The organism is Streptomyces sp. CNQ329 (genome assembly GCF_000482585.1).
Map to the genome: position 1 here is coordinate 1 of NZ_AXVU01000013.1, position 113,930 is coordinate 113,930.

The window sequence follows — 113,930 nt, forward strand, 5'->3', positions numbered from 1 at the left end:
ACCGTCCACACCGACTGCGTCCTGGCGTCGCCATCCTGCCAGCCGGGCAGCCGGTGGGTGCCGAAGTAGTAGCGCACCCCGTCGGGGGCGGTGACCCGCCAGTACTCGTTGTTGTTGTCACCGTTGGCCCGCTTCGACGAGGACATCAACTCGACCCGGGTGCCGTCGTCGTCCTTGAAACGCCACTCACCGCTGCCGTCGTCCTTGACCAGCTCGTGGGTCTGGCCGTTGAGGGTAAGGGTCGCGTTGTCGGTCTTCCAGCACAGGTCCCCGACCTTCGAGGACGGGTTGTTGCCACCGGAGCGGTCGTCCTCACATGCCACGAACCGGCGCTCGACGGCACCGGCCGACATCGTCCAGCCGTCGCCGGCCCAGTTGGCCTGGTTGTTGGTCGCAGCAGTGCGGCCGTCGACGGACTGCGAGGAGTAGTCCAGCGCCAGGTCGGGCTGCAGGTCGCCCGCTATCTCGGGCACATCCAGCCCGTACGACCAGGAGAAACCGCCCGAGGAGCCGCCGGCGCTCCACTTGCCCGACGGCGACAGCGGCGTTGCGGAGAAATCACCGGAGGCTCCGGAGGCCGCCGCCGTCAGGGCAAGCAGCACCGTTCCTTCGCCGGCGGTGTAGCCGGTTGCCGAACGCTGGGCGGCTGCCGCGGGCGCGACCGGCGCGCCGGCCGCGCCCGGTACGGCGTCGAGTTCGCTGCGGGCCGTCAGGGTGCCGGCCACGGGGTCGTTGCTCGACGGGACCAGCTTCCCCCGGGAGGAGCAACCGGCCTTGCCGGGCGTCAGGAGCGCACAGACCGGTATCTGCCGGAGGGTGAGTCGGGAGGCCCACGCGCCGCCGAAGCGATGCGCGAAGCTGCCGTAGTCCACTTCCAGTCGCACCGGACCGGTGCCGTCACCGCCGGTGCCCCGGAGGGCGACCGCGACACCGTCGACACCGAGTGCCTGTGTCGCGGACCGGTCCAGTACCTGCGCCTTCACGCGCTGCGGGCCGCGGTCGCCGGCCAACGACTTCAGGCTCATCGGCACGGAGCCGGCCTTGAGGTCGACGGCACCGGCCCCCGCCGCGGGCAGGGTCGCCTCGTCTGTGCCGGCCTTCGGCCACGCGCTGTCCGGCAGCGTCTTGCGTGCGTGCTCGGCGGTCTCGTCGGTTCGTTTGAGCGCGTTGCGCTCTACCTCGTCCACCGGAACCGGCTTGGTGTCCTGCAAGCCGGGGAGCGAGAGCTCCGCCGCTGCGGCCACCGGTCCGCCCAGGAAGGAGGTCAGCAACAGCCCGGCGAGCATCGCGCACAGCGTGCCCACCCAGCCCAAGCGCCGTCTACAGCCGTCCCCGCCCGAAGACATACGTCTCCCCACCACCGAGATCCAAACACGCAAAGTGACGGTGAAGTTACCCCGGACTTAACTGACTTCGGTAGCTCTGACCTGCCCATCTTCATCGATTCGTTATGTACCTTTCGGTTCTCATAGAGGACTTTTGAGGATCTTCCGGATTGGCGTACAACCCTTCCACGGCCTGCGCTGTCTCGGCGCACCGAGCACTCATCTGTCGTCGATGAAGGGCGAGGTCCTCTACGTGAGACGAAAACTCAGAACGCTCACCACCACCGTGGCGCTGGCCGTCCTCGCGCCGCTGCTCGGCGGCGCTTCCGCTGCCGCAGAGACAGCCGAGTCTCCGTACGAGGAAGCCCAGAGTGAGGAAGCACGGGCCCTGGAGTCCGCCGCCGCGAGCGGCGACCAGGTGGAGATCGTGTCCTGGCGCACCGAGACCAGCCAGGTGTTCGCCAATCCGGACGGCTCCTTCACCGAAGACACCTATGTGCTGCCCCAGTTCGTGCGTCAGCGCAGCAGGCTCGTGCCTATCAGCACGGAACTCGCGGCCAACCCTGACGGCACCTTCTCCCCCCAAGCCGCAGAAGTCGGCGTGCGGTTCTCCGGCGGCGGCGACACCCCCGCGGTCACCGTGCTGCGCGACGGCCGCAGCATGTCGTGGACGTGGCCGGAAAGCCTGCCCGAGCCCACCGTGGCCGGCGACACCGCCACCTACCCGAACGTGCTCAACGACGTCGACCTCAAGCTCAAAGCCACCTCGGCCGGCTTCAGCCAACTCCTCGTGGTCAAGACCGCGGAAGCTGCGGCCAGTCCGGAGCTGAGGGAGATCACCTTCGCCCTCGACACCAACGGCGTCGACGTCAGCACCGATGATCACGGCAACCTGAAGGCCGTCAACCCGGCCGGACAAACGGTGTTCACCGCGCCCACCCCACTCATGTGGGACAGCAGTTCCCCCGCGACCACCTCACACACCACCGGGGATGAGGAACGGCCCCGGACCACCAGCGACTTCGAGGTGCCCGTCGGCGGCCGCGACGCCGCCATGGGCCTGCAGGTGACCGAGGACACGGTCACCCTCACCCCGGACCAGGACCTGCTCACCGGCGCGGACACCCAATATCCGGTCTACCTCGACCCCTCCGTCTCCGGATCACGAGTCGCCTGGACCATCGCCTACAAAAAGTACCCCAACACCTCCTTCTACAACGGCTCGGGATTCGACGGAGGCACCTCCACCGCCCGCGTCGGATACGAGAACGAAACCAACGGACTGGCCCGCTCCTACTTCCGCTTCCGCACCGCGAACCTCTGGTCCACCGACAAGATCGTCACCAAGTCCACCTTCAGGATCAAGAACACCTGGTCCTGGTCCTGCAATGCGCGCAAGGTCGAACTCTGGCGCACCGCGCCGATGAATGAGAACACCACCTGGAACAACCGCCCGGACAGGCGCGAGACCCTCGACATCGTCAACGACGCCAAGGGCTGGTCGTCCGACTGCCCTGCCGGCAACCTGGCCTTCGACACGACCGCCGCGGCCAAGGACGCCGCCAGCAGCAAGTGGAACAGCATCACCCTCGGCCTCAAGGCCACCGACGAATCCGACGTCTACGGCTGGAAGAAGTTCGCCGCCAAGTCCTCCGTGCTGTCCACCCAGTACAACACCCGCCCCAACGTGCCCAGTTCCCTGGACACCGCGCCGGTATCCACCCGTAACAGCAAGGGCTGCGGAGACCAGTCCCCTCACGGGCTGATCGGCAACACCGACTTCTACCTCACCGCCAAGGTCAAAGACCGCGACGGCGGCACCGTGAAGGCCCGCTTCCACCTGTGGCCCACCGGCCACCACCCCAACGACGACCCCAACGGCACACTGATCATCAACCAGACGGTGTCAGTCACCTCCGGCACCGTCGCGCGCGTCAAAGTGTCCAAGTCCGCCCTGACCCCGCACCTGGGCACCGCGAACGGCAACTTCTCCTGGAAAGCCCAGGCCGACGACGGCAAAGCCACCTCGGACTGGAACCCCACCCGCGGCGCACCCGGCTGCCGCTTCGTCTTCGACCCCAACCGCCCGTCCACTCCCCCGGCCGTCACCTCCGCCCAGTTCCCCGACGGTGCGGAAGGATGGCCCGCCGACACCGGCGAGGCACGTACCGAAGGCACCTTCACCTTCGCCGCCAACGGCGTCAACGACGTCACCGCCTACGAGTACTGGCTGGACACCAGCCCCGATCCCGTCACCGTCAACGCACCGTCACCAGGCGCCGGCGTGTCCATCAAGGTCACACCCACGCTCACCGGCCCGATCAACCTGTACGTCCGCAGCCTCGACAAAGCAGGAAACCGCTCCGACGTCGCCACCTACCTCTTCTACGTCAACGGACTGTCCAACCCCGACAAACCCGGCGACCTCAACGGCGACGGCAACGCCGACCTCTGGGCCGTCGACGGCGACGGAAAACTCCACCGCCACTACGGAAACGGTGACGGAACCGCCACCGACCAACAAAGCCTCGCCAGCAGCACCGACTGGACCAACACGCCGATCACCCACCACGGAGACTGGACCGGCGACGGCTACGAAGACCTCCTCGCTCTCCGGGACGACCCCGCCACCGGCCAGAAGCGAATGTGGATCAACCCGAACAACGGCTTCGGCTTCGCCTGCACCTCCTGCCGCACCACCGCCTACGAACGCCAGGAAATGACCGTCCTGGAAGAGACCAATAACCACTGGCAGACGGGGGTCAAACAGATCCTCGCCGTCGGCGACGTCGACGGCCCACTCGACACCGACGACGACGGCCAGATCGACACCCCCGGCCACCCCGACCTCCTCGTCAACGACGGCCAGCACCTGTGGCTCTACTACGGCGACCCCGGCGGAAGCACCTACCTCGACGCCTTCCGCGACCCCGTCCTCCTCGCCGCCGGCGACGACATGAGCACCGGCACCAACACCCTCGACAACATCACCATGACCGCACCCGGCGACTTCAACGCAGATGGCTACGCGGACCTCACCGTCCGATTCGACAACGACGGCAGCGGCCTGTTCCTCTACGACGCCATCAACCCCGACGCCTCCACCTGGCCCGGCCAGATAGACCCCACCCACCGGACCCTCATCGCCAACAACTTCGGACCGAACACCGTGCCGCTACTCACCGCCGCACCCGACGCCAACAACAACGGCACATTCGACCTCTGGACCACCACCCCCAACAGCGGCAGACTCCGATTCTTCGCCGACTTCACCCCAGACGGACCCGGAGCCGTCACCGTAGCCTCCGAACAGTTCGCCAACTACCAAACGCTCGGCTAAACCGAGAATCTCTCCGAACCGCCGGTGAGGGCTGCCAACAAGGCAGCCCTCGACCTGCGGAGTCGTGATGCCGGATCCGCCACACCACGACTGGGACGCCCTCTCCCGTGCGCGCACGCTCCACGATGGATATGACGGAACGTCAGCTCATCCAGCCACGATCCAGCCACCGTGACGGTGACCGCACCGTCACACACCGCTCCCGGCAGCCCTCCCACGCCCCCGACCTGCGAACACGTGAAACCCGCAGCTATCACCCAGCTACTCACACATTCCGCGGGACCGCGACGACACACCATCCGCACAACCCACAAAACACCCCCTGACCTGCGAATTCATCGCGCGGGGCCAGGGACGGAATCATTCATACATTGAAGCGGAATTCCACCACGTCGCCGTCGCGCATCACGTAGTCCTTGCCCTCCATGCGGGCCTTGCCCGCGGCGCGGGCTTCCGGGACCGAGCCCGTGGCGACCAGGTCGTCGAAGGAGATGACCTCCGCCTTGATGAAGCCCTTCTGGAAGTCCGTGTGGATCACGCCCGCCGCCTCCGGGGCCGTGGCGCCCTTTTTGATGGTCCAGGCGCGGGCCTCTTTGGGGCCTGCGGTCAGGTAGGTCTGGAGGCCCAGGGTGTCGAAGCCGACGCGGGCCAGGGTGACCAGGCCCGGTTCCTGCTGGCCGACGGACTGGAGGAGTTCCAGGGCGTCGGCCTCGTCGAGTTCGGCGAGTTCGGATTCGAGTTTGGCGTTGAGGAAGATGGCCTCGGCCGGGGCGACCAGGGCGCGCTGTTCGTCCTTGAAGGACTCGTCGGCCAGTTCGTCCTCGTCGACGTTGAGGACGTAGAGGAAGGGCTTGGCCGTCAGCAGGTGGAGGTCGTGGAGGAGTGCGGCGCGCTCGGTGCCCTGGGCGATGCCGGCGGCGAAGAGGGTCTGGCCGGCGTCGAGGATGGCCTTGGCCTCCTCGATGGCGGTGAGCTTGGGGGCCAGGTCCTTCTTGATGCGGGATTCCTTCTGGAGCCGCGGGAGGACCTTCTCGATGGTCTGGAGGTCGGCGAGGATCAGCTCGGTGTTGATGGTCTCGATGTCGTCCTTGGGTGAGACCTTGCCGTCCACGTGGACCACGTTCTCGTCCCGGAAGGCGCGGATGACCTGGCAGATCGCGTCGGACTCGCGGATGTTGGCCAGGAACTTGTTGCCCAGGCCCTCGCCTTCGCTCGCGCCGCGCACGATGCCGGCGATGTCGACGAAGTCGACCGTCGCCGGGAGGACGCGCTGGGAGCCGAAGATGCCCGCCAGGGTGTCGAGGCGGGGGTCGGGGACGCCGACGACGCCGACGTTGGGCTCGATGGTGGCGAACGGGTAGTTGGCCGCCAGCACCTCGTTCTTGGTCAGGGCGTTGAAGAGGGTGGACTTGCCGACATTCGGCAGGCCGACGATTCCGATCGTGAGCGACACGTGAACGACTTCCGGTACGAGGTACGGGGACGGGGTCGCGGCATGGCTGTGGACCCCGTCGACGATTCTACGGGTGCCCCTGCGCGCGCGGTGTGTGCGTCCCGTGGGACTTCGGCACTCCGAATGAGCGCATTCTGTGCCCCTCCCCGGGTTTCACCTGCCGTGGGGCCTAACGTAGAGCGATGCAGCATCACCGTACGAACACGGGCCCCGACGGAGAGCGACGCGGGGCTCACGTCCCGCGACCGGCCCGCGCGCCCGATCCCGCCGGGGCCGGTGGGCCGGAGGAGAGGGCCGTGGTGTACCGGGCCGCGGTGGGGCGGCCCGTGCCGCCGGTGTTGCGGGCGCTGCTGCGGCCCGCCGGGCCGCGGCTGACGGCGGCCGGCGGAGGGGTGCTGGCGGTGGTGGCGATGCTGGCCACGGGGACGTTCGTGCAGATGGTGATGGGGACCGCGCCGGTGTTCTACGGGGTGGTGTTCCTGGTGCTGTCGGTGTGCTGCGCGCTGTGGGTCCGGCCCGCGGACGTCATCGCCGCGCCGATCGCCATGCCGATCGCCTTCGCCGCCGGGACCCTGGCCCTCGGCGAGGGCTCGGGCGGGATCTCCTCCCGTCTGATGGCGGCCGGTACGACCCTGGCCCTGGAGGCACCGTGGCTCTACGGGGGCACGCTGCTGGCGGCCGTCTTCGCCCTGCTGCGGCACTTCGCCCTGCTCGCCGTGGAGCGCAGTCCCGCCGGGGAGCCTGCGGCCCGGCCGTCCTCCGGCGCGGGCGGGGCGGCACGGCCGCGGGCCGGCGGCCGGGCCGCTGCGGTCAGTCCGCCGCGCCGCGGCCCAGCGCCGCCGCCTCGGCGCGCAGGTCGCGGCGGAGCTCCTTCGGCAAGGAGAAGGTGAGCCGCTCGTCCACCGGCTGCACCAGATCCACGTCCGCGTAGCCCCGCTCCGCGAGCCACTCCAGCACGCCGTCGACGAGTACCTCCGGCACCGAGGCCCCCGACGTCACGCCCACCGTCGTCACGCCGTCCAGCCACGCCTCGTCGATCTCCTCGGCGCCGTCGATCAGATACGACGCCTTGGCGCCCGCGTCGAGGGCGACCTCGACCAGCCGCTGCGAGTTCGACGAGTTCTGCGAGCCGACGACGATCACGAGGTCGGACTCCGCGCCCACCTGCTTGACCGCGACCTGCCGGTTCTGCGTCGCGTAACAGATGTCGTCGCTCGGCGGGTCCAGCAGGTTCGGGAAGCGGCTCTTGAGCCGGTCGACGGTCTCCATCGTCTCGTCCACCGACAGCGTGGTCTGCGAGAGCCAGACGACCTTGTCGGGGTCGCGCACCTCGATCTGCTCGGCGCCCTCCGGCCCGTCGACGAGCTGGATGTGCTCCGGTGCCTCGCCCGACGTGCCGATGACCTCCTCGTGGCCCTCGTGGCCGATGAGCAGGATGTCGAAGTCGTCCTTGGCGAAGCGGACGGCCTCCTTGTGCACCTTCGTCACCAGCGGGCAGGTCGCGTCGATCGAGGCGAGCCGGCCCTGCTTCGCCTCCTCGTGGACGACGGGTGCGACGCCGTGCGCGGAGAAGATCACGATGTTGCCGGGCGGTACCTCGGCGGTCTCCTCGACGAAGATCGCGCCCTTGCGCTCCAGCGTCTTGACGACGTACTTGTTGTGCACGATCTCGTGCCGCACGTACACCGGCGCACCGTACTGCTCAAGCGCCTGCTCCACCGCGATCACCGCCCGGTCGACGCCGGCGCAGTAGCCCCGGGGAGCGGCGAGGAGGACGCGGCGGGCGGGCTGCGGTGCGCTCGAAGCAGTCATGCCGCCATGGTACGGAACGCCCCGTCCGCGATTCGAGGGCGCAGCGGCCCGCGACCCGTCCGCCGGAGCCGCCCGGGTGTCGTACCCCGCCGTTAGGCTCGGGCCCATGGCGGTGAACACGGCCGAGACGCCCATGCCCGTCGGGGTCGTCTCGCGGAAGATCGGCGGCTGGATCGACCGGCTCGGCGCGCTGTGGGTGGAGGGGCAGATCACCCAGTTGTCGCGGCGGCCGGGGGCCGGCGTGGTCTTCATGACGCTGCGCGACCCGGCGCAGGAGGTCTCCTTGACGGTGACGTGCTTCCGCGACGTGTTCGACAAGGTGGCGGATGTCATACAGGAGGGCGCCCGCGTCGTCGTCTTCGCCAAGCCGGTCTGGTACGCGCCGAGCGGCCAGCTCTCCCTGCGCGCCGCCGAGATCCGCCCGGTGGGCGTCGGTGAACTGCTCGTGCGGCTGGAGCGGTTGAAGAAGGCGCTGGCCGCCGAGGGGCTGTTCGCACCGGAGCGCAAGAAGCCGCTGCCGTTTCTGCCGCGCCGCATCGGGCTGGTGACGGGGCGGGCGTCGGCGGCGGAGCGGGACGTGCTGGAGACGGCGCGGCACCGGTGGCCCGCGGTGCGGTTCGAGGTGCGGCCGGTCGCGGTGCAGGGGGTGCACGCGGTGCCGCAGATCGTCAAGGCGGTGCAGGAGTTGGACAGCCTGCCGGAGGTGGACGTCATCATCGTCGCGCGGGGCGGCGGCAGCGTGGAGGACCTGCTGCCGTTCTCGGACGAGCAGCTCGTGCGGGCCGTCGCCGCCTGCGAGACGCCGGTCGTCTCCGCCATCGGCCACGAGCCGGACAACCCCCTGCTGGACTTTGTGGCGGATCTCCGTTCCCGTACGCCCACGCACGCCGCCAAGGACGCGGTGCCGGACGTCGGCGAGGAGCACGCGCGGATAGAGCAGCTCCGGCTGCGCGCGCTGCGCGTGCTGACGGGGGTGCTCGACCGCGAGGAGCGCGGGCTCGCGGCGTGGCTGAGCCGGCCGGCGATGGCCGAGCCGTACGCGATCGTGGACGAGCGCGCGGAGGTCGTGGACGCGGTTCTCGCGCGCGGGCGGCGCACGCTGGCGCATCTGCTGGACCGTGCGGACTCCGAGGTGGAGCACACCCGCGCCCGGGTCATCGCCCTCTCCCCCGCCTCCACGCTCAAGCGCGGTTATGCGGTGCTGCAGCGGCAGGACGGCGCGGCGGTGCGCGCTGCGGACGAGGTGAGCCCGGGCGAGGAGCTGCGCGCCCGGGTCGCCGACGGGGAGTTCGGTGTCACGGTCGGCCCGGTGTCGTAGGCGGGTCCTAAGGTGGGGGCCATGGCAGAGACGAAGGACCGGGGGACTCTCGGCTACGAGCAGGCGCGCGACGAGCTGATGGAGGTCGTGCGCCGGCTGGAGTCCGGCGGTTCGACCCTGGAGGAGTCCCTGGCGCTGTGGGAGCGCGGGGAGGAGCTGGCGCGGATCTGCCGGCAGTGGCTGGACGGCGCCCGCGAGCGGCTCGACGCGGCGCTGGCGGAGTCGGGGGACGAGGCCGGAGGCGCCGAGAGGGACGGGGAAGCGGAAGAGGCGGGGAGAGAGGGCTGAGCCGAGCCGGACCACGCCTCCGGCCCTGCGGGCCGTGAGGGCCGACGGCCGTCCGGCCGTGCGGGCTCAGGAGCCGGCGGCTTCGCGCGCGCAGGCCCGGGCGGCCTGTCCACGGCGCCTTCGCAGGGACCCGGTCCCTTCCCGTTCCGTACGGGCCCGGTCCGGGCTTCCCACGGGCGTCCGCCGGCTCACTTCTCCTTCAGCGCCGACGCCATCCGCTCCATCTGCTCCCGGCTCCCCGTGCCGGTGACCACGGTCGTCACGCTGTCGTCCTTGAACACCAGCGCGTCGTACTCCCTGCCCTCGTAGTGCGCCCATTCCTCGCCCGCCACCTGGCTGCTCTCGCCCGTCGCCCGGGCGTTCTGGGTGACCTTGCGGATGAACGAGTCGGGCTTCTTGCTCCCCTGTTCCACCGCGACGTACTCGTCGTCGGGCGTGACGAAGCCCAGGTGCCATGTCGCGCCGTGGTCGCCGGTCCCGCGGTACGTCACGGAGTTGGCCCGCCAGTCGTCCGGCAGCCCCACCGGCGCGACGACCGGGAACGGCGCGGAGCGGCGGGCCTGCCCCAGTTCCTGGCTGTAGGAGACGGCCTCCATCTCGTTGCCGTCGCCCTCGCGTGGGAGGACTCCCCAGTAGACGATCAGCGACACTCCGCAGGTGACCGTCAGTGAGCCCACCAGATTGCGCACAGTCCGCATACTGTTCCTGTCTGCCACCCCTCCATCGTCCCTCATCGCGGAGCGGTCTCTTCGCCGGGGGCGGATATCCGGCGGGGAAGGGAGGAATCGACCCGCTCATCCGAGAGGCGGTGTGCTCATAATGGCGATAAACGGATAGGCTCTGACCGCCCCCCGCCACCCCTCCGGCCGTCGACCGAGCCGTCGACCGAGCGGAAAGGTCCTCACGGATGCCGCAGTCCCACGAGACGCCCCACCACCTCCCCGAGCCACTGGAGGTGGCCCCCGAGGCCCCCGACCGCAACCTCGCCCTGGAGCTGGTCCGGGTCACCGAGGCCGGCGCGATGGCCTCCGGCCGCTGGGTCGGCCGCGGCGACAAGAACGGCGCCGACGGCGCCGCCGTCCGCGCCATGCGCACCCTGGTCAGCACCGTCTCGATGAACGGTGTCGTCGTCATCGGCGAGGGCGAGAAGGACCACGCCCCGATGCTCTTCAACGGCGAGCACGTCGGCGACGGCACCGGACCGGAGTGCGACGTGGCCGTCGACCCGGTCGACGGCACCACGCTCACCGCCAAGGGCATGGGCAACGCCGTCTCCGTGCTCGCCGTCGCCGAGCGGGGCGGCATGTTCGACCCGTCCGCGGTCTTCTACATGGACAAGCTGGCCACCGGCCCCGAGGCCGCCGAGTTCGTCGACATCAACGCCCCCGTCGCCGCCAACATCCGCCGCGTCGCCAAGGCCAAGGGCGGCAACGCGCAGGACGTCACCGTCTGCGTGCTGGACCGGCCGCGCCATGACGGGCTGGTGCAGGAGGTCCGCGAGGCGGGGGCGCGGATCAAGTTCATCTCGGACGGCGACGTCGCCGGCGCCATCATGACCGCCCGCGAGGGCACCGGCGTCGATCTGCTGCTGGGCGTCGGCGGCACCCCGGAGGCCGTCATCGCGGCCTGCGCGATGAAGTGCCTCGGCGGTACGTTCCAGGGCCGGCTGTGGCCGCGGGACGACGCGGAGCGGCGGCGGGCGCTCGACGCCGGGCACGACCTGGACCGTACGCTGCTGATCGACGACCTGGTCAGCGGCGAGAACGTGTTCTTCGTCGCCACCGGGATCACGGACGGGGAGCTGCTGCGCGGCGTGCGCTACCGCGCGGACCGGGCGTTCACGCAGTCACTGGTGATGCGGTCGAAGAGCGGCACGATCCGGCAGATCGAGTCGGAGCACCGGCTGTCGAAACTGCGCGCGTACAGCTCGATCGACTTCGATCGGGCCGGGTAGCGGCCCGCGGGCGGGCGGCGGGTGCGTACGGACGACGACCACCCGTACGCAGAACCGTTTGTCCACGCCCCCGTAGCGGGGTTCAGCCCGCCTGCGCTATCCCCCGCGGGGCGGTCAGCTTCTCCGCCGTCTCCCGCCGCCTGCGCCGCGCCTGCACGACCCGCCGCTCCGCCGCGGTGAGCCCGCCCCACACGCCGTACGGCTCGGGCAGCAGCAGCGCGTGCTCCCGGCACTCGACCATCACGGGGCAGCGCGCGCAGACCCGCTTCGCGGCGGCCTCGCGCGAGAGCCGGTCGGCGGTGGGCTCCTTCGAGGGAGCAAAGAACAGCGCGGCCTCGTCCCGCCGGCACACCGCCTCCGTGTGCCAGGGATCCCCCTCTTCCCGCCGGCCGGAGCGCTGGATCGGCACCCGGGCTTCCTGCAGGGACTGCTGGTGGGACTGCAGCACGGTCCACTCCTGACGACGGCGTTGGCGGATCAGGGACACACAAGCTGTCTCGTAAGGCGTACGGCCGTTCGCACCTGCAGCCGTACGGAGGAGACGATGCACGTGCTCTACCCGCTGTGCGCGCGCTTATGCGCCTCGTGGCCACCCGGGATGGAGGTGCTCCTTCCGGGTCTTCGGAGGCAGTTGAGGGCGGTGGAAACGGGGTCAGTGACCGAGGCCGTGCTTGCGCATCCGGTCGGTCAGGTTCTTCAGAAACTTGCCCTTTTTACCCTTTGCGTCCACGCCGCCGAAGAGCGCGAAGCCGGTGACGACCACCACCGGCGCACGCGGGTCCTCCGCCTCCTGCGCGTGCACGTCGAAGCCGCCGAAGACGGCCGTGCCGGAGCCGCGCAGCGAGACGTTGGCGGGCACCTTGATGTCGACGCCGCCGAAGATGGCGGTCGCGTTGATGACGATCTCCTGCTGGTGGAAGACCGCCTCGGTCAGGTCGATGTCCACGCCCCCGAAGAGCGCGAACGCCGACGTCCTGCGCCCCACGCTCCAGCGCCCCTTGCGCGTGGAGCCGCTGAAGATCGCCACGAGGGTCTGCGACTGCGGCTGCGGGTACGACGGCGGGGGCGGGGCCGCCGCGGGCCCGGCCGCGCGGCGGCCGACCGGCAGGTCGCGTACGAGCGGCTCCAGCTCGCCCACGGTCTTGGCGTTGTAGACGCCGTCGATCCGCTCGGCGTGCTCCTCCGGGTCCAACCGCCCCTCGGCGAGCGCCTCGCGGAGGATGTCGGCCACCCGGTCGCGGTCCGCGTCGGAGGCGCGCAGCTCTCCCTCCGCGACCGGCTTCTTCGACAGCGACGGCTGGGCGGCGGGCACGGGGGCGTTGTCGCGCGAGGTCTCGTCCACGGGCCCAGCGTAACCAAACGCGATACATCGTGACTAGGCCCCGGCCGGCGGCCGAGGGCACCTCACGGCACCGCCCCCGCGCGGCCGTCCTAACCTGGGAGACGCACAGCCGCCGCCGACCGACGACGAAGGAACGCGATGACCGCCACCGCCCGCCCCGCCAGCCCCGCGTTCCAGTACACGGACCTCCTCCCGCTCGGCGCGGACACCACGGCGTACCGCCTGCTGACACAAGAGGGCGTACGCACGGTCGAGGCCGGCGGCCGTACGTTCCTGGAGGTCGCACCCGAGGCGCTGCGGCTGCTCGCCGCCGAGGCGATGCACGACATCTCGCACTATCTGCGCCCCGCCCACCTCGCCCAGCTCCGGGCCATCTGCGACGACCCGGAGGCGTCGCCCAACGACAAGTTCGTGGCGCTCGACCTGCTGAAGAACGCCAACATCTCGGCGGCGGGCGTGCTCCCCATGTGCCAGGACACGGGCACGGCGATCGTCATGGGCAAGCGCGGGCAGCAGGTGCTGACCGAGGGGCGGGACGAGGAGGCGCTGTCGCTCGGGGTGTACGACGCGTACACCAAGCTCAACCTGCGCTACTCCCAGATGGCGCCGCTGACCATGTGGGACGAGAAGAACACCGGCACCAACCTGCCGGCGCAGGTGGAGCTCTACGCCGCCGACGGGGACGCGTACAAGTTCCTCTTCATGGCCAAGGGCGGCGGCAGCGCCAACAAGTCGTTCCTCTACCAGGAGACGAAGGCGGTCCTGAACGAGGCGTCGATGCTGCGCTTCCTGGAGGAGAAGATCCGCTCGCTGGGCACGGCCGCCTGCCCGCCGTACCACCTCGCGATCGTCGTCGGCGGCACCTCCGCCGAGTACGCGCTGAAGACCGCGAAGTACGCCTCCGCGCACTATCTCGACTCGCTGCCCACCGAGGGCTCCCCCGCCGGCCACGGCTTCCGCGACACCGAGCTGGAGGCCAGGGTCTTCGAGCTGACGCAGACCCTCGGTATCGGGGCCCAGTTCGGCGGCAAGTACTTCTGCCACGACGTGCGCGTCGTCCGGCTGCCGCGGCACGGCGCGTCCTGCCCGGTGGCCCTCGCGGTCTCCTGCTCCGCGGACCGGCAGGCGCTGGCGAAGATCACGGCGGAGGGCGTCTTCCTGGAGCAACTGGAGCACGACCCGGCGCGCTTCCTGCCGGACACCACCGCGGCGGAGCTGACCGCGGGTTCCACCGGCTCCGCGGACTCCCCGGGCTCCATGGACGACGCCGTACGGATCGACCTCGCCCGGCCGATGGCCGAGGTGCAGGCGGAGCTGACGAAGTACCCGGTCAAGACGCGGCTGTCGCTGACCGGCCCGCTCGTCGTGGCGCGCGACATCGCGCACGCGAAGATCAAGGAGCGGCTGGACGCGGGCGAGGAGATGCCGCAGTACCTCAAGGACCACCCCGTGTACTACGCCGGCCCCGCCAAGACCCCCGAGGGCTACGCCTCCGGCTCCTTCGGGCCGACGACGGCGGGGCGCATGGACGCGTACGTCGAGCAGTTCCAGGCGGCGGGCGGGTCGATGGTGATGCTGGCCAAGGGCAACCGGTCCCGGCAGGTCACCGACGCCTGCGCCGCGCACGGCGGCTTCTACCTGGGCTCGATCGGCGGGCCGGCGGCGCGGCTGGCGCAGGACTGCATCAAGAAGGTCGAGGTCCTGGAGTACGAGGAGCTGGGCATGGAGGCGGTCTGGAAGATCGAGGTCGAGGACTTCCCGGCGTTCATCGTGGTCGACGACAAGGGGAACGACTTCTTCACCGACCCGGGCCCCGCGAAGCCGTTCGTGACGAGCATCCCGGTGCGGGGCGCGGCGAAGCCGTAGGGGCGCCGGCGCCCTCAGCCGCGCCGCGTGGCGACCGCCCGGCGCCGCAGGGCGAACACCAGGCCACCGACGCCCAGCAGCAGCACGCCGGCGCCCAGCGCGTAGGACGTGGTGGTCCCGGAGCCGCCGGCGGCCTGCGGCCGGGCCTCGCGGTCGCCGCCGTGTCCGTCGTCGCGGTCGCCGGCGCCGGTGCGCGCCGGCGCGACGGTCAGCTCGTCGATGTCCGGCGCGCACACCACCGCGGTCTTCGCGCCCTTCTCGTACGCGCACGCCGTCGCGGCCAGCTCGCCCGCGGTCGGTGCCTCCTTCGCCAGCCGCGTCCGCGCGGTGAACTCCGCCGACTTGTGCCCCTTCAGATCCGCCGTCCAGTGCACCTCGCGGCCACCGCGCACCTTTCCCCCCGCGCCCGGCTCGACCAGGTTCATGCCCTCCGGCAGCGTCTGGCGGACCACGATGCCCTCGATCGGCCCGTCCTGCAGGCTGGAGACGCGGACCGTGTACGTGGCCTCCTGACCCGGACCGGAGGTCTTGCGCCCGTTGTCGATGGCGATCTTCATCGCGGGGCCGGTCACCCCCGGCAGGTCCCTTCCGTCGTCGTCCTGCGGCCGGACGGCCCCCGCGGGCTGCGCCGCGGCTGCGAGCAGGGCGCAGGCCAGCGCGGCGGCGCGCGCTCCGCTGCGGAAACGACGGGTGCGAAGGCTGGTCGTCACGTCACTCCTCGGGCCCCACCCGGCCGTGGTCCGGCCGGTCTCTTCTGTTCTCCGCCGGTCTCCGCCGGCGGCTCCTGGTCGCTTCCGCTCTCCCCAGGCCGCCGCCGGACTCTCCGGACGTCTCCGGTCCCTGTCGATTCCATCGCGCCGCCGCCCGCGCCCGCGGCAGCCGCGGCGGCAAGTCCCGGTCCTTCCCCGCCGAATCCACCGTTCGGCGCACGGGCGGTGTCGGTGGGCGGTCGTATCCTCGGCAGCATGAGCCAGCCCGCCGACCGGTCCCCCGCAGAACGCCCCGCATCCGACCGCTTCCGCATCGAGCACGACTCGATGGGCGAGGTCCGCGTGCCCGCCGGCGCCAAGTGGCGCGCCCAGACGCAGCGTGCCGTGGAGAATTTCCCGGTCTCCGGGCTGCGCCTGGAGTCCGCGCACATCGCCGCGCTGGCCCGGATCAAGGCCGCCGCGGCGAAGGTCAACGCCGAGCTGGGCGTGCTGGACGCGGGCATCGCCGCGGCCGTGCAGGAGGCGGCGGAGGAGGTCGCGGCGGGTCGCTGGGACGGCGAGTTCCCGGTCGACGTCTTCCAGACCGGCTCCGGCACGTCGTCGAACATGAACATGAACGAGGTGCTGGCCACCCTCGCGCAGGAGAAGCTGGGCGCCGACGGACCGGTGGTCCACCCCAATGACCACGTCAACGCCAGTCAGTCGTCGAACGACACGTTCCCCTCCTCCATCCACATCGCCGCCACCGGCGCGGTCGTGCAGGACCTGATCCCGGCGCTGACGCATCTTCAGGCCGCGCTCGCGGGCAAGGCCGAGGAGTTCGCGGAGGTGGTGAAGGCGGGACGGACGCATCTGATGGACGCCACGCCGGTCACCCTCGGGCAGGAGTTCGCGGGCTACGCCGCCCAGGTCGGCACCGGCGTCGAGCGGCTGCACGCCTCGCTGCCGCGGCTGGCGGAGCTGCCTCTCGGCGGCACCGCGGTCGGTACGGGCATCAACACCCCGCCCGGCTTCGCCGCCGCCGTCATCGCCGAGGTCGCGCGGGCCACCGGGCTGCCGCTGACGGAGGCCCGCGACCACTTCGAGGCGCAGGGCGCCCGCGACGGCCTGGTGGAGGTCTCGGGCCAGTTGCGTACGGTCGCGGTCGGGCTCACCAAGATCTGCAACGATCTGCGCTGGATGGGCTCGGGACCGCGCACCGGCCTCGCCGAGATCGCCCTGCCCGACCTCCAGCCCGGCTCGTCGATCATGCCGGGCAAGGTGAACCCGGTGATCCCCGAGGCGGTCCTGATGGTCTGCGCCCAGGTCGTCGGGAACGACGTGACGGTCACCACCGCCGGCGCCTCCGGCAACTTCGAGCTGAACGTGATGCTGCCCGTCCTCGCCCGCAACGTGCTGGAGTCCGTCCGGCTGCTGGCCAACGCCGCACGCCTGCTCGCCGATCGCACGGTCGACGGCATCACGGCGCACGCCGGGCGCGCCCGGGAGTACGCGGAGTCGTCGCCGTCCGTCGTCACGCCGCTCAACAGGTACCTCGGCTACGAGGAGGCGGCCAGGGTGGCGAAGAAGTCGCTGGCCGAGCGCAAGACGATCCGCGAGGTCGTCCTCGAAAACGGGTACGTCGAACGCGGGCTGCTCACCGAGGAGCAGTTGGACCGGGCCCTGGACGTGCTGAGGATGACCCGGCCGTGAGGCGGCGCTGGATACCATCATCGGATGCACGGGCCAGACGCGACGCTTGACAGCGACAAGAACGTCTCAGGCGGCCGGTGGACGCCCGGGGACCACATCCTGTGGCGCTACCGCGCCCACGCGGCGCCCGCGGGTGCCGACGCGCCCGCCGGTACCGGCGACTCCGGCGGCACGGGCCGGCTGGGTCGTCTCGTCACCGTCTGCCGCCCGGTCACCGTCGTCCGCGACGACGCCGAGACGCTCGCCGTCTGGGTGGCGCCGGACACCGAGTGCGTACGCCCGGTGCTCACCGACGGCACGGAGTTACACCAGGAGCCGCTGGCCACCCGCTACACCAAGCCGCACCGCCCGCACCGGACCCGCTGGTTCGGCGCCGGCGTGCTCAAGCTGGCCCGGCCCGGCGAGCCGTGGTCCGTCTGGCTCTTCTGGGAAACCGACTGGACCTTCAAGTCCTTCTACGTCAACCTCGAAGCGCCCCGGGTGCGCTGGGCCGGGGGCGTCGACTCCGAGGACCACTACCTGGATCTCGTCGTCCACCCGGACCGCTCGTGGGAGTGGCGGGACGAGGACGAGTTCGCCGCCGCGCAGCGGGCGGGGCTGATGCCGGCCGCGCGGGCCGCGGCCGTACGGGACGCCGGCCGGCGGGCGGTCGACGCCGTCGGGGCGTGGGGGCCGCCGTTCTCCGCCGGATGGGAGCGCTGGCGCCCCGACCCGAAGTGGACAGTTCCGCTTCTTCCGGCGGATTGGGATCGCACACCGGCGCGCTTGTCTTCATGAGCCTCTTGCTGCGCCCCGGTAGGTCAAACGTAGGATCGACGTCCACAGCACCGCAGTGCCCACAACTCAACCCGCCCTGTGGAGACTTGGGTGGATACGGCCGGATGGACGGTACCGACACGTGACGGAGCGCGACAGGCGGCGGGCAGCCGCCGAGCGAACGGAGCCCGGCAACACCCTTGCCGCCTCCGGCACGGACGAGGCGTTGTCGCCGGCCGCGGCCACAGCGGACGCGGCCGACGCCATCCCCGACCCGCGTGACGCCCTGCACCACGCGAAGCCCGCGAAAGCCCCGGCGGACGCCACCGGTGGCGTGCCCGCACACCAGGGCGCCGACGACACCCCCAGCGGCGGCCGGCCGCGCCCCCAGCCGGGCGCGGGCCAGGACGCCGACCCGGGCCGGGTGAGGGGCCGGCAGCCCGAGGAGGACGCCGCGTCCACGCGGCTGCGGTTCCTCGGTGCGGCGACCCGCCGGATCGCCCGCGGCATCGACCTGGACGAGATCGTCCTCGGCCTGTGCCGCTCGGTCGTCCCGTCCTTCGCCGACGCGATCCTCGTCTACCTCCGCGACCCGCTGCCGGTCGGCGACGAGCAGCCGACGGAGCCGTTCCGGCTGCGACTGCGGCGTACGGACCGGATCACCGACGGCGTCGAGGACGTCGACAGCATGGGCGGCAGCCGGCTACTGCCCGCGGCGGCGGAGCCGGATTCTCCGGGTCTGGGCGCGGCCGAGCAGGTCGACGTCGTACGGGCCGGGGCGCTCCTCGAAGTGCTGCGCGGCGTCCGCCCGGTGTTCGGCGAGACCCTGGCCGCCCGCGCCGCCCTCATCGAACTGCTGGGCCGCGAGAGCCCGCTGGCGAACGCGCCCGCCGACAAGCGCACGATCGTCGCCCCGCTGCGCGGCCGGCGCCGGGTGATCGGGGTGGCGGTGCTCGTACGGGGTCCGGCGCGGCCCGCGTACGGCCAGGACGACCTGCTCATCGCCGCCCAACTGGCCACGCACACGGCTCTCGGCGTCGACAAGGCGGTGATCTACGACCGCGAGGCGTACATCGCCGACCAGTTGCAGCGCACGATGCTGCCCGAGTACCTGCCGGAGCCCACCGGCGTCCGCCTCGCCAGCCGCTACCGGCCCGCGGCCGAGACCGCGCGCGTCGGCGGCGACTGGTACGACGCGATCCCTCTGCCCGGCAGCCGGGTCGCGCTGGTCGTCGGTGACGTCATGGGCCACTCGGTGACCTCCGCGGCGATCATGGGCCAGTTGCGCACCGCGGCGCAGACGCTGGCCCAGCTCGATCTGCCGCCGCAGGAGGTGCTGCACCACCTCGACGAGCAGGCGCAGCGCCTCGGCGACGATCGCATGGCCACGTGCCTGTACGCGGTCTACGACCCCATCGCCCACACCCTCACCGCCTCCAACGCCGGCCACCCGCCGCCGGTCCTGCTCCGCCGCGACGGCGCCAGCGAGGTGCTCGACGTGCCGCCCGGGGCGCCGATCGGGGTGGGCGGCGTGGGCTTCGAGGCCGTGGAGCTGCAGGCGCCGCAAGGCTCGACGCTGTTGCTCTACACCGACGGCCTGGTCGAGTCCCGGCTGATGGACGTCTCGACGGGCATCGACCAGCTCTGCGCCCGCCTGTCCCGCACGGCGGCGCTCACCGGGCCGGGCAACCCGCCGCCGCTGGAGCCGCTGTGCGACGAGGTGCTGGACGTCCTCGGCCCGGGCGACCGCGACGACGACATCGCCCTGCTGGCGGCGCGCCTGGACGGCATAGCGCCGAGCGCGGCGGCGCAGTGGTCCCTGGACCCGCGGGCGCAGGCGCCGCGCGAGGCGCGGTCGCTGGCGCGCGGAGCGCTGGCCGGCTGGGGCCTGGAGGAGCTGACGGACATCGTGGAGCTGCTGGTGAGCGAGGTGGTCACGAACGCGGTCCGCTACGCCCAGCGACCGGTCACGCTGCGCCTGGTGCACACGGACCAGCTCCGGTGCGAGGTCGTGGACGACGTCCCGCAGTTGCCGCGGATGCGGCGGGCGGGGCCGGCGGACGAGGGCGGCCGGGGCATGTTCCTCGTGAACAAGCTGGCCCGGCACTGGGGCGCGGAGCGCCTGAGTGTGGGCAAGGTGGTGTGGTTCGAGATCTGACGGGTCCGGCGGCGCAGGCGCCGACGGCCCGGGGCGGTGTCCCGGTCCGGGGAGCAGCCCTCAGGCGCAGCGGGGAAGCGGCGGCAGCGTCGCGGTCCGCGCGAGCTGGATGACGTCCTCCGCCTCCGCCGCCTTCGCCTCACCCTCCGGGTACGCCACCCCCAGCCCTCCGTCCCGGGCCAGCGCGTACCCGTACCGCGGGGTGACCCGTGTGTAGGACCGCGACCGCAGGTCCAGCGCCCACGCCGCCTCCGTCGTACGCCACGTCACCACCTCCCCGGTCACCTGCACCTGGTCGATGCCGCCCAGTTCCGGCTCCGGCACCGCCCCGGCGCCCTCGGCCCGGACCAGCGCCAGCGGCTCCGGCCAGCCCGTCCGCCACACGTACAGCCGCGGCCGGTCCGCGTCGCCGCCCGCCCACGCCCACGTGCGGCCGTCCGACGCCACGTACCTGACGTTGCGCAGGTCCGCGATCGGGCCCGGCAGTTCCGCCCGCCGCAGCGTGTCCGCCGAGACCGCCGCGAGGCGGGTCTCCGGGCGGCCGGCCGGCGACTCGCCCTGGCGCAGCCACACCAGCAGCCCGCCGGCCGCGAACGGCGTCTCCACGACGCCCTCGTACACCGTCCGCCGCTCGCCGCCGCCGCTCAGGTCCCGCGCGTACACCGCCGACCGGCCGCCGCCGGTGCCCTGCGCCCAGAACAGCCGCCCCGAGCGCACCATGGCCTGCACGAACGGGCCCGGCACCGCGCTCTGCCCGTCCGCCGCGGTCCGCGACTCCGCGACCGTCTGCCGCCGCCCGGTGGTCGCGTCCCAGGCGTAGAGCGTCCAGGGGCTCTCCACCTGCCGGCCCTCGACAACGTCGAAAACCAGCCACCGTCCGTCGAAGTCCGCGCTGCCCACCTGGTGTTCCACCGGGTCCGCGAGCCGCATCACCGGCTGCTCCTCGTCCCCCTCGCGCAGCACGACCGATCGCTCCCCGACCGGCCCCGATCCCGGCTCCGGCCCCGAGGACTGCAGCACCGCCCACCCCGCCCCCGGGCCGACCTCCGTGAGCACCGCCCGCTCGCCCTCCGGCACCGGCACCCGTCCGTCCTCCAGGGCGTCCGACCACTCGTCCGGCAGCGCCACCTCGCACGCCCGGTCCCCCACGGGACCTCCGGTCGGCGGCGCCGCGGTGGGAGTGGGCGTGGGCGTACGCGACCCGTCGCCACCGCCTCCCGACGAGCACGCGGGCGTGCCCGCCAGGAGGAGGACCGCGCCCAGCGCGGCGACCGCGCCGCGGGCGCGGAGGCGGGCGGGCCGGGGCTCACCAGACGTACCCACGACCGCCCATGATGGTGGTGAGGGTGTCCGAGGAGATGGTCGCGGTGCGCGGCACGCTGCCGGCCCACGAGATGACGCTCGTCGGCACGCCGCCGACCGGGTCGCGGTACTGCACGGTGCCCGCGCCGTCGTCGCTGTGGCCGTCGACGGACACCCAGTGGAATATCTCCCGGTTCGGGTGGCCGACGAGGTGCGGGCCGCCGACGACCTCCCAGGCGTTGCCCGCGATGGCGTAGTCGTAGGACGTGTTGTGCACGATGTGGTCGCGGAAGTCGGCCTTGTCCGTCGCGCTCGGGGTGTACGGCAGCGCCTTCGGCACGTAGCCCGCGCCGGGAAGGCGGTAGTTGAGCACGTCGGGCATGGGGTAGCCGGTCGGGTCGGGGACGTTCGCGTTGATGCCGTACCAGGCCGTGCCGGAGGTGTTCGTCCGCAGCTCGCTGCCGGCCTGTGTCTGGGACCGGTTGCCGACCTCGTCGCGCGCGGACTGCGTGATCACGAGGGTGGCGGGGCCGCAGTAGAAGGAGTTGATCTGGGACTGCTGCACGGCGCCGGAGGAGACGATCGCCATCGCCCCGGCGTCTTCGCGCGCGGCGGACCGCTGCGCCGCGCCCTTCGCCGCCGCCGACTTCTCGGCGAGCAGCCGCTGCTGCCCGGCCGTCAGCCGCTCGGGGGGCAGGGTGTCGGTGCGCTCCTTGTACGCACCGGCCGCCGCGGCGCCGGCGGCCGGTGCCGGCTCGGCGGCCTGCGCGGGGCCGCCGGTGAGCGCGAGGGCGGCGACGAGCAGCCCGCCCGCTCCGGCTGCGGACACGGCTCGAATGGTGGACATCGCTGTCTCCTGTCGTTCGTGGGGGTGACACGGGGACGGTGATGCCGGCGTCTGCTCCCGCAGGCGGCTCCATTCTGACCGGCGTCGACCACCCACCGGAAGAGGGCATGACAGGACCGCCGCTCAACGGCTGTCGCAGGACGCCCGCCCGCGCCCGCGGCGCGGGCGCCGCCGCGCGAGCCCCACCGGGGCGTCCGCCCCGACACCGCTCCCACCAGCGGTGACGTACTACACACCCTCTCTATACACAGCACGTATACACACCGTGTAGAGTCCTCGGCATGACGATCGGCCATACCCTCCTCGGGCTCCTGGAGTCGGGACCCCGCCACGGCTACGACCTCAAGCGCGCCTTCGACGAGCGCTTCGGTCACGACCGCCCGCTGCACTACGGGCAGGTCTACTCCACGATGTCCCGGCTGCTGAAGAACGGCCTCGTCGAGGTCGACGGCATCGAGCCGGGCGGCGGTCCGGAGCGCAAGCGCTACGCGATCACCGACGCCGGCGTCACCGACGTCGCCGGCTGGCTCGCCACTCCGGAGAAACCCGAGCCCTATCTGCAGTCGACCCTGTACACCAAGGTCGTCCTCGCACTCCTCACCGGCCGCGACGCGGCCGAGCTGCTCGACGTACAGCGCGCGGAACATCTGCGCCTGATGCGCGAGCTGACCCGTCGCAAGAAGGGCGGCGACCTCGCCGACCAGCTCATCTGCGACCACGCCCTGTTCCATCTCGAGGCAGACCTGCGGTGGCTGGAGCTGGCCGCCGCGCGCCTCGGCAAACTCGCCGCGGAGGTACGCGCATGAGCACCACACCCCCCAACGACCCGCTCGCCGCGGACACCGGGCCGGCGCCGATCCTCGCCGCCACCGCCCTGCGCAAGGTCTACGCCGGCACCCCCGCCCTCGACGGCGCCGACTTCGCCATCGCGGCCGGCGAGACCGTCGCCGTCATGGGCCCCTCCGGCTCCGGCAAGTCCACGCTGCTGCACTGCCTCGCCGGCATCGTCCCGGCAGACGAGGGCACCGTGACGTACGCGGGCCGCGACCTCGCCCGCCTCTCCGACGCCGAGCGCAGCGCCCTGCGCCGCCGGGAGTTCGGCTTCGTCTTCCAGTTCGGCCAGCTCGTACCGGAGCTGACCTGCGTGGAGAACGTCGCCCTTCCGCTGCGCCTGACCGGCCTGGGCCGCCGCGACGCCGAACGCGCCGCCCGGCCGTGGCTGGAGCGCCTGGAGGTGGACGACATCGCGCACCAGCGGCCCGGCGAGGTCTCCGGCGGGCAGGGCCAGCGCGTCGCGGTCGCCCGCGCGCTGGCGACGACACCGCGGGTGCTCTTCGCCGACGAGCCGACCGGGGCGCTGGACTCCCTCAACGGCGAGCGCGTCATGGAACTGCTCACCGGCGCCGCGCAGGACAGCGGCGCGGCCGTCGTCCTGGTCACCCACGAGGCGCGCGTCGCGGCGTACGCGGACCGCGAGGTCGTCGTACGCGACGGGCGTACCCGCAGTCTGGAGCCCGCAGGCCGATGAGCGACGAGACCTACGCCCAGAAGGCGACCGGCGCTCGGCCCGCGGGAGCGCCCGACCCCCGGGGCCCGCTGCGCACCTGGGCCGACGACCTGCGCATGGGACTGGCCTTCGCGCTCCGCGGCGGGCGCGAGGGCTGGATGCGCACCGTGCTCACCTCGATCGGCGTCGGCCTGGGGGTGGCGCTGCTGCTGCTCACCACCGCCGTCCCCGGCGCCCTGGCCAACCGCGACGATCGCGAGCTGGCCCGTGGCGAGGTCCACGCCTCCCAGGCCGGGGACGCGGGCTCCACCGTGCTGGTGGGCACCGCCGACACCGAGTACCACGACACCGTGGTCCGCGGCCGGCTGCTGCTCCCCGAGGGCCCCGACGCCCCGCTGCCCCCGGGCCTCGACCGCTTCCCGGAGCCCGGCGAGATGGTCGTCTCCCCCGCGCTCGCCGATCTGCTCCACGACGACGACGGGGACCTGCTGCGCGAGCGCCTGGACTACGGCATCACCGGAACCGTCGCCGACTCCGGGCTGATCGACCCCGGCGAGCTGGCGTACTACGCCGGCAGCGACGACATCGCCGCCGCCGACGCCAACGTCAGCCGCGTCGCCGCCTTCGGCCAGGAGTCGCACGGCGGGTCCATGGATCCGGTGCTGCTGCTGCTCGCGATGATCGTGTTCATCGCACTGCTGATGCCCGTCGCCGTCTTCCTCATCGCGGCCGTACGCTTCGGCGGCGAGCGCCGCGACCGCCGCCTCGCCGCGCTCCGTCTCGTCGGGGCCGACGGCCGCGCCGTGCGCCGGATCGCCGCCGGCGAGGCGCTGGCGGGGGCGCTGCTCGGACTCGCCGTCGGCACGGTGCTGTTCCTGGCCGGCCGGCAGCTCGCGGGCGGCGTGACGGTCTACGACATGAGCGTCTTCGCCGCCGATCTGAACCCCTCGCCCATGCTCGCCCTGCTGATCGCCGTGGCCGTGCCCGCCGCGGCCGTCGGCGTCACGCTGCTCGCGCTGCGCGGCGTCGTCATCGAGCCACTGGGCGTCGTACGGTCGGCGCGGCCGGGCCGGCGGCGCATCTGGTGGCGGCTGCTGCTGCCCGCCGGCGGACTCGGCATGCTCGCGCCGATGATGGGCCGCGGCGACAGCGCCGGTGCGTTCCCGGAGTGGCAGGTCATCGGCGGTACGGTTCTGCTGCTGACCGGCATCACCGCGTTGCTGCCCTGGCTGGTGGAGGCCGTGGTCGCCCGCCTGGGCCGCGGCCCGACGTCCTGGCAACTGGCGGTCCGCCGGCTCCAGCTCAGCAGCGGCACCGCCGCCCGGCTGGTCAACGGCATCGCCGTCGCCGTCGCCGGGGCCATCGCCCTGCAGATGGTCTTCACCGGCGTCGAGGACGACTTCAGCTCGTCGACCGGCCACGACGGCCGCTACCAGATCGGCATCCGCGTGGCCGCCGGCCAGGACCTCGGCATCGGCGACCGGGTCGCCGGGAGCGAAGGGGTCCGCGAGACGGTCAGCCGGATCACCGCCGAGGTGGGCGACACCGCGCGCATTCCCGAGAACTACGCCACGCTGACCGTCGGCTCCTGCGCGGAGCTGCGCGAGATGGCGAAGCTCCCCGACTGCCGCGACGGCGACGTCTTCCGCCTCACCGGCACGTACAGCGACGCCGACAGCAAGCGCCTGATGGCCACCGGCGAACCGCTGTACCTGGACCCGTCGTACAAGGGCCTGCGGGGCGAGGCGATCCCCTGGACCCCGCCGGCCGGCACCCGTCCCGCCAAGGCCCTGCGCGACGCGGACGGCAACCCCTACGGCGGCATCGTCGCCACCCCCGGCGCCGTCCCCGACGTCCACGACTCCGGCGCGTTCACCGCCTGGGTCGACGTGCGGCTCGACCCGGCCGTGCCGGACGCGGCCGAGCGCGTACGCAACGAGGTCGCCGCCGTCGACCCGCTGGTGTCCGTCCACACCCTGAACAACGAGATCGTCTCGGAGGACTTCGCCGGCATCCGCACCGGTCTCGCGGTGGGCGCCGCGTGCGTGCTGGTGCTGATCGGCAGCAGCCTGCTCGTCGGCCAGCTCGAACAACTGCGGGAGCGGCGCAAGCTGCTGTCGTCCCTGGTCGCCTTCGGCACCCGGCGCTCCACGCTCAGCCTGTCCGTGCTCTGGCAGACCGCGATCCCGGTGGCGCTGGGCATGACCCTGTCGACCGGGTTCGGGCTCGCGCTGGGCACGGTACTGATGCGCATGACGGCCACGCCCGTCGCCGTCGACTGGGCCTCGGTGCTGACGATGGCGGGGGCGGGCACCGGGGTGGTGGCCGCGGTCACGGCGCTGAGCATGCCGCTGCTGATCCGGCTGATGCGCCCGGACGGACTGCGCACCGAGTAGCGGGCCCGGGACCGGCCGGGGGCGCGTCCGGGAGGGGCGCGCCGGGCCGGTCCCGGACGAGCCGCAAGGCGCGGGACGTGCGGTTCTGTAAGGTCGGGCGCGTGGCACTCGACGCGCTCCAGTCGGCCCTTCCCGGCTACGCCGGGGACCTGCGCCGCAACCTCGCCTCGGTCGTCGACGACGGCCGCCTGCCGGAGGGGCAGTTGTGGGGCGCCCTGCTCGCCTGCGCCATCGCCGTACGCTCCCCCGCCGTGCTGCGCGCGGTGGCGCCGGAGGCGCGGGAACGCCTGTCGGCCGAGGCGTACGACGCCGCCCGGGCGGCCGCCGCGGCGATGGCGGCGAACAACGTCTTCTTCCGCGCCCGGCATCTGCTCTCCGACCCCGGGTACGGGCATCTGCGCACCGGGCTGCGGACGAACGTGCTGGGGGCCCGGGGCGTACCGAAGGCGGACTACGAGCTGTGGTGCGTCGCCGTGTCCGCCGTGGGCGGCTGCGGGGCATGCCTGGACGAGCACGAGCGCGCGCTGCGGCGGACCGGCGCGGACCGGGAGACGGTGCAGGAGGCGCTGAAGGTCGCCGCGGTCGTCCAGGCCGCGGGCACGGTCCTGGACGCGGAGGCGGCGCTCGGCGGCGGCTGAGCGCGGGCGGGCGCCGCCGGGTGTCTTGTACGCGCGCCGTTGCGCCGGGCCCCTGGCGTCGTCAGCCCTTCGTGTCGCCGCCCTCGGCCTCCGGCCCGCCGCCCGCCCCCGTCCCCTGTGCCTCCGCGTCCGTGCCCGGCGCGGGGGTGTCCGTCGGGGCGGCCGGTGAGACTTCGAGCGCCGTCGCCCCGTGCGGCGGCGGTCCCGGATCGGTCATGTGCTCGCGGTGGTACGCCTTGAGATACCCGACGGCCGTGTTGAGGACCGCGATGAGCGGCACCGCCACCACCGCGCCCGGGATGCCCGCGACGAGCGTGCCGATGGCCACCGAGAGGACCACCGCCAGCGGGTGCACCCGCACCATACGGCCGAGGATGAACGGCTGCAGGATGTGCCCCTCGATCTGCTGCACCAGCAGCACCACGCCGAGCACCAGCAGGGCCGTGATCATTCCGTTCGTCACGAACGCCACGACCACCGCGAGCGCGCCGGAGACCAGCGCACCGACGAGTGGCACGAACGCGAAGAGGAAGATCAGCACGGCCAGCGGCACGGCCATGGGCACGTCCAGGATGAAGATGCCGACGCCGATGAACACCGCGTCGATGAGCGCCACCAGCACCGTGCCGCGCACGTAACCGGTGAGCGTGGCCCACACCTTCGGGCCCGCGCCCGCCACGGCGTCGCGGGCGTCGGCGGGCACGAAGTTCAGGCACCACCGCCAGATGCGCTCGCCGTCGTAGAGCAGGAAGATGGTGACGAAGGCGGCGATGGCGGCGCCGGAGAAGAACTCCAGCACGTACGAGACGCCTTCGAGGCCGGCCGAGGTGACCTCGCTGGAGTTCTCGCCCAGCCAGTCGCTTATCTCGTTGCCGATGTTGTTGATCTGCTTTTCCTGCACGTGGAACGGCCCGTCGATGAGCCATTCCTGCGCGTCGTCGATGCCCTGCTGGATGCGGTCGGTCAGATCGTCGATGTTCTCCATGATCTGCCAGACCACGAACCAGCCGATGAGGCCGATCGCGACGAAGCCGCCGACGAACGTGGTGGCGGTGGCGAGCCCCTGGCTGAAGCCCCAGCGGCGCAACCGCGCGACCGTCGGCTGCAGCAGCGCGGTGACCAGCAGGCCGACGGCGAAGGCGATGACGACGAGGCTGACGACGCTGATGACCTGCATCAGTACATAGATGAGACCGGCGAGGACCAGCAGCCGCCAGCCGACCTCGGCCGCGACCCGCACCCCCCACGGCACCACGCTGGCCGGTGCCGGCCGCGGCGGCGGTCCCGGGGGCCGGGCGGCGGCGGCCGACTCGGGCGCGTCCCCGGCCGCGGGCCGTCCGGACCCGGACTTCGCCGCGGCGGCAGCGGCGGCGGCCCGGCGCCGCTCCGCCATCCGGCTGGCCCGCTCGCCCACCCCGCCGAGCCAGTCCGTCATCTTCGACATATTGGTCCTCACGCCGCCTACGGTCCCGTCGCAGTACCGTCCGTCACCCGCACGACCGTACACGGCCCATACCTGCGGGGGTGGTCTGCTTCGGTCACGTAGGACGTTCCGGACGCGGGTGCCGGTTCCTCGCGCATGCGAAACGCCCCCGGCGGCGAGCCGGGGGCGTCTCACGCATGAGCGGGGCGGGTGGTGCGCCGTGGTTCAGTACCAGCCGTTGGCCTGCCAGAACTCCCAGCCGCCGCAAGGGCTGCCGTAGCGGTCGTTCATGTAGTTCAGGCCCCACTCGATCTGGGTGGCCGGGTTGGTCTGCCAGTCGGCGCCGGCCGAGGCCATCTTCTCGCCGGGCAGCGCCTGCATCAGCCCGTACGCACCGGAGCTGGGGTTGGTGGCGGTGTAGTCCCAGCCCGACTCGTGGTCGACGATGTTGCTGAAGCACTGGTACTGGTCGGCCGGCACCATCTGCCGGGCCATGGCCTGTACATCGGCGACGGAGTAGGACGACTGCGGGGCGAAGTCGCTCCCGTCGGCGGACGCGGCGGCCGAGCGGCTGGCGGCCTCCGCGGCCTCCCGCTCCTTCTCCGCGGCCTCCTCGGCAGCCTTACGCTCCGCGGCCTCCTTCTTCTCCTCCGCGGCCTGGGCGGCGGACTTGCGCGCCGCCTCCTCGGCCGCCTTGCGGGCGTCCGTGTGTGCGGCGTCCGCCTGGGCGTCCGCCTGCTCCGTGAGGGAGGCGGTCTGCACCTGGGCCGTGGCGCCAGCGGGTACGTCGGCGAGGAGTGTCGCGTCGGCGGCGGTCGCCTCGACATTGCCCGTCGAGTCGTCGCCCTTCTCCGCGCCCGTGGCCACGCCGACGACAGCGCCGACAGAGGTGACCGCGGTGGCGGAAGCCACGGCGAAACCCCGGACCGAAATCCGGCTCACACAAAGTCCTTCCAGCATCGCCCGCTTCGGTGACCTCGCGGACGCGTCCCTGCCCCTGACACTGGCCCCCCCTTGTTCCGGACCGCCGACTGCGGCGGACCGACTGGTCACGGGAGGCGCGGGCCCGGCAGCCCCCGCGTCCGCGGGGGCCGGTACTGCGCTCGGGCGGCGTACGGCGGCTCTGTTCAGTTGAGTCGTGCTGCACCGGGGTCGGTGCGGGGCCGTACGCAGGGCCTGACGAGTCCCAGACTCTGCCGGAGACGGACACCCGGACGCAATTCCCCGTCCAGTGGGAAAGCTCACACCACGTTTGCCCCTCGGCGTCGACGGAAACCCGTGCGTAGCACTGGGCGCAACAGCTAAGCTGCTGCGCCCAGTTCATACGACAGGGAAGAAGCACAGGGAGCAGTATCCCGCTATACCCGGCCCTCTTCCAGCATTTCGGTCACCAGCGCGGCGATCGGCGACCGCTCGGAGCGGTTGAGCGTCACATGGGCGAAGAGCGGGTGCCCCTTCAGCTTTTCGACGACGGCCACCACACCGTCGTACCGGCCGACGCGCAGATTGTCCCGCTGTGCCACGTCATGGGTGAGGACGACGCGGGAGTTCGTCCCGATCCGCGAGAGCACCGTCAGCAGGACGTTCCGCTCCAGCGACTGCGCCTCGTCGACGATCACGAACGCGTCGTGCAGCGAGCGGCCCCGGATGTGGGTCAGCGGCAGCACTTCGAGCATGCCGCGCGCGATGACCTCCTCGATCACCTCGCGCGAGGTGACCGCGGACAGGGTGTCGAAGACGGCCTGCGCCCACGGGCTCATCTTCTCGGCCTCGGTACCCGGCAGATAGCCGAGCTCCTGGCCGCCGACGGCGTACAGCGGGCGGAAGACCATCACCTTCTGGTGCTGCCGCCGCTCCAGCACCGACTCCAGGCCCGCGCAGAGCGCCAGCGCGGACTTGCCCGTACCGGCGCGTCCGCCCATCGAGACGATACCGACGGACTCGTCCACCAGCAGGTCCAGCGCGATCCGCTGCTCGGCGCTGCGGCCGTGGATCCCGAAGACCTCCCGGTCGCCGCGCACCAGCCGGATCCGCCCGTCCGGGGTGACCCGGCCCAGGGCCCGGCCGCGCTCGGACTGCAGCACGAGACCGGTGTGCACCGGCAGCTCGTCCGCCTCCGGCACCGAGACGACCTCCGCCGCGAAGAGTTCGTCGATCTGCTCGCCGGTGAGCATCAGCTCGGACATCCCGGTCCAGCCGGAGTCCGTGATGGCCAGCTCCGCGCGGTACTCCTCCGCGGCCAGACCCACGGACGACGCCTTGATGCGCAGTGGCAGGTCCTTGGAGACGACGGTGACGTCCTGCCCCTCGGCCTGGAGATTGCGCGCGACGGCCAGGATGCGGGAGTCGTTGTCCCCCAGGCGGAAACCGGCGGGGAGCACCCCGATGTCGGTGTGGTTCAGCTCCACGCGCAGGGTGCCGCCGATGTCCCCCATCGGGATCGGCGCGTCGAGCCGGCCGTGCTTGACCCGGTACTCGTCGAGCTGGCGGAGGGCCTGGCGGGCGAAGTAGCCCAGCTCCGGATGATGCCGCTTGGCTTCGAGCTCGGTGACCACCACGACGGGCAGCACCACCTCGTGCTCGTCGAACCGCGCGATGGCCATGGGGTCGGCCAGCAGGACGCTCGTGTCGAGGACGTAGGTGCGCCGGTCAGGCTTCTTGCTGTTCACCACGGATGGACGAACCCCCTCGGATGAGGTCGGCACGCGACGGAGTCGCGGGCATCGGGCCGGGCGTCCGGCCCCGTGCGGCCACGCGGGCGCGCAGGACCGGACCCCGGCCCTCCGCTCCGTCCGTACGTGCGATGGTGCGCTCCGCACGGACCTCGTGATGCGGCACGTGGTGCAAAGGGCCTCCCGGGCGGGCGGTGCGGTGGACCGCCCGCTAGCACGGATATTCCCTCGCGGACCCCGGGGCATGCAATGCCTGTGACCGACGGGCCGAAACGGGGGTTACCTGGTAGAGGGGGCCAAAAGGTGCGCCTGGGAGGTTTCAGCCGCCGAAGCGGCGGTGGCGTGCCGCGTAGTCGCGCAGGGCGCGCAGGAAGTCGACGCGGCGGAACGCGGGCCAGAACACCTCGCAGAAGTAGTACTCGGAGTGCGCCGACTGCCACAGCATGAACCCGGACAGCCGTTGTTCGCCGCTGGTGCGGATCACCAGGTCGGGGTCGGGCTGGCCGCGGGTGTAGAGGTGCTGCGCGATGTGCTCCACCTCGACGGTCTCGGCCACGTCGGCGAGCGTACGGCCCTGGTCGGCGGCGTCGGCGAGCATGGAGCGGACGGCGTCGGCGATCTCCTGCCGGCCGCCGTAGGCGACGGCGACGTTGACCAGGACGGTGCCGCCGCCGGGCCCCGTGACCACGTCGCGGGTGGCCTCCTCGGCCTCTTTGAGGATGCGCTGGGTCTGCATGGGCAGCAGGTCGAGGTTGCCGACGTGGTGCACCCGCGCACCCCCGCGCACGGCGACGCCCGCGACGGCCTCCTCGATGATGGCGAGCAGCGGGTTCAGTTCGGGCTCCGGCCGGTCCAGGTTGTCGGTGGACAGCAGCCAGAGCGTGAGCACCTCGACGTCGGTCTCGCGGCACCAGCGGATCAGCTCGTGGATCTTCTCGGCGCCGGCCCGGTGGCCCTGCGTGGTCGTACCGCCCGCGGCGCGGGCCCAGCGACGGTTGCCGTCGAGGATGACACCGATGTGCTTCGGCACCCGGTCGGAGTCGAGACGGCGCTCGAGGCGCTTCTCGTATACGCGATACACGATGCCGCGCCAGGTCATCCCGCGTTCAGCCCTTCCGTCGCACGTTCGGAGTACCCCCCGGAAGGCGCCACAGTACTGCCGGTTATGCCACAGTCCTGTCACAGGGGCGCACCGGGTTCGTGATAGGCAGGTTTTGTGAACAGTCTTTTGCCTTATCTGCCAGCAGACACCCGCTACGACGCGATGACCTACCGCCGGACGGGTCGCAGCGGCCTGAAGCTCCCGGAGATCTCCCTCGGTCTCTGGCACAACTTCGGCGACGACCGCTCCCTGGAGTCCCAGCGCGCGATCCTGCGGCGCGCCTTCGACCTCGGGGTGACCCACTTCGACCTGGCGAACAACTACGGCCCGCCGCCCGGCTCCGCGGAGGAGAACTTCGGCCGGATCTTCGCCGCCGACTTCCGCCCGTACCGCGACGAACTGGTGCTGTCCACCAAGGCGGGCTACCTGATGCAGCCGGGGCCGTACGGCGAGTGGGGCTCGCGCAAGTACCTGCTGTCGTCGCTGGACGCGTCGCTCGGCCGCATGGGCGTGGAGTACGTCGACATCTTCTACTCCCACCGCTTCGACCCGGACACCCCGCTGGAGGAGACGATGGGCGCGCTGGCGTCCGCGGTGCAGCAGGGCAAGGCGCTGTACGTCGGCGTCTCCTCGTACACCGCGGAGCAGACGCGCGAAGCCGCCCGGCTGCTGCGGGAGATGGGCGTACGGCCGCTCATCCACCAGCCCTCGTACTCGATGATCAACCGGTGGACCGAGGACGACGGACTCCTCGACACCCTGGAGGCGGAGGGCATGGGCTGCATCTCCTTCGCGCCGCTGGCGCAGGGGATGCTGACCGACAAGTACCTCGACGGCATCCCGGAGGGTTCGCGGGCGGCGCAGAACAAGTCGCTGGATCCGAAGCTGCTGACGGACGAGGTCGTACGGCGGCTGCGCGGGCTGAACGAGATCGCGCGCGGGCGCGGGCAGTCGCTGGCGCAGCTTGCGCTCGGCTGGGTGCTGCGGGATCCGCGGATGACCTCGGCGCTCATCGGGGCGTCGAGCGTGGCGCAGTTGGAGGCGAACGTCGCGGCCCTGGGCGCGCCGGAGCTGACGGCGGCGGAGCTGGCGGAGATCGACCGGTTCGCGAAGTCGACGAGCGGCGTGAACATCTGGGCCGGACGCGGCTGAGAGCCGGCGGCCCGGAAGGTCCCGTACCGGAGAAAGGGAACGGGCCGGTCCGTGGGGGGGATACGGACCGGCCCGAGGGGGGGAGTTCCACCATAACCCAGGGTGAGGGGTGCTCAGTACCGGAACGGACGGGTCACCTCGAAAAGTGCTCGCCCGGTGACACTCCGTATACGAACTCCGCTGCGATCAGGTCACTCGCACGGGCCGGTTCGCAGCTCACGGGAGGGGTTCAGGGGGCGTGCGGGGCGTACGGGCCGACCTGTGCCCGCGCCGTTCAGCCGGCCGCCAGTCCGCCGACGACGAGCCCCGCGAAGGCCCCGACGATCATGAACGGACCGAAGGCGATGCCCGTCTTCCGGCCGACCCGGCGGGCCGCGAGCATGGTGATCGCGTACCCCGCGCCCAGCAGCAGACCGGCGAACGAGCCGGTGAACAGGACGTCCCAGCCGTACCAGCCGAGGGCGACGCCCAGCACGAGGGCCAGCTTCACGTCCCCGAAGCCCATGCCGGCGGGGTTGAGGAAGAAGAGCAGGAAGTAGATCGCCCCCAGCGCGACGCCGCCCAGGAGGGCGCGTGTCCACGATCCCGCGCCCCCTATGAGCGCCGCACCCCCCAGCAGAACGACGGCCGCCCCCGCGAGCGGCAGCGTCAGGACGTCCGGAAGCCGCCGCACCGCCCGGTCGACGGCGAAGAGCAGCACCCCGAACGGCGCCAGCAGCAGCCAGACCGCCAACTCCGGCTCGGAGCCCGTGGCGGCGGCGAGCGCGGCGCAGGCGGCTGCGGTCGCGGTGGCCGGGAGCCAGACACGCAGACCGTACGGGCTCCCCCCGCACTCCTTGCACGTCGCGGGGCCGGCCCAGCCCGGGAGCACGTGGTCCCGCGGGCAGCGCTCGCGCCACGGCTCGTCGGCGGCCACGGAGAGCCGGTAGGCGGCCCGGGGCAGCAGGGCCCCGGCGGCGGCGCCGTAGCCGGTGGCGAGGACGACGAGGAGGACGGCGAGCACGGGGTGAGCCTAACGGCGGCCGGGCCGGCGCGGCAGGGCCGGGGCCGGCGGCGGTGCCGCGGCGGTACGGTGGCGGGCCGGGGGCCCGGGGACCGCCCGGAGTCCGGCTCCGGGCCCGTAGCGCCTGCACGGGGAGAGGCCCGCCATGCCCACCTGGCCCGACGGACCGGCCACGCTCACCGTCGGCGACGCGGACCCGCTGCCGCTGGAGATCGCGTCCTCCTTCGCCCGCCGCAGCCGCGGCCTGCTCGGCCGTGACGGCCTGGCCGGCGCCCTCCTCCTCACCCCCGCCCAGGGGGTGCACACCCTCGGCATGCGCTTCGCCATCGACGTCGCGTACCTCGACCGCCGGCTGACGGTCCTGGCCGTACGCACCATGCGCCCCGGCCGCCTCGGCCGCCCCCGGCTGCGGGCGAGGCACGTCCTGGAGGCGGAGGCGGGCGCGTTCGCCGGCTGGGGTGTACGGCCCGGGGTGCGCCTCGGCGTCGGCCCCGCCCGCGCGGGGGCGGACTGACCGGGCGGCGGAAGCGTCGGTGCCCCTCGCTACGATCGAAAACGACCGCTCTCGCGGCCGGCACCGCCCGGACCGCGGCGCGGACGACGTACGACGCACAGGGGGCACCACCGTGGGGATATTCGGGCGCAAGCCGCGCCGCGACGGACGGGACACCACGCGCGACCCCTCGTTCGAGTTCTTCTCCGAGGACGAGGGCGCCCGCTTCCGCGCCGGGGTCCACGCGGCCTTCGCCGAGCAGGGGCTGGAGGTGACGGTCGGCGCGGAGGCGGTGACCGACAGCGCGGGCCGGCAGTTCGGCCTGAGCAACCTGGCGGCGGTCTGCCACAACGACGCCCGCGGCCCGCGGGTCTGGCCCGAGCTGACCCGCCGCCACATCGGCATCATGCTGCGGGCCATGGACGGCCCCTCGGTGCTGGACACCATGCCGGCGGAGAAGTTCCGCGCCCAGCTCTACCCGCGGCTGCTGCCCGACGAGATGACCGCCTCGGACGGCTTCGACTACGCGCGCCCGCTCGCCGAAGGGCTGCGCGAGGTGCTCGCGCTGGACCTCCCGGAGAGCGTCATGGTCCTCCCCCGCTCCTCGCTGGAGCCCTTCGGCGACGTCGCCGTGCTGCGCGCACGGGCGCTGGAGAATCTGCGCGGGCTCCCCGTCGAGTCGCACGAGACGATCGAGCAGGAGGAGGGCGCCCGCATCGACGTGGTGATGGGCGAGTCGATGTTCACGGCGAGCCTGGTGCTGACCCTGGACGAGCTGGTGCCCCGGATCACCGGCCGCGGCCTGAGCACGGACGGCGCGCTCGTGGCGGTGCCGTTCCGGCACCAGCTCGCGTTCCACGCGATCCGCGACCGGCATGTCATAGCCGGCCTCCACACCCTCGCTCAGTTCGCCGCGGCGGGCTTCGAGGAGGGCGTGGGGCGGATCACACCGGACGTCTACTGGTGGCGGGCCGGTTCGCTGACGCGGCTCAGCACGATGGACGAGGGCGGCATCAAGGTCACGGTGGACGGGCAGTTCCAGGCCGTGCTGGAGCGGCTCATCGAGGGCTGAGCCCACCGCCCCGCGGGCGCCCGCAAGTTACCCGGCGGCGGCCCGGCGGCAGACTCCCCGTGAGGTACCCCGGGGCCTCCTGGTACGCCCCTGCCCGCCCGTCCTACGGTGGAGGGCGAAGAGCCGGCGGAAGACGGCGGCAGGGAACCGAGGAAAGCAGCCATGGGCGACTGGTGGTCCATCGAGGTGGGCGACGCCCACTCCTCCGCACTGCGGTGGAAGGACGCGTACGAGTACGCGCTCGTCGAGTCGGCGATCAGCAACCGGGCGACGACGTGGCAGTGGCACGTCCACTCCCGCGGCATCGTCTTCGAGATCGCGTTCCGGGAGGAGAGCGACGGGGAGACCTGGCACCGGCTGCCCGGCGTACGGGCTGCCCTGGACGCCGTACCGGACCCGGCCGCGGGACTGCTCATCCGCCGCGGCCCGGTCGGCACCTTCTGCTGCCGCGGGCCCCGGCGACCGCGCCCCGTCCCGTCCACCGCCGCGGAAGTCGCCGGAGGGCCGGGAGGCAGGCGGCCGTGAGGCGGTCACCGCCGCCACGCACTCCGGCGCCCGGGGCGCGGCCCCGATGCCCCCGCCCCGTGCGGGCTTGAGGGCGGGGGCGCGGGCCGGCGGCACCCCCGGGGGAGGGTTCCGCTCCGGCCCGCCCACAGAGTCGGCGTGACGGCACGGCGGCGGCAAGATGTTTCCGGCAGAGCCGAAACACGGGGGCGGGCGGCGCGGGTCGGGGCACGCGGAGAAACGGCCGGACCCGCGGACGACCGACGGGCGGTGCGGACGCGGCGCACCACGCGGGAACGAAGGGGAACGCGCGCGAACGAGCGGGAACGCGCGGGAACGAGAGGAAACGCGCGGAAGCGACGGAAACCGAGGGGTCGGCGGGAACTATGTGCCGTGCCGTGTCGTCATTCGTTTCGAGGTCTTGTGCCCGCAATGGGCGGCCTTGGGCGCGTCGTAGCCCGGCGCGCGGTACGTGACCGTACGGCGGGGAGACCGATGAGCACCGAGCACGGCGTTGACGGCCTGGCATGGCGAAGGAGCAGCTACAGCCGCGGGGCCGGGGCCAAGTGCGTCGAGGTCGCCGCCGGGGCCGGGGCGGTGCACGTACGGGACTCCAAGACGCCGGACGGGCCCGTGCTGACGTTCACGCCGGAGGCATGGGGGGCGTTCACGGTCTACGCGACCCGTACGCCGGGGACGGTGCGGAAGTTCTGAGCGGTCCGCTCAGCGGCTCCGGTCTCCCCGGGCCGGGCAGTGGCCGCCTCGCCCCCGCTCCCGTTCCCGGGAGAAGCCGGGGGAGCCTTGAGGGCGGATCTCGTCGCCGTCACGGTCGTTGACGACGACGACGGGCAGCTTCTCGACGCAGTCGGCGAGGAGCCGACGCAGGTGCGCCAGTTCGATGCCGACGGCGATGCGGCGGCCGGGGGCGTCGTCGGCGAGGTCGGTGGAGATGACCGTACGCACCGGGGCGCCGCCTTCCCACTCGGTCTCGACGCCGGTGACGTGCGCGGCGAACTCGGCGGGCGTGCCGGTCGACGCGCCGGCGGACGGCCCCAGGGCGGGATGGGACGCGGAGTCGTCGGGCAGCCCCCGTAACACCCCGTCAGCAAGCCACAGCACGCCGCCCAGCACGACCACGACACCGGCCACGACACCGGCCACCCGCAGCACCCGCCCCACGAAGGCCACGCGGTCCTCGCCCCCTCCCGGCACGCAGGCCCACCGAGGCGAGCATACCGGGCACGACGGACATCCGGGTCACTGTCCCCGGGGGAAACTCACCTCGACCCGCCGGTTCTGCTTCCGGCCCTCCTCGGTGGAGTTGTCGGCGATGGGGTAGTCCTCGCTGTAACCGCGGACGACGTAGGTGATGTCGGCGGCCTGCAGGGTGTTGGTCAGCTCCTGGTGCACGGCGTTGGCGCGGTTCTTGGAGAGGGTGACGCCGTGCTCGTACGACCCGAGGTCGTCGGTGAAGCCGAAGACGCGGACCGTGTCGGGGTCGTTCTGCTCGATCTCGTCGGCGATGGCGGCGATCCGGGACCGGGCCTGGCCGGTGAGCCGGGCGCTGTCCTTGGGGAAGAGCACCTCCGCCTGCAGGGCGATGGTGATGGTCGAGTTGGAGTCGGACCGCCGCTCCTCACCGCCCTCGGTCTCGACGACGGAGACGATGTCCAGCACCTTCGGCTCGGCGAGGGTGGCACCGTCCTCGAGCTGGAGATCGGGATCGTTGGCGTCGGTCTCGACGGGGGGCGGCGCAGAGGTGCTGGTCCCGGGCGGGGAGGACGGCACGGGAACGTCGTCCTGCGCGGGCAGCGCCTGCGCGACACCGGGCGTGGCGGCGAGGAACGAGGCGAGGGCGAGCGCTACGGCAGTGCGGGAGGGCATCGCGGTGCTCACCTCATTCGGAGATCTCTAGGGTGGCGGGCGGGAACGTGGGGAGCTGGAACTCGACTTCGGCGGTCTCGTCCGGCGGAGCGGGGAACTGGATGTAGATGGTCAGGCTCTCGCCGGCATCGAGGCTCGCGATGCCCGACGTGCACAGGCAGCGCATCTCGGTGTCCCGCAGGGCGTAATAGCGCTTCTTGCCGTCCGGGTCCACGAACGTCGCGCCCATGAGCGATGACTTGTCCGCCCCCTGCTCCCGGCCGGACCAGTCCTGGATGTGCAGGAAGTCCTCGGAGCCGGTGTTCTCCAACTCGCCGTTGAGTGTGACGAATCCGCCCCCGTCCCGCTTCAGCTCCAGCACCCGGAGGACGATGCCCTCTTTGTTCCTCACCTCGGCGATCGGCTCCGACGGGACCTCATCATCGCCGTCCTGCTGCCCCTCGCCCTTGGAGTCGGAGTCCCCGCCGCCGGACGTCTCGGAGGTGCCGGACGACTTCGCGTCGCCGTCGCCGTCGTCGCCCCCGCCGCAGCCCGCGGCGGTGAGCGCCAGGGTGGCGGCCAGTGCCACGGCGGCGGCGCCCCTGCGCGCCCTGCTCGTGCCCCTCATGCTCATTGCCAACTTCCTTCGCAGTTCAGTCGACGAGACGGACGGAGAAGAGATCGTCGGAGTCGGGAAGGAGGTCGATGTCGTCGGGGTCAAGGGACCAGTCGCCGCCGTCGCAGTCGAGTTCGAGCGGCGGTTTGTCCCGGTCCTCGTCGCGGCCGTCGCCGTCGTCCTCTCCCCCGCCGTCGCCCTCTCCCCCGGAATCGTCGGGCTCCTGCACCTCGCAGCGGGATTCGAGGACCGCCGTGGCGGTCGCCTCCGAGCGTTTGCTCTCCGTTCCCGGTACGAGCGTGTCGCCCACGGCCTCCCGGTTGCGTACCGTCACGGTGAAACCGTCGTCCGGGTCGTACACGCGGTCGCACGCCGTCGTATCGGCGTCGTTCTTGGCGGCGAAGTCCTGCGCCGCGGCGCAGGCCGACCCGTAGTCGAAGCCCTCGCCGCCGATGACGTCGTCCCACGACCCCGGGTCGAGAATCGTGTCGAGCAGCCCGTCCGACAACTGCTCTCGCGCGTCGTGGGCGGCGGCAAGCGCAGCGGCGTCGGCCGCCCCCTGGGCATCGTTCCGGTTCGCCGCGGCCTGGCCGACGGCGAAGTAGGCGACGGCGAGGAACAACAGGCCCGCGATCGCGGTGATATAGAGCGGGAACGCCTGACCGGAGTCATCGCTCAGCCGATCTTTCCGATCTGGTCCTGGATCTTCCCGAGGATCAACTCCCCCAGCCCCGACTGGATCAGCACCAGCACGATCACCACCGCCACCGCGATGATCCCCAAATACTCCACCGCTGTCTGCCCCCGATCGCGCTCGCGTCCGCGGCGCAGCCGCTGAGTCGCGGCCAGGGACCTCAGCAGCACGTCGTTGGGTTTCCACATGCGGTCTACCTCCGGAGTCGGACAACGCGGCCGTTGCCGTCGGTCCGTAAAGCCAATTGTGTTCGGTAACAGCGGACTTGGCGTCAGGAACGGCCATTTTCCGTCCTCCCCCTCGCCGCCCGCCTTACACCTGCGGCGGCGGCGCCGCACCGCGTCCACGTGCGCAGCGTAACCGGTCGCTCGCCGACTGTCCCACACCCGCCGCATACGTGCGAAGAGGGCGGAGCGGATTGCGCCGGGATGTCCGCTTGCCGGGCGGTGTCGGGCGGTCCGGGTACCGTCGGCGCATGACGAGACTTGCCACCGTGTTCATCCCCCAGTTCCCTCCCGAGCAGCTTCGCCCCGTGGCCCGGGCCGCCGACGAGGCCGGGATCGACGAGTTGTGGGTGTGGGAGGACTGCTTCTACGAGAGCGGGGTCGCCACCGCCGCCGCCGTGCTCGCCTGGACCGAGCGGGTGCACGTCGCCATCGGGATCCTGCCCGTGCCGCTGCGGAACGTCGCGCTGGTCGCCATGGAGGCCGCCACCTTGCACCGGCTGTTCCCCGGACGGGTGACGCTCGGGGTGGGGCACGGGGTGCAGTCGTGGATGGGGCAGGTCGGGGCGCGGGCCGCCTCGCCGCTGACGTTGCTGCGGGAGCATCTGACCGCGCTGCGCGCGCTGCTGGCCGGGGAGGAGGTCACCGTCGACGGGCGGTACGTCAAGCTCGACGGTGTCGGGCTGGCCTGGCCGCCGGCCGGGGCGCCGCCGGTGTTCTCCGGGGGAACGGGGCCGAAGACGCTGCGGCTCACCGGGGAGTCGGCCGACGGGACGATCCTTGCCGGGGGTGCCTCGCCCGAGGTGGTGGAGGAGGCCGCCGGGGCGGTACGGGCCGGGCGGGAGGCCGCCGGGCGGGACGGGGAGCATCCGCTCGTGGCCTCGATCCTCGTCGCCACCGGACCCGGCGCCGAGCGCCGGCTCGCCGACGACGCCCGCCGGATGGGCTGGGATCCCGCCGCGGAGGCCCATGTCGCCGGTGACGCGGCGGCGGTCGCGGCGGCGGTGGACCGCTGGGCGGCGGCGGGGGCGACGACGGTGGTGCTGCAGCCGACCGCCGACGAACCGGATCCGGTGGCCTTCGTGCGGTGGGTGGCGGAGGAGGTGCGTCCGCTGGTGTCGTAGCGCTGCGGCGGTGCCCGGCACGTGTCCGCTACTCCGTCAGCACGCCGAACTCCGAGCCCGACCCCAGATACACCGCCGTCACCAGCAGGATGATCGTCGCCGGCACCATCAGGCTCGTGATCAGCAGGGTCGCCTTCGGGATCGCCCGGGAAGCGCGGCGGCGCGCGTTCTGGGCGTCGGTGCGCCGCTGGTCCGTGGCGATCTGTATCAGCGTCTCCACGATCGGCGCGCCCAGGTCCTCGCCCTGCTGGAGCGCGGTGACGAACTGGGCGACCTGCTCGGAGTCGTTGCGGCGGCGCAGTTCTTCGAACGCCTGGCGCCGGGAGACGCCCATGTCCATCTGGCGCAGGGTGATGCGCAGTTCGTCCGCCCAGGGGCCCGTATAGCGTTCGCTGACGCGGTCCAGCGCCTGGCGGAAGCCGAGTCCCGCGCTGACGACCACGGCCAGGACGTCGAGGAAGTCGGGCAGCGTGCGTTCGATGACGTCGCGCCGTTTCCGTACGGCCGCCCAGATGCCGACCTCCGCCCAGCCGTAGCCGAAGGCCGCCAGCACCAGCGCGCCGACCCACTGGCCGGAGGAGAGAAGGGTGAGGGCGCCGCCGTAGCCGATGGCGGCGTAGACGGCGCGGCGGGCGGCGTAGCGGTCGATCGTCAGGCCGCCGGGGTTGCCCGCGCGGTCTATCTTGCGGCGCTTGTTCTCCACCGCGCGCCGGCCCATCAGCTTCAGCACCAGCGGCGCGAACCGCATCCCGAGCCGGTCGATGAGCGAGCCGACGGCGGTGGTGCGGGTGGCGCCGACCTCCAGGGCCACCTGGAGGTCGCTGGGGAGCTTGACCTCGGCGCGGTAGATGCGGATGCCGCTGAGGACGCCGAAGACGGCGAGGCCGGCGGCGGCGGCGAGGAGCAGGCCCTGGGTTCCGTGGTCCATGTGCGTCCGGCCCTCTCAGACGTCGATCTTCGCGAGCCGGCGGATGAGCAGGATGGCCAGCGCGTACAGCCCGACGGCCGTCAGCACCGCGCCCTGGCCGAGCGGCGAGGAGCCCATGCGCTCGATGGAGCCGGGCATCACCTGGTCGGTGAGCAGCAGGGTGCCGACGCCCATGACGGGCACGGTGTACGCGGTGAGGGTGACCTGGGAGAGCTGGGTACGCACCTCGCGGCGGGTCTCCTTGCGGTCGTTGAGGGTGCCGGTGAGGTTCCGCAGGGAGGCGACGACCTGGCCGCCGGCCTTGTTGGAGAGCACCAGCGTGGAGACGAGCACGGAGAGCTCGCGCGAGGGCAGTCGCTCGGCGAGGTCGCCGAGGGCGTCGTCGAGCGGTACGCCCACGGCGAGCTGGTCGGTGACCTTGGTCAGCTCCTCGCCGGCCGGGGCCTCCAGTTCTTCGGCGGCGAGGCCGAGCGCGGTGCGCAGGGCGAGGCCGGCCTGGGTGGCGTTGGCGAGGATGCGGGAGAGGTCGGGCAGTTGGTTGATGAACGCCTCGATGCGCTTCTGCCGCTGCCAGTTGAGGTAGGCGTGCGCGCACCACAGCCCGATGAGCCCGGCGATCGGGCCGAAGAACGCCGCGAACAGGGCGTCGGCGAGGAGCCAGAGCACGGCGACGCCGGAGAGCACGTACACCGAGAACTCGCCGGGGCTGACGTCCAGTCCCGTCGTGGCGATGCGCCGCTCCAGATAGCGGCCGATCCGTGTGGGCCGCACCCGCCGGTCGACCTCGGCGAAGCGGCGGCCGGGCCGCCGGTCGCCGGCGTCGGAGAGCCGGTCGAGCAGTTCGGCGCGGCGGGCGCGGCCGGAGGCGTAGACGGCGACGCCGCACACGGCGAGCGCGCCGGCGAGCAGCGACAGGCCGACGACGAGCGCGAGAAGCTGCTGACGGTCCATCACCTCGCCTCCCGGGTCTGCAGGTGCCGGTCCGAGGGCGCCACCCCGAACGCCGGCGGTACCGGCTCGCCCGCGTAGAAGAGGCGGTCGCCGGTGCGGCGTGGCAGTGGTGAGAACTCGAACTGGCCCCGTACGATCCGGTCCGAGCCGATCGGCAGGGCGCGGAAGCGGCAGACGGACACCAGTTGGTAGACCTCCCGGCCGCGGGACGACAGCATCACGATCTCGTCGATCTTGCGGGTGCCGTCGGTGTGCCGCGCGAGCTGCACGATCACGTCGACGGCCGAGTTGATCTGGTCGCGCAGCGCCTCGAACGGCACCTCGACGTCGGACATCGACGCCAGCGTCTGCAGCCTCATCAGCGCGTCCTCCGCGGAGTTGGCGTGCACGGTGGCCAGCGACCCGTCGTGGCCGGTGGACATGGCCTGGAGCATGTCCAGCGTCTCGCCGCCGCGCACCTCGCCGACGATGATGCGGTCGGGGCGCATGCGCAGCGAGTTGCGTACGAGGTCGCGGATGGTGATCCGGCCCTTGCCCTCGACGTTCGGCGGGCGCGACTCCAGCCGGATCACGTGCGACTGCTGCAACTGCAGCTCGGCGGCGTCCTCGACGGTGATGATCCGCTCGTGCTCGGGGATGAGCCCGGACAGCGAGTTCAGCAGGGTCGTCTTCCCGGCGCCGGTGGCGCCGGAGACGATGACGTTGAACTTCGCCCGGACCAGGCCGGAGAGCAGGAGCAGCATGTGCTCGTCGAGGGTGCCGAGGCCGATGAGTTCGGCCAGGGTGTACGAGCGCGGGAAGCGGCGGATCGTCAGCGTCGGCCCGGTCAGCGACAGCGGCGGGATGATGACGTTGACCCGCTCGCCGGTGGGCAGCCGGGCGTCGACCATGGGGGTCGACTCGTCCACGCGGCGGTTGACGGTGGAGACGATGCGTTCGATGGTCTGCATCAGCTGGTCGTCGGAGGCGAACCGCAGCGGCAGTTGCTCGACCCGGCCGGCGCGCTCGACGTAGATCCGGTCGGGTCCGTTGACCATGATCTCGGTGACGCTCGGGTCCTCCAGCAGCGGCTCCAGGATGCCGAGCCCCAGCGCCTCGTCCACCACGCGGCGGATGAGCTGCGAGCGCTCCGCGGTGGAGAGGACCGGGCCCTCGCGGCTGAGGATGTGGCCGAGCACCCGCTCCAGCCGTGCGCGCCGCTCGGCGGGTGACAGCGCCGACATCTCGGCGAGGTCGATCTCCTCCAGCAGCTTGGCGCGGTAGGTGGGGACGAGGGTCTCGCCGTGGCCCTCCGTGGTGTGGTCGGGGGTGGTGATACGGGCTCGCAGGCTCATCGTCAGTCCTCCCCCCGCGGCATGGTCGAGCTGCGCTCCACCGAGCCGAAGTTGCCGATCCCGGGGATGACGGACGGGATCTCGACGCTGGCGGTGACGGTGACCTCGCCGTCGCCGGAGGAGACGGAGAAGGCTGCGTCCAGCCAGTCGCTGATCGACGCGGCCCCGGCGGCGCCGGCGGAGGACGGCGGGTCGTCCAGGGACTCCATACGGGCGGCGGCGCGGGCGGCGGTGCCGGCCTGGGAGGCGGTGTAGGCGGCGACGCCCAGTTGCACCGCGGCGAGCGCGATGAAGATGAGCACGGGCAGGAAGCCGATGTACTCGACGGCCACGGACCCGTGGTCGCGCCCGCGGCGCCGCACCGGCCGCCGGGTTTCGCGCGTCTTCGTACCCGATCTGCTGCGCACCCTCAGCCTCCCTCGTCCGTGGCGCCGGCGGTGCCGCTGACCGTGAACGGGAAGTTGAGCCCGCCCGGGAAGAGGACCGGCACCTTCAGGTCGACGGTGGCGGTGGTGACGCCGTTCGACGAGCCGACCGACACCGAGGCGTCCCAGGCGTCCGGCAGGTCCTCCTCGGCTGCGTCCTCTGCGGAGCCGCCGACGGCGGCGGCGCGCGCGGCCATGTCGGCGGCGTTGCCGGCGAGCGAGTAGGTGTAGCCGACGAGGACGAACTGCCAGACGACGACGAGGGCCAGCGCGATCAGCGGCAGCATCCCGGCGAACTCCACCGACACCTGTCCCCGGTCTCCCCAGCGCCGCCCCCCGCGGCCGGGCGCGGGACCCCGCGCGGCGCCGGGCCCCGGCGCCTCCGGGGCGCCGGGCGGCAGCGCCGGTTTGGCGCCGGGCGGGGCGACCTGCGGCGCGGGCCCCGCGCCGCGCCCGCCGGCGGGGGCGCCCGGACCGGCGCCCGCGCCCAGTGCCCGCTGCGCTCCGCCGCCGTGCGTCCCCTGGCCACCGGCCGCCCCCGGGCCCGGCTGGTCCGGCACCACCGTCAGTCCCAGTTCTCCCGCCACCGTCCACAGCGCCTGCCGTACCGTCGAGCGCTGCTCCAGATCCTGCAGCCGCCCGGCGTCGACCAGCGGCTGCAGTTCCTTGAACGCCGCCGGCACCGCCGTCCGCGCCACCGTGGTCCCGGTGGCGCGGGCGATGATCGACGGCTGGATCTCGGTGTTCCGGGTGAGCCGGTTGACCAGCACGACGGTGTCCTCCGCCTTGCGGATCTGCAGCCGGTCCCACAGCCGCAGCATGCGCTTCGCGCCGCGCACGGAGATCACGTCGGGGGTTGTCACGAGCAGTGCGACGTCGGCGAGTTCGACGGCCGCGGCGTTCGGTGTGGTCACCTGGCTGCCGCAGTCGAGCACCACCACGTCGTAGCGCGACCGCAGCGCGCTGAGCGTCTGCCGCGCGGCCCGGTCGTCGACGTCCTCGCCGCGCTCGCCCTCGGAGGGGGCCAGCAGCAGGCCGAGGCCGGTGTGGTGGGTGAAGACGGCGTCCTGCAGCACCCGCGGCGAGATGTCCTTGATGCCCGCCAGGTCCGCGACCGAGCGGCGGAACTGCACGTCCAGGTAGGACGCGATGTCGCCGGACTGGAGGTCCAGGTCGGCCAGCGCCACCTGCCGCCCGGCGGCCCGCGCGGCGAGCGCGAGCTGCACCGCCGCGACCGTGGTGCCGACACCCCCCTTCGCGCCGCTGACCGTGACGAGCGTGCCGCCCGGACCGCCGAACGCCTCCGGGCCCGTCGCGGCGCCGAGGTGCCGCCGGACGCCGGCGCTCCACTGTGCGGCGGCCTGTACCCGGGCGGCCAGTTCCTCGTACCCCAGCGGCAGCCCGGCGACGCCGCGGGCGCCGGCGTCCATGGCGGCGGAGTACCCGGCGGGCGAGGTGTCGGCGGTGACGAGGACGGTGCCGACGGCGGGGAAGCGCAGCGCGACGTCGCGGATCAGCTCCAGCGCGGGCACGGGGCCGATCCGCTCGTGTACGAGGAGCACCTCGGGCAGTTCGGCCACTCCGGTGCCACCGAGGGTCGCGAGGTGGTCGAGCAGCGCGACGGAGTCGCCGATCGGCGCGGCGGCCTCGGCGTCGGGCAGTTGGTGGAGGAGCGAGACGGTGGCGCGGGCCGCGTCGGGGTCGGCGATGACCGGCTGGATGCGTACGGTCATGGCCGCCGGCCCCCTTCGGCGGGGTACGGGCGCGCGGCCCGCTTCCCGTACGCCCGCGGGACGGCGGGGCTGCGCTGGATGCGGTCGGTCATGTGCGGCCCCTCACCGGTCCTCGTCGAGGGTGTACGTGCGGTCCTCGGGGGCGATGTCCGTGTCCTCCTCGCCGGGGGCGACGAGGGCGAGGCGCACGTGGGTGGCGAAGGACTCCGCGTACGCCACGCGCTGCGCGTCGGAGGTGGCGAGGGCGAAGGTGATCGGCACGGCCTCGCCCTCGTCGGCCCGGGGGTCGTCGTCACCGGTGCGCTCGATCGGGGTCAGCTCGCCGACGTCGAGGACGCGGGCGCCCGCGACGATCACCTGGGAGACGGGCTTGTCCCCGTCGCCCTGGGCGTCGAAGGTGGCGAAGATGTTGACCCGCGCGCCCGGGGTGATCTTTCCGGCGACGCCGGTGGAGGCGTCGATCATGATGGCGATCTCCTGCTGTCCGGGCTCGAGTTCGGGACGGCCGCTGACCATGTCGCTCTGCAGCAGCGAGCCCTGCTTGAGCGGCGTGAGGGCGACCTTGCCGTCCAGCTCGTCCGGGTCGGTGACCGCGGTGTCGGGCAGCCAGCGCTCGGGCATGGTCGTCTTCTCGTACTGGCCGGGATCGAGCGGCTCGTACGCCTCGACGTCGGTGGTGAGCCGGTACGCGGTGGCCTCGTCGCCGACCTTGGACTCCACGTCGCTGACGAACGCCAGCACGCCGGCGAAGGCGCCGAGTGCGACGAGGACCGACAGCAGGACGAGGATGATGCCGCGACGCTGGCGTGAGTTCATCGACGGGACCTCAACGGTTGATCTCGGGGGGTGACGGTGGGGCCGTGCCGACGGCGCTCCGGTGCGGCGGCTGCGGTACGGACCACGGCGGCGGCTGCGCCACGGGCGCGGGCGCGCCCTGCGGCGGCACGGGTGCCGGCACCGCCTGCGGCGGCGCGGGCGAGGGGGCGGCGGGGCCGGGCGGCACCGGGGTGGCGCACAGCAGGCACCGGTCGCCGATGATCTCCAGCCCGCACCACGAACAGCGCGCCCGCTGCACCGACGCCACCAGGCGGCTGAGCACCAGCGGGTCGGTGATCCCGGCGGCGAACTCGCAGACCTTGTCCGTCGCCCACCACGGCGCCGACGCGGCCGGCAGCGGAGCCAGCTCCAGCGCCTGCACCCGCCAGGCGGCGGCCAGTTCGCCGGTGACCCAGGCCGCGTCGGCCCGCCCGGAGGCGTGCACGAGCCCGGTGGCGAAGTCGGGCCCCGGCGGCACGGGGTCGCGGCCGATCCGTACGAGCTGCGGACGGGGCGCGGCGAGGACGGCGAACTGGGCGCCGGGCACCCAGGAGCGGGCGTGGGCGCCGAGGGTCACCGGCACCCGGTCGAGCTTGGCGACGCTGCCGAGGACGGCGCCGGCGTGGATGTAGTGGGTGAGCAGCCGGGCGGCGGTGGCGAGCACGCCGGCGCCGAGGTCGGCGGTGGACAACTGGAGCAACTGGCGGGCGATGACGGCGACCGCGAGCGGCGGTAACGGCAGCGGGATCAGCGCCATCCGGTCGCTCTCCAGCACGGACCGTACGGTGTGCAGCCGGCGGACGACGGCGGCCGGGGCGGCGGCGGGATGGAGCACGACGAGGAAGCCGTGCTGTTCCAGCACGGCGGACACCTCCGCCAGCGCCTCCTCCAGGGGCTGTTCCCGCGGGTGGCGCAGCGCCATCACCGTGGGCCCCGGGAGGCCGGGCGGGCCCTGCCGGCCGAGCGGCCCGTGCCGGCCGGGGGCGGGGAGCACGAGGTCGGGGCTGGTGACTGCGATGGCTGTTGGCACGTCGGGCGTCCCCCCACCGGTCTCAGACACGCTCTGAGCACCATAACCGGGACGTGGACTGCGGAAACACCTTTTATGCAAAGAGGGTTGGGGTGCACGGGGGACGGCCGGGGGCGGGCCGGAGGGAGCCGTTCGCGGTGCGGCTCCCCGGCGGGAGGGCTTGACACCCGTATTGGTCTGGACCAAGTTGGGCGACGCACCCTGTACCGGCCCGCACCGCCCTGACACGTATGTCCCGGTCCACCCCCGACCCCGCACGGTCCCGCTCCTCACGCGCTCCCCCGTTACGGAGGCCCCCGTGTTCCGAGCACGCAGACCCCGCACGCCCCGCACCGTCCGGACCGCCCGAAGGTCCTTCCGCCGGCTCGCCGTCGCCGCGGCCGGCGGCCTCCTCGCCACGCTCCTCGGCGCCCCGCTGGCCGCGAGCGCGGAGCCCAACCTGGTCCAGAACCCCGGCTTCGAGTCCGGCCTGAGCGGCTGGACCTGTTCCGGCGGCGCCGGCACCACCGTCACCGGCCCGGTGCACAGCGGCACCTCGGCGCTGCGCGCCACCCCGGCCGGGCAGGACTACGCCCGCTGCACGCAGACCGTCGCGGTCCGGCCCGACTCCGCGTACGAGCTGAGCGCGTGGGTGCAGGGCTCGTACGTCTACCTCGGCGCCACCGGCACCGGCACCACCGACGTCTCCGCCTGGACCTCGGGGGCGTCCTCGTACTCCCAGCTCAGGACGAGCTTCACCACCGGGCCGGACACCACCTCGGTGACGGTCTACACCCACGGCTGGTACGGCCAGCCCGCCTACCACGCCGACGACGTCAGCCTCACGGGGCCCGGCGGCGACCCGGGCGCCGTCCCCGCCGCGCCCACCGGCCTGGACGTGACCGGCACCGCCGCCCGCTCCGTCTCGCTGGGCTGGTCCCCCGTCACCGGTGCGACCGGCTACCACGTCTACCGCGACGGCACGAAGGTGCTCAGCACCGACGGGGCCTCCGCGACCGTCACCGGGCTGACACCCTCGACCGCGTACCGGTTCCAGGTGACCGCGACCAACGCCGCCGGCGAGTCGCCGAAGTCCGCGACGGTCACCGGCACCACGGCCCCGGACGGCGGGGGCGGCACCACGGTGCCCAGGCACGCGGTGACGGGCTACTGGCAGAACTTCAACAACGGCGCGACCGTGCAGCGGATCCGCGACGTGAGCAGCCAGTACGACATCATCGCCGTCGCCTTCGCCGACGCGACCGCCACCCCGGGCGCGGTGACCTTCACCCTCGACTCCGCCGGCCTCGGCGGCTACACCGTCGCCGAGTTCAAGCAGGACGTCGCCGCCAAGCAGCAGGCGGGCAAGACCGTGATCATCTCGGTCGGCGGCGAGAGGGGCACGGTCGCGGTGAACTCCTCCGCCGCGGCCACGAACTTCGCGAACAGCCTGTACACGCTCATGCAGGAGTACGGCTTCGACGGGGTCGACATCGATCTGGAAAACGGCCTGAACTCGACCTACATGACGCAGGCGCTGCGCCAGTTGTCACAGAAGGCGGGCCCGGACCTCGTGATCACGATGGCGCCGCAGACCATCGACATGCAGTCGACCGCCGGCGAGTACTTCAAGACCGCGCTGAACATCAAGGACATCCTCACCGTCGTCAACATGCAGTACTACAACAGCGGGACGATGCTCGGCTGCGACGGCGGGGTGTACGCACAGGGCACGATCGACTTCCTCACCGCCCTGGCCTGCATCCAGCTCGAAGGCGGGCTCGCGCCCTCGCAGGTGGGACTCGGCCTGCCGGCGTCCACGCGCGCCGCGGGCGGCGGCTACACCGCACCGTCCGTCGTCAACGCCGCGCTGGACTGTCTCGCCCGCGGGACGAACTGCGGCTCGTTCAAGCCCCCGCGGACCTACCCGGACCTGCGCGGCGCCATGACGTGGTCGACCAACTGGGACGCCACCGCCGGCAACGCCTGGTCCGGCGCGGTGGGCCCGCACGTACACGCCCTGCCCTGACCGGCCCGTCCGCGGCCGGCCGCCTCCCGCGCCGCCGGCCGTTTGGACGTCCCGGGCCCGCCCGCCCGTGCAGCCCGGGCGGGCGGGCCCTTGTCCGTCCCCCTGCGGGCTACCAGGGCAGGTCCCTGATCTGCTGCACGCACAGCACGACGAAGAGCATTCCGGAGACGGTCAGCAGGGAGTTGCTGAGCGGGCCGTTGCGCCACTGCGGCGGGGTGCGGCCGGTGTTGAGCAGCCACAGCAGCGTCAGCGCGAGGAAGGGCATGAAGAACGCGCCGAGCACGCCGTACGTGATGACGATGGCGAACGGCTGGTCGAGCCAGAGCAGCGTCATCGGCGGGAACGTCAGCCACAGCAGGTACGCGCGGAACGGCAGCGATCGCTCCCGGCTGCCCACGGCGACCTCCCGCGCGCTGCCGTCGCCCGCGCCCCGCCCGCCGCGCACGTTCTCCACGAAGTCCGCGAAGAGCAGGCTGACGCCGTGCCAGACGCCGATGAGCGAGGTGAACGAGGTGGCGAAGAAGCCGATGAGGAAGAGGTTCGCGGTGGCGGCGCCGTAGCGCTCCTCAAGGATGTCGCCGAGGTCGACCAGTCCCTTGTCGCCCGACTCCAGCGTGAGGTGCGTGGCGTGGAGCAGCTCGGCGCCGACGAACAGCATCGCGACGACGAAGACGCCGGTGGTGATATAGGCGACCCGGTTGTCCAGCCGCATGACCTTCAGCCAGCCGATGTCCGTCCAGCCCTTGGCGTTGACCCAGTAGCCGTACGCCGCCATGGTGATCGTGCCGCCGACGCCGCCGATCAGGCCCAGGGTGTAGAGCAGCGAGTCGTCGGGCAGCGTGGGCCACAGCCCCGCGAAGGCGTCCCCGAGGTTCGGGGAGACGCGGACGGCGACGTAGACCACGACCACGAACATGACGCCGACCAGGACGGTCATGACCTTCTCGAAGACCGCGTAGCGGTTGAACCAGACGAACACCAGGCCGGCGAGGCCCGTGAGGATGCCCCAGGTCTTCAGCTCCGGCCCGTCGGGGAAGAGCGCGACGAGCGGCAGCGCGGAGGACGACATGGCCGTGGCGCCGTAGACGAAGCCCCAGATGACGACGTAGACGGCGAAGTAGACGGAGGTCCAGGTGCCGAGGGTGCGCCAGCCCTCGAACAGGGTGCGGCCGGTGGCCAGGTGCCAGCGGCCGACGGCCTCGGCAAGGGCGACCTTGACCACGCAGCCTATGACGGCAGCCCAGAGCAGGGTGTAGCCGAACTTGCTGCCCGCGAGCAGCGTGGCCACCAGGTCGCCGGCACCGACACCGGTCGCGGCGACGACGATTCCCGGCCCGATGTAGCGCCACTTGGCCTTTCTCATCCCGGGCGGTGCGGACGCGGACTCGGTGCGGTCGGCCATGAGCGGCTCCTTCGCAGCTCGTCCCCCCTGCGATCCCCGTGATTGAAAGGGATCCGCGGACGGCCGCACAAGAGGGCGTACATACCCGAACACACGGGCACCGCACGGGCATGGCACCCCGGTGGCCTCTTGACCTGACCACGCCAGGTTCAGAACCATTGACCCGCACCACAGCTCCACACGACACCACGTCGCCATGCACCACCCCACACCCCCACATCAGGAGCAGGCATGCGACTACGCATTCGGTCGGTGACCCTGACCGCGGTGCTCTCCCTCGCCGCCGCCGGCGCCCTCAGCGCCGCCGGCGCGGAACCCGCCGCCGAGCGGGCGGAGGCGAAGGCGGCCGGAACGAGCACGTCCCGCGCACAGCAGGGCGAGGAGATCCGGCAGTACGAGGTACAGGGACAGACCGGCCGCGAGGCCCGCACCCGCCTCGCCGCCACCGGCGTCTCCATCGACGAGGCACGCGACCACTCCGTGGTCGTCTCCGCCGACGCCTCCCAGGCGCGGCAGCTCCGCGCGCTCGGCTACCGGCTGGAGCAGCTCCCGGCGCCGCCCGCCCGGCTCGGCGACGGCCCTCCCACGACGCTCGACTTCCCCCCGGCCGACTCCGGCTACCACAACTACGCGGAGATGACCGCGGAGATCGACGAGCGGATCGCGCAGCGCCCGGAGCTCATCAGCAAGCAGGTCATCGGCACCTCGCACGAGGGCCGCGACATCGTCGCCATCAAGATCAGCGACAACGTCAGCGCCGACGAGGACGAGCCCGAGGTCCTCTTCACCCACCACCAGCACGCCCGCGAGCACCTGACCGTCGAGATGGCGCTGTACCTGCTCGGCGAGTTCGCGGACGGCTACGGCACCGACCAGCGGATCACCGACGTCGTCGACGGCCGCGAGATCTGGATCGTGCCGGACCTCAACCCGGACGGCGGCGAGTACGACATCGCCTCCGGCTCGTACCGCAGCTGGCGCAAGAACCGCCAGCCGAACTCCGGCTCCAGCGCCGTCGGCACGGACCTGAACCGCAACTGGAACTACCGCTGGGGCTGCTGCGGCGGCTCCTCCGGCAGCCCGTCGAGCGACACCTACCGCGGCAGCGCAGGCGAGTCGGCCACGGAGGTCAAGGTCGTCGCCGACTTCGCGCGCAGCCGGGTCGTGGACGGCGAGCAGCAGATCACGGCGGGCATCGACTTCCACACGTACAGCGAGCTGGTGCTGTGGCCGTACGGGTACACCTACGACGACACCGGCCCCGGGCTGACGCAGGACGACCGCGACGCGTTCGCCGCGGTCGGGGAGAAGATGGCCGCGAGCAACGGCTACACGCCGCAGCAGTCGAGCGACCTGTACATCACGGACGGGTCGGTCAACGACTATCTCTGGGGCGAGCAGAAGGTCTTCAGCTATACGTTCGAGATGTACCCGAGTTCGGCGGGCGGCGGCGGGTTCTACCCGCCCGACGAGGTCATCGAGCGGGAGACCGGCCGCAACCGGGACGCGGTGCTGCAACTGCTGGAGAACGCCGACTGCATGTACCGCTCGATCGGCAAGGAAGCCGAGTACTGCGCCGGCTGACACAGGGGCGCGCCCCCGGGAGGCGGGGGCGCGCCGTACCACGGAGGGCCGGCGGTCACGCGGCGCGGCCGTAGCCGGCGAGCGTGTCCCGGACGGACGCCTCCCGGGCGGGCGCCGCGTGCTTGCCGCGCTCGGCGGTCTCGATCCGGCGTTCGGCGTTGCGCTCGCGCCGGTCGAAGTACAGGGCCGGGCCGACCAGGATCGCGGCCATGAGGAGCAGGACCAGGGTTCCGACGGTGTAGTCGAGGATCGCGTTCATGTCGTCTACGATCCCTGATCCTTGCACACACAAACAGTGGCAGCCCTGCCAGGGACCTTCGAATTACTGCCAGGACGGTGGCATACTGGCCGCATGCTCTCCAACGTCGTGTGTCTGCTCACCGATGACGTCAACGCCTTCGAGCTGGGCGTCGTCTCCGAGGTCTTCGGCATGGACCGCCGCGAGGAGGGCCTGCCGCTCTACGACTTCGCCTTCGCCGCCCCGCACCCGGGCCGCGTCACCGTCCACCCCGGCCTGCCCGTCGACGTGCCGCACGGCCTGGAGCGGTTCGCCGGCGCCGACCTGATCGCCGTCCCGGCGGGCCAGCAGTTCGCGTACCGCGACTTCCCGCCCGAGCTGCTGCACGCGCTGCGCGAGGCGGTGGCCCGCGGCACGAAGGTGCTGAGCGTGTGCACCGGTGCGTTCCTCCTCGCCCAGGCCGGTCTGCTCGACGGCCGCCGCTGCACGACGCACTGGCTCTACACCGACATGCTCAGGCGCGAGTACCCGCAGGCGCTCGTCGAGCCGGACGTGCTCTACGTCGCCGACGGCCCGGTGCTCACCTCCGCCGGCACCGCCTCCGGCATCGACGCCTGCCTCGCCCTCGTCCGCGAGGAGCAGGGCAGCAAGGTGGCCAACGCGATCGCCCGCCGGATGGTCGTACCGCCGCACCGGGACGGCGGCCAGGCGCAGTACATCGAGCGGCCGGTGCGCGCCACGTGCGAGGACGACGCCATCGGCCGGGTGCTGGCCTGGCTGCAGGAGCACCTCGACGAGGACGCGACGGTCGAGCAGCTTGCGGCGCGGGCGCACCTCGCGCCGCGTACGTTCGCCCGCCGCTTCCAGCAGGAGACGGGCACGACGCCGTACCAGTGGCTGCTGGGCCAGCGGCTGCTGCTGGCCCAGCAGTTGCTGGAGGAGACCGACGCCACGGTGGACACCATCGCGTCCCGCGCGGGCTTCGGCAACGCCGCGACGCTGCGCCACCACTTCCTGCGCCGGCTCGACATCACGCCCCACGCCTACCGGCGCACGTTCCGCGGCCCGGCCGTCGGCGCGGGGCGCTGACGGGCGGGCCGCGGCGGTCCCGCTCAGCCGAGCACGGCCAGGCAGTCGATCTCCACGAGCAGACCCGCGGGCAGCCCGACGTACACGGTCGTACGCGCCGCAGGCGGCTGCTCCAGCTCCGCGAAGTAGGCGTCGTAGATCTGGTTGAACTCGGCGAAGTGGGCGGTGTCGGTGAGGTAGACGCGGATCATCACCGCGTCCTCCCAGGACGCGCCACCCTCCTCCAGCACCGCCTTCACGTTCGACAGCGTCTGCTCGGTCTGCGCGCGCAGCGTCGGGCCCGCCGGGGTCGGCGGCTTGCCCTCCTCGGCGGGCAGGAAGCCGACCTGGCCCGCTACCTGCAGGATGTTGCCCTTGCGCACGCCCGCGGAGAAGCGCGCCGGCGGCGGGACGTGGGTGGCGGGGGTGACGTCGGTCTTCTGGGCCTTGTCGCTCATGCGGGCACTCTTCCGGAGTAGTCGTCACTGATCGCTGCCGCCGTGCGGCGGAGCTGCGGGAGGAGGGTCATCAGCTCGTCCGCGGTGACGACGACGTTCGGCGCCGACAGGGAACAGGCGGCGGCGGTACGGCCGTCGGCGCCGCGGATGGGGGCGCCGATGCAGTTGATGGACTCCTCGTGGCCGCCGAAGTCGGCGGCCCAGCCCTGCTCGCGCACCGTGGCCAGCTCGGCGAGCAGGGCCTGGGCGTCGGGCGTCGAACGGGGCGTGTACATGGGATATTCCAGCCGCTCGGCGACGGCGCGCCGCTCCGGCTCCGGCAGGTCGGCGAGCAGCAGCTTGGCCACGGCCGCGACGGTGATCGCGACGGGCCGGCCGATGCGCGAGTACATGCGCACCGGGTAGCGGCTCTCGACCTTGTCGATGTACATCACCTCGCGGTCCTCGTAGACGGCGAGGTGCACGGTGTGCCCGGTGAGTTCGCCGAGTCTCACCAGGTGCGGGTGGGCGATCTCGCGTACGTCCAGGCTCTCGGCCGCCGCCTGGGCGAGGGCGAAGAGCCGGGCACCGAGGCGGTAGCGCTGGTCGTCCTGGCGGTAGACCAGGCCGTGTTCGTGGAGGGTGCGCAGCAGCCGCATCGCGGTGGTCTTGTGCACGCCGAGCCGGGTGGCGACCTGTTCCAGCCCCGCCGGGCCGTCGGCGAGCATCGGCAGGATGGCGAGCGCGCGGCCGACCGACTGGCTCATCGTGTCCTCCCACCGTGCGTGGTGCCGTCCCTGCTCCGTGTCTCCGGCCGTTGACCAGCCGTTCGCCCGGATGTTAGACAGCGGTGTCGGTATACGCAATGCACGTTGCGCGTTGCGCAACCAACCTGCTGGAGGGCTTCATGGCGTCGCTCGGGGAGCTGGCGGAAGAACGCATCGACCACCGCTTCAAGGGCCTGCCGCCCGACGCGGAGGGGCTGACCGCCGGCGAGCTGGCCGCCCAGCGCCGGTCGCTCTTCACCGGCGGCTTCACCACCCCCGTGCTCACGCTCTCCGCTCCCGCGCTGGAGCACAACCTGGACGCGCTCGCCCGCTTCGCCGCCGCCCACGGCCTGGCCTTCGCGCCGCACGGCAAGACGACGATGGCCCCGCAGCTCTTCCAGCGCCAGCTCGACCGGGGCGCCTGGGGCATCACGGTCGCGGTCCCCCACCAGGCGAGGGTGGCGCGGGCGTTCGGCGTCCGGCGGATCTTCCTGGCCAACGAGCTGGTCGACGCCGCCGCGCTGCGCTGGCTCGCCGCCGAGCTGGCCGCCGACCCGGACTTCCGGCTCGTCGCCTACGTCGACTCGGTGCGCGGCGTCGAGCTGATGGACGCCGCGCTGCGGGCGGCCGGGGCCACACGGCCGGTGGAGGTCACCGTCGAGCTGGGCGGCGGCCCGGACGCGCGTACCGGTGCCCGTACGGAGGTCGAGTGCCGCGCGGTCGCCGAGGCGGCGGCGCGGACGCGGACCTTGCGGCTGGTCGGGGTCGCCGGGTACGAGGCGGAGGCGCCGGGCGCGGACGGCGCGGTGGTACGGGGCTGGATGCGGCGGCTGCTGGGGCTGGCGGCCGAGCTGGATGCCGCCGGGCTCTTCGCGGACGCCGACGAGATCGTGGTCAGCGCGGGGGGCAGCGCGTGGTTCGATGCCGTCGCCGACGGCTTCGCGGCGGCGCCGGAGCTGTCGCGGCCGGTGCTCAAGCTGCTGCGCTCGGGGGCGTACGTCAGCCACGACGACGGCCACTACAGCCGGGTGACGCCGTTCAACCGGGTGCCCGCGGAGGGGTCGCTGACGCCGGCGTTCCGGCTGTGGACGCAGGTGGTCTCGCGGCCGGAGCCGGGGCAGGCGTTCGTCAACGCCGGCAAGCGGGACGCCGCGTACGACCTCGACCTGCCGGTGCCGGTGGCGGTGCGCCGGTTCGACGCGGCCGGCGGGGCGGGCGCGGAGCGGGCGGCGACGGGGATCACCGTGCGCAGGCTCTCGGACCAGCACGCCTGGCTGGACGTGACCCCCGAGGGGGTGGACCTCCAGGTCGGGGACTGGGTGGCGCTGGCGCTGTCGCACCCGTGCACGATCTTCGACAAGTGGCCGCTCATCCCTCTGGTGGACCAGGACGGTACGGTCACGGAGTACGTACGGACCTTCTTCTGAGCGGCACCGGGGGGGCGGACATGGAGCTGGTGATCCGCGGCGCCCTCGTCGTCGACGGATCGGGGGCGCCCGGCCGCCGCGCCGACGTCGGGCTGACCGGCGGCCGGATCGCGGCCGTCGCGCCCCGGCTGACCGGCCGGTCCGTCCTCGACGCCGGCGGCCTGGTCCTCTCCCCCGGCTTCATCGACATGCACGCCCACTCCGACCTCGCCCTGCTGCGCGACCCCGCGCACACCGCCAAGGCCGCGCAGGGCGTGACCCTGGAAGTCATCGGCCAGGACGGACTGTCGTACGCGCCCGTGGACGACCGCACACTCGACGGGCTGCGCCGGCAGATCGCCGGCTGGAACGGCGGCGGGCCCGGCGACGACGCGGTGGCGTTCGACTGGCGCACGGTCGGCGAGTACCTCGACCGCCTCGACCGCGGCCCCGACGGCGACGGGCTGGCCGTCAACGCCGCGTACCTCGTGCCCCAGGGCACCGTGCGCATGCTGGCCCTGGGCTGGGAGGACAGGCCGGCGCAGGACGACGAGCTGGCGCACATGAAGCGGCTCGTCGCCGAAGGCATGGAGCAGGGTGCGGTCGGGATGTCGTCGGGGCTCACGTACCCGCCCGGGATGTACGCGCCGACCGCCGAGCTGACGGAGCTGTGCCGGGTCGTCGCCGCGTACGGCGGCTACTACTGCCCGCACCACCGCTCGTACGGCGCCGGCGCTCTCGGCGCGTACGCCGAGATGCTCGGCCTCGCCCGGGACGCCGGCTGCGCGCTGCACCTCGCGCACGCCACCGTGAACTTCGACGTCAACGCCGGCCGCGCCGCCGAGCTGACCGCCCTGCTGGACCGGGCGCTCGCCGAGGGCGTGGACGTCTCGCTGGACACCTACCCCTACCTCGCCGGCTGCACCACGCTGGGGGCGCTGCTGCCGAGCTGGGCGGCGGTCGGCGGCCCGGAGGCGATGCTCGCCCGGCTGCGGGACGCGGACACCGCGGCGCGGATACGGCACGCGCTGGAGGTCGAGGGCTCCGACGGGTCGCACGGCGTGCCCATGGACTGGTCGACGATCGAGGTCTCGGGCGTGGGCGACCCGGCGCTCGCGCACTGGGTGGGGCGGCGGCTCCCGGACTTCGACGCGGCCCGCCGGCTGCTGCTGGACGACCGGCTGGCGACGACGATCCTGCAGCACGTCGGGCACGAGGAGAACGTCCGGGCGATCATGGCCCACCCCGCGCACACGGGCGGCAGCGACGGCATCCTGCACGGCGCGAAGCCGCACCCCCGGGCGTACGGCACCTTCCCGCACTACCTCGGCCACTACGTGCGCGAGCTGGGCGTGCTCACCCTGGAGGAGTGCGTCCACCACCTCACCGCCCGCCCGGCGGCCCGGCTGCGGCTGGCGGACCGCGGGCTGGTACGGGAGGGGTACGTGGCCGACCTGGTGCTCTTCGACCCGGCGACGGTGGCGGCGGGGGCGACCTACGCCGAGCCGCGACGGGGCCCGGTGGGGGTGCCGTACGTGCTGGTGGGCGGAGAGTTCGTCATGCGGGAGGGCCGCCGGACCGCGGCGGTGCCGGGGCGGACGGTGCGACGCCGCGGCCGGCCCTGAGGCCCGCGGTCAGCACCATGGCGTAGCCCGGCAGCGCCTCCCCTCCTCCGGCCGGCGTCGACGGCGAGGGTGAAGGGGGCCGAGGCGCGGGAGGCGCGCAGCAGCCGGGCGAGCCGGGCCGCGGCCCGGCCGGTGCCGGGGTGCCGTCGTCGGGCGCGGCCACGGGCTCGTCGTTGACGAGCGCGAGCGAGTCGGCGCCGAGTCCGGAGAACACCGGCCGGCCGGTGGGAGACGGGGCCGCCGTCCGGGCGTTGTGGCAGGTACGGGCTCGACCCGGAGGGCGCTCGGTCATGTGACCGGGCTCGCATGTTATCCGGAGGCGGGGCGCGGGGACGGCCCGTACAGTGGCCGCATGCAGGTGATCCAGTCAACGAAGCTCGCCAACGTCTGCTACGACATCCGGGGCCCCGTGCTCGAGGAGGCGATGCGGCGTGAGGCGGCGGGTCACCAGATCCTCAAGCTGAACATCGGCAACCCGGCCCCGTTCGGCTTCGAGTGCCCGCCGGAGATCCTGGAGGACCTCCTCCGCACGGCCGGCAGCGCCCACGGGTACGGCGACTCCAAGGGCATCCTGCCCGCCCGCCGCGCCGTGATGCAGCACTACCAGACCGCGGGCATCGACCTCGACGTCGAGGACGTCTTCCTCGGCAACGGCGTCTCCGAGCTGATCCAGATGTCCATGCAGGCTCTCCTCAACGACGGCGACGAGGTCCTGATCCCGGCCCCGGACTACCCGCTGTGGACGGCCGCGGTCTCCCTGGCCGGCGGCACCCCGGTGCACTACCGCTGCGATGAGCAGGCCGACTGGATGCCCGACCTCGACGACGTCGAACGCCGCATCACGGACCGCACCCGCGCCCTGGTCGTCATCAACCCGAACAACCCCACCGGCGCCGTCTACGACGCGGAGGTGATGCGCGGCCTGACCGACATCGCCCGGCGCCACGGCCTGGTGGTGTGCTCCGACGAGATCTACGACAAGATCCTCTACGACGACGCCACCCACGCGCCCACCGCCACCTACGCCCCCGACCTGCTGGTCCTCACCTTCAACGGGCTCTCCAAGGCGTACCGCGTGGCCGGCTACCGCAGCGGCTGGCTGGCCGTCTGCGGCCCCAAGCACGACGCCCGCAGCTATCTGGAGGGCCTGACGATCCTGGCGAACATGCGCCTGTGCGCCAACGTCCCCGCGCAGCACATCGTCGCCACCGCCCTCGGCGGGCGCCAGTCGATCAAGGACCTGATCCTCCCGGGAGGCCGCCTCCTGGTCCAGCGCGACACCGCCTACGACCTGCTCACCCAGATCCCGGGCGTCACCTGCATCAAACCCAAGGGCGCCCTCTACGCCTTCCCCCGGCTGGACCCCAAGGTCCACAAGATCAAGGACGACGCCCGCTTCGTCCTCGACCTCCTCCGCGCGGAGAACATCCTGCTGGTCCAGGGCACCGGCTTCAACTGGCCCCGCCCGGACCACTTCCGCATCGTCACCCTCCTCGAAAAGGACGGCCTGACGGACGCCATCACCCGCATCGGCACGTTCCTGGACGGCTACCGCCAGCGGTAGCCTCCCGCCGACCGTCCGGGCGGAACCCCGGACGGCACGCCGCCACGCAGGGGTCGCTCACGGAGTTGGGCCGGGTGCGCCGCGTCGTGCGACGATGCCCGTATGAACCGGTTGGCTGGTGTGACCTCGCCGTATCTGCTCCAGCACGCCGACAACCCCGTCGACTGGTGGCCCTGGTGCACCGAGGCGTTCGACGAGGCGCGGCGGCGGGATGTGCCCGTGCTGCTGTCGGTGGGTTATGCCTCCTGCCACTGGTGTCACGTGATGGCGCGGGAGTCCTTCGCCGACGAGGCCACCGCCGCGGAGCTGAACGCCGGTTTCGTCAGCATCAAGGTCGACCGCGAGGAGCGGCCGGACGTCGACGCCGTGTACATGGAGGCGGTGCAGGCCGCCACCGGGCAGGGCGGGTGGCCGATGACGGTGTTCCTCACGCCCGACGCCGAGCCGTTCTACTTCGGGACGTACTTCCCGCCGCAGCCGCGGGGCGGCATGCCGTCGTTCCGGCAGGTGCTGCAGGGGGTCGCGGCGGCGTGGGCGGACCGGCGGGGGGAGGTCACCGAGGTGGCGGCGCGGGTGGCGGCGGACCTCGCGGGGCGGACGCTGAGCGCGGCGGCGGGCGGTACGGCGGACGGGGCGCCGGGGGCGGCGGAGGTGCACGCGGCGCTGCTGGGGCTGACGAAGGACTTCGACGCGGTACGGGGCGGGTTCGGCGGCGCGCCGAAGTTCCCGCCGGCGATGGTGCTGGAGTTCCTGCTGCGCCACCACGCCCGTACCGGCTCGGCGGCGGCGCTGGAGATGGTGCGGGCCACCTGCGAGGCGATGGCCCGCGGCGGCATCTACGACCAGCTCGGCGGCGGCTTCGCGCGCTACTCGGTGGACGCGGAGTGGGTCGTCCCGCACTTCGAGAAGATGCTCTACGACAACGCCCTGCTCGCCCGCGTCTACGCCCACCTCTGGCGCGCGACCGGCAGCGAGCAGGCCCGGCGGGTGGCGCTGGAGACCGCGGACTTCCTGGTGCGCGAACTGCGCACGGAGGAGGGCGGCTTCGCCTCCGCGCTCGACGCAGACAGCGACCGGCCCGGCGGCGGCGGGCACGCCGAGGGCGCGTACTACGTGTGGACGCCCGAGGAGCTGCGCGAGGTACTCGGGGCGGAGGACGCGGTGCTGGCCGGGACGTACTACGGCGTGCCCGAGGCACCGGAGGCGGCCACGTTCGAGGAGGGCGCCTCGGTGCTGCAACTGCCGGATACGGGGATGCCGTTCGACGCCGAGCGGACCAGCTCCGTACGGGAGCGGCTGACGGCGGCGCGGGCCGAACGGCCGCGCCCGTTCCGCGACGACAAGGTGGTCACCGCCTGGAACGGGCTGGCCGTCGCCGCCCTCGCGGAGATCGGCGCGTACTTCGACCGGCCGGACCTCGTCGACGCCGCGGTGGCCGCGGCGGACCTGCTGGTGCGGGTGCACATGACGGACGGCAGCGGCGGTCCGGGCACGGTGGCGCGGCTCGTACGGACCTCGCGCGGCGGAGAGGCGGGCGAGTCCGCCGGTGTGCTGGAGGACTACGCCGACGTGGCGGAGGGCTTCCTCGCGCTCACGGCCGTCACCGGCGAAGGGACCTGGCTCCACCTCGCCGGGCTGCTCCTCGACACCGTGCTCGACCGGTTCCGCGGCGAGGGCGGTACGTTGTACGACACCGCCGACGACGCCGAGCAGCTCATCCGGCGCCCCCAGGACCCGACGGACAACCCGACGCCCTCCGGCTGGACGGCGTCGGCCGCGGCACTGCTGTCCTACGCCGCGTACACCGGCAGCGCCCGGCACCGCGAGGCGGCCGAACAGGCCCTCGGCATCGTGGCGAAGCTGGGCCCGCGGGCGCCCCGCTTCGTCGGCTGGGGCCTCGCGGCGGCGGAAGCGGCGCTGGACGGCCCGCGCGAAGTCGCCGTCGTCGGGCCCCCGGACGACCCGCGCCTCGCGGAGCTCCACCGCACGGCCCTCCTCTCCCCCGCCCCCGGCGCGGTGATCGCGACCGGCCCGGCGTCCGGTACGGGCGACGGCCCGGCCGCACCGGTCGACGACCCCGAGGCCGTCCCCCTCCTCGCCGGCCGCCCTCTCGTCGACGGCGCTCCCGCCGCGTACGTCTGCCGCCACTTCGTCTGCGCCGCCCCGGTGACCCGGCCCGAGGAGCTACGCGCCCAGGTGACCCCCACGGCACCGCCGGAGGGCTGACGCGCGGCCACGCGTCACGGCGCCGGGCCGCGTCACGGCACCGCGGGCGCCCTGCCGGCGGCCTGCCTCGGGCCGCCTCCCGCTCCCCGCCGGGCGGAGGCACCGGACGGGGCCGCGCCCCTCACCGCCCTGTACGCGGTTCTTATGGGGCCGTTGTGGCACCGTGGCCTGCCTTTTCCTCGCCGGGCCGCGTCCCGGATTCCCGCTGCTCGCCTCGCCTTTCGTCGGGCAGCCGCACGGCGGTGAGGACCGCGGTGAGCAGCGCGGCGAGTCCGCAGACCAGCAGGGCCGCGTCCATGCCCTGCACGTACGCGGAGGAGGCCGATTCCGCAAGCCGGGGGGCATCCAGCCGCTCGGCGACCGCGTGCGCCGCGACCACGGTCTCCCGCGCCTCGTCCGCCGCGGTCCCCGGCACCCCCTCGGTGTCCAGTCGGTCCGTGAACACCCCGTTCAGCAGGCTGCCCAGCAGGGCGACCCCGATGGCAGCGCCGAGCTGCCGCAACGTGGTCAGCAGCCCCGTACCGCGCCCCGCCCGGCTCACGGGCAGCGCGCCGAGGGCGGCGTCCATGGTCGGCACCAGGGCGGCCCCGAGGCCGAGTCCGGTGACGGTCAGCCACACCGCCGTGAAGCGGTACGGGTCGGAGGCGTCCGTACGCGTGCCGAGCACCATCGCGAACGCGAAGACCGCCATCCCCGCGCTGGCCACGACCCGCGAGCCGAGCCGGGCCATCAGCGACGGCGCCGCCCGCGCGGCGACCAGTACGCCCGCCATCAGCGGCATGAGCCGCAGCGCCGTGCCGAACGGGCCGTTGCCCAGCACCTCCTGGAGATACGGCGGCAGCACGAACAGCAGGCCCGCCATCACGAACGTCGCGAGCACGGCCACGATCGCGTTCCACCGGAAGGCACGGTCGCCCAGCAGCTCCAGGTCCAGCATCGGCCGGACCGCGCGCCGTTCCCGCAGCACCAGCCGGCCGAGCAGCACCGCCGAGCCGGCCAGCGGCCCCGCCACCAGCGGCTCGTCCCACCCGCGCGTCGGCCCCTCGATGACCCCGAGGACCAGCCCGCCGAGCCCGAGGATGCTGAGCACGGTGCTCACCGGGTCGACGCGCGGCGCGGCCGCGTCACGAGTCTCGGGTACGAGCAGCAGCGCCGCGGCGATGCCGAGGACCACCAGCGGGATGTTCAGCATGAAGAGGGCGCCCCACCAGAAGTGGTCGAGCAGCCAGCCGCCCGCCAGCGGCCCCGCCGACAGGCCGACCGCCATGCCGGCGGTCACCGCTCCGACGGCCCTCGGGCGTTCATCGTCGCCGAAGAGCGTGGGGATGACCGAGATCGCCAGCGGCAGGATGAGCGCCCCGCCCAGGCCCATCACCGTGCGCGACACGATCACCGCCCCCGGGCCGGAGGCGAACGTGCCCATGAGACTGCCGGTCAGGAAGATCAGCAGCCCGGTCACCAGCAGCCGGCGCCGCCCGAACCGGTCCCCCAGCAGCCCCGCGGGCAGCATGCAGGCGGCGAAGACCACCGCGTACGCGTCCACGATCCACCGCAGCTCACCGGTGCCTGCCTGAAGGTCCGCCGCCATCGTGGGCAGCGCGACGTTGAGAATCGTCATGTCGAACCCGAGCACGAGCACCGACATGACGAGCCCGCCGAGAGCCCACCAGCGCCTTCTGGAAGCCACTCGCAAAAAGTAGCAACTTTCAGAATTGGCCGCCAGGGTCGCGGCCGGCCGGCATCCGCACACCTGCGGCGGCAACGGGAAAGGTCCGGCCCACACAGGAGGAGGTGCGGGCCGGACCGGGATCACTGCGGAATGCCTCCGCACGGGGCCACGAGCGCGCCTTGCGGAGAGGGGGGTGGCATTCGGCACCCGATGACGACCGGGTCCTAGTTGCCGCTCTGCAGCGGCGCGAACTGGACCGACGCCGTGGGGCCGACCACGGCGTACTTGTTGCCCGAGACCCGGTTTTCGGTCTTGTAGACGTCGACGTCGGCGTCGGTCTTGTTCCAGGTCTTGTGGGTCTTGTTGAACGAATTGTGGATCTTGGTGTCCTCCTTGTGGATCTTGTTGAAGGACTTGTCGAACTTGTTGCTCTCCTTGTGGACCTTGTTGAACGACTTGTCGAACTTGTTCTTCTCCTTGTGGACCTTGTTGTACGACTTGCTGGTGTGCGATTTGCTGCAGCACGGCTTGCCGTGCTTCGAGGACGCGGCGGCCTGGGCCGAAGCCGCGCCGGCCCCGGCGAGACCGACGACGACGGCGCTGACGGCCACGGAGCGGGCGAGCATACGGATGCGCATTTTCTGCCTCCACGGGAAGTGAGGGTGCTGGTTCGCACCGAATAACAGCACCCCCGGGGCTTTCACACCCCGAATCGCGGCGGCCGACACGAGCGGATCACCCGGACAGAGGGACGGCCGGCCGGCAGGAACTCTCCCCGCCCGACTCAGGCGTGGCGGTACGCGACGAGCGAGATCCCCACGTAATGGACGGCGAATGCGGCCAGCGTGAACGAGTGGAAGACCTCGTGAAATCCGAACCAACGCGGCGACGGGTTCGGCCGCTTGATGCCGTAGATCACACCACCCGCGCTGTACAGCACGCCGCCGACGACCACCAGCACGAACACCGCGATACCGCCCGCGCGCATGAAGTCCGGCAGAAAGAACACCGCCGCCCAGCCCATGGCGATGTAGCACGGCGTGTACAGCCACCGCGGCGCACCGACCCAGAAGACGCGGAACGCGATCCCGGCGAGCGCCGCCGCCCAGATGAACCAGAGCAGCGCCTGCTGCCTGCCGCCTTCCAGCAGCAGGATCGTGAACGGCGTGTACGTGCCGGCGATGATCAGGAAGATGTTGGCGTGGTCGAGCCTGCGCAGCACGGCCGTACCCCGCGGACCCCAGTCGCCGCGATGGTAGAGCGCACTCACACCGAAGAGCAGACACGCCGTCAACGTGTAGACGGCGCAGGCCAGCCGTCCGCGCGGACTCTCCGCCAGCGCCGTCAGCAGCACGCCCGCGAACAGCGCCGCGGGGAACATCACCGCGTGCAACCAGCCGCGCAGCCGCGGCTTGAGCGCGGCGGCCGCGGCATTGGCGACACGCTGCAGCTCTCCCTCGCCCGTCGCACTCATGCGCCCATGCTACCTACGCGCCCGTAGGTAACGGCCGCGGAGTGGCGCTGCTCACGCGGGCCCCGCTGGACATGACGTCTGAGCTACCTCATCATCAAACGAGCGCACACCCGACACCGGATGAGCTCATATGAGCGGCAGCCGGGTCGGCGCCCCCAAGGGGTCATGGTCCTGAAAACCAGATAGACAAGACATCAAGGAAGAAACGCCCGACATCCCTCGACATCTGGAGCAAGCAGCACTCATGGCCACCCCGAGCAAGCACGAAGGGCTCCTCTCCTGGGTCCAGGAGATCGCCGACCTCACCCAGCCCGACGAGATCGTGTGGTGCGACGGCTCCCAGGCGGAGTACGACCGCCTGTGCGCCGGGCTCGTCGCCAAGGGCACCTTCACGGAACTGGACCCGGTCAAGCGGCCCGGTTCGTATCACGCCGCCTCCGACCCGACCGACGTCGCGCGCGTCGAGGACCGTACGTTCATCTGCTCCGAGCAGGAGGAGGACGCCGGGCCGACCAACCACTGGATGGACCCCGCCGAGATGCGCGAGGTCTTCACCGGCACCTCCGGCGAGGGCGGTCTCTTCCGGGGCGCCATGCGCGGACGCACCATGTACGTCGTCCCCTTCTGCATGGGCCCGCTGGGCTCCCCGCTCTCCGCGCTGGGCGTCGAGATCACCGACTCCGCGTACGTCGCCACCGCCATGCGCACCATGACCCGCATGGGCCGCCCGGTCCTCGACGAGCTGGGCGACGACGGCTTCTTCGTCAAGGCCGTCCACTCCGTCGGGGCGCCCCTGGAGCCGGGACAGCAGGACGTGCCCTGGCCGTGCAGTTCGACCAAGTACATCTCGCACTTCCCCGAGACCCGCGAGATCTGGTCGTACGGATCGGGCTACGGCGGCAACGCCCTGCTGGGCAAGAAGTGCTACGCCCTGCGGATCGCCTCCGTCATGGCACGCGATGAGGGCTGGCTCGCCGAGCACATGCTCGTCCTCAAGCTCACCCCGCCGCGCGGCGAGGCCGTGTACGTGGCGGCCGCGTTCCCGTCGGCCTGCGGGAAGACCAACCTCGCGATGCTGGAGCCGACCACCCGCGGATGGACCGTGGAGACCATCGGCGACGACATCGCCTGGATGCGCTTCGGCGAGGACGGCCGGCTGTACGCCATCAACCCCGAGGCCGGCTTCTTCGGCGTCGCGCCCGGCACCGGCGAGCACACCAACGCCAACGCCATGAAGACCCTGTGGGGCAACGCCGTCTTCACCAACGTCGCCCTCACCGACGACGGCGACGTGTGGTGGGAGGGCATGACCGACGAGCCGCCGACGCACCTCACCGACTGGCTCGGCAACGACTGGACCCCGCAGTCCGGCACCCCCGCCGCCCACCCCAACGCCCGCTTCACCGTGCCGGCCGCGCAGTGCCCGACGATCGCGCCGGAGTGGGAGGACCCCGCGGGGGTGCCGATCTCGGCGATCCTCTTCGGCGGCCGCCGCGCCACCGCGGTGCCGCTGGTCACCGAGTCGTTCGACTGGCAGCACGGCGTCTTCCTCGGCGCCAACGTCGCCTCCGAGAAGACCGCCGCCGCCGAGGGCAAGGTCGGCGAGCTGCGCCGCGATCCGTTCGCCATGCTGCCGTTCTGCGGCTACAACATGGGCGACTACTTCGGCCACTGGCTGAAGGTCGGCGCGGATGCGGACCCCGCGAAGCTGCCGAAGATCTACTACGTGAACTGGTTCCGCAAGGACGCGGACGGATCGTTCGTCTGGCCCGGGTTCGGCGAGAACAGCCGCGTGCTGAAGTGGATCGTCGAACGGCTCAACGGCACGGCCGAGGGGGTCCGGACACCGATCGGGGTGCTGCCCGCAAAGGGCGCGCTGGACGTCGACGGGCTCGAACTCACCGACGAACAGCTCGACTTCCTGCTCTCCGTGGACCCCGAGGTCTGGCGTGAGGAGGCCGCGCTGATCCCCGCGCACCTCGACACCTTCGGCGACCACACTCCCAAGGAGCTGTGGGACGAGTACCACGCACTGGTCGACCGCCTGGGCTGACCTGGTACGGGGCCGGCCGGACCGGCGGGGGCGACAACGGCGTCGCACCCGCCGGTCCGCGCTTTTCGCGGCTCCCCAATTCCGCTCACGGACCGGATACGCGGTGTTATCAGCTCTTCATTCACCTCGTCATCCGGCCGAGTTATCCACAGGGGGATGCCGAATGCCCGGGAAACGCGGAAGACTTGGCAGGGCAACTGCACGAGCGGGCAACGGGTATGGGAGGGGAGCACATGCCGGGCACAGCGTCCCGACTGCGCGACAAGCATCGGGGGGAGGCGGAGCTTCTTCTCACCCGCGCGGTCGAAGAAGAAGTGCGCCGCTCCGGTGGCCGGACCGACGGCGTGGTGCTGCTCGGCCGGGCGCGGGCGGCGCTGGACGACATGGCGGAGCGCGCCGCCGAGGAGTACGGGGCGTATGTGCGCGCGCTGGACGAGGCCGCGGCCGGCCGGCGTTCGCTCGCCGAGCGCTTCACCCCGCAGTCGATCGGGCCCGCCGTGACCGCGACGCTCACCGCCGCCGCGATCGCCCTGCTCGTCTCCGCCGAGGAGGGCCTCGGGTCCACGGCCGCGCTCTGGACCGGCGTGGCCGCCGGCCTCGCCGGGCTGACCGCGGGCCTGGTCCAGATCGGCCTGGCCCACTGGCTCTCGGGTAACACGCGCTCGGGCGCGGCCCGCCAGCCCGGCGGCCCCGAGCAGCTCCGGCTGCAGTGGCTGACGGCACTGGAGCTGCGCGGCGTGCGTCCCTTCTTCGACCAGCAGCGGATGCTCTCGGCCCACACCCGCAAGGGCGGCCGCCCCGAGCCCGCCGCCGACCGCGCCGGGCCGGGCACGGCCGCGGGGGGCACGGACCAGTCGCGCCGCAACCGCAGCCAGGAGGCACGGCAGCGGGCAACCCTGGAGCAGTCCTACCGCCAACTGCCCGACGCCTCCGCGGTCCACGTCGGCCGCAAGGCCGAGCTCACCCGGATCGCCGGGTGGGTGCAGCAGGGCCGCGCCAGCACGGAGACCAAGCCGACCGTCGTCGTGCTGCACGGGCCGCCCGGGGCGGGGCGCACCACGCTCGCGGTCCGCGCCGCCCACCAGTTGCGCGAGCAGTTCCGCGCCGCCGTGGTGGTGGACCTGCGCGGTCAGAGCATGGACGAGGACCCGCTGCCCACCCGTGACGCGCTGCTGCACCTGCTCAACCGCCTCGGCGCCCCGCGCGACCAGCTCATGTTCCGGGACCGCCCGGCGCACGACGCCCAGTTGCGCCGTCTCGTCGAGCTGTACCACCAGCATCTGACGTCGCTGCCGGTGTCCATCGTGCTGGACGACGCGGTCGACGCCGAGCAGGTCCGGCTGCTGGTGCCCGAGCGCTCCGAGAGCCTGGTGCTGGTGACCTCGCGGGAGCGGCTGGAGCTGCCCGCCGACCTCGACGCCTGGGTGCACCACATGCCGGTCGAGGGCCTGGAGCCGGCCGCGGCCGAGGAGCTGCTGAGCGCCATGGCCCAGCGGGCGGACGGCACGGAGCGGTCCTCCGACCCGTACGACGCCCAGTCCACCGACCGCATCGGGCAGCTCTGCGGCGGGCTGCCGCTGGCCCTGCGCATCGCCGGGTCCGCGCTGGACGGGCGCGGCCTGGCCGGGCTCGCCGAGGCGCTGGACGCCTACGGGCCGGTGGAGCCCGTGGAGCGCGCCCTGTGGCTGCGCTACGGCGACCTGACGGAGCCGGCCCGGGCGCTGCTGCGGCGGCTGTCGCTGGTCGGCCGGGCGAGCCTGGGCGCGGCGGCCTGCGCCGCCCTGCTCGACGTCGGCGAGGAGGAGGCCGGCAAGCGGCTGACCGCGCTGGCCCGGGCCGGGCTGGTGGAGCACGTGCGCAGCTCCCGCTTCCGGGTGCACGACCTGGTGCGCCGCTTCGCGTACGCACGGCTGCTCGACGAGGAGGACCCCGAGGTGCGCGCCGCGGCGCACGAACGGCTGATCCGCAGCTACGCGGAGCTGGCCGACTCGGTGATCCGGCTGGTCGACGGGCGTACGTCGACGCGCGCCGACCGGTTCGGCTCGCACGGCTTCACCTCACTGGACTCCGCGCTGCGCTGGCTGGACGACGAGCAGAGCTTCATCACCGCCGCCCTGCGGCACGCCGAAGGCGTGGACCAGGCCGCCGTGCTGCACCTGCTGGGCGCCCTCGCCGACTACTGCCTGCTGCGCGGTGATCTGTACCGCCTCGGCGAGCTGAACGAGCTGACGAAGGCCGCCGACCAGGGGCTGCTGATGCGCTCGGTGCAGTGGCGTACGGGCGTCGCCGCCCGGCAGCTCGGCGAGCTGGACAAGGCCCGCTCGACGCTGTCGTCCGTGGTCGACCTCTACCGCGAGGCGCAGCACTCCGCAGGCGCCGCCCGCGCCCTGCGCGATCTGGGCATCACCCTGCAGCAGCAGGGCAGCCTGCGCGAGGCGGAGGCGAAGCTGCGCGAGGCCCTGCAGATGCAGCGGGGCGAGAACATGCGCGGCGACCGCGCCTGGACGCTGCACGCACTGGCGGCCGTGCTGCGCGACCGCGCGCAGTTGGCCGACGCGCTGGCGCTGCTGGACCAGGCGCTCGCGCTGCACCGGGAGAGCGAGAGCGTGCACGGCCAGGCGTGGGCGCACTTCCAGCTCGGGCAGGTGCGGCTGCGGATGGGCGACGTCCCCGGCGCCGAGGAGCAACTGGAGGAGGCCCTGGAGCAGTACGCGCGCACCCGCGACGGCCGCGGCGAGGCATGGGCGATGACGCAGCTCGCCCGCGCCCGGCTGGTCGACGCCGACGCGGCCACGGCGGTGACGCAGCTCAAGGCGGCCCTCGCCCGGCACCGGGAGAACGACGACGCGCGCGGCGAGGCATGGACGCTGTACTACCTCGGCCAGGCCCAGGAGGGCGCCGGCAAGCGGGAGTCGGCGGTGCGGGCGCTGGAGCGCTCCCGGTCGATGTTCAGCCGCATGCGCGACGTCTACGGGCTGGCCTGCGCGCGGCACCACTCCGCGCGGGTCACCCGTGACCTGCGCGCCGAGCAGACCGGCACCCTGCGCAACAGCGGCTTCGCCCGGCAGTTGCTCCAGGACGCCCGGCAGGACTTCCGCCGGGTGGGCGTGGCCCACGGCGAGGCGTGGTCGTGTATCGAGCTGGCGGTGATCGACGCGGGCAACGGCCGCGCGGGGCAGGCGCTGGAGCTGGCCGACACGGCGATAGACCTGTTCGCGGGCATAGGTGACCGGCGCGGGGCCACTTGGGCCCGGTTCCTGCGCTGCACGCTGCTGCCGTTCGCCTCCCCGGGCGGCTCGGTGGTGGGCGCCGCGGTGGCGCAGCAGGAGCTGTCGGAGCTGCTGGACGATCTGCGTACGGCGACCGCGGGGCGCCGCGGGGTGATCGACCCGGCGCTGGAGGACTACGCGGAGACCTTCCAGCTCGTGCTGGAGCGGGGTGTGGAGCCCGAGACGGGCTGGCAGGCATGGCGCCTGGGCATGGTCCCGAGCCGCCACGCCCGGGAGGTCATGGGTGTCCCCCTGGACGGCGCGTCCTCCGCGGACGACGACGCCCTGGCGGGCTAGCCGGCACCCCGGGAGCCGGGCGCGGGCGGCGGCCCGGCCGTGTCCGGCGGCGGCACCGCCCCGCCGGCGCGGATCCGGTCCGTGCCGGCCGCAGGGCCGTGCCCGTACGCCGGCGCCCGTCGTCAGCGGCGGCGGCCCACGGGCTGTCTGTCCGCCGCCGGGCTGTCCGCCGGCGCCGGGGTGCGCGGCGACTCACCGCGGGGTCCGTCGCCGCGAGGGCCGTCGCCGCGCGGGGCGCCGCCGCGGGGGGCGTCACCCCGCGGGGCCGAGCCGCGCGGGGCGTCGCCACGGGGCGCGTCGTCACGCGGGTCGCCCCCGTCTCCCGGCCCCTCGCCGTCCGTGCGCCCGCCGTCCGGACCGGCGTCGCCGTGGTCGGTCTTCTCCTTGAAGTCGACCTGGCCCAGGTGCCGGTTCATGCTCTTGAGCAGGAACCACACCGCGACGCCGAGCAGCGCGAAGACGATGAAGCCGAGGACGCCCGGCGTGACCTTGTTCTTGTCGAGCTCCTCCGCGAGCGGGACGAGGTCTGCAGCCAATGTGGTGTTCACGCGGTCAATTGTCGCGGATACCGGCGAAGAGGTCGTCCTCGGGGAGGGAAGTGTCCACGAGCGACTTCGCCAGCTCGTACTCCTCGGTGGGCCAGACCTCCTGCTGGATCTCCATCGGGATCTTGAAGAACGGCCCGTCGGGGTCGATCTGCGTCGCGTGCGCGATCAGCGCCTTGTCGCGGATCGGGAAGAACTCGGCGCACGGCACGTACGTCGTGAGCGTGCGCTCCTTGCGCTCGAACTCCTTCCACCGCTCCAGCCACTCCCCGTACGGCGACTCCAGGCCGCGCGAGAGCATCGCCTCGTGCAGCGCGACGGTCCGCGGGCGGTTGAAGCCCTGGTTGTAGTAGACCTTCAGCGGCTGCCAGGGCTCGCCCGCGTCCGGGTAGCGCGCGGGGTCGCCGGCGGCGTCGAAGGCGGCCATCGTGATCTTGTGGGTCATGATGTGGTCGGGGTGCGGATAGCCGCCGTTCTCGTCGTAGGTCGTGATGACCTGCGGCTTGAACGAGCGGATCAGCCGGACAAGCGCTTCCGCCGCCTCGTCGACGTCCCTCAGGGCGAAGCAGCCCTCGGGCAGCGGCGGCAGCGGGTCCCCCTCGGGCAGCCCCGAGTCGACGAACCCCAGCCACGCCTGCTTCACGCCGAGGATCTCGCGTGCCTCGGCCATCTCCTTGCGGCGTACTTCGTGCATGTTCTTCTCGATGAAGGCATCGCCCTGAAGCTTCGGGTTCAGGATCGACCCCCGCTCGCCTCCCGTGCAGGTGGCGACCAGGACCTCGACGCCCTCCGAGACGTACTTGGCCATGGTGGCCGCACCCTTGCTCGACTCGTCGTCGGGGTGTGCGTGGACGGCCATCAGCCGCAGGTCATCGCTCACAGATTTCAATCCTCGGTAACAGGTCGTCTAGGCCGGCTTCTATAGTGACCGAGCGGACTGACAATTCATTCCGCCCCCAGCCGCCGCGAGCCGCTCAGCCGGGAGGGACCATCATGGCCGGTGCGCCCCCAACGCTGCCCGAGGGCCGTTACGGCCGCTCGGCCGACGCCCGTGCCGACCGGCGGCTGAAGATCGTCGGCTCCGTGCTCGGCGCGGCCCTGCTCGGCTTCGTGGCCTGGGGCGCTGTCGACGCGACGGCCGGTTCGAAGGCGTCCGGGGAGCTGATCCGCTTCCAGGTGATGTCCGACACCGAGGTCCAGGCCCACATCGAGGTCCGCAAGAAGAGCGACGTCGAGGCGGTCTGCACGGTGCGTTCGCTGGCAGCGGACAAGACCGAGGTCGGCGTCCGCGACGTACGCATCGACGAGCCGAAGACGCGCGTCGACACCGTGGTGTCGATCCGGACCACCGAGCGCGGCACCAACGCCGAGCTGATCGGCTGCAAGGCTGCCGACGAGCGATAACGGTCGCCGTCTCGCTGCCGGAATTGTTACGATCGTGGTTTCGCCCCACCCGCGAAGGCGTAATTCTTCTGGGTAGGGCGATTGCTGCATCACAGACGCATGAGAAGTTCCCCCAGCACCAGAACCATCACCGACAAGGAGCACCTGTGACCCAGACCAGCGACAACGTCACCTGGCTGACCCAGGCGGCGTATGACCAGCTCAAGGCCGAGCTGGAGCACCTGTCGGGTCCCGCACGCACCGAGATCGCCAAGAAGATCGAGGCGGCTCGCGAAGAGGGTGACCTGCGGGAGAACGGCGGGTATCACGCGGCCAAGGAGGAGCAGGGCAAGCAGGAACTGCGCGTACGCCAGCTCCAGCAGTTGCTCGAGAACGCGAAGGTCGGCGAGGCCCCGCCGGACGACGGTGTCGTCGAGCCGGGGATGGTCGTCACGATCGCCTTCGACGGCGACGAGAGCGACACCCTCACCTTCCTGATGGCCTCCCGGGAGTACGCCAGCGGGGACGTCGAGACGTACTCGCCGCAGTCGCCGCTGGGCATGGGTGTCAACGGCAAGAAGGTCGGCGAGGAAGCGAGCTACGAGCTACCGAACGGTAAGAAGGCGATGGTGACGATCCTCAACGCCAAGCCGTACGCCGCCTGACCGCGCGTCGGACGCAGCAGCTCGTCGTGAAGCCCCCGGCGGGAACCGAGGTTCCCGGGCCGGGGGCTTCGACGTGCGGCGCCGAGGGCTACCCGGCGGAGTTGCGGTACTTCCGCACCGCCAGCGTGCGGAAGATCGCGACGATGACGACGGAGTAGATCAGCGAGGCCAGCACCGGGTGCTGCATCGGCCAGGCGTCGGACTGGACCACGCCCGGGTTGCCGAAGAGCTCGCGGCACGCCTGCACGGTCGCGCTGAAGGGGTTCCAGTCGGCGATGTGCCGCAGCCAGGCCGTCATGTTGCCCGAGTCCACGAAGGCGTTCGACACGAACGTCACCGGGAACAGCCAGACCAGCCCGCCGGAGGTGGCCGCCTCGGGCGTACGCACCGAGAGCCCGATGAGCGCGCCGACCCAGGTGAAGGCGTACCCGAGCAGGAGCAGCAGGCCGAAGGCCGCCAGCGCCTTCGGCACGCCCTCGTGGAACCGCCAGCCGACCAGCGCGGCCACGACGGCCAGCACGATCAGCGTCAGGGCGGTCTGCACCAGGTCGGCGAGGGTGCGGCCGGTGAGGACCGCACCGCGGGCCATCGGCAGCGACCGGAAGCGGTCGATGAGCCCCTTGTGCATGTCCTCGGCTATACCGGCACCGGCACCCGCGGTGGCGAAGGTGACGGTCTGGGCGAAGATGCCGGCCATCAGGAACTCGCGGTAGATCTCCGAGTTCGTGCTGCCGCCGACGTTCATGGAGCCGCCGAACACGTACGAGAACAGCACCACGAACATGATCGGCTGGATCAGGCCGAAGATGACCACTTCGGGGATCCGGGACATGCGGATCAGGTTGCGCTTGGCGACGACCAGCGAGTCACGGGCGGACTGGCCGACACCTCCCAGGGCGGGCGGTCCCGCGGGGGCGGGGCGCGCCGGGGCGGTCGAGGCGGTCACTTGGCGGTCTCCTTCGCGGCGTCTTCGGCGGCCTTTCCGTCGCCGTCCTCGCTTGTCTTCCCGTTCGCGTTCTCGCTCTCGGCGGCGTGGCCGGTGAGCGAGATGAACACGTCGTCCAGCGTGGGGCGGCGCAGCCCGATGTCGTCGATGGCGATGCCGCGCTCGTCCAGGTCCCGGATGACGTCGGCGAGCAGCCGGGCACCGCCGCTGACGGGCACGGTGAGCTTGCGCGTGTGGTCCGCGACCGTGACCTCGCCCTGGCCGAGGGCGCCGAGGACCTCGCTGGCGGCGAAGATGTCGTCGCGCTGGTGCACGACGACCTCGACGCGCTCGCCGCCGGTCTGGGCTTTGAGCTGGTCGGACGTGCCGCGGGCGATGACGCGGCCGTGGTCGATGACGCAGATGTCGTGCGCCAGGTGGTCGGCCTCTTCCAGGTACTGCGTGGTGAGCAGCAGCGTCGTGCCGCCCTTGACCAGCTCCTGGATGACGTCCCAGAGCTGCTGCCGGTTGCGCGGGTCGAGGCCGGTGGTCGGCTCGTCCATGAACATCACGGGAGGCTCGACCACGAGCGCGGCGGCCAGGTCGAGCCGCCTGCGCATGCCGCCGGAGTACGTCTTGGCGGTGCGGTCCGCGGCCTCGGCGAGGTTGAACCGCTCCAGCAGGACGCCCGCGCGCGCCTTGGCGTCACGCGCGCTCAACTGGTAGAGCTGGCCGACCATCTGGAGGTTCTCCCGGCCGGTCAGATACTCGTCGACCGCGGCGAACTGGCCGGACAGGCCGATGGACCTGCGCACCTCGTTCGGATACTTGAGGACGTCGATCCCCGCGACCTCGGCGCGGCCGGCATCGGGCCGCAGCAGCGTGGTCAGCACGCGCACGGCGGTGGTCTTGCCGGCCCCGTTGGGACCGAGCAGGCCGAGAACGGAGCCTTCGGGGACGTCGAGATCGACGCCGTCCAGTGCCCGCACATCGCCGAAGTGCTTGACCAGCCCTTCGGCGTGGATGGCGCCTGGCATAGAGATCTCCCCAGGTTGGATGGTCGGTGGTGGGTGACGGTCTGGCGGCACTTCTCCAGACATGTCAGACATGGGCGGACGGTCGGACAACAGCAGGAGAATAGAATACGCGATATATCGCGTCAAGTCGCGAGCGACAGGGGTCGCGCACGGTGGCGGACGGCGGGCCGAAGGCGCATGCGCGTGGAGGCGTGACGCACCGGACCGGCGGCGCCGCGGCGCGCGCCCGGCGTGTGGTGCGCGGGAGCGGTTCGTCACGCGTGGTGCCCGTGGTGCGTGGTGCCCGTCGGCGCGGTGGGCGCGGACGGCGCTTCGTGCTCTCGTGTGTCAGGCAGTCACCGTGTACCCGGCTTTCCGGAGCGCCGTGAGCACTCGTTCACAGTGCTCCCGCCCCTTTGTCTCTAGCTGCAGTTCGACTTCGGCTTCCGTGAGCCCGAGGCGCGGATCCGTCCGCACGTGACTCACGTCGAGGACGTTAGCGTCCGCCTCTGACAACACCCCCAGCAGCGTCGCGAGCACGCCCGGCCGGTCCGTCACGCGCAGCCGCAGCGACAGGTACCTCCCGGCCGCCGCCATGCCGTGCCGCAGAATGCGCTGGACGAGCAGCGGATCGACGTTGCCGCCGGAGAGCACCGCCACCACCGGACCGCCCCCGAATGCCTCCGGGTCGGACAGCAGCGCGGCGACCGGAGCCGCTCCGGCGGGCTCGACGACCAGCTTCGCCCGCTCCAGGCACAGCAGTACCGCGGCGGACAGCGCGTCCTCGGAGACCGTACGCACTTCGTCCACGTAGGCGCCAATGATTTTGAAGGGGACGTCGCCCGGCTTGCCGACCTGGATGCCGTCCGCCATCGTCCCGAACGACTCCAGCGCCACCGGCCGCCCCGCCGCGATCGACGGCGGATAGGCCGCCGCGTCCTCCGCCTGCACGCCGACGATCCGCACGTCGGGCCGTACCGCCTTGACCGCCACCGCGATCCCGGCCGCCAGGCCGCCGCCGCCGATCCCCACCACGATCGTCGACACCTCCGGGCACTGCTCCAGCACCTCCAGGCCGACGGTGCCCTGGCCCGCCACCACGTCGGGGTGGTCGAAGGGGTGGATGAGGACGGCGCCGGACGCCTCGGCGTACGCCTCCGCCGCCTCCAGCGTCTCGTCGACGACCTGCCCGTGCAGCCGTACGTCGGCGCCGTAGTCCAGGGTCGCGGCCACCTTCGGCAGCGGGGCGCCGACCGGCATGAAGACCGTCGAGCGCACGCCCAGCAGCGACGCGGCCAGGGCGACCCCCTGCGCGTGGTTGCCGGCACTGGCGGCGACCACGCCGCGGGCGCGCTGCTCCTCGCCGAGCCCGGCGATGCGCACGTATGCGCCGCGGAGTTTGAACGAACCGGTGCGCTGAAGGTTCTCGCATTTCAGATGGACCGGCGCGTCGACCAGCCTGGAGAGGAACCTGCTGCCCTCCATTGCGGTGACCCGCGAGACGCCGCCGAGGATGTTCTGTGCGTCACGTACGTCGTCCAGACTGACGGCCCCGGCCGCGGCTGTGCTCATGGGCGACAGTCTCGCACGCTGAGACGACAGGGGTTTTCCACAGGGGGTTTTCCACAGGCGGTACGGCAAACGGCGGGGCCGCGTAATCTGTGTCTCAGTTCGAATTCGCATGTCCACCCCCTGTCCTCCCGACCGGTCCGCGCCCATACCCCCAGCCGTATCCCAGCCCTGTCCGCAGCCGTATATCCGCAAGCCGTATCCGCAGCCCGTGAACGTCCTCACGAAGTGAGCACCGTCCATGCCCTCCCCTCTCTCCGCCACCGACACCCCAGTAGCAGCGCCCGACCTGATGAACGACCTCCAGCATCAGTTGGCCGTCTTCGCCCGCCGCGCCGAGCAGACGCGCCTCGCCGGCGCCGGACAGATGCGCAATTCGATGGACCGCGCCGCCTATCTGCTGCTCAACCGCCTCGAACAGCACGGCCCCACGGGCGTCAAGGCCCTCGCCGCCGGAATGGGCATCGACTCCTCGACCGTGACCCGGCAGGTCGCGCCGCTCGTCGACGGCGGCCTGGTCAAGCGCGCCACGCACCCCGAGGACGGCCGCGCCGTCGTGCTGGAGCTGACACCGCTCGGCGCGGCACGGCTGCACGAGGTGCAGGATTCCCGGCGCGAGCTGGTCGCGCGACTGACCTCCGACTGGACGCCGGAAGAGCGGGAGACGTTCTGCACCCTGCTCACCAAGTTCAACACCTCCGTCTCGCAGGCGAACGCCGGGCAGCAGGAAGCCCGGCTGCCCGGCCGGCGGAACGGCGGGGAAGGCGGGGAGCGGGACGGCCTGGCCGACCCGCGGGACGGGGACGGCTAGGGACGCCGGTGCGTCCGGAGTCTTGACCCCGGCGCCCGGCTGCCGTCCTATGGGACCAGGGCGGTGAAGGGAGCAGCGCGGTGCGTCAGCGACGCTCGGCACAACAGCGCCGCCGTGCCCTGGAGTTCGAGACCTTCTGCGCGGGCGCGGCCGGCCGGCTGCTGCATGTCGCGCACCTGCTCACGGCCGAGCCGCCGGACGCCGCCCCGATGGCCGAACGGCTGCTGACCCGGGCCCTGGCCGGGACGTACGCCCGCTGGGACCGGCTGCGCGGCGAGGATCCGTACGAGACCGCCAGGCAGCAGCTCGTCTCCCGCTACGCGCAGACCGCCTGGCGCTACCGCCGCACATCCGGCGGCCTGCTCGACCGTCTCTCACCGCAGGAGCGGCTGGTGCTCGTGCTGCGCATGTCCGAGGGGGTCGCCGAGGAGCAGACCGCGGCGGCACTGGGGCTGCCGCCCGAGCGGGTCCACCAGATAGTGCTGCGGGCCAGCGCCGCCATGCTGAGCAGGCACACGCCGGCCCCGGGACATACGCGACGGGAGGTGGCGACGTCGTGATCTCCATCACCGCCCGCAAGGAGCAGGCCGTACGCGACCTGCTCGACGGCCCGCACCCCACCGTGCCCCCGCAGCTCGCGCACCTGGCCGCCGCCCGCGGCCGGCGGCTGCTGCGCCGCCGGACGCTGCTGCGGTCCGGTGTGTGGCTGCTGCTCGTCGCGGCGCTGGTGACGCTGACGGTGTGGGCGGCGGTCAGCGACGCGTGGGTGCATCACCCGGCACAGACGACGCCGGACTTCGACGGCTGGTGAGGCCGCCGGGGCCGCTCCGCGCGCGAAGCGGCCCGGTGACCCCGCGCCCGCCGTGCCTCAGCCGCCCAGCGCCTGCGTGAGATCCGCCAGGAGGTCGTCCGCCGACTCGATTCCGACCGACAGCCGCACCAGGTCCTCCGGTACCTCCAGGGGCGACCCCGCCGCCGAGGCGTGCGTCATCCGGCCCGGGTGCTCGATCAGCGATTCGACGCCGCCGAGCGACTCCCCGAGGATGAAAAGCCGCGCCCGGTTGCAGACCTCGACCGCCGCCTCCTCGCCGCCCTCGACGCGGAACGACACCATGCCGCCGAAGTCGCGCATCTGCTTCGCGGCCGTCTCGTGCCCGGGGTGGTCCTCAAGGCCCGGGTAGTACACGTGCGTCACGCGCGGGTGCCGGTCCAGCATGCGTGCGACGCGCGCCGCGTTGGCGCTGTGCCTGTCCATCCGTACGGCCAGCGTCTTGATGCCGCGCAGCACCAGCCAGGCGTCGAACGGCCCGGCCACCGCGCCCATCGCGTTCTGGTGGAACGCCAGCCGCTCTCCCAGCTCCCGGTCCGCCACGACGAGCGCACCGCCGACGACGTCGGAGTGCCCGCCCATGTACTTGGTCGTGGAGTGCACGACGACGTCGGCGCCGAGCGCCAGTGGCTGCTGCAGGTAGGGGCTGGCGAAGGTGTTGTCGACGACGAGCAGCGCGCCGGCCTCGTGCGCGACGGCGGCGGAGGCGGCGATGTCGGTGATGCCGAGCAGCGGGTTGCTGGGCGTCTCCACCCACACGGCCTTCGTACGGTCGGTCAGCGCGGCCCGTACCGCCGCCGGGTCACCGGTGTGCGCGACCGAGAACTGCACCCCCCAGCGCGCCGCGACCTGCGCGAACAGCCGGAAGGAGCCGCCGTAGGCGTCATCCGGGATGACCACGTGGTCGCCGGGGCCCAGCGCGGTGCGCAGCAGACAGTCCTCGGCGGCCAGGCCGGAGGCGAACGCCAGGCCGCGGACCCCGCCCTCCAGCGCGGCGAGGTTCTGCTCCAGGGCGGTGCGGGTGGGGTTCGCGGAACGGCTGTACTCATAGCCTCCGCGCAGGCCCCCCACCCCGTCCTGCTTGTACGTGGACACCTGGTGGATCGGCGGTACGACCGCGCCCGTCGCCGGGTCGGGCTCCTGGCCCGCGTGGATGGCGACGGTCTCGAAGCTGGGCTGGCTCATGCGGCCCGAGGATAAGCCCTGGAGGGGGGCCGCCGCGCGCGACGGTCTGGTTTGCTGGAGGGGAGGACCCGTACGTGTGCCGGCCCGGACCACACCTCCTTTGAGAAGCCAGGACATATTAATGGAACTGTTGTTCGCACTCCTCGCCATCGCCCTCATCGCATGGGTCGCCGTACCCCTGCTGCGGCGTGCCCGGGGCGGCCGGGAGGTGCTGCAGTCGAACGCGCGGGCCGTCGACCCGGCCGGCGGCTACGGCTTCGTCCCCGTCGACGAGCTCGACGTCCGCCTTCCCGGCCCCGACCCGCAGCTCGCCGAGGTCCTCCAGGAGCTGCAGCAGGACCAGGACTGGCAGGCCGCCTCCCGGCTGCTCGCGCTCACCGACGACGAGTGGGAGCTGCGCTGGCAGCGGGTGCAGACGCTGGCCGGCGCGGCGGCCTTCGAGCTGGCGCAGGCGCCGGGCGAGGGCGGCGCGTGGCTGCGCGCGTGGCGGGCGGAGCGGCCCAAGGACGTGGGCGGGGCCGAGGTGCACGCGGAGTTCCTGGTACGGCAGGCGTGGATGGCCGGGTCGGGCGCGGAGGAGTTCCCGGTGATCCTGGAGGAGGCGAAAAAGGTCTGCACGGAGGCGGCGATGCTGGCGCCGGGCGGCCCCATGCCGTACATCATCGAGCTGGCCATCGCCCGCGGCGCGCACTACCGCGAGGCGGACTTCGAGGAGCTGTGGCACACGGTCGAGCAGCGCGCCGGCGACCACATGGGAGCGCACCTCGCGGCGCTGCAGTACGCGTGCGAGAAGTGGCACGGCTCCCGGGAGGCGGCGTACGACTTCGCGCAGCGCGCGGCCGGCTCCGGCGGGCCCGGGACCCTGCTGCCGGCGCTGCCGCTGTTCGCGGTCTGGGAGCACCTGCCGGAGGCGAACCTGGTGCGCGGGCTGTACGAGGGGGAGGTCGTCAGGCAGGCGATCGAAGGCGCCCAGTACGCCGTCCACCACGCCCCGGCGGACCACCCGATGCTGCCGCACGTACGGCATCTGCTGGCGTGCTTCCTGGTACGGGCGGAGCGCTACGAGGAGGCGCTGGCGCAGATGCGGCACGTGGACGGGTACGTGGGCGCGCTGCCGTGGTCGCTGAGCGAGCAGCCAGCGGCGGAGTACGCGGCGTACCGGGCGCTGGCGGTGGCGGGGTACGAGGGCGGCAGGGGTGCCGCGCTGAAGTAGGGCGGGAATGCCGGAGGGCCGCGATACGTTGCCCGGACTGGAGCACCAGCAGCGTCAGCGGAGGAGGCCGGGAATGTTCCTGAACCGCCAGAAGAACCACCTCGTCACCAAGGACGAGGCCCTCCCCGGCCGCCCGGCGCCCACGTACTCCGTCCCCGAGCGCCACACCGTGCTGGGCAACCCCCTGGAGGGCCCGTACCCGGAGGGCCTGGAGATCGCGGACTTCGGGCTGGGCTGTTTCTGGGGCGCGGAGCGCAGTTTCTGGCAGACCCCGGGCGTGTGGACGACCCTGGTCGGCTACCAGGGCGGGCACACGCCGCACCCGACGTACGAGGAAGTCTGCACGGGCCGGACGGGCCACACGGAGGCGGTCCGGGTGGTGTACGACCCCGCGGTGGTGTCGTACGACGACCTGCTCAAGCTCTTCTGGGAGTCCCACGACCCCACGCAGGGCTTCCGCCAGGGCAACGACGTCGGCACCCAGTACCGCTCGGCGATCTACACCCACACCCCCGCCCAGGCCACCGCGGCCGACGCCTCCCGCGCGTCGTACCAGAAGGTCCTGACGGACGCGGGCTACGGCGACATCACCACGGAGGTCCTCCCGGCGGACGACCTGCCCTTCTACCCGGCGGAGGGGTACCACCAGCAGTACTTGCAGAAGAACCCGGGCGGCTACTGCGGCATAGGCGGCACGGGCGTGACCTGTCCGGTCGGCGTGGCCAGCGCCGAGTGACCCCGGGGCGAGCGGTGCGGAAACACACCGCTCGCCCTCTTCGCCGTACGCGGGCGCAGCCGGCCGCCAGGCTCGCCGAACCGGGCGCGGCGCGGTCGAGAGGGCCGCGACACCGACGGCACCGCGACCACCACTGTCCTCCGGATCGCCCCGGCCCGACCCGGGCGGGGTCGATCCGGAGGACAAGCGCAGAGCGTCAGAAGTTCTTCGTCCTCACCTGCCAGGGGGCCTGGGAGGCGAGGCCCGACGGGTCGAGGATGTAGGAGCGAGCGACCTCGTTCTCGTTGAGGACCATGTCGAAGAACGAGACCATCACCGTCATGCCCTCGGCCATCTGCGCGCCGGTGATGAACCCGACGTGTCCGGCGTACGGCTGGGTGCCGACGACGGCGGGGACGGTGGTCCGGTTGTAGTTGGCCTGGGAGTTGTTGTACGCGATGTCGTTGGGACCGCCGTCGATGAACAGGATCGGGCTGTGGAGCCGGTCGAGTTCGTCGGGGGTGTAGCCGCCGAGGGAGCCGTCGGGGAGGAAGCCGCTGCTGACGGACGCCGCCGCGCCCACCCGTTCGTCCTGGGCGGCGACCATCGCCTCGATACCGCCGCAGGAGTGGCCGGCGGTGGCCACCTTCGTGAGGTCCAGCCGCTGGTAGAGCGGCGAGCCGGCGCGTTGCTGCTCCTGCTCGGCCCAGGTGATCGCGTCGGTCAGCAGCCCGGGGAGGACCTGGCCGTCGGGCACGCCGGTGCCCGAGCCGTCGGCCGACCCGGTGTTCACCACGACGAAGCCCTTCGACGCGACGAACGTCAGCGCCTGAAGGACCTCGCTGTTGTTGTTGTGGGCGCAGGCGCCGTTGCCGAACGCCAGCACCGGCATGGGTGTGCCGAGGGCCTGCGGGTCCTCGGGGCGGAAGACGGTGTAGCGGTTGTCGCCGTACGCCGCCTCGCGGGTGACGGGAAAGTCGTTCTCCGCCATCGGCGGCTGGTCCTGTAGCGGCTCGGCGGCCGGCGCGCCGGAAGCAGCCGGGGTGGCGGCCGACGTGGGCTGTGTACTGATCAGGACCGCGGCCAACAGGGCCGTGACAAGCGCGGCGACCACCGTCGCCACCCGCCGGGCCGGGGATGGGGCTGTGCGGGAGAGGAACATGTCGAAGGAGCCTCCTTGTATGCGGCCGCCTTCGGGCCGAACGGTGGGCAGGCCCCTGGCCCTGCACGTACGGCACCGGATGAGGAGGGCCCCAGCCGGCGGGGACGACCGCTGGTTCGCTTGCTGTCGTGGCGCGGACCATGGGACGTCACGGTCCGCATTGGCGAACGATGTTCGCACACCCGAACATCGTTGGTAGTCGGCATGGTAGGCGACCACCCGCACCCCCACCAGACCGCCCGCGTACCGAACCACCTCGGCACGCACGCCGGCACAGGCGTGACGAACGGCAGAGCTGAGAGCACGACCGGCCGGCGAGGGGCGCTGGTTCAGGCCGGGCGGGAAGGTTCAGTCCCAGCGGTCTTCGTTGATGAAACGGCTGTAGGCCCGCCAGGAGTTGGGGCCCATCACGCCGTCGATGGGTCCGGTGTACCCGTAGGTGGCGGCCAGCCGCTGGACCGCGGCCCAGGTGTTCGGCCCGGGGACGCCGTCGATCGGGCCGGTGTAGCCCCAGTTGCGCATGTTCCTCTGGAGCGCGGCGTAGGTGTGGGGTCCGGGGACACCGTCGATGGGTCCCGTGTAACCGGACTCGATCCGCAACCAGTTCTGCGTCCGCATCCACATGACGGGGCCGGGGACACCGTCCTGCTGCGTCGCCGTCTTCGGCAGCCCACCGCCACCGCCCAGGTGGTCCAGCGGGTTGACGCGGGTGCCGGCGGGTGTGATCAGGTGCCAGTGGACGTGAGGTCCGGTGGAGTTTCCGGAGCCTGGGGCTCCGGCCGCACCGCCGGAGAGTCCGACGGTGCCGCCCTTGGCGACCGAGGCGCCGTCGGCGAGCAGGAACTGCGAGAGGTGCATGTACTGCGTCCGGTATCCGTCACTGTGCGTGATGGTCACCGTGTGTCCGCCGGTGCCGTTGTACGGGATGTTCCTGACGACACCGGCTCCGGCGGCCGGCAGTGCGGTGCCGACGCTCATGGCGTAGTCGATTCCGCCCAGCGAGCCCCGGTCTATGTGGTCCTGCCAACTGCCGGTCATCGGGTAACCGCTGAACGGGTTGTAGAGGTCCAGCGCCTGGGCGGGGTGTCCCGAGAGCAGGACACCGCCGGCTGCCAGGCCGAACGTGACGGCCGAGCCGCGCAGCAAGGTGCGCCGGTCCATCCCGACGTGTGACCGGTCTTTCCGGACGCCCTCGTCCTCATGGTTTCCGTGCACGTCAACTCCCTTTTTCTGCAGGGGGACCCGAACAGCAACACCGGCGCGGGCCCACCATACCCTACGCGCGTAGATTTTGATATGTGCATGACGTACACGAACGGCTCACGGGCGCGGGCGCGGGCCGCCCCGACGGGTGCCGTCGACCCCGGGAGACGCCGGACCGGTCCCGCGTGCGTCGCGGCGGAGTCGCCCCCGGCCGTACCGCCGCGGCAGGCGCGATCACGAAGGCATGAATAGTGTCAGAAGCGGATGATCCGGGACACTATGGAGGCAGGAGCGAAGCGCGCTAGAGGTGGTGGCCGATGACCGACGACGGGGACGCCCCCGGCACGTGGAGCCTCACCTCCGCGCAGCTCGGCGCGCTGCTGGATCTTGTCGACGAGGCCGTCGTCACCTGCGACCGCACCGACGGGACGGTCCGGGGATTCAACCGAGCCGCCGCCCGCCTCTTTCCCCGGCTGCGCCCCGGGCAGCCGATCGGCACGCCGGCGGCGGCGCCCCTTGCCCGGGCCGCCGCCCGGGGGGCGACGGGCTTCTCCGCCGCCCACGAGGGCCGCAGGCTCCGCGGCCGGCTGCGCGCCGCCGGCGGACTCGCCGTGTGGCTGGTCAGTCAGGTCGACGGCAAGCAGGAGGCAGGGGCGGCGCTCGTCGACGATCGCGACAGGTCGGCCTTCCTGGAGGAGGCCACCCAGCGCCTGGGCGCCTCGCTCCATCACAGCCGCACGGCCCGTACGCTCGTCGAGATCGTCACCCCGAAACTGGCCGACGCCTCCGTGGTCGTCCTGCCCGCGCGGGGGCGCCGTACGGACTGGCACCGGGCGGGCCCGGGTGACGCCCGCGCCTCCGGGGAGGTGTCGGTCGAGACGCTCGAAGAGGTCCCCGAGGTCGCGAACGCGCTGTACGGACTCCAGCCGCGCCCCACCGTCGTAAGCCCGCGGGGGCTGGGCGCGCTCGACGGCCTCATGCCCGAGCGACTCGCTCACTCCGGACACCCGCTCGTGGTCCAGCTCGACGCGGGGGGCGTGCCGGCCGGCGCGCTGATCATGGTGCGCCGCCCGGAGCGTGACGGCTTCGACGACGCGGACATCGAACTGGCGCGCCGTTTCGCCCTGAGGGCCGGGCTCGCGATGGCGACGTCGGAACTCTATTCGCAGCAGGCCCACACCATCTCCGTGCTGCAGAGCAGCATGGCCCCCGCACCACTGCCGTCCGCCGCCGGCATCTGGCTCGGCGCCGCCTACCGGCCGGGAGCCGAGGCGCTGGACCTCGGCGGCGACTTCTACGACGTGGCCCCCTCCGCCGCCGGCGGGGTCACGTTCTTCTTCGGCGACGTCTCCGGCAAGGGCGCGGAGGCCGCGGTGCTGGCGGGGCGGCTGCGGCAGAGCATGCGGACGTTGTCCATGGTTGCGCAGGAGAGCGAACCCCTGCGTGACCTGCATCTGCTCAACGACCTCGTGATCAGCGAAGACCACCGCTTCACGACCCTGATCACGGGCTCCGCCCGCCCCCGCGACGACGGCTCGGTGGAGGTGGAGATCGCCGGCGGCGGCCACCTCTCCCCGCTGGCGCTGCGCGGCGACGGACGGGTGGAGGAGATCCCCTGCGAGGGTACGCTCGTCGGAGCGGTGCCCGACCCCAGCTTCGGCCGTACGGAGTTCCTTCTCGAACCCGGCGAGCTGATCCTCTTCTACAGCGACGGCGTCACCGAAGCGCGTGGCGGTGCGAGCGGGCGGGAGATATTCGGCGACGAACGCCTCGTCGAGGCGCTGGCCGGGTGTACCGACATGCAGGCGGCCTCGGTCGCCGAGCGGCTGGAACTCCTCACGACCGAATGGCTTGCCGGCCGGCCGCACGACGACATCTGCGTTCTCACCCTTCAGGCGCCTCCCCTCCGCGGCTCCGCACGGCACCGCGGGTCCGGGAGCCGCGCGGGTCCGCGATCGCCGGGGAAGGCCGGGAGCCCATGAGTGACGGCGGTATCACCGAAGCCGCCCATGCCCGCTTCGACGCCTGCCTGGCGGACGCGGACGAGGACGGGGCGATCGAGCTGGCCGCCGGCCTGGTGAGGAGCGGTGTGAGCGCGGAGGACGTGCTGCTCCGGCTGGTGGCGCCCGCGCAGGTGCGGGTCGGCGAGCGGTGGGCGTCCGGCGCGTGGACGGTGGCGCGGGAGCACGCGGCCACCCATGTCAGCAGGCGGACGGTGGCCGAGGTGGCGGCGGCTGCCCGCGGCAGCGCCCGCTCCCCCGCCGGGACCGGTTCGAAGGGCCACCTCCTGGTGGCGTGCAGCGACGGCGAATGGCACGTTCTCCCCTCCGAGATCCTCACAGAGGTGCTGCGACTGCACGGTTTCGACGTGCGCTCGCTGGGCGGGTCGGTGTCCCCGTACGCGCTCCTCTCGGACGTCCACCAGAGCGGTCCCGACGTGGTCGCGATCTCGTGCACGCTGCCCACGAACCTTCCGCTCGCGCACCGGCAGATCGAGATCTGCCGGTCGGCCGGCGTTCCCGTCATCGCGGGCGGGAGCGGGTTCGGTCCCGGGGGCACATGGGCGTACGCCCTGGGGGCGGACCTGTACGCGGCCGACGCCCGCGGCGCCGCGGAAGCGCTGCTGCGCCGCTGGCCGCCGGTGCTGCGGGGGGAGTCGTCGGTGCAGGCGGAGGCTGTCGAGGCGTACGCGATGCTCGTCAGGCAGCGCCCCGGGCTGCTGGAGCACCTGGCCGCCGCACTGCGCGACGCGTGCGGCGACGGGCCCGGGCGCTCCGGCTCGGAACGGGGCTCCGGCGTCAAGGACGGGGAGAGCGCCGGGTTTCCCGGCCGGATGCTGGATTCGCTGGCAGCCGCCGTCTATGTCGACGACGAGCGCGTGTTCACCTGGCACCTCGCCTTCGCGCGGGCCTACCTCTCCGCCCGTTCGGCCGACTTGCGCTGCCTCCTCACGATGGTGGACGCCCTGGCCGGCCGGCTGGAGGGGCGGCCGCGGGCTCTCGGCAAGCTCTCGGCGGGGCGCCGGTTCCTCGTCGAGCGGGACGACGCCTCCGGCCGTCCGGGATGAACGGGTGCGGCCCTCCACCGGCCCGGTGCCGGGTCACGGCACCGGGCCGGTGGAGGGTTGCGTGCGTTCGGGCTTTCCGGTTCAGCCGAAGTTCACGTCGCTGCACATCAGGTAGGCCTGGTCCAGGTGCGAGGCCTGCCAGATGGTGAAGACGATGTGGTGGCCGGAGTAGCCGGAGGTCTGGACGGGGAACGTGATGTCGGAGGCCGGCGGGTAGCTGCCGGTCTCGGTGATGAAGTCGAGGTCATCCCAGCCGAGCGCCTCGGTCTTGGGGTCGTACCCCTGCTTGCTCACGTACACCCGGAAGAAGTCGGCTCCGTGGGACGCCTGGTCGTACAGGTGGATCGAGAAGTTGTCGGTGACGTCGGTCGTCTTCCAGGGACCGGGGTTGTTCAGGCTCTCGAAGTTCGAGTGGTTGTTGCTGCAGAGCTTCCCGTTGGGAGTCCGCTCCTCGAACTGCCCGCCGAGCCCGTCCTGGAGCATGCTCATCCAGTTCCACATGGTGTTGGGGTTGGCCTGGTAGGCCTGCCAGCACATGGGGTCCTCGTCCGCCATGGCCGGGTTGAGGTGGTCGTCTCCCCACTCGTCCCAGCAGTGGTAGGCGCGGGTTGCCGGGTCGACGACGGTGCCGTGGGCCTGGGCGGGGCTGGACCAGGCCAGCGCGCCGACGAGCACGGCGATGAGCAGGGTGAGCGCCCGGAGGGGCCGGCGGGCGACCGACGAACGCCTGCCGGAGGGGCTTCGCTTGGGCATGGGGGGTCTCCTGTTCCGGTGGAGGGACACAGATGGGAGCGCTCCCACCACACTACTCCGACTGAGTGAGATGTCCATGACGAGAGCAGAGTTCCCCGGCGCGTATCCCCGCGCGACCGGTCGGTGTGGTCTCCGACGCCGGTCCGCAACCGGGCGCGGGAAGCCGGCTTATGCGCCGTCCGGGGGGAGCGGGCGGGTTCCCTCCCTCACCGCCCGCCGGATCGTTTGGGACAGTCCGGCCGCGTCGTGGGTGAAGCCCGTGAGCAGGACGCGCTTGCCGTTGCGGATCTTGATACGGCAGTGGACGTCCCAGCCCATCGCCGCGCTGACCGCGTTCTTCTGGCCGTTGTCGGAGACCTTGCGGATGTCCTCCCAGGGGATCACCCGGGACTCCCCGGTCCTGCGGTAGACCAGGCCGCCCTCGCGGACCGTGTAGACCTCGCCGTGGCGGCTCGTGTAGCGCAGGCCGTTGGTGATGCCCGACCACAGGCACAGCAGGGCCACGCCCACCACCAGACCGGCGAAGCTGCCGCTGGACGCCTGCTCGAAGGTCTGGATGACGACCGGGACGGCCGCGGCAGCCGCCACCACCCCGATCACCAGCGAGATGATCCCGGTCCGCCCGTGGCGTCCCACGTCGGTCTGATGGCGCGCCACGAAGGCGCCCAGTTCCTGCTCGCCCGGCACCGTCATGAGCCTTCCCCCCTCATCCCCCTTGCCGTGCGCAGCATTCTCTTCAAGAGGCGGAGTCCCCCACAAGAAGGGCGGCGACGCGGGCGAGCATCTGGCTCTCGCCGCCGTCGCGCGCGGTCGTCGGGTGGTAGGCGAGGACGAAGCGGCGGCGCCCGTCACGGGTGGAGAACGCCGCGTTCTTGTAGCCGTACGTCTCGCCCGTCTTGCCCCACAGGGGGACGCCCGCGACCACCGCCTGCTGCAGTCCGGCCGAGTAGCGGGCCGGGCTGCCGTCGAGCATGCGTACGTCGTCGGGCGGCAGGGTGAACATCAGACGCAGCAGCTCGGGCGGCAGCAACTCGCCGGCGAACAGCGCCGCGAGCAGCCGGTCGAGGTCGTCCGTCGTGGAGATCATGTCGCCCTCGCCGCGGGCGGAGGACTGGTCGTAGGCGGTGATGTCGCGCAGGCCGCCGTCGGCCATGGTGAGGTAGCCGTGTACGTGCCGGCCGCGGATGTGCCGGTCGTCGCCGGGTACGGCGGTCCGCCTCAGGTCCAGCGGGCACAGGATGCGGGTGGCGACGGCGTCGCCGTACGGGCGGCCGGTCACCCTGTCGACGATCAGGGCGGCGAGGACGTAGTTGATGCCGCGGTACTCCTGCCGGGTGCCCGGGGCGAACTTCAGCGGCCCGTGCGTCGCGGTCGCCACCCACTCCCGCGGTGTCCAGTGGTCGAAGCGGTGGCGGAACACCTCCTCCGCGGTCACCGGCTCGGGGATGCCGACGTGGTCGGGCAGGCCGCTGGTGTGGGTGAGCAGGTGTCCGAGGGTGACCGGCGCGAAGCGGGCCGGCAGCAGGCCGGGCAGCAGGCGCGTCACCCGGGCGTCCAGGGCGAGGCGGCCCTCCGCCACCAGTTGCAGCACCACCGTGGCGACGAAGACCTTGGTGACGCTGCCGATGCGGACCCTGTGGTACGGCGACACCGGGCGCCGCGTGGCGATGTCGGCCACGCCCGAGGTCCCGTACCAGCGGCCGGCCGTACCGGCGACGCGCAGTTGGGCGGCGGTGGACGGCGGGTGCTCCAGGTCGTCGATCGCGGCCTGCAGGGCGAGCGGGTCGAGCGCCGGGAGGGGCTGGGCGCGGGCAGGAGAGGAAGCGGGAGCCGCGGCGGCCGGGGGCGCGGAGAGCACGGACGCGGCGGTCGCGGCGGCCGTCCCGGCGAGCGCGGCGCCCGCAAACGTCCTGCGTGACATGGGTGTTGGGGTCATGCGCCGACTCTGCCGGGCGGGCCCGTGCCCGGGCATCGGGGTCGTCCCCGGAGCGGTCCCCCATCCGACCCTGGCACGTCCCGGATACGGGCCCGGAAGGCGTCAGCCGGCGGCGAGGAGTTCGAGGGTGTCGATCACTCGGTGGGAGAAGCCCCACTCGTTGTCGTACCAGGCGACCACCTTGATGTGACGGCCGTCGACGCGGGTGAGGGCCGAGTCGAAGATGGCGGAGGCGGGGTTGCCGGTGATGTCGGAGGAGACGAGGGGGTCTTCGGTGTATTCGAGGATGCCGGCCAGGGGGCCCTCGGCCGCCGTGCGGTAGGCGGCGAGGACGTCCTCGCGGGTGACGTCGCGGGCGACGGTGGTGTTGAGCTCGACGATCGAGCCGACCGGGACCGGGACGCGGATCGAGTCGCCGGACAGCTTGCCGTCCAGGCCGGGGAGGACGAGGCCGATGGCCTTGGCGGCGCCCGTGGTGGTGGGGGCGATGTTGACGGCTGCGGCGCGGGCGCGGCGGGCGTCGCGGTGGGGGCCGTCCTGGAGGTTCTGCTCCTGCGTGTAGGCGTGCACCGTGGTCATGAAGCCGTGCTCGATGCCGGCGAGTTCGTCCAGGACGGCGGCCAGCGGGGCGAGCGCGTTGGTGGTGCAGGAGGCGTTCGAGACGACGGTGTGGGCCTGGGGGTCGTACGCCTCGGTGTTCACCCCGGGGGCGAGGGTGACGTCCGCACCGGCGGAGGGGGCGCTGACGAGCACCTTGCGCGCGCCCGCGTCCAGGTGGGCGCGGGCGGCGGTCGCCGCGGTGAAGCGGCCGGTGGCTTCGAGGACGACGTCCACGCCGAGGTCGGCCCACGGCAGCTTCCCCGGCTCCCGCTCGGCGAGCACCTTGATGCGGCGGCCGTCCACGACGAGGGTGTCGCCGTCCGCCGTGACCGGGCGCCCGAGGCGGCCGGCGGTGGTGTCGTAGGCGAGGAGCCGCGCGAGGGTGGCGGGCTCGGCGAGGTCGTTGACGGCGACGACGTCGAGGCTGCTGTCGCGTTCCAGCAGCGCGCGCAGCACGTTGCGGCCGATGCGGCCGAATCCGTTGATGGCGATGCGGGTCATGGCGTCCTGCCTTCCGGGTGACGACGGCTCTCTGCGCCATTTCTGCGCATTGCGGCCAGGTTCGCCCGTCGTACGCGCCGCTGACAGCGGCCCGGGTGCCACACTCCGCAAGGATCTCGCCAGCGGCGAGCCCTCGCTCCCGCAGCCCCCGGCCGGCTACTCGCCGCGGGCGAACGTGCGCCGGTACTCGCTCGGCGTCGTCCCCAGAATCCGCTGGAAGTGCAGCCGCAGGTTCGCGCCCGTGCCGAGGCCGACGCGGTCCGCGATCTGCTCGACGCTCTGTTCGGAGCGTTCCAGCAGCTCACGAGCCACGTCGATGCGCGCTCGCATGATCCACTGCATCGGTGTGTAGCCCGTGTCGTCCACGAAGCGCCGCGAGAACGTGCGCGTCGACACCCCCGCGTGCCGGGCCAGCGCCGCCAGCGTCAGCGGCTCACCGAGCCGGTACAGCGCCCACTCCCGGGTCGCGGCGAACCGCTCCCCGAGCGGCTCCGGCACGCTGCGTGGTACGTACTGCGCCTGGCCGCCGCTGCGGTACGGGGCCGCCACCAGCCGCCGGGCGGCGTGGTTGGACGCGGCCACGCCGAGGTCGCCGCGCAGGATGTGCAGGCACAGGTCGATGCCGGAGGCGGCTCCGGCGGAGGTCAGCACGCTGCCTTCGTCGACGAAGAGCACGTTCTCGTCGACCCGTACCTCCGGGTGCTTGGCGGCGAGCGCCCGCGTGTAGTGCCAGTGGGTGGTGGCGCGGCGGCCGTCGAGGAGCCCGGTGGCGGCCAGGGCGAAGGCGCCGGTCGAGATGGCGGCGAGGCGGGCACCGCGGCGGTGGGCGGCGATCAGGGCCTCGGTGACGGCGGGCGGGGGGTCGTCGCGGTCGGGGAAGCGGTAGCCGGGGACGAAGACGATATCGGCCCAGGTGAGCGCGGAGAGACCGTGCGCCACGTGGTACGAAAGCCCGTCGCCGCCGGCCACCAGCCCCGGCGCGGCGCCGCACATGCGCACCTCGTACGGCATGCTCCGGCGGGTGCTGAACACCTGCGCGGGGATGCCGGCGTCGAGGGGCTTGGCGCCTTCGAGGACGAGGACGGCGGCGCGGCGGAGGCGTGAGGCTGGCACGGGGACACGGTACGCAGACCGCGGGTGCGGCGGTGAAGCGGCCGGGTGGGAGACGGCTCCCGGCGATGCGTCAGTCGCGCGGGAAGTACGCGCCCGGCGGCGCCCCCACCGTGCGGTGGAACGCCGCCACGAACGCGCTCGACGAGGCGTAGCCGACGTGGCGGGCCGCGGTGGCCACCGTCGCGCCCGAAGCCAGCAGCGGCAGGGACGCCTGCAGCCGCAGGTGCGTGCGCCAGCGGCCGAAGGGCATGCCCGTCTCGGCGACGAAGAGCCGCGCCAGCGTACGGGGAGCCGCGCCGGCGTACGGGGACCACTCCGCGAGCGTACGGGCGTCGGCGGGGGCGTCGCGCAGGGCTTCGGCGACGGCGCGGGGGCGGGGGTCGTGGGGCATGGGCGCCAGGACGGACGTCGCGGCGACGGGGGTGAGCTGGTCGAGGAGCACGGCCTCCGCGCGGGCGCGGGCGGGCGGGGCGGGGGCGTCGTCGGCGAGGTGGTCGAACAGGGCGCGCAGCAGCGGGGTCACCGCCACGACGGTCGGCTCCGTCCATCCCGGGGCGGCGGGGGCGGGGTCGGCGGCGAGTGGGGCGGCGGCCGGATCCGCCTCGGCCCCGGCCCGGACCGGCGCTGGGCGCGGGTGCCGGTCCGCGCCCTTGCACGTGCCGGTGGCGTGGTGTGCGGCGGGCGTCGGTGCCGGGCCGGGCTGCCGGACGTAGGTCGCCCGCGGCTGGGTCGTGCCCGCCGTGCCCGTCGCGTGGCGGACCCCCGGGGGGATCCACAGCGCCGTCGTCGCCGGCAGCACCCAGGTGCGGCCCAGCGCCCCCACCATCAGGACGCCGCTTCTCGCCCACGCCAGTTGGGGCACCGGGTGACGGTGCCGGCCCGTCCAGCCGCCGCCGCGCGATGTCGCGACGCCCGCCACGACCACCGCACCGCCCCCCGGACCGGAAGCGGAAGCGGAACCCGGGGGCGTGGCCTGGCCGTTCAGCGACATGGCTGGCCAGACTAGCGCGTTGCGGCCACGGTCCTCCCGCACCCGTCCGCCGGGCGAAACGGAAGCGTACGAGCGGATCGCGGCCGGGTAGGAAACGGGCATGCGCCCCGTGGACTACGACGACCGTCTCCACCGCACCTACGCCGCAGGCCGCGCCCTCACCGACGCCCAGCGCGCCGCCTGGTCCCGCGCCTTCGCGGCCCGCCTGCCCGCCGCCCGCCCGCTGCGCGGGCTGGACCTCGGCTCCGGCACCGGCCGGTTCACGCCGCTGCTCGCCGCCGAGTTCGGCGGTCCGGTCACCGGCGTCGAGCCGTCGGTGCGGATGCGCGAGCAGGCCGTGGCACACGCGGCGCATCCACGGGTCGCGTACGTCCCGGGGCGGGCGGAGGCGCTGCCGCTGCCCGACGGGTCGGTCGACTTCGCGCTGAGCTTCCTGGTGTGGCACCACGTACGGGACAAGCCCGCCGGCGCACGCGAACTGCACCGCGTGCTCCGGCCCGGCGGCACCCTGCTGCTGCGCACCGAACTCACCGACGCGCTGCCCGATCTGTGGTACCTCGACGCCTTCCCGCGCGGGCGCGAAGTCCTCGCCGCGCTCTACGAGCCGCTGTCGGCGGTGCAGGCCACCTTCGAGGCGGCGGGGTGGGAGCTGGTGGCGGTGGGGGAGGTCGGGCTGCCGGCGCCCGGTACGTGCGCGCAGGCGCTGGCCCGGTTGCGTACCAGGGCGTTCTCGATCTTCGAGCACATGGCCGAGGCCGACATCGAGGCGGGCTTCGCGGAGCTGGAGCGCCGGGTGGCCGCGGACCCGCAGGCGCCGGCGCCGGTGTCGCCCGGGACGGTGGTCACCTTCCGCCGTGTCTGAGACCCCGGCACGGGGTCCTCCTCACCACACCCCCACCTCGCTGTTCGGCCTGATCTGCGCCACCACCGGCACCGCCTCCCCCACCGCCTCGACCGCCTCGGGGGTCCACGGCCCGACCGCGGCGAACACCACGTGCTCGATCCCGAACTCCGCGAACGACTCGCACCGCTCCGCCACCCACTCCGCCGGCTCCCCCGGCTCCATCCGGGCGGTGACGGTCTTCTCCACCTCCCAGTACGGCCGCCCCGCCGCCGCGCAGTGGTCCGCGAGCACGTCCAGCTCGCGGCGGAGCGTCAGGCCGCCGTCGGGGACGTCGGGGAAGTTGCACGCATCCCCGTACAGCGCGGCCAGCCGCAGCATCGGGCCGTCGCCCAGGCCGCCGACGAGCACCGCGGGGCGTGGCCGCTGCACCGGAGCCGGGCTGCACACGGGGTAGTCCAGCGTGAAGTGCCGCCCGTCGAACGGGCCGGTGTCGCCCGCCCACATCTGCCGCGCGAGCCGCAGCGTCTCCTCCATCCGCTCGACCCGCTCGATCGCGGGCGGGAGCGTCAGGCCCATGGCGTACGCCTCGTCCTCGCGGTAGCCGGCGCCGAGGCCGAGCCAGGCGCGGCCGCCGGAGAGCACGTCGAGGGTGGTGACGGCCTTGACCAGCAGGGCGGGCGGGCGGTAGGTGACGCCGGTGACCATGGTGCCGATGCGGACGTTCTCGGTGCGCGCGGCCAGGTACCCGAGGGTGGTGTACGCCTCCAGCACCGGCTTGTCCGGCGGGCACGTGGGGTCGGCCTGCAGCAGGTGGTCACCGACCCAGACGGTGTCCACACCCGCCGTGTCCGCCACGTGGACGACCTCGGCGAGCGCGGGCGCGACGGCCGTGGGGCCGCCGGGCCAGGCGAAGTCGGTGACGCTGATGCTGATGCGCATGGTGGGCGGCCTCCTCGTCGCTTACCGCCCAGTCTGCCCGTGCGCGCGCGTGCCGGTCGTCCGTCCAAAGGAGTCAACTTTCTTACTCCCAGGGGAGTAACGGGCGGTCAGGCGGCCTTCCCGGGGCGACACGGACCCGTCGCCGACGGTGCCGGGCGGTACCTGGACGGGGTCCCGCGGCGACTGCGTACCGTGGTGCCATGAGCAGCGCCAAGTTGACGCCCGCCCGGCGCCGGGCCGTGGCCGGGGCCGAGGCCGCGACGGGGCTGGTGCACGCGAGCGCACGCGTGCTGGAAGGGCTGGTCGAGGGCGGTCTCGCGGCGCGGCATCCGCGCCCGCCGCACCGGCACTACCTCACCCCCGCCGGGCGCGGGCTGCGCGACCGGCTGCTCGCCGAGGCCGAGGCCGCGGAAGAGGGCGAGGGCGCGGAGTCGCCGACGGGCCGGGACGAGGCCGCACCGGGCGTGTTCGCGGCCCGGACCGGCGGCGAGCCCGCGCCGGCGGACCCCGCCGCCCGGGCACGCGAGGTGCGCAGCGCCTGGGAGGGCCTCGCCGAACTGCGCCGGGTCACCAACGCCGACGGCGCCACCGACGTGCCGTGCGCCTGGGAGCGTACGCACCTGGCGCCCGCCGTCGCCCTCGCGCTGGAGGCCGCCGGACTGCCCCCCGCCACCGACGTGACCGGCGGCTACGCCGTCACCTCCGCCGAGCACCAGCCGGAGGCGGTACGGGTCGACTGGCGCCCCGGGCCGGCGCTGCGGGAGCTGGTGCGCGGCGCGGGGGCGCTGGAGGCGGCGGGCTGGCAGGTCTCCGAACACCCGGAGCGCGACGGCGGGATGTACCTGCTGGCCTCCCCGCGCCGCCGCTGACGGACCCGCGCCACCTCCGTACAAGGGCGCGTACGGGCCCCACCGCACCCGTACGCGCCCCTCCCCCCGCGCCCCCGTGCCCCGGCGGCGCTACGCCGCCTCGCGCTCGGTGACCTTCAGCCGGCCCTTCTTGATCACCGCCAGCCGCGGCGCCCTCCTGGCGATCGAACTGTCGTGCGTGACCAGCACGTACGTCAGTCCCAGCTCCTTCCACAGCCCTTCCAGCAGCGCCACGATGTCGTCCCGGGTGTCCTCGTCGAGGTTGCCGGTCGGCTCGTCCGCCAGCAGCACCTTCGGCTGCTTCACCAGCGCCCGCGCGATGGCCACGCGCTGCTGCTGGCCGCCGGACAGCTCGCCGGGCAGGTGCGTCAGCCGCTCGGCGAGACCCACGGACTCCAGCGCTTCGGCCGCCCGTTTGGCGCGCTCGGTCGCCTTCACGCCGAGGGGCACGAGCGCGGTCTCGACGTTCTCATGGGCGCTGAGGGTGGGGATGAGGTTGAAGCTCTGGAAGACGAAGCCGATGGTCTCGGCCCGTACCCGGGTCAGCGCGGCCTCGCTGAGGCCCCCGAGGTCGGTGCCGTCGAGGCTGAGGGTGCCGGAGGTCGCGCGGTCGAGACCGCCGAGCAGTTGCAGCAGCGTCGACTTGCCGCCGCCGGTGGGGCCGCGGACGACGAGCTGGTCGCCGTCGGCGATGGTGAGGTCGACGCCGGCGAGGGCGTCGATGGCCTCCTTGCCACGCTGGTAGCGCTTGGTGACGCCGGTGAGCTGGTACATCGTGTCAACTCCTGGATGCCGCGGGGGTGAGGTGGTCCGAGAGAGAGGGCTATTCGACGCGCCGCAGCGCGTCCGCCGGCCGCAGCCGGGCCGCCCGCCAGCCGCCGAAGAGGCCCGCGATCAGCCCGCCCGCCACCGCCAGCGCGACGGCCAGGGCGATCACGGACAGGGTCACGGGTGCCTGAAGCGCGACTTCCACGGTGGAGTTCGCCGCCTCCACCACCTCCCGCGGCCCGCGCAGGGTGGCGCCCTCGGGCAGGTCGGAGCCGGGGCCCATCGAGGCGTCGAGCGTCGGGGCGACGGCCGTCACGATATACGCGCCGGCCACCCCGAGCGCGATGCCCAGTGCGCCGCCGAGGATGCCGTTGACGAACGCCTCGCCCATCACCTGCCGGACGACACGGCCGCTGCGCCAGCCGAGCGCCTTGAGCGTGCCGAACTCCCGCACCCGCCGGCCGACGGCGGACATCGTGAGCAGCCCGGCGAGCAGGAAGGCGGCGACCAGGACGACGGCGGAGAGCCACTTGCCGATGTTGGTGGCCAGGTTGGAGGCGGTGGAGAGGTTGCCCGAGACCTGCTCGGCGAGGTCGGAGGCGGAGGTGACGCTGGCACCCGCCACGTTCTCGTCGATCGCCTTCTTGACCGCGGGGATGTCCTCGGAGCTGTCGGCCTTGACGTAGATGGTGGAGACCTTGCCCTCCAGATCCGCGTCGGACAGCTCCTGGGCGCGGGCGAGCGGGATGTAGACGTTCGCGGTGGCGGCGCCGGTGTCGGCGGTGGCGATGCCCACGACCTCGAACTTCTCGCCCTTGATGGTGACGTGGTCGCCGACCTTCAGGTCCTCGTCCTTGGCGTACGCGCTGTCGATGACCGCCTTGAGGGCGTCGGTGTCGTTCTTGCCGAAGGTCACACCGTCGCTGATCCGCGACGAGGACAGCGGGCCGACGTCCTGCTGGGTGACGTCGAGGCCGGTGACGGTGAAGGAGTCGACGTCGACCTCGGCGCCGCCGCCCTCGATCCGGGGGCCGCCGCCTCCGCCGTCGGGCCCGCCCGGGCCGGGACCGGCCTGGCCGCCCTCGATCCTCCCCTGCTGGAAGTCGCCCTTGAACTCGACGTCGTTGAGCGCCAGCGCGCCCACCGCCGTGTCCACGCCGTCCTGGGCGGCGACCTCGCCGACGACCGAGTCGTCGAGGTGCTGGAAGCCGCCGAGCGGCATCAGCCGGTCGTCGGTCGTGCTGCCGTCCTCACCGTCCTCGCCCGGCCCGATGCGGAAGGTCTGCGGACGGCCGCCGCTCTCGTCCGCCTCCTTGCTGACGGTGAGGTCGGTGCCCACGCCGTAGAGGGAGTGCAGGACTTCGTCCTGGGCGTCGCGCATGCCTGCGGCCACGGACGAGACGGTGATGACGAGGCCGATCCCGAGCGCGAGGCCGAGGGCGACCACCAGTGCGGCCTTCCGGCGCCGGCGCAACTCGCGCCGCAGGTAGGTGAGGAACATGCGGCGAAGCTATGGCGGCATGTTGGGGAATGCCTGAGGCCACCGTGAGAGTGCCATGAGAAAGGGCCGGGCCCTGCCGTACGTACGCCGTACGGTCCAGGTCCCGGCCCTGTGCCGGTACTCCGGCGCCCGCCCGGGCGCCCGCCGGTCAGTGGCGCTCCGCGCCCCCCGCGCGCTGCGGTACGCCGGGGTGCACGGGGTGTCGGTTCCGTACGCTCCCGGCGCACCGCGCCTGCTGGGCGGCGGCGCGCCCCCGGATCAGAGCGCGCTGCCCTCCTGCCAGGCGGCCCAGTCCATGTTCCAGCCGTTGAGGCCGTTGTCCGGGGCGATGGTCTCGTCGGGCGAGTTCTTGACGACCACGACGTCGCCGACGAGCGACTGGTCGTAGAACCACGCGCCGTCCGTGCCCGGGTCGTCCGCGCCCTGCTTGTCGAAGAGGCCGACGCAGCCGTGGCTGGTGTTGGCGTTGCCGAAGACGCCCCGGCCGCCCCAGTAGTTGCCGTGGATGAACGTACCGGAGGTGGAGAGCCGCATGGCGTGCGGCACGTCCGGGATGTCGTACTCGCTCTCGCCCTCGTCGTCGGTGAAGCCGACGGTCGAGCCGTCCATCCGGGTCTCCTCGTGCTTCTCGGAGATCACCATCTGGCCGTTGTACGTGGGGTTCTCGGGCGAACCCGCGGAGATCGGGAAGGACTTGATCTTTTTGCCGTCGCGCACGACGTCCATGGTCATGGCCTTGACGTCGACGGTGGTGACCTGCGAGCGGCCCACGGTGAAGCTCATCTCGCGGTCCTGCACACCGTAGACGCCGGGCGACGCCTCGACGCCGTCGAGGTTCATGTCCATCGTGACGGTGGAGCCCGCCTGCCAGTAGTCCTCGGGGCGGAAGTCGATCCGGGTGTCGTTGAACCAGTGGCCGACGACCTCCTGGCCGCTGCTCGACTCGACCGAGATCTTCGACTCGACCGCCGCCTTGTCCTCGACCGGCTTGTCGAAGTTGAGCGACACGGGCATGCCGACGCCGACCTCGCTGCCGTCCTCCGGGGTGAAGTAGCCGATCACGCTGTTCTCGGCGGAGACGGTGGAGAAGGACGCGTTGGAGGTGGACACCTGGCCGTCGCCGTCCTCGGCCTTGGCCGTGATCTGGTACTCCGTGCCGCGCTCCAGCGCCGCGTCCGGCTTCCAGGAGGAGCCGTCGTCCGCGATGGTCCCGGCGACCTGCTCGGTGCTGCCGGCCGCGGTCAGCACGACCTCGGTGAGCTTGCCGCCCTTGACCGTGACCTTGGTGTCGGAGTTGATCCCGACGTTCTCCGTGCCGTCCTTGGGCGCGATGGTTATTCGGGCGTCCGGCACATTCTTCTTCTGCTCCGAGGCGGACTCCTTCTTGTCCCCGGAGTCGTCCGCGTTGCTGTCGCCGCCGCACGCGGTCAGCCCCAGCACGGCGCTCATCGCCAGCGCGGACAGCGCAACTCCGCGCCGCCCCATGCCGTACACCCTCACGTCGCAACTCCCCTTCACCGCGAAGGGCACGTTTGCCCTACCTCACGGATAAGGACGCCCGGTCCCCACTCGTCCGTTCCGTCCTGCCCCCCACTGTGGCACACGCCACCGGCACTCCCGGCCGTTGATCGGGAACACCCCCCGGCATCCTGCCGGGGAGGCACGAATCTGTGCAGGTCGGGAAAGGTTTCGATCAGATCACGACGAATCACGACAGGGGCCCTGTGACGGACTCCACTGCCGCGATGAGCCGGCCGGAGCGGACGAAGCTCTCCGCCGCCGCCAGATCCGGCGACAGGAACCGGTCGCCCCCCGGCCCGGCCACCCCCGCGTCGCGCACGGCGCGCAGCACGGCCCGGGTGGCGGGCGCCGGCGTGAGTCCGGCGCGCAACTCGACGGCGCGGGTGGCCGCGTACATCTCGACGGCCAGCACCTTCGTCAGATGATCGATCGCGGTGCGCAGCTTGCGCCCGGCCGACCAGCCCATCGAGACGTGGTCCTCCTGCATCGCCGACGACGGGATCGAGTCCGCCGACGCCGGCACGGCCAGCCGCTTCAACTCGCCGACCAGCGCGGCCTGGGTGTACTGGGCGATCATCAGACCGGAGTCGACGCCGGGGTCGCCGGCCAGGAAGGCGGGCAGACCGTGGCTGCGGTTCTTGTCCAGCAGCCGGTCGGTGCGGCGCTCGGCGATGGAGCCGAGGTCGGCGGCGGCGACGGCGAGGAAGTCCAGGACGTACGCGACGGGGGCCCCGTGGAAGTTGCCGTTGGACTCCAGGCGCCCTCCCCCCTCGCCGGCGCCCCCGATGACCACCGGGTTGTCGACGGCGGCGGCCAGCTCGCGGTCCGCGACCGTACGGGCGTGGGCGAGCGTGTCCCGGCCGGCGCCCGCGACCTGCGGCGCGCAGCGCACGGAGTACGCGTCCTGCACCCGGGGGGCGGCGGCCAGGCCGTCGTGGCCGGTCTGGTGGTGGCCGGTGAGGCCGGAGCCGTCGAGCACCTTGAGCATGTTGGCGGCGCTGGCGGCCTGGCCGGGGTGGGGGCGCACGGCGTGCAGCTCGGGCGCGAGCACCCGGTCCGTGCCGAGCAGGGCCTCCAGCGTCAGCGCGGCGGTGACGTCGGCGGCGGTGAGCAGCGCGGCGAGGTCGGCGCAGGCCATGAGCAGCATGCCGAGCATCCCGTCGGTGCCGTTGAGAAGGGCCAGGCCCTCCTTCTCGCGCAGGGTGAGGGGCGCGAGGCCGTGGGCCGCGAGCAGTTCCGCGGCGGGCCGCACGGCGCCGTCGGGCCCTTCGGCGTCGCCCTCGCCCATAAGCGCGAGCGCGCAGTGGGAGAGGGGGGCGAGGTCGCCGGAGCAGCCGAGGGAGCCGTACTCGTGCACGACCGGCGTGATGCCGGCGTTGAGCATCCCGGCCATCGCCTGCGCGACCTCGGGCCGTACGCCGGTGTGACCGGAGGCCAGCGTCTTCAGGCGCAGGAACATCAGCGCGCGGACGACCTCGCCCTCCACCCGCGGGCCCATGCCGGCCGCGTGCGAGCGGACGATGTTGCGCTGGAGCTGCACCCGCAGGTCGGGGCTGATGTGCCGGACGGCGAGCGCCCCGAAACCGGTGGAGACGCCGTACACGGGGTCGGGCTTGGCGGCGAGGTCGTCGACGACGCGGCGGGCTGCGGCGAGGGCGTCGAGGGCGCGCGCGGACAGCTCGACGGGGGCGCCGCGGCGGGCGACGGCGAGGACGTCGTCCGCGGTGGTGCCGGCGGGCCCGAGGACGACGGGCGCGGGGCAGGAGTGCATATTCATATTCAGGAACCATACGAAGTGAATCCCGGGCTGTCACGGGCGCTGCGCGCGACCCTCCCGGGACGTCCAACCGATCAGAAAACACACTTGGCCGGCCCTGGCGCCGCGCGACTCCGCGCACTAGGTTAGCGGCCGTTAACACCACGACCCGCCGGAGGCAGATTCGCATGGGCGAGGGCATCGCCGTCCGCACGCACGAGTACGTCGCCGAGCTGGTCCTCGACCGGCCGGAGGCCATGAACGCCGTCTCCACGGAGCTGGCCCGTGCGCTCACCGAGACCACCGCGCGGCTGGCCGCGGACGCCTCCGTACGGGCCGTGGTCCTCACCTCCAGCCACGAGCGGGCGTTCTGCGTCGGCGCGGACCTCAAGGAGCGCAACGGCTTCACCGACGCCGACATGCTCCGCCACCGCCCCACGGCGCGCGCCGCGTACGCGGGGGTGCTCGACCTGCCGATGCCGGTCGTCGCGGCTGTGCACGGCTTCGCGCTCGGCGGGGGGTACGAGCTTGCGCTGTCCTGCGACTTCATCGTCGCCGACGAGACGGCGGTGGTCGGGCTGCCGGAGGTGTCGGTCGGGGTCGTGCCGGGCGGCGGCGGGACGCAGTTGCTGCCCCGCCGGGTGGGCTCCGCCCGCGCGGCGGAGCTGATCTTCACCGCGCGCCGCGTGGAGGCGGCGGAAGCGCATGCGCTGGGCCTGGTCGACCGGCTGGTGCCGGCGGGTGAGGCGCGGACGACGGCACTGGAGCTGGCGCGGCGGATCGCGGGCAATTCGCCGGTGGGCGTACGGGCCGCGAAGCGGGCCCTGCGGCTGGGCTACGGGCGGGAGCTGCGGGCGGGGATGGAGATCGAGGATGCGGCGTGGCAGCGGACGGCACTGTCGCCGGACCGGAAGGAAGGCGTGGCCGCGTTCAACGAGAAGCGCAAGCCGGTATGGCCGGGGGCGTGAGGGGCGCGAGGGGGACGCCCTGTCCAGGGTGACCAATCTGCCTAAATCCTGCAAATGGGGATTGATTGCCTACTCTGGAGCCGTGACGGGCAACGACCGGCCCCCGGACGAACCCCTGCGCGCCGTGGTCGAGCTGGCCCGGGCGCTGGCGGACACGGTCACGCCCCGCGACACCGTGCGCGCGGCGGCGGCGGGCGCCAGGCGCGCGCTGGACGGGTCGTTCGCCGCGGTGTCCGCCTGGGAGCGGGAACACGCGCGGCTGCGGGTGCTCGTCAACGACGGCGAGCGGGTGCCCGGCGAAGAGGAGTTCCCGCAGGACGAGTCGTACCCTCTGCACGACTTTCCCGGCCCGGCGTCCGCAGGCGGGCCCTCGACGGCCACCGAGGACTCCCCCGGCCCTCGGGGGGAGGCGCTGCGGCGGCGGGGGCGGGGCAGTTGCGTGGTGGTGCCGCTGCTGGTGAACGGGCGGGCGTGGGGTGAGCTGTACGTCGCCCGCCCGCGCGGCGCGGCTCCCTTCACGCCGTACGACGCGGACCTCGCGGCGGCGGTGGGCGCGGTGGTCGCGGCGGGGCTGGCGCAGACGGAGCGGCTGGAGGAGGCGCGGCGGCTGGCGTTCACCGACCCGCTGACGTGGCTGGCCAACCGCCGGGCGCTGGACCTCCGGCTGGACGAGGCGGTGGAGCGGCACCGGGCGGAGGGCACGGTGGTCAGCCTGGTCGTCTGCGACATCAACGGCCTCAAGGAGGTCAACGACTCACTCGGCCACGCGGGCGGCGACCGCCTGCTGGAACGATTCGGCACGTTGCTGTCGCAGCACGGGGCGGCGCTGCCGGGGACGCTGGCCGCCCGGCTGGGCGGCGACGAGTTCTGCCTGCTGTCGGCGGGGCCCCCGGCGGACGCCGTCGTACGCACCGCGACGGAGCTGTGCGCGCGGGCGGCGTCCCTCAAGCCGGGCCGGGGAGTCGCGTGCGGAGTGGCGTCGACCGGGGACCCGATCGGTCCGGTGCTGTCGGGGCGGCGGCTGCTGCGGCTGGCGGACGCGGCGCAGTACGCGGCGAAGGCGGCGGAAGCGGCGGGACCGGTGGTCGCGGGGCGGGACCGGGAGGTGACGCGGCTGGCGGACGACCCGCCGCGGGGGCGGAGCCGAAGGGCGTTCAGGGGGAGACAGGCGCGGAGCAGGGGGTAGGCGGGCGGGGGTACGCGTCACCCTCCCCGGGCCCGCCGGACCCCGTCAGCTCGTCTGCTCCGGCAGCTCCCCGGACCCGTCAGCTCGTCGGTTCGATCGGTCCTGTCAGGCGGGTCAGCCCGTCAGCTCCGGCGGCTCAGCAGCCACGGCTCGACCACGCCCAGGCCCCGCACCGGACGCTGCCACATCGGCTGCAGCGCGAACCGGTACGACGGGGCCTCCCCCGTGCCGCCCTCCGCCGCGGCCTTCTCCGCCGCCGTGGCCGCCGCCTCGGACTCCGGGGCGTCCCCGTCCCGTATCAGCTCCGCGGCGAAGTCGCCGTGCACCAGCACCGTGTCCTTCGGCGCGATCGACGTCAGCCGCGACGCCAGGTTCACCGTCGTGCCGAACACGTCGCCCATCCGCGTCGTCACCGTGCCGAACGCGATACCCACCCGCAGCTCCGGCATCGTCTCGTCGCGGGCCAGGGTCTCGATCAGCCGGATGCCGATCTCCGCCGCCGTGCCCGCGTCGTCCGCGGAGAACAGCACCTCGTCGCCGAGCGTCTTGATGAGCCGGCCGCCGTGGGCGGCGACCAGGTCGGCGGCGGTGGTCTCGAACGCCTCGACCAGCTCGCCCAGCTCCTCCTCCTCCAGCCGCCGGGTCAGCCGGGTGAAGCCCACGAGGTCGGCGAAGCCCACCGCGAGGCGGCGGGCGACCATCTCGTCGTCGTCCTGCGCCTGGACCACCCGGCCGGTGGCCGCGGCGAGCTGGCGGCGCCAGACGTAGACGAGGAACTCCTCCAGCTCCGGCAGCAGCAGCTCGACGAGGGGGTACGCGATCTCCGTCCGGGACATGCCCTCCTGCGGCTCGGTGAGCCCTTCGAGGAAGGAGTCGATCTGCCAGTCCGCCAGCCGGGCCGTCGTCTGCCCGGTGGAGCGCGCCACCTGCACGGCCATGCCCTCGCTCAGCAGCCCGGCCTCCACCAGGCCCGCCAGCCGGCGCAGGGCCAGCACGTCGGCCTCGGTGAGCACCTTGGCCTGGCCGATGTCGGCGAAGCCCATGGCGCGCCAGAAACGGGCCGCCAGCTCCATCGGCACGCCCGCCGCGCGCGCGGCCTGAAAGGGCGTGTAGCGGCGGTCGGAGCCCAGGATGAGCTGCTCGATGCGGAGCGCGATCGGGTTGTCCTCGCCCTCCGGATCCTCCGGACCTTCCGCGCCCTGCGCGGCCGCGGGGCCCCCCGGGTCCCCGGGGCCCGGGGCACCCTCGGATCCGCCGGAACCCACCGGGGCCTCCGGCTCCTCCGCCCCGGAGGAGCCCGCAACCTCACTCACCGGCTGCCCCCTCCGTGCGTCCGTTCCCTGGCCACCGCCCTTGCGGTCCCCACGATACGGGAAGTGTGGCCCAGCTCACTCCGCTTCGGCGGCGGACCGCAGGTGCACGACGTCCCCCGCGCTCACCGGCTCGGCCAGCCCCGCCGCCGTGGCCAGCACCAGCCGGCCGTCGCCGTCCACCGCGACGGCCTCCCCCGTCACCGACGTCCCGCCGGGCAGCTCCGCGCGGACCTGCCGGCCGAGCGTCGCGCAGCCTGCCGCGTACGTCTCCTGCAGCCGGGCGCCGGCCGGGTCACCGCCCGCGGAGCGCCAGCTTCCGTACCACCGCTCCAGCGACCGCAGCAGCGACCGCAGCAGCGTGTCCCGGTCGGTGACCTTCGCGCCGGCCAGCGCCAGCGAGCCGGCCTGCGGAACGGGCAGCTCGTCGGCGCGCAGGGTGACGTTGACGCCGATGCCCAGGACCACGGACTCGTCCGCGGCGTCGGTGCGCTCCACGAGGATGCCGCCCGCTTTGCGCTCCTCGCCGCCGACGGTCACGAGCACGTCGTTCGGCCACTTCAGCGCCGTGTCCACACCCGCGGCCCGCGGCAGCGCGGTCGCCACGGCGACGCCCGCGAGCAGCGGCAGCCAGCCCCACCTGCTGACGGGTACGCCCTCGGGGCGCAGCAGGACGGAGAAGAAGAGCCCGGATCGGGGCGGTGCCGACCACCGGCGCTCCAGCCGGCCGCGCCCCGCCGTCTGCTCCTCCGCGACGAGCACCGCGCCCTCGGCCACGCCCTCGCGGGCGCGCGCGGCGAGGTCGGCGTTCGTGGAGCCGGTGGCCTCGACCACGTCGAGCGACGTCCACAGCCCTCCGGGCCGGACGAGCGCGTGGCGCAACGCGGCGGCGTTCAGCGGCGGACGTTCGAGGTCGGACCAGCGGCTTCCCCGATCTGCACTCATACGGCCACCCTACGGTCCGGCATCCGCCCCGCCGCCGCCGGCGCCACGCCGTGCGCGGCGCGGGCGTCACCCCGCCGGCGCCACGCCGCGGGTGTGGCCAACGCCGCACCCGTACGGCCGCCGCACGCCGATAACCTACGTAGCGGTAAGTCCCGCACCGCCCCGGGTTCCCCGCCCGGAGGCGCCCCCGACGAGGCAGGAGCTGCACCGCGATGGCCCAGGCGAACGAGCCCCCCGCCGAGACGGCGGACAGCCACACGACGGCCGGCAGGCTCGCCGATCTCGGCCGAAGGATCGAGGAGGCCACGCACGCCGGGTCGGCGCGCGCGGTGGAGAAGCAGCACGCGAAGGGCAAGCTGACCGCGCGCGAGCGGGTCGATCTGCTGCTGGACGAGGGGTCGTTCACGGAGCTGGACGAGTTCGCCCGGCACCGCTCGACGAACTTCGGTATCGACGCCAACCGCCCGTACGGCGACGGCGTGATCACCGGCTACGGCACCGTGGACGGCCGCCCGGTCGTGGTGTATTCGCAGGACTTCACGGTCTTCGGCGGCTCCCTCGGCGAGGTCTACGGCGAGAAGATCGTCAAGGCGATGGACTTCGCCATGAAGACCGGCTGTCCCGTCATCGGCATCAACGACGGCGGCGGCGCGCGCATCCAGGAGGGTGTCGTCGCGCTCGGTCTCTTCGCGGAGATCTTCCGCCGCAACGTCCACAGCTCCGGCGTCGTCCCGCAGATCAGCGTCATCGTCGGCCCGTGCGCGGGCGGCGCGGTGTACTCGCCGGCCATCACGGACTTCACCGTCATGGTCGACGGCACGTCGCACATGTTCATCACGGGTCCCGACGTCATCAAGACCGTCACCGGCGAGGACGTCGGCTTCGAGGAGCTGGGCGGCGCCCGTACGCACAACACCACCTCGGGTGTCGCGCACCACATGGCGGGCGACGAGAAGGACGCCTTCGAGTACGTCAAGGCGCTGCTGTCGTACCTGCCGTCGAACAACCTCAGCGAGCCGCCCGCCTTCCCCGAGGAGGTCGGCACCGCGGTCACCGACGAGGACCGCGAGCTGGACGTCCTCATCCCGGACTCGGCGAACCAGCCGTACGACATGCACACCGTCATCGAGCACGTCCTGGACGACCGCGAGTTCCTGGAGACCCAGGCGCTGTACGCGCCGAACATCGTCACCGGCTTCGGCCGCGTCGAGGGCCACCCGGTGGGCGTCGTCGCCAACCAGCCGATGCAGTTCGCCGGCTGTCTCGACATCAAGGCCAGCGAGAAGGCCGCCCGCTTCGTGCGCACCTGCGACGCCTTCAACGTCCCCGTGCTCACCTTCGTCGACGTCCCCGGCTTCCTGCCGGGCACGGACCAGGAGTACGACGGCATCATCCGCCGCGGCGCCAAGCTGATCTACGCCTACGCCGAGGCCACCGTGCCGCTGATCACGGTGATCACCCGCAAGGCGTTCGGCGGCGCCTACGACGTGATGGGCTCCAAGCACCTCGGCGCGGACCTCAACCTGGCCTGGCCCACCGCGCAGATCGCCGTCATGGGCGCGCAGGGCGCGGTCAACATCCTCTACCGCCGCACGCTCGCCGCGATCGAGGACGAGGAGGAGCGCGAGGCGCGGCGCGCGGAGCTGATCCAGGAGTACGAAGACGCGCTGCTGAACCCGTATGCGGCGGCCGAACGCGGGTATGTGGACGCTGTGATCATGCCGTCGGAGACGCGGCGGCAGGTGGCCAAGGGGCTGCGCGTGCTGCGCAACAAGCGGGAGGCGCTGCCGCCGAAGAAGCACGGGAACATCCCGCTGTAGGCGGGGGGATCGAGGAGGGCCGATGTCCGACGAGATCAAGGTGGTCCGGGGCAACCCGACGGCGGAGGAGCTGGCGGCGGCGCTGGCGGTGGTCCAGGCGCGGGCGGCCTCGTCCGCGGCGGGGTCGCGGGGCGGACCCGCGAGCGAGTGGGCGGACCCGGCCCGGCGGGTGCCGGCCCGGCGGACGCCGCGGCCGGGGCCGAAGGCGTGGCGTACGACCTACTGGCCGTCGTAGGGACGCCCGCCGCCGGTATCTGAGTACCCGTACTCAGGCGCGCGGGGTTGCCGGGCCGGGACCATCGGAAGATGCTCTGGTCCGACCCTCCCGACGAACCCGACGCGGAGTTGCGTGCGGCGGAACGGCGGCTGCGCCGCGCCGGTTGGCTGCTCGCGCTGGCAGCCGTGGTGTCGATGGCGCTGGGGGCGTCGGGACCGGGCATGCCGTCGTTGTGAGGCTCCCGGTGTCCGGGGGCCCGGTCCGGGGGCGCGGCACACATCGTCGTCCCCGTACGGGGACTCCCGCGCCCTCCGCCGCCGTCGGGCGGTGTCACCACCGCCGCCTACGATGGCGCGCATGACCAGCCACCCCGCCCGCACGCTCGTGCTCGCGTCGCAGTCCCCCGCCCGGCTCGCCCTGCTCCGGCAGGCGGGACTCGCGCCGGAGGTGATCGTCAGCGGTGTCGACGAGGACGCCGTCTCCGGAGGGACGCCCGCGGAGCTGGCCCTCGTGCTCGCGGAGGCGAAGGCAGCCGCCGTCGCCGCGCGGCCGGAGGCTGCGGGCGCGCTGGTCGTCGGCTGCGACTCGGTGCTGGAGCTGGACGGCAGGGCGCTGGGCAAGCCCGTGGACGCCGAGGACGCGACGGCGCGGTGGAAGGCGATGCGGGGCCGCTCCGGGGTGCTGCAGACCGGGCACTCCCTGATCGACACGGCCTCCGGGCGGCGGGCGAGCGCGACCGCCGCGACGGTGGTGCGGTTCGGCGAGCCGAGTGACGCCGAGATCGCCGCGTACGTCGCGACCGGCGAACCGCTGCACGTGGCCGGGGCGTTCACCATCGACGGCCGCTCGTCGGCGTTCATCGACGGCATCGACGGCGACCACGGCAACGTCGTGGGGATCTCGCTGCCGCTGCTGCGAAGGCTGCTCGCGGAGGTGGGGGTCCGGATCACCGATCTGTGGGCGTAGCCGGCCGGGCTCCGGGCACGCAGGTGATGCCGTGGCTGCGCTGCCGTGCCCGTACGCGGTGCCGCGCGGCCGACCGCGGACCGGAACGGCTCAGGCCGCCGGCGCCGGCTCCGCGCCGCCGCCCTCGGGCTGGCCTACGGGACCGTCCTCGACGCTCAACACCAGGACGATGAGCCCGAAGAGCACCATCAGCCCCGCGAACGCCGCCCAGCCCACCAGCCCCACGGCCACCGTCGCCAGCACCGCGTGCAGCACCGCGCAGCTCACCAGCAGGATCCGGCCGGCCCGCCCGGGGGCCCGGTCGCGTACGGCGATGAGCAGCGAGACCGCCGCGCAGCACAGCAGGTAGAGCCCTATGCCCACGCCCGCCGCGCGCGTCGAGCCGGACATGACGCCGGAGTCGAGGCCGGCGAGGGACATCTCCTGGCGGTCGACGACCGAGCCCAGGACGAAGTGCACGACGGCGAGCCCGACCGCTTCGACGAGCAGCGCGGCACCCGCAACCGCCGCGACCGTTCTGCGCATGGCGGCACCCCCTGGTCCTGGTCCGTTCGGCCCGCTTACGCTACTGATGGGTAGTCGGGGGCGGCAAGGGTCCGCGCACGATGGGCACTCCGGGGACACACGATGCGCACGCCCCAGGCGCGCACGACGGCTCCGGACGGACCGGCGACCGAAAAGATTCCGTCCCGCCTTCGTATGGTTCCCACAAAAAGCGGCGCCGTCCATCTGCGCAACGCACGCGAGACCTTGGCCACACGCCGGTTTCGCACGCGCGGCTCCACATGCGGCGTACCTTGGGAACTCAGGGCTACGCGCCCGAGTGCGGCGGCGCGGATCACTCTCTGTGTGGGAAAGCTCACCTCCGGGATCCCGCAGCGCAGAGGTGTGGCCATTACCTAAAATCTCGGTGTTCCGAGAAGGGAGCCATCGTGCGCAAGGTGCTCATCGCCAACCGCGGCGAAATCGCCGTCCGGGTAGCCCGTGCCTGCCGGGACGCCGGAATCGCGAGCGTAGCCGTCTACGCCGCGCCGGACCGGGACGCACTCCACGTCCGCGCGGCCGACGAGGCTTTCGCGCTCGGCGGCGACACCCCGGCCACGAGCTACCTCGACATCGGCAAGGTGCTGCAGGCCGCCGAGGACGCGGGCGCGGACGCCGTCCACCCCGGGTACGGGTTCCTGTCGGAGAACGCGGAGTTCGCCCAGGCCGTCCTCGACGCGGGCCTGACGTGGATCGGCCCGCCGCCGCAGGCCATCCGCGACCTCGGCGACAAGGTGTCGGCCCGGCACATCGCCCAGCGGGCCGGTGCGCCGCTGGTGGCGGGCACCAAGGACCCGGTCGCGGACGTCACGGAGGTCACGGCGTTCGCCGAGGAGCACGGGCTGCCGATCGCCATCAAGGCCGCCTTCGGCGGCGGCGGTCGCGGGCTGAAGGTCGCCCGCACCCTCGAAGAGGTCCCGGAGCTGTACGAGTCGGCGGTGCGCGAGGCCGTCGCCGCGTTCGGCCGCGGCGAGTGCTTCGTCGAGCGTTATCTCGACCGGCCACGGCACGTGGAGACGCAGTGCCTCGCGGACAAGCACGGGAACGTGGTCGTGGTCTCCACCCGGGACTGCTCGCTGCAGCGCCGCCACCAGAAGCTGGTGGAGGAGGCGCCGGCGCCGTTCTTGTCCCCCGAGCAGAACGCCGAGCTGTACCGCGCGTCGAAGGCCATCCTCAAGGAGGCGCACTACGAGGGCGCGGGCACCTGTGAGTTCCTCGTCGGCCAGGACGGCACGATCTCCTTCCTGGAGGTCAACACCCGCCTCCAGGTGGAGCACCCGGTGACCGAGGAGGTCACGGGCATCGACCTGGTGCGGGAGATGTTCCGCATCGCCGACGGCGAGGAACTGGGCTACGACGACCCGCCGGTGCGGGGGCACTCCCTGGAGTTCCGCATCAACGGCGAGGACCCGGGGCGCAATTTCCTGCCCGCGCCCGGCACGGTGACGGCCTTCGAGCCGCCGGCCGGGCCCGGCGTGCGGCTGGACGCGGGCGTGGAGTCGGGCAGCGTGATCGGCCCGGCGTGGGACTCGCTGCTGGCCAAGCTGATCGTCACGGGCGCGACCCGGCAGCAGGCGCTGCAGCGTGCGGCACGTGCGCTGGACGAGTTCACGGTCTCCGGGATGGCGACGGCCCTGCCGTTCCACCGCGCGGTGGTCCGGGATCCGGCGTTCGCACCGGCCGTGGCGGAGGTGCCGTTCGGCGTCCACACCCGGTGGATCGAGACGGAGTTCGCGGGCGGCATTCCCCCCTTCGCCGGCGGCGCGGAAGCCGACGCGGAGGAGGAGAGCCGCGAGACGCTGGTCGTCGAGGTCGGCGGCAAGCGCCTGGAGGTGTCGCTCCCGTCGTCGCTCGGTGCGGTCGCCTCGCCGGCGGGAGGGCGGTCGAAGCCGAAGCGGCGGGCGGCGAAGAAGTCCGGCTCCGCGGTCTCGGGCGACGCGCTGGCCTCGCCCATGCAGGGCACGATCGTGAAGGTGGCGGTCGAGGAGGGCCAGCAGGTCGCGGAGGGCGACCTGGTGATCGTGCTGGAGGCGATGAAGATGGAGCAGCCGATCAACGCCCATCGCGCCGGCACGGTCAAGGATCTCGCGGCGGAGATGGGCGCGACGGTCACCTCCGGCGCGGTCATCTGCGAGATCAAGGACTGACGCGAACCACGCGCATCGGCGGACAGAGCGGAACAGGGGGCGGGCCCGTCGGGCCCGCCCCCTGGCGCGACGACGTCACGGGGTGCGCGATACGTTCCGCGCCCCCGTCATCAGCAGCAGCGCGACCGCGGAGAACGCCGCCGCGGCGGTGAAAGCGGCCCCCGTTCCGTCGAAGAACGTGTGCCCCGAGGAGTGCCGCAGGCCCACGTCGAAGACGGAGACGAGCACGGACAGGCCCAGGCTGCCGCCGACGTACTGCATCGTCTGCAGCAGCCCGGAGGCCGACCCCGCGTCCTCCGGCGCGACGCCGCTGAGGATGAGGGTGGTGAGCTGCATCATGGTCAGCCCGACCCCGACGCCCATGAGCAGCAGCGGACCCAGCAGCCCGTCGGCGTATCCGGACGAGGCGTCGAGACGGCTGAGCCACAGGATGCCGGCGGTGTTGAGCGTCAGCCCGGCCACGGCGGTGCGCTTCGGCCCGAACCTGGCCTGCGCGCGCGGCGCGAAGCGCGAGGCGGCGAAGAGCGGCAACGTGAGCGCCAGGAAGGCCAGGCCCGCGCGGAACGGGCTGTAGTCGAGGGACCGCTGCAGGTACTGCGTGGTGAAGTAGAAGACGCCGAACATCCCGGCGGGGATCATCAGCATCGTGGCGTACGCGACCGACCGGTTGCGGTCGGTGAAGAGCCGCAGCACCACCAGCGGCCGGCGGACGCGGAGTTCGACGGCGAGGAAGCTGCCGAGCAGCGCCGCCGCGGCGGCGAAGGCGCCGAGGGCGAGCCCGTCGCCCCAGCTCTCTTCGGCGGTGCGGATGAAGGCGTAGACGAGCGAGGTCATGCCCAGGGTGGCGAGTAGCGCACCGAGGGCGTCGAACGGACCGCGCTGGCGCGGGGTTTCGTCGAGATGGCGGGGCGCGAGCCAGGCGATGGCCAGGCCCACGGGCAGGTTGATCAGGAAGACCCAGTGCCAGGACGCGAGATCGGTGAGCGCCCCGCCGAGGACCAGGCCGAGCGCCGAGCCGGCGCCGCTGATCGAGGCGAAGACGCTGAGCGCGCGGGCGCGTGGACGGCCCTCGGGGAAGGTGGTGGCGATCAGCGCGAGGGTGCTGGGCGCGGCGAGCGCGGCGGCGGCCCCCTGGGCGGTACGGGCGAAGAGCAGCCAGCCGCCGCTGGGCGCGAGGCCGGCGAGGAGAGAGGCGGCGGTGAAGGCGAGCACGCCGGTGACGAGCGCGCGGCGGCGGCCCATGCGGTCGCCTATGCGGCTGCCGAGAAGCAGCAGGCCGCCGAAGGCGAGGGTGTAGAGGTTGAGGATCCAGGACATCCGGGTCGGGGAGAAGCCCAGGTCGAGTGCGATGTCGGGAAGTGCGACGTTCACCACCGTGGCGTCGACCAGGAACATGAGCTGGGTGGCGACGATCGCGGTGAGCGCGAGCCCCGGGCGGGCGCCGCGGGGCTTCGGGCCCGGACCGCGGCTGCCGCGGTCCGTGGGCGTGCGCAGGGTTGTGGACACAGACGTGCCTTCCGGCAGAGAATGAAGTGGAGGGTAGCTCCGCTTCACTATACGGAGGGTGCCTCCGTTTCTGCAATGGCATTCTGGGCGGCAGCGCGGGGACGACGAAGGGTGGTGCCCATGGGAACGGTGCAGGGCCGGCCGATGCGCGCGGACGCACGCCGTAACTACGAACGCCTGCTCAGCGAGGCTGCGGCGGCCTTCGCCGAGCGCGGCGCGGACGCCTCGCTGGAGGAGATCGCGCGCCGTGCGGGCGTCGGCATCGGCACGCTGTACCGGCATTTCCCGGACCGCTTCGCACTCATGGGTGAGGTGTTCCAGACGCGGGTCGACGAGCTGAGCGCGACGGCGCGGGCGCTGGCGGCGGAGGCCGGCAGGACGCCGATGGGAGCGCTGACGGCGTGGATGCGGCGGTACGTGGACGTGTCCTCGACGATCCGCGGGGTCGCGGCGGCGCTGATGGACGAGGGCCTGATGGTCAACTGCAAGGAGCAGTTGCGCCAGACCGTCGACGCACTGGCCTCCCGCGCGCGGGAGGCCGGCGAGCTGCGCGGGGACGTCGCGCCGGACGACATCCTGCGGCTGACGAGCGCGATCGCCTACGCGGCGGAGAAGGCGTCGGCGAAGAACCCGGAGGACACCGAGGCGGCCGACCGCCTGCTGAACCTGGTCCTCGACGGCCTCCGCACCCGGCCCGCCTGACGGGGTCCGGGGCCCGGGAGGGGCCCGCGGCGCTTCCGCGGAGGGGGGCGGGCCCCGTCCGCGGGCGCCGCGGGCGCCGGGTCCGGGGACCCGGCGGGGCTCGTGAGGCCCCCCGCGCCGCTACCGGCGGCGGGGGGCCAGGTCCGCTACGCGGCCCTGGTCCGGCAGGGCCGCGGTGGCGCGCATGGCCGAGGCCGCGGACTGCGGCGTCCGGCGCTGACCCGGCAGTGGCACGCTCTCCTCTCCGCGCCGCCGCTCACCCCCGTGCCGGGGGTGACGGCGCGGTGCCG

103 protein-coding genes and 1 pseudogene (1 of these 104 running past the window's edge) are annotated in these 113,930 nt (G+C 72.9%); 47 read left to right on the forward strand and 57 right to left on the reverse strand.

The features are described from left to right. Window positions 1-1,286: pseudogene (locus I003_RS31935) on the reverse strand (RHS repeat protein); the annotation flags it as partial. 292 nt (window positions 1,287-1,578) lie between these two features. Between I003_RS31935 and I003_RS31940 the strand changes: the two are divergent. After that, window positions 1,579-4,665 carry an FG-GAP-like repeat-containing protein gene (locus I003_RS31940; RefSeq protein ID WP_486584178.1) on the forward strand — a complete coding sequence of 1,029 codons (3,087 nt, stop codon included), beginning with the start codon at window positions 1,579-1,581 and terminating at the stop codon, window positions 4,663-4,665. A 364-nt stretch (window positions 4,666-5,029) separates the two neighbouring features. On the opposite strand, the gene ychF is transcribed toward I003_RS31940, so the two are convergent. Beyond that, on the reverse strand, window positions 5,030-6,118 hold the full coding sequence (gene ychF / locus I003_RS0110890; RefSeq protein ID WP_027771553.1) for a redox-regulated ATPase YchF: 1,089 nt from the start codon (window positions 6,116-6,118) through the stop codon (window positions 5,030-5,032). A gap of 296 nt (window positions 6,119-6,414) precedes the next feature. On the opposite strand from ychF, the gene I003_RS36405 reads away from it, so the two are divergent. Further along, window positions 6,415-7,008 carry a DUF6542 domain-containing protein gene (locus tag I003_RS36405; protein WP_199784273.1) on the forward strand — a complete coding sequence of 198 codons (594 nt, stop codon included), beginning with the start codon at window positions 6,415-6,417 and terminating at the stop codon, window positions 7,006-7,008. On the opposite strand, the gene I003_RS0110900 is transcribed toward I003_RS36405, so the two are convergent. Then, window positions 6,929-7,930: a 4-hydroxy-3-methylbut-2-enyl diphosphate reductase gene (locus I003_RS0110900; RefSeq protein WP_027771554.1), complete on the reverse strand. Its 1,002-nt coding sequence runs from the start codon at window positions 7,928-7,930 to the stop codon at window positions 6,929-6,931. The genes I003_RS36405 and I003_RS0110900 overlap by 80 nt on opposite strands. Window positions 7,931-8,036: 106 nt before the next feature. Between I003_RS0110900 and xseA the strand changes: the two genes are divergently transcribed. Together xseA and I003_RS0110910 are read left to right on the forward strand one after the other, a co-directional pair. Continuing rightward, entirely contained in the window at window positions 8,037-9,248 is a 1,212-nt protein-coding gene (gene xseA / locus I003_RS0110905; protein WP_027771555.1) for an exodeoxyribonuclease VII large subunit, read from the forward strand. Window positions 9,249-9,269: 21 nt separating this feature from the next. Beyond that, the gene (locus tag I003_RS0110910; RefSeq protein WP_027771556.1) at window positions 9,270-9,536 is read left to right on the forward strand and encodes an exodeoxyribonuclease VII small subunit; all 267 of its coding nucleotides are present in this window, start codon (window positions 9,270-9,272) and stop codon (window positions 9,534-9,536) included. Window positions 9,537-9,724: 188 nt separating this feature from the next. On the opposite strand, the gene I003_RS0110915 is transcribed toward I003_RS0110910, so the two are convergent. Next, a complete protein-coding gene (locus I003_RS0110915) occupies window positions 9,725-10,234 on the reverse strand; it encodes a DUF4245 domain-containing protein (RefSeq protein ID WP_027771557.1) in 510 nt (169 codons plus the stop codon). 209 nt (window positions 10,235-10,443) lie between these two features. On the opposite strand from I003_RS0110915, the gene glpX reads away from it, so the two are divergent. Then, window positions 10,444-11,490, forward strand: a complete 1,047-nt coding sequence (gene glpX / locus I003_RS0110920) for a class II fructose-bisphosphatase (protein WP_027771558.1) — start codon at window positions 10,444-10,446, stop codon at window positions 11,488-11,490. 82 nt (window positions 11,491-11,572) lie between these two features. Here the strand turns inward: glpX and I003_RS0110925 are convergent, their stop codons facing one another. Beyond that, window positions 11,573-11,938 (reverse strand): WhiB family transcriptional regulator, encoded by a 366-nt coding sequence (locus I003_RS0110925; protein ID WP_018834542.1) that lies wholly within the window; start codon window positions 11,936-11,938, stop codon window positions 11,573-11,575. A gap of 204 nt (window positions 11,939-12,142) precedes the next feature. Further along, a complete protein-coding gene (locus I003_RS0110930; RefSeq protein ID WP_027771559.1) occupies window positions 12,143-12,832 on the reverse strand; it encodes a DUF1707 and DUF2154 domain-containing protein in 690 nt (229 codons plus the stop codon). A gap of 138 nt (window positions 12,833-12,970) precedes the next feature. On the opposite strand from I003_RS0110930, the gene I003_RS0110935 reads away from it, so the two are divergent. Continuing rightward, the gene (locus I003_RS0110935; protein ID WP_027771560.1) at window positions 12,971-14,698 is read left to right on the forward strand and encodes a fumarate hydratase; all 1,728 of its coding nucleotides are present in this window, start codon (window positions 12,971-12,973) and stop codon (window positions 14,696-14,698) included. A gap of 14 nt (window positions 14,699-14,712) precedes the next feature. Here I003_RS0110935 and I003_RS0110940 read toward each other — a convergent pair whose 3' ends face one another. Then, a complete protein-coding gene (locus I003_RS0110940; RefSeq protein WP_027771561.1) occupies window positions 14,713-15,408 on the reverse strand; it encodes a hypothetical protein in 696 nt (231 codons plus the stop codon). 255 nt (window positions 15,409-15,663) lie between these two features. Between I003_RS0110940 and I003_RS0110945 the strand changes: the two genes are divergently transcribed. From I003_RS0110945 to I003_RS0110955, 3 genes are all read left to right on the forward strand, one after another. Further along, a complete protein-coding gene (locus I003_RS0110945; protein ID WP_027771562.1) occupies window positions 15,664-17,100 on the forward strand; it encodes a class II fumarate hydratase in 1,437 nt (478 codons plus the stop codon). Between the two features lie 24 nt (window positions 17,101-17,124). Next, a complete protein-coding gene (fomD, locus tag I003_RS0110950) occupies window positions 17,125-17,877 on the forward strand; it encodes a cytidylyl-2-hydroxypropylphosphonate hydrolase (protein ID WP_027771563.1) in 753 nt (250 codons plus the stop codon). Window positions 17,878-17,998: 121 nt separating this feature from the next. Beyond that, window positions 17,999-20,014: an ATP-binding SpoIIE family protein phosphatase gene (locus I003_RS0110955; RefSeq protein ID WP_027771564.1), complete on the forward strand. Its 2,016-nt coding sequence runs from the start codon at window positions 17,999-18,001 to the stop codon at window positions 20,012-20,014. Window positions 20,015-20,074: 60 nt separating this feature from the next. On the opposite strand, the gene I003_RS0110960 is transcribed toward I003_RS0110955, so the two are convergent. Both I003_RS0110960 and I003_RS0110965 read right to left on the reverse strand, forming a co-directional pair. Next, complete coding sequence (locus I003_RS0110960; RefSeq protein WP_027771565.1) at window positions 20,075-21,337, reverse strand: hypothetical protein; 1,263 nt, start codon at window positions 21,335-21,337, stop codon at window positions 20,075-20,077. Beyond that, window positions 21,321-22,163, reverse strand: coding sequence for a hypothetical protein (locus I003_RS0110965; protein ID WP_486584179.1), 843 nt, complete (start codon window positions 22,161-22,163; stop codon window positions 21,321-21,323). The genes I003_RS0110960 and I003_RS0110965 overlap by 17 nt, the downstream gene beginning before the upstream one ends. Window positions 22,164-22,444: 281 nt before the next feature. Here I003_RS0110965 and I003_RS0110970 point away from each other — a divergent pair, with 281 nt between their 5' ends. From I003_RS0110970 to ahpD, 4 genes are all read left to right on the forward strand, one after another. After that, the gene (locus tag I003_RS0110970) at window positions 22,445-22,969 is read left to right on the forward strand and encodes a PadR family transcriptional regulator (protein WP_027771567.1); all 525 of its coding nucleotides are present in this window, start codon (window positions 22,445-22,447) and stop codon (window positions 22,967-22,969) included. Continuing rightward, complete coding sequence (locus I003_RS0110975; protein ID WP_051368186.1) at window positions 22,966-23,691, forward strand: ABC transporter ATP-binding protein; 726 nt, start codon at window positions 22,966-22,968, stop codon at window positions 23,689-23,691. Before I003_RS0110970 ends, I003_RS0110975 begins: the two co-directional genes overlap by 4 nt. Next, entirely contained in the window at window positions 23,688-26,066 is a 2,379-nt protein-coding gene (locus I003_RS0110980) for an FtsX-like permease family protein (RefSeq protein ID WP_037720619.1), read from the forward strand. The genes I003_RS0110975 and I003_RS0110980 overlap by 4 nt, the downstream gene beginning before the upstream one ends. A gap of 101 nt (window positions 26,067-26,167) precedes the next feature. After that, entirely contained in the window at window positions 26,168-26,704 is a 537-nt protein-coding gene (gene ahpD / locus I003_RS0110985) for an alkylhydroperoxidase, AhpD family (protein WP_027771570.1), read from the forward strand. A 61-nt stretch (window positions 26,705-26,765) separates the two neighbouring features. Here ahpD and I003_RS0110990 read toward each other — a convergent pair whose 3' ends face one another. The 4 genes from I003_RS0110990 to I003_RS0111005 all read right to left on the reverse strand — a co-directional run bounded on the left by I003_RS0110990 (window position 26,766) and on the right by I003_RS0111005 (window position 31,898). Further along, the gene (locus I003_RS0110990) at window positions 26,766-28,148 is read right to left on the reverse strand and encodes an AI-2E family transporter (protein ID WP_027771571.1); all 1,383 of its coding nucleotides are present in this window, start codon (window positions 28,146-28,148) and stop codon (window positions 26,766-26,768) included. 204 nt (window positions 28,149-28,352) lie between these two features. Further along, the gene (locus tag I003_RS0110995) at window positions 28,353-29,069 is read right to left on the reverse strand and encodes an aggregation-promoting factor C-terminal-like domain-containing protein (protein WP_027771572.1); all 717 of its coding nucleotides are present in this window, start codon (window positions 29,067-29,069) and stop codon (window positions 28,353-28,355) included. A gap of 416 nt (window positions 29,070-29,485) precedes the next feature. Continuing rightward, complete coding sequence (gene phoH2 / locus I003_RS0111000) at window positions 29,486-30,799, reverse strand: RNA 5'-3' helicase PhoH2 (protein ID WP_027771573.1); 1,314 nt, start codon at window positions 30,797-30,799, stop codon at window positions 29,486-29,488. A gap of 319 nt (window positions 30,800-31,118) precedes the next feature. Further along, complete coding sequence (locus I003_RS0111005; RefSeq protein ID WP_027771574.1) at window positions 31,119-31,898, reverse strand: isoprenyl transferase; 780 nt, start codon at window positions 31,896-31,898, stop codon at window positions 31,119-31,121. Between the two features lie 117 nt (window positions 31,899-32,015). On the opposite strand from I003_RS0111005, the gene mgrA reads away from it, so the two are divergent. Next, complete coding sequence (mgrA, locus tag I003_RS0111010) at window positions 32,016-33,053, forward strand: L-glyceraldehyde 3-phosphate reductase (protein ID WP_078563919.1); 1,038 nt, start codon at window positions 32,016-32,018, stop codon at window positions 33,051-33,053. Between the two features lie 274 nt (window positions 33,054-33,327). Here mgrA and I003_RS0111015 read toward each other — a convergent pair whose 3' ends face one another. Beyond that, the gene (locus I003_RS0111015) at window positions 33,328-34,056 is read right to left on the reverse strand and encodes a prepilin peptidase (protein WP_027771576.1); all 729 of its coding nucleotides are present in this window, start codon (window positions 34,054-34,056) and stop codon (window positions 33,328-33,330) included. A 145-nt stretch (window positions 34,057-34,201) separates the two neighbouring features. On the opposite strand from I003_RS0111015, the gene I003_RS0111020 reads away from it, so the two are divergent. From I003_RS0111020 to I003_RS34185, 4 genes are all read left to right on the forward strand, one after another. Beyond that, window positions 34,202-34,570 (forward strand): DUF192 domain-containing protein, encoded by a 369-nt coding sequence (locus tag I003_RS0111020; RefSeq protein ID WP_027771577.1) that lies wholly within the window; start codon window positions 34,202-34,204, stop codon window positions 34,568-34,570. 112 nt (window positions 34,571-34,682) lie between these two features. Further along, window positions 34,683-35,621, forward strand: a complete 939-nt coding sequence (locus I003_RS0111025) for a hypothetical protein (protein WP_027771578.1) — start codon at window positions 34,683-34,685, stop codon at window positions 35,619-35,621. 162 nt (window positions 35,622-35,783) lie between these two features. Then, the gene (locus I003_RS31950; RefSeq protein WP_486584180.1) at window positions 35,784-36,146 is read left to right on the forward strand and encodes a hypothetical protein; all 363 of its coding nucleotides are present in this window, start codon (window positions 35,784-35,786) and stop codon (window positions 36,144-36,146) included. A 474-nt stretch (window positions 36,147-36,620) separates the two neighbouring features. Beyond that, window positions 36,621-36,839, forward strand: coding sequence for a DUF397 domain-containing protein (locus tag I003_RS34185; RefSeq protein WP_027771579.1), 219 nt, complete (start codon window positions 36,621-36,623; stop codon window positions 36,837-36,839). A gap of 9 nt (window positions 36,840-36,848) precedes the next feature. On the opposite strand, the gene I003_RS0111040 is transcribed toward I003_RS34185, so the two are convergent. The 5 genes from I003_RS0111040 to I003_RS0111060 form a co-directional block, all read right to left on the reverse strand. After that, the gene (locus I003_RS0111040) at window positions 36,849-37,313 is read right to left on the reverse strand and encodes a hypothetical protein (RefSeq protein ID WP_027771580.1); all 465 of its coding nucleotides are present in this window, start codon (window positions 37,311-37,313) and stop codon (window positions 36,849-36,851) included. A gap of 69 nt (window positions 37,314-37,382) precedes the next feature. Further along, window positions 37,383-38,009: an OmpA family protein gene (locus tag I003_RS0111045; protein ID WP_027771581.1), complete on the reverse strand. Its 627-nt coding sequence runs from the start codon at window positions 38,007-38,009 to the stop codon at window positions 37,383-37,385. Window positions 38,010-38,022: 13 nt separating this feature from the next. Continuing rightward, window positions 38,023-38,622 carry a hypothetical protein gene (locus tag I003_RS0111050; protein WP_027771582.1) on the reverse strand — a complete coding sequence of 200 codons (600 nt, stop codon included), beginning with the start codon at window positions 38,620-38,622 and terminating at the stop codon, window positions 38,023-38,025. Between the two features lie 19 nt (window positions 38,623-38,641). Further along, complete coding sequence (locus I003_RS0111055) at window positions 38,642-39,283, reverse strand: pilus assembly protein TadG-related protein (protein ID WP_027771583.1); 642 nt, start codon at window positions 39,281-39,283, stop codon at window positions 38,642-38,644. Then, window positions 39,280-39,486 (reverse strand): hypothetical protein, encoded by a 207-nt coding sequence (locus tag I003_RS0111060; RefSeq protein WP_027754509.1) that lies wholly within the window; start codon window positions 39,484-39,486, stop codon window positions 39,280-39,282. The genes I003_RS0111055 and I003_RS0111060 overlap by 4 nt, the downstream gene beginning before the upstream one ends. Window positions 39,487-39,773: 287 nt before the next feature. Between I003_RS0111060 and I003_RS0111065 the strand changes: the two genes are divergently transcribed. Next, window positions 39,774-40,646, forward strand: a complete 873-nt coding sequence (locus tag I003_RS0111065) for an LLM class flavin-dependent oxidoreductase (RefSeq protein ID WP_027771584.1) — start codon at window positions 39,774-39,776, stop codon at window positions 40,644-40,646. A gap of 28 nt (window positions 40,647-40,674) precedes the next feature. Here the strand turns inward: I003_RS0111065 and I003_RS0111070 are convergent, their stop codons facing one another. The 7 genes from I003_RS0111070 to I003_RS0111100 all read right to left on the reverse strand — a co-directional run bounded on the left by I003_RS0111070 (window position 40,675) and on the right by I003_RS0111100 (window position 47,827). Next, window positions 40,675-41,574, reverse strand: a complete 900-nt coding sequence (locus I003_RS0111070; RefSeq protein ID WP_027771585.1) for a type II secretion system F family protein — start codon at window positions 41,572-41,574, stop codon at window positions 40,675-40,677. Window positions 41,575-41,589: 15 nt separating this feature from the next. Beyond that, the gene (locus tag I003_RS0111075; RefSeq protein ID WP_027771586.1) at window positions 41,590-42,525 is read right to left on the reverse strand and encodes a type II secretion system F family protein; all 936 of its coding nucleotides are present in this window, start codon (window positions 42,523-42,525) and stop codon (window positions 41,590-41,592) included. After that, window positions 42,525-43,859 carry a TadA family conjugal transfer-associated ATPase gene (locus tag I003_RS0111080; RefSeq protein WP_027771587.1) on the reverse strand — a complete coding sequence of 445 codons (1,335 nt, stop codon included), beginning with the start codon at window positions 43,857-43,859 and terminating at the stop codon, window positions 42,525-42,527. The genes I003_RS0111075 and I003_RS0111080 overlap by 1 nt, the downstream gene beginning before the upstream one ends. Before the next feature lie 2 nt (window positions 43,860-43,861). After that, window positions 43,862-44,266: a TadE/TadG family type IV pilus assembly protein gene (locus I003_RS0111085; RefSeq protein WP_486584181.1), complete on the reverse strand. Its 405-nt coding sequence runs from the start codon at window positions 44,264-44,266 to the stop codon at window positions 43,862-43,864. Between the two features lie 2 nt (window positions 44,267-44,268). Beyond that, window positions 44,269-46,017, reverse strand: a complete 1,749-nt coding sequence (locus I003_RS0111090; protein ID WP_027771589.1) for an AAA family ATPase — start codon at window positions 46,015-46,017, stop codon at window positions 44,269-44,271. Between the two features lie 102 nt (window positions 46,018-46,119). Further along, a complete protein-coding gene (cpaB, locus tag I003_RS0111095; RefSeq protein ID WP_027771590.1) occupies window positions 46,120-46,833 on the reverse strand; it encodes a Flp pilus assembly protein CpaB in 714 nt (237 codons plus the stop codon). 10 nt (window positions 46,834-46,843) lie between these two features. Continuing rightward, the gene (locus tag I003_RS0111100; protein WP_027771591.1) at window positions 46,844-47,827 is read right to left on the reverse strand and encodes a hypothetical protein; all 984 of its coding nucleotides are present in this window, start codon (window positions 47,825-47,827) and stop codon (window positions 46,844-46,846) included. A 334-nt stretch (window positions 47,828-48,161) separates the two neighbouring features. On the opposite strand from I003_RS0111100, the gene I003_RS0111105 reads away from it, so the two are divergent. Next, window positions 48,162-49,871: a glycoside hydrolase family 18 protein gene (locus I003_RS0111105; protein ID WP_027771592.1), complete on the forward strand. Its 1,710-nt coding sequence runs from the start codon at window positions 48,162-48,164 to the stop codon at window positions 49,869-49,871. Between the two features lie 109 nt (window positions 49,872-49,980). Here I003_RS0111105 and I003_RS0111110 read toward each other — a convergent pair whose 3' ends face one another. Beyond that, a complete protein-coding gene (locus I003_RS0111110; RefSeq protein ID WP_027771593.1) occupies window positions 49,981-51,273 on the reverse strand; it encodes an Nramp family divalent metal transporter in 1,293 nt (430 codons plus the stop codon). Window positions 51,274-51,504: 231 nt separating this feature from the next. Here I003_RS0111110 and I003_RS0111115 point away from each other — a divergent pair, with 231 nt between their 5' ends. Continuing rightward, window positions 51,505-52,857 carry a M14 family metallopeptidase gene (locus I003_RS0111115; protein ID WP_051368188.1) on the forward strand — a complete coding sequence of 451 codons (1,353 nt, stop codon included), beginning with the start codon at window positions 51,505-51,507 and terminating at the stop codon, window positions 52,855-52,857. A gap of 55 nt (window positions 52,858-52,912) precedes the next feature. Here I003_RS0111115 and I003_RS0111120 read toward each other — a convergent pair whose 3' ends face one another. Next, the gene (locus tag I003_RS0111120) at window positions 52,913-53,116 is read right to left on the reverse strand and encodes a hypothetical protein (protein WP_027771595.1); all 204 of its coding nucleotides are present in this window, start codon (window positions 53,114-53,116) and stop codon (window positions 52,913-52,915) included. 93 nt (window positions 53,117-53,209) lie between these two features. On the opposite strand from I003_RS0111120, the gene I003_RS0111125 reads away from it, so the two are divergent. Then, complete coding sequence (locus I003_RS0111125) at window positions 53,210-54,184, forward strand: helix-turn-helix domain-containing protein (protein WP_027771596.1); 975 nt, start codon at window positions 53,210-53,212, stop codon at window positions 54,182-54,184. Window positions 54,185-54,207: 23 nt separating this feature from the next. Here I003_RS0111125 and I003_RS0111130 read toward each other — a convergent pair whose 3' ends face one another. Beyond that, entirely contained in the window at window positions 54,208-54,621 is a 414-nt protein-coding gene (locus I003_RS0111130; protein WP_027771597.1) for a RidA family protein, read from the reverse strand. Beyond that, on the reverse strand, window positions 54,618-55,367 hold the full coding sequence (locus I003_RS0111135) for an IclR family transcriptional regulator (RefSeq protein WP_027771598.1): 750 nt from the start codon (window positions 55,365-55,367) through the stop codon (window positions 54,618-54,620). The genes I003_RS0111130 and I003_RS0111135 overlap by 4 nt, the downstream gene beginning before the upstream one ends. Window positions 55,368-55,465: 98 nt before the next feature. Between I003_RS0111135 and I003_RS0111140 the strand changes: the two genes are divergently transcribed. From I003_RS0111140 to I003_RS0111155, 4 genes are all read left to right on the forward strand, one after another. After that, the gene (locus tag I003_RS0111140) at window positions 55,466-56,794 is read left to right on the forward strand and encodes an alanine racemase (protein ID WP_051368189.1); all 1,329 of its coding nucleotides are present in this window, start codon (window positions 55,466-55,468) and stop codon (window positions 56,792-56,794) included. Window positions 56,795-56,814: 20 nt separating this feature from the next. Continuing rightward, window positions 56,815-58,398 carry a D-aminoacylase gene (locus tag I003_RS0111145; protein ID WP_027771600.1) on the forward strand — a complete coding sequence of 528 codons (1,584 nt, stop codon included), beginning with the start codon at window positions 56,815-56,817 and terminating at the stop codon, window positions 58,396-58,398. A gap of 352 nt (window positions 58,399-58,750) precedes the next feature. Beyond that, a complete protein-coding gene (locus tag I003_RS0111150; protein ID WP_027771601.1) occupies window positions 58,751-59,962 on the forward strand; it encodes a pyridoxal phosphate-dependent aminotransferase in 1,212 nt (403 codons plus the stop codon). 102 nt (window positions 59,963-60,064) lie between these two features. Continuing rightward, window positions 60,065-62,188, forward strand: a complete 2,124-nt coding sequence (locus tag I003_RS0111155; protein ID WP_027771602.1) for a thioredoxin domain-containing protein — start codon at window positions 60,065-60,067, stop codon at window positions 62,186-62,188. Between the two features lie 142 nt (window positions 62,189-62,330). Here I003_RS0111155 and I003_RS0111160 read toward each other — a convergent pair whose 3' ends face one another. From I003_RS0111160 to trhA, 3 genes are all read right to left on the reverse strand, one after another. Next, window positions 62,331-63,833: an MFS transporter gene (locus I003_RS0111160; RefSeq protein ID WP_027771603.1), complete on the reverse strand. Its 1,503-nt coding sequence runs from the start codon at window positions 63,831-63,833 to the stop codon at window positions 62,331-62,333. Window positions 63,834-64,081: 248 nt separating this feature from the next. Further along, a complete protein-coding gene (locus I003_RS0111165) occupies window positions 64,082-64,495 on the reverse strand; it encodes a hypothetical protein (protein ID WP_486584182.1) in 414 nt (137 codons plus the stop codon). Window positions 64,496-64,641: 146 nt separating this feature from the next. Then, complete coding sequence (gene trhA, locus I003_RS0111170; protein WP_037720628.1) at window positions 64,642-65,331, reverse strand: PAQR family membrane homeostasis protein TrhA; 690 nt, start codon at window positions 65,329-65,331, stop codon at window positions 64,642-64,644. A 244-nt stretch (window positions 65,332-65,575) separates the two neighbouring features. Between trhA and I003_RS0111175 the strand changes: the two genes are divergently transcribed. Together I003_RS0111175 and I003_RS0111180 are read left to right on the forward strand one after the other, a co-directional pair. After that, complete coding sequence (locus I003_RS0111175) at window positions 65,576-67,384, forward strand: phosphoenolpyruvate carboxykinase (GTP) (RefSeq protein WP_027771606.1); 1,809 nt, start codon at window positions 65,576-65,578, stop codon at window positions 67,382-67,384. A 233-nt stretch (window positions 67,385-67,617) separates the two neighbouring features. Beyond that, window positions 67,618-70,950 (forward strand): tetratricopeptide repeat protein, encoded by a 3,333-nt coding sequence (locus tag I003_RS0111180; RefSeq protein WP_199784274.1) that lies wholly within the window; start codon window positions 67,618-67,620, stop codon window positions 70,948-70,950. Window positions 70,951-71,072: 122 nt separating this feature from the next. On the opposite strand, the gene I003_RS0111185 is transcribed toward I003_RS0111180, so the two are convergent. Beyond that, the gene (locus I003_RS0111185; protein ID WP_027771608.1) at window positions 71,073-71,498 is read right to left on the reverse strand and encodes a hypothetical protein; all 426 of its coding nucleotides are present in this window, start codon (window positions 71,496-71,498) and stop codon (window positions 71,073-71,075) included. Between the two features lie 4 nt (window positions 71,499-71,502). Further along, window positions 71,503-72,375, reverse strand: a complete 873-nt coding sequence (mca, locus tag I003_RS0111190; protein WP_027771609.1) for a mycothiol conjugate amidase Mca — start codon at window positions 72,373-72,375, stop codon at window positions 71,503-71,505. A 113-nt stretch (window positions 72,376-72,488) separates the two neighbouring features. Between mca and I003_RS0111195 the strand changes: the two genes are divergently transcribed. After that, window positions 72,489-72,899 carry a DUF4307 domain-containing protein gene (locus tag I003_RS0111195; protein WP_027771610.1) on the forward strand — a complete coding sequence of 137 codons (411 nt, stop codon included), beginning with the start codon at window positions 72,489-72,491 and terminating at the stop codon, window positions 72,897-72,899. 146 nt (window positions 72,900-73,045) lie between these two features. Further along, on the forward strand, window positions 73,046-73,543 hold the full coding sequence (gene greA, locus I003_RS0111200; protein WP_027771611.1) for a transcription elongation factor GreA: 498 nt from the start codon (window positions 73,046-73,048) through the stop codon (window positions 73,541-73,543). 88 nt (window positions 73,544-73,631) lie between these two features. On the opposite strand, the gene I003_RS0111205 is transcribed toward greA, so the two are convergent. The 3 genes from I003_RS0111205 to ilvA form a co-directional block, all read right to left on the reverse strand. After that, window positions 73,632-74,489 (reverse strand): ABC transporter permease, encoded by an 858-nt coding sequence (locus tag I003_RS0111205; protein WP_027771612.1) that lies wholly within the window; start codon window positions 74,487-74,489, stop codon window positions 73,632-73,634. Continuing rightward, a complete protein-coding gene (locus I003_RS0111210) occupies window positions 74,486-75,505 on the reverse strand; it encodes a daunorubicin resistance protein DrrA family ABC transporter ATP-binding protein (protein WP_027771613.1) in 1,020 nt (339 codons plus the stop codon). The genes I003_RS0111205 and I003_RS0111210 overlap by 4 nt, the downstream gene beginning before the upstream one ends. 327 nt (window positions 75,506-75,832) lie before the next feature. Further along, window positions 75,833-77,056, reverse strand: coding sequence for a threonine ammonia-lyase (ilvA, locus tag I003_RS0111215; protein WP_027771614.1), 1,224 nt, complete (start codon window positions 77,054-77,056; stop codon window positions 75,833-75,835). A gap of 238 nt (window positions 77,057-77,294) precedes the next feature. Here ilvA and I003_RS0111220 point away from each other — a divergent pair, with 238 nt between their 5' ends. From I003_RS0111220 to I003_RS0111230, 3 genes are all read left to right on the forward strand, one after another. Continuing rightward, window positions 77,295-77,864: a MarR family transcriptional regulator gene (locus I003_RS0111220; protein ID WP_027771615.1), complete on the forward strand. Its 570-nt coding sequence runs from the start codon at window positions 77,295-77,297 to the stop codon at window positions 77,862-77,864. An 80-nt stretch (window positions 77,865-77,944) separates the two neighbouring features. Beyond that, complete coding sequence (locus I003_RS0111225; RefSeq protein ID WP_027771616.1) at window positions 77,945-78,424, forward strand: sigma factor-like helix-turn-helix DNA-binding protein; 480 nt, start codon at window positions 77,945-77,947, stop codon at window positions 78,422-78,424. Beyond that, window positions 78,421-78,675: a hypothetical protein gene (locus I003_RS0111230; RefSeq protein ID WP_037720632.1), complete on the forward strand. Its 255-nt coding sequence runs from the start codon at window positions 78,421-78,423 to the stop codon at window positions 78,673-78,675. Before I003_RS0111225 ends, I003_RS0111230 begins: the two co-directional genes overlap by 4 nt. Before the next feature lie 57 nt (window positions 78,676-78,732). Here I003_RS0111230 and I003_RS0111235 read toward each other — a convergent pair whose 3' ends face one another. Then, window positions 78,733-79,878 carry a cystathionine gamma-synthase gene (locus I003_RS0111235; protein WP_027771618.1) on the reverse strand — a complete coding sequence of 382 codons (1,146 nt, stop codon included), beginning with the start codon at window positions 79,876-79,878 and terminating at the stop codon, window positions 78,733-78,735. 121 nt (window positions 79,879-79,999) lie between these two features. Here I003_RS0111235 and I003_RS0111240 point away from each other — a divergent pair, with 121 nt between their 5' ends. Both I003_RS0111240 and msrA read left to right on the forward strand, forming a co-directional pair. Then, window positions 80,000-81,091, forward strand: coding sequence for a hypothetical protein (locus I003_RS0111240; RefSeq protein WP_027771619.1), 1,092 nt, complete (start codon window positions 80,000-80,002; stop codon window positions 81,089-81,091). A gap of 73 nt (window positions 81,092-81,164) precedes the next feature. Next, entirely contained in the window at window positions 81,165-81,827 is a 663-nt protein-coding gene (gene msrA / locus I003_RS0111245) for a peptide-methionine (S)-S-oxide reductase MsrA (protein WP_027771620.1), read from the forward strand. Window positions 81,828-82,023: 196 nt separating this feature from the next. On the opposite strand, the gene I003_RS34190 is transcribed toward msrA, so the two are convergent. Together I003_RS34190 and I003_RS0111255 are read right to left on the reverse strand one after the other, a co-directional pair. After that, window positions 82,024-82,968, reverse strand: a complete 945-nt coding sequence (locus I003_RS34190; RefSeq protein WP_051368190.1) for an alpha/beta hydrolase — start codon at window positions 82,966-82,968, stop codon at window positions 82,024-82,026. Window positions 82,969-83,316: 348 nt separating this feature from the next. Further along, a complete protein-coding gene (locus I003_RS0111255; RefSeq protein ID WP_027771621.1) occupies window positions 83,317-84,183 on the reverse strand; it encodes a peptidoglycan DD-metalloendopeptidase family protein in 867 nt (288 codons plus the stop codon). Window positions 84,184-84,488: 305 nt separating this feature from the next. On the opposite strand from I003_RS0111255, the gene I003_RS0111260 reads away from it, so the two are divergent. Both I003_RS0111260 and I003_RS0111265 read left to right on the forward strand, forming a co-directional pair. Then, the gene (locus I003_RS0111260) at window positions 84,489-86,153 is read left to right on the forward strand and encodes a PP2C family protein-serine/threonine phosphatase (protein WP_027771622.1); all 1,665 of its coding nucleotides are present in this window, start codon (window positions 84,489-84,491) and stop codon (window positions 86,151-86,153) included. Then, window positions 86,150-87,238 carry a cobalamin-dependent protein gene (locus I003_RS0111265; RefSeq protein WP_027771623.1) on the forward strand — a complete coding sequence of 363 codons (1,089 nt, stop codon included), beginning with the start codon at window positions 86,150-86,152 and terminating at the stop codon, window positions 87,236-87,238. The genes I003_RS0111260 and I003_RS0111265 overlap by 4 nt, the downstream gene beginning before the upstream one ends. Before the next feature lie 81 nt (window positions 87,239-87,319). On the opposite strand, the gene I003_RS0111270 is transcribed toward I003_RS0111265, so the two are convergent. The 6 genes from I003_RS0111270 to I003_RS0111295 form a co-directional block, all read right to left on the reverse strand. Next, complete coding sequence (locus I003_RS0111270) at window positions 87,320-87,991, reverse strand: lytic polysaccharide monooxygenase (RefSeq protein ID WP_106966274.1); 672 nt, start codon at window positions 87,989-87,991, stop codon at window positions 87,320-87,322. Between the two features lie 168 nt (window positions 87,992-88,159). Continuing rightward, on the reverse strand, window positions 88,160-88,684 hold the full coding sequence (locus tag I003_RS0111275) for a PH domain-containing protein (protein ID WP_486584183.1): 525 nt from the start codon (window positions 88,682-88,684) through the stop codon (window positions 88,160-88,162). Window positions 88,685-88,727: 43 nt separating this feature from the next. Next, the gene (locus I003_RS0111280; RefSeq protein ID WP_027771626.1) at window positions 88,728-89,927 is read right to left on the reverse strand and encodes a serine hydrolase domain-containing protein; all 1,200 of its coding nucleotides are present in this window, start codon (window positions 89,925-89,927) and stop codon (window positions 88,728-88,730) included. Window positions 89,928-90,029: 102 nt separating this feature from the next. Continuing rightward, entirely contained in the window at window positions 90,030-91,028 is a 999-nt protein-coding gene (gene gap, locus I003_RS0111285) for a type I glyceraldehyde-3-phosphate dehydrogenase (protein ID WP_027771627.1), read from the reverse strand. A gap of 156 nt (window positions 91,029-91,184) precedes the next feature. Further along, entirely contained in the window at window positions 91,185-92,141 is a 957-nt protein-coding gene (locus I003_RS0111290) for a helix-turn-helix domain-containing protein (protein ID WP_027771628.1), read from the reverse strand. A 70-nt stretch (window positions 92,142-92,211) separates the two neighbouring features. Beyond that, a complete protein-coding gene (locus I003_RS0111295; protein ID WP_027771629.1) occupies window positions 92,212-92,967 on the reverse strand; it encodes a helix-turn-helix domain-containing protein in 756 nt (251 codons plus the stop codon). 265 nt (window positions 92,968-93,232) lie between these two features. On the opposite strand from I003_RS0111295, the gene I003_RS0111300 reads away from it, so the two are divergent. Continuing rightward, on the forward strand, window positions 93,233-93,994 hold the full coding sequence (locus I003_RS0111300) for a class I SAM-dependent methyltransferase (RefSeq protein ID WP_027771630.1): 762 nt from the start codon (window positions 93,233-93,235) through the stop codon (window positions 93,992-93,994). 21 nt (window positions 93,995-94,015) lie between these two features. Here the strand turns inward: I003_RS0111300 and I003_RS0111305 are convergent, their stop codons facing one another. Next, a complete protein-coding gene (locus I003_RS0111305) occupies window positions 94,016-94,915 on the reverse strand; it encodes a TIGR03560 family F420-dependent LLM class oxidoreductase (protein WP_027771631.1) in 900 nt (299 codons plus the stop codon). Window positions 94,916-95,115: 200 nt separating this feature from the next. On the opposite strand from I003_RS0111305, the gene I003_RS0111310 reads away from it, so the two are divergent. Next, the gene (locus I003_RS0111310) at window positions 95,116-95,784 is read left to right on the forward strand and encodes a hypothetical protein (protein WP_027771632.1); all 669 of its coding nucleotides are present in this window, start codon (window positions 95,116-95,118) and stop codon (window positions 95,782-95,784) included. Window positions 95,785-95,874: 90 nt separating this feature from the next. On the opposite strand, the gene I003_RS0111315 is transcribed toward I003_RS0111310, so the two are convergent. From I003_RS0111315 to hutH, 4 genes are all read right to left on the reverse strand, one after another. Continuing rightward, window positions 95,875-96,558: an ABC transporter ATP-binding protein gene (locus tag I003_RS0111315; protein WP_027771633.1), complete on the reverse strand. Its 684-nt coding sequence runs from the start codon at window positions 96,556-96,558 to the stop codon at window positions 95,875-95,877. Window positions 96,559-96,607: 49 nt separating this feature from the next. Further along, window positions 96,608-98,053 (reverse strand): ABC transporter permease, encoded by a 1,446-nt coding sequence (locus I003_RS0111320; RefSeq protein ID WP_027771634.1) that lies wholly within the window; start codon window positions 98,051-98,053, stop codon window positions 96,608-96,610. A 258-nt stretch (window positions 98,054-98,311) separates the two neighbouring features. Further along, window positions 98,312-99,538: an Ig-like domain-containing protein gene (locus tag I003_RS0111325; RefSeq protein WP_199784277.1), complete on the reverse strand. Its 1,227-nt coding sequence runs from the start codon at window positions 99,536-99,538 to the stop codon at window positions 98,312-98,314. Between the two features lie 223 nt (window positions 99,539-99,761). Continuing rightward, on the reverse strand, window positions 99,762-101,345 hold the full coding sequence (hutH, locus tag I003_RS0111330) for a histidine ammonia-lyase (RefSeq protein WP_027771636.1): 1,584 nt from the start codon (window positions 101,343-101,345) through the stop codon (window positions 99,762-99,764). Between the two features lie 173 nt (window positions 101,346-101,518). Between hutH and I003_RS0111335 the strand changes: the two genes are divergently transcribed. Together I003_RS0111335 and I003_RS0111340 are read left to right on the forward strand one after the other, a co-directional pair. Further along, complete coding sequence (locus I003_RS0111335) at window positions 101,519-102,298, forward strand: enoyl-CoA hydratase-related protein (protein WP_027771637.1); 780 nt, start codon at window positions 101,519-101,521, stop codon at window positions 102,296-102,298. Between the two features lie 82 nt (window positions 102,299-102,380). After that, window positions 102,381-103,484: a GGDEF domain-containing protein gene (locus I003_RS0111340; RefSeq protein WP_027771638.1), complete on the forward strand. Its 1,104-nt coding sequence runs from the start codon at window positions 102,381-102,383 to the stop codon at window positions 103,482-103,484. A 122-nt stretch (window positions 103,485-103,606) separates the two neighbouring features. On the opposite strand, the gene I003_RS0111345 is transcribed toward I003_RS0111340, so the two are convergent. Both I003_RS0111345 and I003_RS0111350 read right to left on the reverse strand, forming a co-directional pair. After that, a complete protein-coding gene (locus I003_RS0111345; RefSeq protein WP_027771639.1) occupies window positions 103,607-104,749 on the reverse strand; it encodes an adenylate/guanylate cyclase domain-containing protein in 1,143 nt (380 codons plus the stop codon). Between the two features lie 123 nt (window positions 104,750-104,872). Then, entirely contained in the window at window positions 104,873-105,739 is an 867-nt protein-coding gene (locus I003_RS0111350; RefSeq protein WP_027771640.1) for a biotin--[acetyl-CoA-carboxylase] ligase, read from the reverse strand. 212 nt (window positions 105,740-105,951) lie between these two features. On the opposite strand from I003_RS0111350, the gene I003_RS0111355 reads away from it, so the two are divergent. The 4 genes from I003_RS0111355 (at window position 105,952) to I003_RS0111370 (ending at window position 108,742) form a co-directional block, all read left to right on the forward strand. Then, the gene (locus I003_RS0111355; protein ID WP_027771641.1) at window positions 105,952-107,559 is read left to right on the forward strand and encodes an acyl-CoA carboxylase subunit beta; all 1,608 of its coding nucleotides are present in this window, start codon (window positions 105,952-105,954) and stop codon (window positions 107,557-107,559) included. A gap of 22 nt (window positions 107,560-107,581) precedes the next feature. Then, complete coding sequence (locus I003_RS0111360; RefSeq protein WP_027771642.1) at window positions 107,582-107,794, forward strand: acyl-CoA carboxylase epsilon subunit; 213 nt, start codon at window positions 107,582-107,584, stop codon at window positions 107,792-107,794. A gap of 71 nt (window positions 107,795-107,865) precedes the next feature. After that, the gene (mmpB, locus tag I003_RS36410; protein WP_199784276.1) at window positions 107,866-108,012 is read left to right on the forward strand and encodes a morphogenic membrane protein MmpB; all 147 of its coding nucleotides are present in this window, start codon (window positions 107,866-107,868) and stop codon (window positions 108,010-108,012) included. A 121-nt stretch (window positions 108,013-108,133) separates the two neighbouring features. Beyond that, a complete protein-coding gene (locus I003_RS0111370) occupies window positions 108,134-108,742 on the forward strand; it encodes a Maf family nucleotide pyrophosphatase (RefSeq protein ID WP_027771643.1) in 609 nt (202 codons plus the stop codon). 90 nt (window positions 108,743-108,832) lie between these two features. Here the strand turns inward: I003_RS0111370 and I003_RS0111375 are convergent, their stop codons facing one another. Next, window positions 108,833-109,267: a hypothetical protein gene (locus I003_RS0111375; protein ID WP_027771644.1), complete on the reverse strand. Its 435-nt coding sequence runs from the start codon at window positions 109,265-109,267 to the stop codon at window positions 108,833-108,835. Window positions 109,268-109,674: 407 nt separating this feature from the next. Here I003_RS0111375 and I003_RS0111380 point away from each other — a divergent pair, with 407 nt between their 5' ends. After that, entirely contained in the window at window positions 109,675-111,432 is a 1,758-nt protein-coding gene (locus I003_RS0111380) for an ATP-binding protein (RefSeq protein ID WP_027771645.1), read from the forward strand. A 75-nt stretch (window positions 111,433-111,507) separates the two neighbouring features. Here I003_RS0111380 and I003_RS0111385 read toward each other — a convergent pair whose 3' ends face one another. Then, the gene (locus I003_RS0111385; RefSeq protein WP_027771646.1) at window positions 111,508-112,938 is read right to left on the reverse strand and encodes an MFS transporter; all 1,431 of its coding nucleotides are present in this window, start codon (window positions 112,936-112,938) and stop codon (window positions 111,508-111,510) included. A 120-nt stretch (window positions 112,939-113,058) separates the two neighbouring features. Between I003_RS0111385 and I003_RS0111390 the strand changes: the two genes are divergently transcribed. Further along, window positions 113,059-113,640: a TetR/AcrR family transcriptional regulator gene (locus tag I003_RS0111390; protein WP_027771647.1), complete on the forward strand. Its 582-nt coding sequence runs from the start codon at window positions 113,059-113,061 to the stop codon at window positions 113,638-113,640. A 120-nt stretch (window positions 113,641-113,760) separates the two neighbouring features. Here the strand turns inward: I003_RS0111390 and I003_RS0111395 are convergent, their stop codons facing one another. Next, a protein-coding gene (locus I003_RS0111395; RefSeq protein ID WP_027771648.1) for a DeoR/GlpR family DNA-binding transcription regulator crosses the window boundary here: on the reverse strand, window positions 113,761-113,930 show its final stretch. It continues 775 nt past the right edge of the window; only the last 170 of its 945 coding nucleotides appear in the window; its start codon lies off the right edge, out of view — the gene reads right to left on this strand; its stop codon occupies window positions 113,761-113,763.

Coding starts and splice junctions, on each gene's coding strand:
- I003_RS0110900 (WP_027771554.1), bottom strand. CDS start 7,930: ATGACTGCTTCGAGCGCACCGCAGCCCGCCCGCCGCGTCCTCCTCGCC.
- xseA (WP_027771555.1), top strand. CDS start 8,037: ATGGCGGTGAACACGGCCGAGACGCCCATGCCCGTCGGGGTCGTCTCG.
- I003_RS0110910 (WP_027771556.1), top strand. CDS start 9,270: ATGGCAGAGACGAAGGACCGGGGGACTCTCGGCTACGAGCAGGCGCGC.
- I003_RS0110915 (WP_027771557.1), bottom strand. CDS start 10,234: ATGCGGACTGTGCGCAATCTGGTGGGCTCACTGACGGTCACCTGCGGA.
- glpX (WP_027771558.1), top strand. CDS start 10,444: ATGCCGCAGTCCCACGAGACGCCCCACCACCTCCCCGAGCCACTGGAG.
- I003_RS0110935 (WP_027771560.1), top strand. CDS start 12,971: ATGACCGCCACCGCCCGCCCCGCCAGCCCCGCGTTCCAGTACACGGAC.
- I003_RS0110945 (WP_027771562.1), top strand. CDS start 15,664: ATGAGCCAGCCCGCCGACCGGTCCCCCGCAGAACGCCCCGCATCCGAC.
- fomD (WP_027771563.1), top strand. CDS start 17,125: ATGCACGGGCCAGACGCGACGCTTGACAGCGACAAGAACGTCTCAGGC.
- I003_RS0110965 (WP_486584179.1), bottom strand. CDS start 22,163: ATGTCCACCATTCGAGCCGTGTCCGCAGCCGGAGCGGGCGGGCTGCTC.
- I003_RS0110970 (WP_027771567.1), top strand. CDS start 22,445: ATGACGATCGGCCATACCCTCCTCGGGCTCCTGGAGTCGGGACCCCGC.
- I003_RS0110975 (WP_051368186.1), top strand. CDS start 22,966: ATGAGCACCACACCCCCCAACGACCCGCTCGCCGCGGACACCGGGCCG.
- I003_RS0110980 (WP_037720619.1), top strand. CDS start 23,688: ATGAGCGACGAGACCTACGCCCAGAAGGCGACCGGCGCTCGGCCCGCG.
- I003_RS0110990 (WP_027771571.1), bottom strand. CDS start 28,148: ATGTCGAAGATGACGGACTGGCTCGGCGGGGTGGGCGAGCGGGCCAGC.
- I003_RS0111005 (WP_027771574.1), bottom strand. CDS start 31,898: ATGACCTGGCGCGGCATCGTGTATCGCGTATACGAGAAGCGCCTCGAG.
- I003_RS0111020 (WP_027771577.1), top strand. CDS start 34,202: ATGCCCACCTGGCCCGACGGACCGGCCACGCTCACCGTCGGCGACGCG.
- I003_RS31950 (WP_486584180.1), top strand. CDS start 35,784: ATGGGCGACTGGTGGTCCATCGAGGTGGGCGACGCCCACTCCTCCGCA.
- I003_RS34185 (WP_027771579.1), top strand. CDS start 36,621: ATGAGCACCGAGCACGGCGTTGACGGCCTGGCATGGCGAAGGAGCAGC.
- I003_RS0111045 (WP_027771581.1), bottom strand. CDS start 38,009: ATGCCCTCCCGCACTGCCGTAGCGCTCGCCCTCGCCTCGTTCCTCGCC.
- I003_RS0111050 (WP_027771582.1), bottom strand. CDS start 38,622: ATGAGCATGAGGGGCACGAGCAGGGCGCGCAGGGGCGCCGCCGCCGTG.
- I003_RS0111060 (WP_027754509.1), bottom strand. CDS start 39,486: ATGTGGAAACCCAACGACGTGCTGCTGAGGTCCCTGGCCGCGACTCAG.
- I003_RS0111065 (WP_027771584.1), top strand. CDS start 39,774: ATGACGAGACTTGCCACCGTGTTCATCCCCCAGTTCCCTCCCGAGCAG.
- I003_RS0111070 (WP_027771585.1), bottom strand. CDS start 41,574: ATGGACCACGGAACCCAGGGCCTGCTCCTCGCCGCCGCCGCCGGCCTC.
- I003_RS0111075 (WP_027771586.1), bottom strand. CDS start 42,525: ATGGACCGTCAGCAGCTTCTCGCGCTCGTCGTCGGCCTGTCGCTGCTC.
- I003_RS0111080 (WP_027771587.1), bottom strand. CDS start 43,859: ATGAGCCTGCGAGCCCGTATCACCACCCCCGACCACACCACGGAGGGC.
- I003_RS0111090 (WP_027771589.1), bottom strand. CDS start 46,017: ATGACCGTACGCATCCAGCCGGTCATCGCCGACCCCGACGCGGCCCGC.
- cpaB (WP_027771590.1), bottom strand. CDS start 46,833: ATGAACTCACGCCAGCGTCGCGGCATCATCCTCGTCCTGCTGTCGGTC.
- I003_RS0111110 (WP_027771593.1), bottom strand. CDS start 51,273: ATGGCCGACCGCACCGAGTCCGCGTCCGCACCGCCCGGGATGAGAAAG.
- I003_RS0111115 (WP_051368188.1), top strand. CDS start 51,505: ATGCGACTACGCATTCGGTCGGTGACCCTGACCGCGGTGCTCTCCCTC.
- I003_RS0111120 (WP_027771595.1), bottom strand. CDS start 53,116: ATGAACGCGATCCTCGACTACACCGTCGGAACCCTGGTCCTGCTCCTC.
- I003_RS0111125 (WP_027771596.1), top strand. CDS start 53,210: ATGCTCTCCAACGTCGTGTGTCTGCTCACCGATGACGTCAACGCCTTC.
- I003_RS0111130 (WP_027771597.1), bottom strand. CDS start 54,621: ATGAGCGACAAGGCCCAGAAGACCGACGTCACCCCCGCCACCCACGTC.
- I003_RS0111135 (WP_027771598.1), bottom strand. CDS start 55,367: ATGAGCCAGTCGGTCGGCCGCGCGCTCGCCATCCTGCCGATGCTCGCC.
- I003_RS0111140 (WP_051368189.1), top strand. CDS start 55,466: ATGCACGTTGCGCGTTGCGCAACCAACCTGCTGGAGGGCTTCATGGCG.
- I003_RS0111145 (WP_027771600.1), top strand. CDS start 56,815: ATGGAGCTGGTGATCCGCGGCGCCCTCGTCGTCGACGGATCGGGGGCG.
- I003_RS0111150 (WP_027771601.1), top strand. CDS start 58,751: ATGCAGGTGATCCAGTCAACGAAGCTCGCCAACGTCTGCTACGACATC.
- I003_RS0111155 (WP_027771602.1), top strand. CDS start 60,065: ATGAACCGGTTGGCTGGTGTGACCTCGCCGTATCTGCTCCAGCACGCC.
- I003_RS0111160 (WP_027771603.1), bottom strand. CDS start 63,833: ATGTCGGTGCTCGTGCTCGGGTTCGACATGACGATTCTCAACGTCGCG.
- I003_RS0111165 (WP_486584182.1), bottom strand. CDS start 64,495: ATGCGCATCCGTATGCTCGCCCGCTCCGTGGCCGTCAGCGCCGTCGTC.
- trhA (WP_037720628.1), bottom strand. CDS start 65,331: ATGAGTGCGACGGGCGAGGGAGAGCTGCAGCGTGTCGCCAATGCCGCG.
- I003_RS0111175 (WP_027771606.1), top strand. CDS start 65,576: ATGGCCACCCCGAGCAAGCACGAAGGGCTCCTCTCCTGGGTCCAGGAG.
- I003_RS0111180 (WP_199784274.1), top strand. CDS start 67,618: ATGCCGGGCACAGCGTCCCGACTGCGCGACAAGCATCGGGGGGAGGCG.
- I003_RS0111195 (WP_027771610.1), top strand. CDS start 72,489: ATGGCCGGTGCGCCCCCAACGCTGCCCGAGGGCCGTTACGGCCGCTCG.
- I003_RS0111210 (WP_027771613.1), bottom strand. CDS start 75,505: ATGCCAGGCGCCATCCACGCCGAAGGGCTGGTCAAGCACTTCGGCGAT.
- ilvA (WP_027771614.1), bottom strand. CDS start 77,056: ATGAGCACAGCCGCGGCCGGGGCCGTCAGTCTGGACGACGTACGTGAC.
- I003_RS0111220 (WP_027771615.1), top strand. CDS start 77,295: ATGCCCTCCCCTCTCTCCGCCACCGACACCCCAGTAGCAGCGCCCGAC.
- I003_RS0111235 (WP_027771618.1), bottom strand. CDS start 79,878: ATGAGCCAGCCCAGCTTCGAGACCGTCGCCATCCACGCGGGCCAGGAG.
- I003_RS0111240 (WP_027771619.1), top strand. CDS start 80,000: ATGGAACTGTTGTTCGCACTCCTCGCCATCGCCCTCATCGCATGGGTC.
- msrA (WP_027771620.1), top strand. CDS start 81,165: ATGTTCCTGAACCGCCAGAAGAACCACCTCGTCACCAAGGACGAGGCC.
- I003_RS34190 (WP_051368190.1), bottom strand. CDS start 82,968: ATGTTCCTCTCCCGCACAGCCCCATCCCCGGCCCGGCGGGTGGCGACG.
- I003_RS0111260 (WP_027771622.1), top strand. CDS start 84,489: ATGACCGACGACGGGGACGCCCCCGGCACGTGGAGCCTCACCTCCGCG.
- I003_RS0111265 (WP_027771623.1), top strand. CDS start 86,150: ATGAGTGACGGCGGTATCACCGAAGCCGCCCATGCCCGCTTCGACGCC.
- I003_RS0111270 (WP_106966274.1), bottom strand. CDS start 87,991: ATGCCCAAGCGAAGCCCCTCCGGCAGGCGTTCGTCGGTCGCCCGCCGG.
- I003_RS0111275 (WP_486584183.1), bottom strand. CDS start 88,684: ATGACGGTGCCGGGCGAGCAGGAACTGGGCGCCTTCGTGGCGCGCCAT.
- I003_RS0111280 (WP_027771626.1), bottom strand. CDS start 89,927: ATGACCCCAACACCCATGTCACGCAGGACGTTTGCGGGCGCCGCGCTC.
- gap (WP_027771627.1), bottom strand. CDS start 91,028: ATGACCCGCATCGCCATCAACGGATTCGGCCGCATCGGCCGCAACGTG.
- I003_RS0111295 (WP_027771629.1), bottom strand. CDS start 92,967: ATGGTGGGGGCGCTGGGCCGCACCTGGGTGCTGCCGGCGACGACGGCG.
- I003_RS0111300 (WP_027771630.1), top strand. CDS start 93,233: ATGCGCCCCGTGGACTACGACGACCGTCTCCACCGCACCTACGCCGCA.
- I003_RS0111305 (WP_027771631.1), bottom strand. CDS start 94,915: ATGCGCATCAGCATCAGCGTCACCGACTTCGCCTGGCCCGGCGGCCCC.
- I003_RS0111310 (WP_027771632.1), top strand. CDS start 95,116: ATGAGCAGCGCCAAGTTGACGCCCGCCCGGCGCCGGGCCGTGGCCGGG.
- I003_RS0111315 (WP_027771633.1), bottom strand. CDS start 96,558: ATGTACCAGCTCACCGGCGTCACCAAGCGCTACCAGCGTGGCAAGGAG.
- I003_RS0111320 (WP_027771634.1), bottom strand. CDS start 98,053: ATGTTCCTCACCTACCTGCGGCGCGAGTTGCGCCGGCGCCGGAAGGCC.
- I003_RS0111325 (WP_199784277.1), bottom strand. CDS start 99,538: ATGGGGCGGCGCGGAGTTGCGCTGTCCGCGCTGGCGATGAGCGCCGTG.
- hutH (WP_027771636.1), bottom strand. CDS start 101,345: ATGCACTCCTGCCCCGCGCCCGTCGTCCTCGGGCCCGCCGGCACCACC.
- I003_RS0111335 (WP_027771637.1), top strand. CDS start 101,519: ATGGGCGAGGGCATCGCCGTCCGCACGCACGAGTACGTCGCCGAGCTG.
- I003_RS0111350 (WP_027771640.1), bottom strand. CDS start 105,739: ATGAGTGCAGATCGGGGAAGCCGCTGGTCCGACCTCGAACGTCCGCCG.
- I003_RS0111355 (WP_027771641.1), top strand. CDS start 105,952: ATGGCCCAGGCGAACGAGCCCCCCGCCGAGACGGCGGACAGCCACACG.
- I003_RS0111360 (WP_027771642.1), top strand. CDS start 107,582: ATGTCCGACGAGATCAAGGTGGTCCGGGGCAACCCGACGGCGGAGGAG.
- mmpB (WP_199784276.1), top strand. CDS start 107,866: ATGCTCTGGTCCGACCCTCCCGACGAACCCGACGCGGAGTTGCGTGCG.
- I003_RS0111370 (WP_027771643.1), top strand. CDS start 108,134: ATGACCAGCCACCCCGCCCGCACGCTCGTGCTCGCGTCGCAGTCCCCC.
- I003_RS0111375 (WP_027771644.1), bottom strand. CDS start 109,267: ATGCGCAGAACGGTCGCGGCGGTTGCGGGTGCCGCGCTGCTCGTCGAA.
- I003_RS0111390 (WP_027771647.1), top strand. CDS start 113,059: ATGGGAACGGTGCAGGGCCGGCCGATGCGCGCGGACGCACGCCGTAAC.